This is a genomic window from Pseudomonas sp. PDM26 (assembly GCF_019219185.1).
In the GTDB taxonomy this organism is placed as follows: domain Bacteria; phylum Pseudomonadota; class Gammaproteobacteria; order Pseudomonadales; family Pseudomonadaceae; genus Aquipseudomonas.
Genome location: NZ_JAHUWC010000003.1, coordinates 1 through 115,343 on the forward strand (window position 1 = coordinate 1; position 115,343 = coordinate 115,343).

General features: G+C 59.6%; 105 protein-coding genes and 3 pseudogenes (1 of these 108 running past the window's edge). 61 read left to right on the forward strand and 47 right to left on the reverse strand.

Annotated features, from left to right (window positions below; all coding sequences use genetic code 11):
- The 4 genes and pseudogenes from KW849_RS07025 to KW849_RS07040 form a co-directional block, all read left to right on the forward strand.
- A partial coding sequence (locus KW849_RS07025) for a hypothetical protein (protein WP_218428750.1) occupies positions 1-1,659 on the forward strand: 1,659 nt, incomplete at its 5' end.
- Positions 1,660-1,663: 4 nt separating this feature from the next.
- The gene (locus KW849_RS07030) at positions 1,664-2,164 is read left to right on the forward strand and encodes a hypothetical protein (RefSeq protein ID WP_218428751.1); all 501 of its coding nucleotides are present in this window, start codon (positions 1,664-1,666) and stop codon (positions 2,162-2,164) included.
- 189 nt (positions 2,165-2,353) lie between these two features.
- Positions 2,354-3,463, forward strand: coding sequence for a hypothetical protein (locus KW849_RS07035; protein ID WP_371319116.1), 1,110 nt, complete (start codon positions 2,354-2,356; stop codon positions 3,461-3,463).
- A 10-nt stretch (positions 3,464-3,473) separates the two neighbouring features.
- Positions 3,474-3,605: pseudogene (locus KW849_RS07040) on the forward strand (LuxR C-terminal-related transcriptional regulator); the annotation flags it as partial.
- 223 nt (positions 3,606-3,828) lie between these two features.
- Here KW849_RS07040 and KW849_RS07045 read toward each other — a convergent pair.
- Positions 3,829-4,980 carry an MFS transporter gene (locus KW849_RS07045; RefSeq protein ID WP_218428753.1) on the reverse strand — a complete coding sequence of 384 codons (1,152 nt, stop codon included), beginning with the start codon at positions 4,978-4,980 and terminating at the stop codon, positions 3,829-3,831.
- Between the two features lie 166 nt (positions 4,981-5,146).
- On the opposite strand from KW849_RS07045, the gene KW849_RS07050 reads away from it, so the two are divergent.
- Entirely contained in the window at positions 5,147-6,139 is a 993-nt protein-coding gene (locus KW849_RS07050; RefSeq protein ID WP_218428754.1) for a diaminopimelate epimerase, read from the forward strand.
- A 58-nt stretch (positions 6,140-6,197) separates the two neighbouring features.
- On the opposite strand, the gene codA is transcribed toward KW849_RS07050, so the two are convergent.
- From codA to queD, 3 genes are all read right to left on the reverse strand, one after another.
- A complete protein-coding gene (gene codA / locus KW849_RS07055; protein WP_218428755.1) occupies positions 6,198-7,442 on the reverse strand; it encodes a cytosine deaminase in 1,245 nt (414 codons plus the stop codon).
- Positions 7,443-7,549: 107 nt separating this feature from the next.
- Entirely contained in the window at positions 7,550-8,380 is an 831-nt protein-coding gene (locus KW849_RS07060) for an alpha/beta fold hydrolase (protein WP_218428756.1), read from the reverse strand.
- A gap of 214 nt (positions 8,381-8,594) precedes the next feature.
- The gene (queD, locus tag KW849_RS07065; protein ID WP_008021670.1) at positions 8,595-8,951 is read right to left on the reverse strand and encodes a 6-carboxytetrahydropterin synthase QueD; all 357 of its coding nucleotides are present in this window, start codon (positions 8,949-8,951) and stop codon (positions 8,595-8,597) included.
- A 367-nt stretch (positions 8,952-9,318) separates the two neighbouring features.
- On the opposite strand from queD, the gene KW849_RS07070 reads away from it, so the two are divergent.
- The 3 genes from KW849_RS07070 to KW849_RS07080 are packed head-to-tail and all read left to right on the forward strand — an operon-like array spanning position 9,319 to position 11,624.
- A complete protein-coding gene (locus tag KW849_RS07070; protein WP_218428757.1) occupies positions 9,319-9,639 on the forward strand; it encodes a PepSY domain-containing protein in 321 nt (106 codons plus the stop codon).
- 3 nt (positions 9,640-9,642) lie between these two features.
- Entirely contained in the window at positions 9,643-10,311 is a 669-nt protein-coding gene (locus tag KW849_RS07075; RefSeq protein ID WP_218428758.1) for a response regulator transcription factor, read from the forward strand.
- Positions 10,308-11,624 (forward strand): sensor histidine kinase, encoded by a 1,317-nt coding sequence (locus KW849_RS07080; protein ID WP_218428759.1) that lies wholly within the window; start codon positions 10,308-10,310, stop codon positions 11,622-11,624. Before KW849_RS07075 ends, KW849_RS07080 begins: the two co-directional genes overlap by 4 nt.
- A 128-nt stretch (positions 11,625-11,752) precedes the next feature.
- Here KW849_RS07080 and KW849_RS07085 read toward each other — a convergent pair whose 3' ends face one another.
- The 3 genes and pseudogenes from KW849_RS07085 to KW849_RS31790 all read right to left on the reverse strand — a co-directional run.
- Positions 11,753-13,429: an MFS transporter gene (locus tag KW849_RS07085; RefSeq protein WP_218428760.1), complete on the reverse strand. Its 1,677-nt coding sequence runs from the start codon at positions 13,427-13,429 to the stop codon at positions 11,753-11,755.
- 353 nt (positions 13,430-13,782) lie between these two features.
- Positions 13,783-14,538, reverse strand: a complete 756-nt coding sequence (locus tag KW849_RS31785; protein WP_371319125.1) for a methyl-accepting chemotaxis protein — start codon at positions 14,536-14,538, stop codon at positions 13,783-13,785.
- 102 nt (positions 14,539-14,640) lie between these two features.
- Positions 14,641-16,077, reverse strand: a pseudogene (locus KW849_RS31790) (HAMP domain-containing protein); the annotation flags it as partial.
- A 182-nt stretch (positions 16,078-16,259) separates the two neighbouring features.
- Here KW849_RS31790 and KW849_RS07095 point away from each other — a divergent pair.
- The 4 genes and pseudogenes from KW849_RS07095 (at position 16,260) to KW849_RS07105 (ending at position 19,832) form a co-directional block, all read left to right on the forward strand.
- Complete coding sequence (locus tag KW849_RS07095) at positions 16,260-17,576, forward strand: Na+/H+ antiporter family protein (RefSeq protein WP_218428762.1); 1,317 nt, start codon at positions 16,260-16,262, stop codon at positions 17,574-17,576.
- Positions 17,577-17,774: 198 nt separating this feature from the next.
- Positions 17,775-18,593, forward strand: a pseudogene (locus tag KW849_RS31795) (cache domain-containing protein); the annotation flags it as partial.
- 102 nt (positions 18,594-18,695) lie between these two features.
- The gene (locus tag KW849_RS31800) at positions 18,696-19,451 is read left to right on the forward strand and encodes a methyl-accepting chemotaxis protein (RefSeq protein WP_371319126.1); all 756 of its coding nucleotides are present in this window, start codon (positions 18,696-18,698) and stop codon (positions 19,449-19,451) included.
- Between the two features lie 219 nt (positions 19,452-19,670).
- Positions 19,671-19,832: a metallothionein gene (locus KW849_RS07105; protein ID WP_007982401.1), complete on the forward strand. Its 162-nt coding sequence runs from the start codon at positions 19,671-19,673 to the stop codon at positions 19,830-19,832.
- Between the two features lie 27 nt (positions 19,833-19,859).
- On the opposite strand, the gene KW849_RS07110 is transcribed toward KW849_RS07105, so the two are convergent.
- Both KW849_RS07110 and KW849_RS07115 read right to left on the reverse strand, forming a co-directional pair.
- Positions 19,860-20,138 carry a hypothetical protein gene (locus KW849_RS07110; protein WP_218428764.1) on the reverse strand — a complete coding sequence of 93 codons (279 nt, stop codon included), beginning with the start codon at positions 20,136-20,138 and terminating at the stop codon, positions 19,860-19,862.
- A 35-nt stretch (positions 20,139-20,173) separates the two neighbouring features.
- Positions 20,174-20,401: a DUF6555 family protein gene (locus KW849_RS07115; protein WP_218428765.1), complete on the reverse strand. Its 228-nt coding sequence runs from the start codon at positions 20,399-20,401 to the stop codon at positions 20,174-20,176.
- 146 nt (positions 20,402-20,547) lie between these two features.
- Between KW849_RS07115 and KW849_RS07120 the strand changes: the two genes are divergently transcribed.
- From KW849_RS07120 to mnmH, 5 genes are all read left to right on the forward strand, one after another.
- Positions 20,548-21,327, forward strand: coding sequence for a helix-turn-helix domain-containing protein (locus tag KW849_RS07120; protein WP_218428766.1), 780 nt, complete (start codon positions 20,548-20,550; stop codon positions 21,325-21,327).
- Positions 21,328-21,433: 106 nt separating this feature from the next.
- Entirely contained in the window at positions 21,434-21,607 is a 174-nt protein-coding gene (locus KW849_RS07125; protein WP_108219199.1) for a DUF1427 family protein, read from the forward strand.
- Between the two features lie 28 nt (positions 21,608-21,635).
- A complete protein-coding gene (locus KW849_RS07130; RefSeq protein ID WP_218428767.1) occupies positions 21,636-22,592 on the forward strand; it encodes a zinc-binding alcohol dehydrogenase family protein in 957 nt (318 codons plus the stop codon).
- A gap of 82 nt (positions 22,593-22,674) precedes the next feature.
- The gene (gene selD, locus KW849_RS07135; RefSeq protein ID WP_218428768.1) at positions 22,675-23,709 is read left to right on the forward strand and encodes a selenide, water dikinase SelD; all 1,035 of its coding nucleotides are present in this window, start codon (positions 22,675-22,677) and stop codon (positions 23,707-23,709) included.
- On the forward strand, positions 23,709-24,812 hold the full coding sequence (gene mnmH / locus KW849_RS07140; protein ID WP_218428769.1) for a tRNA 2-selenouridine(34) synthase MnmH: 1,104 nt from the start codon (positions 23,709-23,711) through the stop codon (positions 24,810-24,812). The genes selD and mnmH overlap by 1 nt, the downstream gene beginning before the upstream one ends.
- A 136-nt stretch (positions 24,813-24,948) precedes the next feature.
- On the opposite strand, the gene KW849_RS07145 is transcribed toward mnmH, so the two are convergent.
- A complete protein-coding gene (locus KW849_RS07145; protein WP_218428770.1) occupies positions 24,949-25,620 on the reverse strand; it encodes a histidine phosphatase family protein in 672 nt (223 codons plus the stop codon).
- Positions 25,621-25,983: 363 nt separating this feature from the next.
- On the opposite strand from KW849_RS07145, the gene KW849_RS07150 reads away from it, so the two are divergent.
- Positions 25,984-26,694 carry a glutathione S-transferase family protein gene (locus KW849_RS07150; protein WP_218428771.1) on the forward strand — a complete coding sequence of 237 codons (711 nt, stop codon included), beginning with the start codon at positions 25,984-25,986 and terminating at the stop codon, positions 26,692-26,694.
- A gap of 117 nt (positions 26,695-26,811) precedes the next feature.
- Here KW849_RS07150 and KW849_RS07155 read toward each other — a convergent pair whose 3' ends face one another.
- Positions 26,812-28,347, reverse strand: a complete 1,536-nt coding sequence (locus KW849_RS07155) for an FAD-dependent oxidoreductase (RefSeq protein WP_218428772.1) — start codon at positions 28,345-28,347, stop codon at positions 26,812-26,814.
- Positions 28,348-28,484: 137 nt separating this feature from the next.
- Here KW849_RS07155 and KW849_RS07160 point away from each other — a divergent pair, with 137 nt between their 5' ends.
- Entirely contained in the window at positions 28,485-29,576 is a 1,092-nt protein-coding gene (locus KW849_RS07160) for a DUF1615 domain-containing protein (RefSeq protein ID WP_218428773.1), read from the forward strand.
- 77 nt (positions 29,577-29,653) lie between these two features.
- Here the strand turns inward: KW849_RS07160 and KW849_RS07165 are convergent, their stop codons facing one another.
- Complete coding sequence (locus KW849_RS07165; protein ID WP_218428774.1) at positions 29,654-30,055, reverse strand: hypothetical protein; 402 nt, start codon at positions 30,053-30,055, stop codon at positions 29,654-29,656.
- A 260-nt stretch (positions 30,056-30,315) separates the two neighbouring features.
- Here KW849_RS07165 and KW849_RS07170 point away from each other — a divergent pair, with 260 nt between their 5' ends.
- Positions 30,316-30,939 (forward strand): glutathione S-transferase, encoded by a 624-nt coding sequence (locus KW849_RS07170; protein WP_218428775.1) that lies wholly within the window; start codon positions 30,316-30,318, stop codon positions 30,937-30,939.
- Between the two features lie 192 nt (positions 30,940-31,131).
- On the opposite strand, the gene KW849_RS07175 is transcribed toward KW849_RS07170, so the two are convergent.
- Entirely contained in the window at positions 31,132-31,572 is a 441-nt protein-coding gene (locus tag KW849_RS07175; RefSeq protein ID WP_115947557.1) for a CBS domain-containing protein, read from the reverse strand.
- A gap of 396 nt (positions 31,573-31,968) precedes the next feature.
- Here KW849_RS07175 and KW849_RS07180 point away from each other — a divergent pair, with 396 nt between their 5' ends.
- A complete protein-coding gene (locus tag KW849_RS07180; RefSeq protein ID WP_218428776.1) occupies positions 31,969-34,329 on the forward strand; it encodes a DNA polymerase II in 2,361 nt (786 codons plus the stop codon).
- Here KW849_RS07180 and KW849_RS07185 read toward each other — a convergent pair.
- The gene (locus tag KW849_RS07185) at positions 34,294-34,764 is read right to left on the reverse strand and encodes a DUF1810 domain-containing protein (RefSeq protein WP_218428777.1); all 471 of its coding nucleotides are present in this window, start codon (positions 34,762-34,764) and stop codon (positions 34,294-34,296) included. The two genes, KW849_RS07180 and KW849_RS07185, sit on opposite strands and share 36 nt — an antisense overlap.
- Before the next feature lie 29 nt (positions 34,765-34,793).
- Positions 34,794-35,615: an aldo/keto reductase gene (locus KW849_RS07190; protein ID WP_218428778.1), complete on the reverse strand. Its 822-nt coding sequence runs from the start codon at positions 35,613-35,615 to the stop codon at positions 34,794-34,796.
- Between the two features lie 177 nt (positions 35,616-35,792).
- Here KW849_RS07190 and KW849_RS07195 point away from each other — a divergent pair, with 177 nt between their 5' ends.
- On the forward strand, positions 35,793-36,542 hold the full coding sequence (locus KW849_RS07195; RefSeq protein ID WP_218428779.1) for a hypothetical protein: 750 nt from the start codon (positions 35,793-35,795) through the stop codon (positions 36,540-36,542).
- 204 nt (positions 36,543-36,746) lie between these two features.
- Positions 36,747-37,532 (forward strand): sulfite exporter TauE/SafE family protein, encoded by a 786-nt coding sequence (locus tag KW849_RS07200; RefSeq protein ID WP_108219213.1) that lies wholly within the window; start codon positions 36,747-36,749, stop codon positions 37,530-37,532.
- A gap of 19 nt (positions 37,533-37,551) precedes the next feature.
- On the opposite strand, the gene KW849_RS07205 is transcribed toward KW849_RS07200, so the two are convergent.
- Entirely contained in the window at positions 37,552-37,920 is a 369-nt protein-coding gene (locus tag KW849_RS07205) for a VOC family protein (protein WP_218428780.1), read from the reverse strand.
- A gap of 179 nt (positions 37,921-38,099) precedes the next feature.
- On the opposite strand from KW849_RS07205, the gene KW849_RS07210 reads away from it, so the two are divergent.
- Positions 38,100-38,660 (forward strand): DUF4174 domain-containing protein, encoded by a 561-nt coding sequence (locus tag KW849_RS07210; protein WP_218428781.1) that lies wholly within the window; start codon positions 38,100-38,102, stop codon positions 38,658-38,660.
- A 48-nt stretch (positions 38,661-38,708) separates the two neighbouring features.
- On the opposite strand, the gene KW849_RS07215 is transcribed toward KW849_RS07210, so the two are convergent.
- A complete protein-coding gene (locus KW849_RS07215; protein WP_218428782.1) occupies positions 38,709-39,344 on the reverse strand; it encodes a TIGR02646 family protein in 636 nt (211 codons plus the stop codon).
- A complete protein-coding gene (locus tag KW849_RS07220) occupies positions 39,337-40,704 on the reverse strand; it encodes an AAA family ATPase (protein ID WP_218428783.1) in 1,368 nt (455 codons plus the stop codon). The genes KW849_RS07215 and KW849_RS07220 overlap by 8 nt, the downstream gene beginning before the upstream one ends.
- A gap of 523 nt (positions 40,705-41,227) precedes the next feature.
- Here KW849_RS07220 and KW849_RS07225 point away from each other — a divergent pair.
- Positions 41,228-41,575, forward strand: a complete 348-nt coding sequence (locus KW849_RS07225) for a DUF6124 family protein (protein ID WP_218428784.1) — start codon at positions 41,228-41,230, stop codon at positions 41,573-41,575.
- A 229-nt stretch (positions 41,576-41,804) separates the two neighbouring features.
- Here KW849_RS07225 and ampC read toward each other — a convergent pair whose 3' ends face one another.
- The 3 genes from ampC to KW849_RS07240 all read right to left on the reverse strand — a co-directional run bounded on the left by ampC (position 41,805) and on the right by KW849_RS07240 (position 45,776).
- Complete coding sequence (ampC, locus tag KW849_RS07230) at positions 41,805-42,914, reverse strand: class C beta-lactamase (protein WP_371319127.1); 1,110 nt, start codon at positions 42,912-42,914, stop codon at positions 41,805-41,807.
- Between the two features lie 148 nt (positions 42,915-43,062).
- On the reverse strand, positions 43,063-44,406 hold the full coding sequence (gene gudD / locus KW849_RS07235) for a glucarate dehydratase (RefSeq protein WP_218428786.1): 1,344 nt from the start codon (positions 44,404-44,406) through the stop codon (positions 43,063-43,065).
- A 23-nt stretch (positions 44,407-44,429) separates the two neighbouring features.
- Complete coding sequence (locus KW849_RS07240; RefSeq protein WP_218428787.1) at positions 44,430-45,776, reverse strand: MFS transporter; 1,347 nt, start codon at positions 45,774-45,776, stop codon at positions 44,430-44,432.
- 281 nt (positions 45,777-46,057) lie between these two features.
- On the opposite strand from KW849_RS07240, the gene KW849_RS07245 reads away from it, so the two are divergent.
- A complete protein-coding gene (locus tag KW849_RS07245; RefSeq protein WP_218428788.1) occupies positions 46,058-46,768 on the forward strand; it encodes a FadR/GntR family transcriptional regulator in 711 nt (236 codons plus the stop codon).
- Between the two features lie 325 nt (positions 46,769-47,093).
- On the opposite strand, the gene KW849_RS07250 is transcribed toward KW849_RS07245, so the two are convergent.
- Complete coding sequence (locus KW849_RS07250) at positions 47,094-48,005, reverse strand: DMT family transporter (protein ID WP_218428789.1); 912 nt, start codon at positions 48,003-48,005, stop codon at positions 47,094-47,096.
- 96 nt (positions 48,006-48,101) lie between these two features.
- Here KW849_RS07250 and KW849_RS07255 point away from each other — a divergent pair, with 96 nt between their 5' ends.
- Positions 48,102-48,965, forward strand: a complete 864-nt coding sequence (locus KW849_RS07255; protein ID WP_218428790.1) for a LysR substrate-binding domain-containing protein — start codon at positions 48,102-48,104, stop codon at positions 48,963-48,965.
- A gap of 23 nt (positions 48,966-48,988) precedes the next feature.
- On the opposite strand, the gene acnA is transcribed toward KW849_RS07255, so the two are convergent.
- A complete protein-coding gene (gene acnA / locus KW849_RS07260) occupies positions 48,989-51,730 on the reverse strand; it encodes an aconitate hydratase AcnA (protein WP_218428791.1) in 2,742 nt (913 codons plus the stop codon).
- A 222-nt stretch (positions 51,731-51,952) separates the two neighbouring features.
- On the opposite strand from acnA, the gene rlmM reads away from it, so the two are divergent.
- Positions 51,953-53,026 carry a 23S rRNA (cytidine(2498)-2'-O)-methyltransferase RlmM gene (gene rlmM, locus KW849_RS07265; RefSeq protein WP_057715663.1) on the forward strand — a complete coding sequence of 358 codons (1,074 nt, stop codon included), beginning with the start codon at positions 51,953-51,955 and terminating at the stop codon, positions 53,024-53,026.
- Positions 53,027-53,220: 194 nt separating this feature from the next.
- Positions 53,221-53,472: a sulfurtransferase TusA gene (gene tusA, locus KW849_RS07270; RefSeq protein ID WP_007987255.1), complete on the forward strand. Its 252-nt coding sequence runs from the start codon at positions 53,221-53,223 to the stop codon at positions 53,470-53,472.
- Positions 53,473-53,510: 38 nt separating this feature from the next.
- Here tusA and KW849_RS07275 read toward each other — a convergent pair whose 3' ends face one another.
- A complete protein-coding gene (locus KW849_RS07275; protein ID WP_218428792.1) occupies positions 53,511-54,914 on the reverse strand; it encodes an MATE family efflux transporter in 1,404 nt (467 codons plus the stop codon).
- A gap of 324 nt (positions 54,915-55,238) precedes the next feature.
- Here KW849_RS07275 and pdxB point away from each other — a divergent pair, with 324 nt between their 5' ends.
- A complete protein-coding gene (gene pdxB / locus KW849_RS07280) occupies positions 55,239-56,381 on the forward strand; it encodes a 4-phosphoerythronate dehydrogenase PdxB (protein WP_218428793.1) in 1,143 nt (380 codons plus the stop codon).
- 78 nt (positions 56,382-56,459) lie between these two features.
- On the opposite strand, the gene KW849_RS07285 is transcribed toward pdxB, so the two are convergent.
- Positions 56,460-56,639, reverse strand: coding sequence for a PA1571 family protein (locus tag KW849_RS07285; protein ID WP_218428794.1), 180 nt, complete (start codon positions 56,637-56,639; stop codon positions 56,460-56,462).
- A gap of 253 nt (positions 56,640-56,892) precedes the next feature.
- Here KW849_RS07285 and KW849_RS07290 point away from each other — a divergent pair, with 253 nt between their 5' ends.
- Both KW849_RS07290 and KW849_RS07295 read left to right on the forward strand, forming a co-directional pair.
- On the forward strand, positions 56,893-58,668 hold the full coding sequence (locus tag KW849_RS07290; protein WP_218429126.1) for an ABC transporter transmembrane domain-containing protein: 1,776 nt from the start codon (positions 56,893-56,895) through the stop codon (positions 58,666-58,668).
- A gap of 68 nt (positions 58,669-58,736) precedes the next feature.
- Positions 58,737-59,780, forward strand: coding sequence for a Fic family protein (locus KW849_RS07295; RefSeq protein ID WP_218428795.1), 1,044 nt, complete (start codon positions 58,737-58,739; stop codon positions 59,778-59,780).
- Between the two features lie 54 nt (positions 59,781-59,834).
- Here the strand turns inward: KW849_RS07295 and KW849_RS07300 are convergent, their stop codons facing one another.
- Complete coding sequence (locus KW849_RS07300; RefSeq protein WP_218428796.1) at positions 59,835-61,763, reverse strand: transglycosylase SLT domain-containing protein; 1,929 nt, start codon at positions 61,761-61,763, stop codon at positions 59,835-59,837.
- Positions 61,764-61,978: 215 nt separating this feature from the next.
- Between KW849_RS07300 and KW849_RS07305 the strand changes: the two genes are divergently transcribed.
- Positions 61,979-63,898 carry an ATP-binding cassette domain-containing protein gene (locus tag KW849_RS07305; protein ID WP_218428797.1) on the forward strand — a complete coding sequence of 640 codons (1,920 nt, stop codon included), beginning with the start codon at positions 61,979-61,981 and terminating at the stop codon, positions 63,896-63,898.
- A gap of 178 nt (positions 63,899-64,076) precedes the next feature.
- On the opposite strand, the gene KW849_RS07310 is transcribed toward KW849_RS07305, so the two are convergent.
- Positions 64,077-64,517, reverse strand: coding sequence for a universal stress protein (locus tag KW849_RS07310; protein WP_218428798.1), 441 nt, complete (start codon positions 64,515-64,517; stop codon positions 64,077-64,079).
- A 104-nt stretch (positions 64,518-64,621) separates the two neighbouring features.
- Here KW849_RS07310 and KW849_RS07315 point away from each other — a divergent pair, with 104 nt between their 5' ends.
- The 7 genes from KW849_RS07315 to KW849_RS07345 all read left to right on the forward strand — a co-directional run bounded on the left by KW849_RS07315 (position 64,622) and on the right by KW849_RS07345 (position 73,156).
- Positions 64,622-65,059, forward strand: coding sequence for a hypothetical protein (locus tag KW849_RS07315; RefSeq protein WP_218428799.1), 438 nt, complete (start codon positions 64,622-64,624; stop codon positions 65,057-65,059).
- 625 nt (positions 65,060-65,684) lie between these two features.
- Positions 65,685-67,832: a fatty acid oxidation complex subunit alpha FadB gene (fadB, locus tag KW849_RS07320; protein WP_218428800.1), complete on the forward strand. Its 2,148-nt coding sequence runs from the start codon at positions 65,685-65,687 to the stop codon at positions 67,830-67,832.
- 29 nt (positions 67,833-67,861) lie between these two features.
- Entirely contained in the window at positions 67,862-69,037 is a 1,176-nt protein-coding gene (gene fadA / locus KW849_RS07325; RefSeq protein WP_218428801.1) for an acetyl-CoA C-acyltransferase FadA, read from the forward strand.
- Positions 69,038-69,136: 99 nt separating this feature from the next.
- Positions 69,137-69,373, forward strand: coding sequence for a DUF1653 domain-containing protein (locus KW849_RS07330; protein WP_007986363.1), 237 nt, complete (start codon positions 69,137-69,139; stop codon positions 69,371-69,373).
- Positions 69,374-69,487: 114 nt separating this feature from the next.
- On the forward strand, positions 69,488-72,115 hold the full coding sequence (topA, locus tag KW849_RS07335) for a type I DNA topoisomerase (RefSeq protein ID WP_218428802.1): 2,628 nt from the start codon (positions 69,488-69,490) through the stop codon (positions 72,113-72,115).
- 188 nt (positions 72,116-72,303) lie between these two features.
- Entirely contained in the window at positions 72,304-72,828 is a 525-nt protein-coding gene (locus tag KW849_RS07340) for a DUF6586 family protein (protein ID WP_218428803.1), read from the forward strand.
- Between the two features lie 94 nt (positions 72,829-72,922).
- The gene (locus KW849_RS07345; protein ID WP_108219236.1) at positions 72,923-73,156 is read left to right on the forward strand and encodes a hypothetical protein; all 234 of its coding nucleotides are present in this window, start codon (positions 72,923-72,925) and stop codon (positions 73,154-73,156) included.
- 93 nt (positions 73,157-73,249) lie between these two features.
- On the opposite strand, the gene sulA is transcribed toward KW849_RS07345, so the two are convergent.
- Complete coding sequence (gene sulA / locus KW849_RS07350; RefSeq protein ID WP_218428804.1) at positions 73,250-73,726, reverse strand: SOS-induced cell division inhibitor SulA; 477 nt, start codon at positions 73,724-73,726, stop codon at positions 73,250-73,252.
- A gap of 10 nt (positions 73,727-73,736) precedes the next feature.
- Complete coding sequence (lexA, locus tag KW849_RS07355; RefSeq protein WP_007974043.1) at positions 73,737-74,345, reverse strand: transcriptional repressor LexA; 609 nt, start codon at positions 74,343-74,345, stop codon at positions 73,737-73,739.
- Positions 74,346-74,574: 229 nt separating this feature from the next.
- Between lexA and KW849_RS07360 the strand changes: the two genes are divergently transcribed.
- The 3 genes from KW849_RS07360 (at position 74,575) to KW849_RS07370 (ending at position 77,201) form a co-directional block, all read left to right on the forward strand.
- Positions 74,575-75,282: a TetR/AcrR family transcriptional regulator gene (locus KW849_RS07360; protein WP_108219237.1), complete on the forward strand. Its 708-nt coding sequence runs from the start codon at positions 74,575-74,577 to the stop codon at positions 75,280-75,282.
- Positions 75,283-75,440: 158 nt separating this feature from the next.
- The gene (nagZ, locus tag KW849_RS07365; protein WP_218428805.1) at positions 75,441-76,451 is read left to right on the forward strand and encodes a beta-N-acetylhexosaminidase; all 1,011 of its coding nucleotides are present in this window, start codon (positions 75,441-75,443) and stop codon (positions 76,449-76,451) included.
- Between the two features lie 12 nt (positions 76,452-76,463).
- Positions 76,464-77,201 carry an S-methyl-5'-thioinosine phosphorylase gene (locus tag KW849_RS07370; RefSeq protein ID WP_218428806.1) on the forward strand — a complete coding sequence of 246 codons (738 nt, stop codon included), beginning with the start codon at positions 76,464-76,466 and terminating at the stop codon, positions 77,199-77,201.
- A gap of 140 nt (positions 77,202-77,341) precedes the next feature.
- Here KW849_RS07370 and KW849_RS07375 read toward each other — a convergent pair whose 3' ends face one another.
- The 3 genes from KW849_RS07375 to mfd are packed head-to-tail and all read right to left on the reverse strand — an operon-like array spanning position 77,342 to position 84,085.
- Positions 77,342-80,035 (reverse strand): DEAD/DEAH box helicase, encoded by a 2,694-nt coding sequence (locus KW849_RS07375; protein WP_218428807.1) that lies wholly within the window; start codon positions 80,033-80,035, stop codon positions 77,342-77,344.
- Between the two features lie 11 nt (positions 80,036-80,046).
- Positions 80,047-80,625 carry a CsiV family protein gene (locus tag KW849_RS07380; RefSeq protein ID WP_218428808.1) on the reverse strand — a complete coding sequence of 193 codons (579 nt, stop codon included), beginning with the start codon at positions 80,623-80,625 and terminating at the stop codon, positions 80,047-80,049.
- Positions 80,626-80,635: 10 nt separating this feature from the next.
- Positions 80,636-84,085, reverse strand: coding sequence for a transcription-repair coupling factor (gene mfd, locus KW849_RS07385; RefSeq protein ID WP_218428809.1), 3,450 nt, complete (start codon positions 84,083-84,085; stop codon positions 80,636-80,638).
- A gap of 379 nt (positions 84,086-84,464) precedes the next feature.
- Between mfd and KW849_RS07390 the strand changes: the two genes are divergently transcribed.
- The 8 genes from KW849_RS07390 to sthA all read left to right on the forward strand — a co-directional run bounded on the left by KW849_RS07390 (position 84,465) and on the right by sthA (position 92,157).
- On the forward strand, positions 84,465-85,913 hold the full coding sequence (locus KW849_RS07390) for a glyceraldehyde-3-phosphate dehydrogenase (RefSeq protein ID WP_218428810.1): 1,449 nt from the start codon (positions 84,465-84,467) through the stop codon (positions 85,911-85,913).
- Between the two features lie 333 nt (positions 85,914-86,246).
- Positions 86,247-86,615, forward strand: coding sequence for a hypothetical protein (locus KW849_RS07395; protein ID WP_256357117.1), 369 nt, complete (start codon positions 86,247-86,249; stop codon positions 86,613-86,615).
- Between the two features lie 115 nt (positions 86,616-86,730).
- Positions 86,731-87,843 carry a polymorphic toxin type 44 domain-containing protein gene (locus KW849_RS07400; protein WP_218428811.1) on the forward strand — a complete coding sequence of 371 codons (1,113 nt, stop codon included), beginning with the start codon at positions 86,731-86,733 and terminating at the stop codon, positions 87,841-87,843.
- Positions 87,844-87,883: 40 nt separating this feature from the next.
- Positions 87,884-88,240 (forward strand): hypothetical protein, encoded by a 357-nt coding sequence (locus KW849_RS07405; protein ID WP_218428812.1) that lies wholly within the window; start codon positions 87,884-87,886, stop codon positions 88,238-88,240.
- 49 nt (positions 88,241-88,289) lie between these two features.
- Entirely contained in the window at positions 88,290-88,733 is a 444-nt protein-coding gene (locus KW849_RS07410; RefSeq protein ID WP_371319117.1) for a hypothetical protein, read from the forward strand.
- Positions 88,734-88,844: 111 nt separating this feature from the next.
- On the forward strand, positions 88,845-89,201 hold the full coding sequence (locus KW849_RS07415; protein ID WP_218428813.1) for a hypothetical protein: 357 nt from the start codon (positions 88,845-88,847) through the stop codon (positions 89,199-89,201).
- A gap of 331 nt (positions 89,202-89,532) precedes the next feature.
- Entirely contained in the window at positions 89,533-90,555 is a 1,023-nt protein-coding gene (locus tag KW849_RS07420) for an FAD:protein FMN transferase (protein ID WP_218428814.1), read from the forward strand.
- 207 nt (positions 90,556-90,762) lie between these two features.
- Positions 90,763-92,157, forward strand: coding sequence for a Si-specific NAD(P)(+) transhydrogenase (sthA, locus tag KW849_RS07425; RefSeq protein ID WP_218428815.1), 1,395 nt, complete (start codon positions 90,763-90,765; stop codon positions 92,155-92,157).
- A 42-nt stretch (positions 92,158-92,199) separates the two neighbouring features.
- Here sthA and KW849_RS07430 read toward each other — a convergent pair whose 3' ends face one another.
- Entirely contained in the window at positions 92,200-92,922 is a 723-nt protein-coding gene (locus KW849_RS07430) for a glycerophosphodiester phosphodiesterase family protein (protein ID WP_218428816.1), read from the reverse strand.
- Between the two features lie 14 nt (positions 92,923-92,936).
- Positions 92,937-93,518: a PilZ domain-containing protein gene (locus tag KW849_RS07435; RefSeq protein WP_108219250.1), complete on the reverse strand. Its 582-nt coding sequence runs from the start codon at positions 93,516-93,518 to the stop codon at positions 92,937-92,939.
- Between the two features lie 94 nt (positions 93,519-93,612).
- On the opposite strand from KW849_RS07435, the gene KW849_RS07440 reads away from it, so the two are divergent.
- The 3 genes from KW849_RS07440 (at position 93,613) to KW849_RS07450 (ending at position 96,862) form a co-directional block, all read left to right on the forward strand.
- On the forward strand, positions 93,613-94,863 hold the full coding sequence (locus tag KW849_RS07440) for a lipoprotein-releasing ABC transporter permease subunit (RefSeq protein ID WP_115947572.1): 1,251 nt from the start codon (positions 93,613-93,615) through the stop codon (positions 94,861-94,863).
- Between the two features lie 7 nt (positions 94,864-94,870).
- Positions 94,871-95,554, forward strand: a complete 684-nt coding sequence (gene lolD, locus KW849_RS07445; protein ID WP_218428817.1) for a lipoprotein-releasing ABC transporter ATP-binding protein LolD — start codon at positions 94,871-94,873, stop codon at positions 95,552-95,554.
- Between the two features lie 63 nt (positions 95,555-95,617).
- Positions 95,618-96,862 carry a lipoprotein-releasing ABC transporter permease subunit gene (locus tag KW849_RS07450; protein WP_218428818.1) on the forward strand — a complete coding sequence of 415 codons (1,245 nt, stop codon included), beginning with the start codon at positions 95,618-95,620 and terminating at the stop codon, positions 96,860-96,862.
- Between the two features lie 137 nt (positions 96,863-96,999).
- Here the strand turns inward: KW849_RS07450 and KW849_RS07455 are convergent, their stop codons facing one another.
- Positions 97,000-98,349: a heavy metal sensor histidine kinase gene (locus KW849_RS07455; RefSeq protein ID WP_218428819.1), complete on the reverse strand. Its 1,350-nt coding sequence runs from the start codon at positions 98,347-98,349 to the stop codon at positions 97,000-97,002.
- Positions 98,349-99,029 (reverse strand): heavy metal response regulator transcription factor, encoded by a 681-nt coding sequence (locus KW849_RS07460; protein WP_007995297.1) that lies wholly within the window; start codon positions 99,027-99,029, stop codon positions 98,349-98,351. The genes KW849_RS07455 and KW849_RS07460 overlap by 1 nt, the downstream gene beginning before the upstream one ends.
- A 155-nt stretch (positions 99,030-99,184) precedes the next feature.
- Between KW849_RS07460 and KW849_RS07465 the strand changes: the two genes are divergently transcribed.
- Positions 99,185-99,697: a plastocyanin/azurin family copper-binding protein gene (locus KW849_RS07465; RefSeq protein WP_218428820.1), complete on the forward strand. Its 513-nt coding sequence runs from the start codon at positions 99,185-99,187 to the stop codon at positions 99,695-99,697.
- Between the two features lie 61 nt (positions 99,698-99,758).
- Positions 99,759-100,589: an NADPH-dependent 7-cyano-7-deazaguanine reductase QueF gene (queF, locus tag KW849_RS07470; protein WP_218428821.1), complete on the forward strand. Its 831-nt coding sequence runs from the start codon at positions 99,759-99,761 to the stop codon at positions 100,587-100,589.
- A gap of 229 nt (positions 100,590-100,818) precedes the next feature.
- Here the strand turns inward: queF and KW849_RS07475 are convergent, their stop codons facing one another.
- Both KW849_RS07475 and KW849_RS07480 read right to left on the reverse strand, forming a co-directional pair.
- Positions 100,819-101,082, reverse strand: coding sequence for a DUF4404 family protein (locus KW849_RS07475; protein WP_218428822.1), 264 nt, complete (start codon positions 101,080-101,082; stop codon positions 100,819-100,821).
- A 109-nt stretch (positions 101,083-101,191) separates the two neighbouring features.
- The gene (locus tag KW849_RS07480) at positions 101,192-101,812 is read right to left on the reverse strand and encodes an HAD family phosphatase (RefSeq protein WP_218428823.1); all 621 of its coding nucleotides are present in this window, start codon (positions 101,810-101,812) and stop codon (positions 101,192-101,194) included.
- A gap of 201 nt (positions 101,813-102,013) precedes the next feature.
- Between KW849_RS07480 and KW849_RS07485 the strand changes: the two genes are divergently transcribed.
- The 3 genes from KW849_RS07485 to rssC all read left to right on the forward strand — a co-directional run bounded on the left by KW849_RS07485 (position 102,014) and on the right by rssC (position 104,938).
- Positions 102,014-102,703, forward strand: coding sequence for a VacJ family lipoprotein (locus KW849_RS07485; RefSeq protein ID WP_218428824.1), 690 nt, complete (start codon positions 102,014-102,016; stop codon positions 102,701-102,703).
- Positions 102,704-103,274: 571 nt separating this feature from the next.
- Positions 103,275-104,456: a two-component system response regulator RssB gene (rssB, locus tag KW849_RS07490; RefSeq protein WP_115947577.1), complete on the forward strand. Its 1,182-nt coding sequence runs from the start codon at positions 103,275-103,277 to the stop codon at positions 104,454-104,456.
- Entirely contained in the window at positions 104,456-104,938 is a 483-nt protein-coding gene (gene rssC / locus KW849_RS07495) for an anti-sigma factor antagonist RssC (protein ID WP_218428825.1), read from the forward strand. Before rssB ends, rssC begins: the two co-directional genes overlap by 1 nt.
- A gap of 255 nt (positions 104,939-105,193) precedes the next feature.
- Here the strand turns inward: rssC and tal are convergent, their stop codons facing one another.
- Positions 105,194-106,120, reverse strand: coding sequence for a transaldolase (gene tal, locus KW849_RS07500; RefSeq protein ID WP_108219261.1), 927 nt, complete (start codon positions 106,118-106,120; stop codon positions 105,194-105,196).
- A 471-nt stretch (positions 106,121-106,591) separates the two neighbouring features.
- Here tal and KW849_RS07505 point away from each other — a divergent pair, with 471 nt between their 5' ends.
- Positions 106,592-106,966, forward strand: a complete 375-nt coding sequence (locus tag KW849_RS07505) for a hypothetical protein (protein ID WP_256357119.1) — start codon at positions 106,592-106,594, stop codon at positions 106,964-106,966.
- A 74-nt stretch (positions 106,967-107,040) separates the two neighbouring features.
- The gene (locus KW849_RS07510) at positions 107,041-107,667 is read left to right on the forward strand and encodes a hypothetical protein (protein WP_256357120.1); all 627 of its coding nucleotides are present in this window, start codon (positions 107,041-107,043) and stop codon (positions 107,665-107,667) included.
- A gap of 35 nt (positions 107,668-107,702) precedes the next feature.
- Here KW849_RS07510 and KW849_RS07515 read toward each other — a convergent pair whose 3' ends face one another.
- The 8 genes from KW849_RS07515 to KW849_RS07550 form a co-directional block, all read right to left on the reverse strand.
- On the reverse strand, positions 107,703-108,161 hold the full coding sequence (locus tag KW849_RS07515; protein ID WP_218428826.1) for a mannose-1-phosphate guanylyltransferase: 459 nt from the start codon (positions 108,159-108,161) through the stop codon (positions 107,703-107,705).
- Between the two features lie 176 nt (positions 108,162-108,337).
- Positions 108,338-108,727 carry a VanZ family protein gene (locus tag KW849_RS07520; RefSeq protein WP_218428827.1) on the reverse strand — a complete coding sequence of 130 codons (390 nt, stop codon included), beginning with the start codon at positions 108,725-108,727 and terminating at the stop codon, positions 108,338-108,340.
- On the reverse strand, positions 108,724-110,808 hold the full coding sequence (locus KW849_RS07525; protein ID WP_218428828.1) for a YjbH domain-containing protein: 2,085 nt from the start codon (positions 110,806-110,808) through the stop codon (positions 108,724-108,726). Before KW849_RS07525 ends, KW849_RS07520 begins: the two co-directional genes overlap by 4 nt.
- Positions 110,805-111,572 (reverse strand): capsule biosynthesis GfcC family protein, encoded by a 768-nt coding sequence (locus KW849_RS07530; RefSeq protein WP_371319118.1) that lies wholly within the window; start codon positions 111,570-111,572, stop codon positions 110,805-110,807. Before KW849_RS07530 ends, KW849_RS07525 begins: the two co-directional genes overlap by 4 nt.
- On the reverse strand, positions 111,569-112,228 hold the full coding sequence (locus KW849_RS07535; RefSeq protein ID WP_305729710.1) for a YjbF family lipoprotein: 660 nt from the start codon (positions 112,226-112,228) through the stop codon (positions 111,569-111,571). The genes KW849_RS07530 and KW849_RS07535 overlap by 4 nt, the downstream gene beginning before the upstream one ends.
- 13 nt (positions 112,229-112,241) lie before the next feature.
- A complete protein-coding gene (locus tag KW849_RS07540; RefSeq protein WP_218428829.1) occupies positions 112,242-113,354 on the reverse strand; it encodes a polysaccharide biosynthesis/export family protein in 1,113 nt (370 codons plus the stop codon).
- A gap of 643 nt (positions 113,355-113,997) precedes the next feature.
- Complete coding sequence (locus KW849_RS07545) at positions 113,998-114,687, reverse strand: WecB/TagA/CpsF family glycosyltransferase (RefSeq protein WP_305729711.1); 690 nt, start codon at positions 114,685-114,687, stop codon at positions 113,998-114,000.
- Between the two features lie 59 nt (positions 114,688-114,746).
- Positions 114,747-115,343, reverse strand: partial view of a DUF6369 family protein gene (locus KW849_RS07550; protein ID WP_218428831.1) — the 3' portion only. 636 nt of this gene lie beyond the right edge of the window; the window shows 597 of its 1,233 coding nt (coding positions 637-1,233); its start codon lies off the right edge, out of view; it ends in the stop codon at positions 114,747-114,749.

Genomic DNA, 115,343 nt, shown 5'->3' on the forward strand with positions numbered 1-115,343 from the left:
CTCGAGCAGCCTGTCGCAATCAAGGCGGGTGACTTGATCGGCCACCTTGGCCTGTATCAGGACGGCGGCGTGAATCAACCGGATGAGAAGCTGCACCTGGAAACCTTCAGCGGCGATGACGTCGAGGTATTCATCGACGCCAGTCGGGAGTGGGCCAAACGCCTGCCGGAGAAAGACAGACGCTGGTTGAAATTCCCCTTGGGCACGCCCGTAGTGGCTCCTGACGGAATTACCACGGCTGCGCTATTGCAGGCGTCGAGTGACTCCAGCCCGCGCAGTGCTGCCGATTTGCTGGTCCCCAGGAAGATGCTCGATGACCTGCCGGCGGCTCAAAAAATCCAGGTGCCCGCGAGCCCCACACGCAACGCGCGCACCTGGTATCACCTGAAACATTTGCTTCACGATGCCGACAACAACCTTCTCGATGGCTGGGTGTGTGAAGAGCCAGGCGTCACGTCTTGGGTCAGTCCGTGGGCCTGGGAAGGCTATGGCGTCATCATCGACTACAGCAGACCCAAGCATTTGCTGGCCTCTTTTCTCAGCACCATCGGCCGTTTCAGCGACGAGGAACGCGAGCGCTATCGTGCCATTGCCGAAAAAGACGACAAGGGCCCGATGAAAAGGCGGTTGTACGAAATCATCGGTCGCAAACCCGACGGCACGCTAACGGTCACTGAATTGCTAGCGGCCCTTGAGCGACCGGCTCATGCGCAGGCGATTTCGCAGATGATCCTGTACAAGGAAAGCGAGTGGTTTCAGCAGCCGAAGATATGGGACGCACTGGATGAGTTGCTCGGCCATAGCGGCTCGACACCGCACTTGAATTGGCTGGCGGAGAAGCAACGGATTGCGCAGATGGGGTGGTGGCGGGACGTCGCGGAAAAGGTGGGGTTGCCTTCGTGGGGGAGTGCGTATCACTTTCATCCGATTGGGTTAGTAGGTTTGTTTTTGGAAAAGCGTGAAGTAATCACCATGGAGATGCTGAGAGCAGCAGATCCGCATGGGGCCTCCAATTATCACCAGGAAATTTTGCCTTATCTAAATATGTATGCTCCTACATATAAAATCGATACTTCATTGCGTATTGCACATTTTCTTGCGCAAGTTGGCCATGAAAGCAGATTCAAAGTAAAAGGCGAAAACGGTAACTTTAGCCCTAGGAGAATGCGCGAAATATTTGGATGTAAAGGAGGTCAAAAAAATTACAATACCGGAGAGGATGACTGCGATTTGGGGCGGCTTCGGAGCAAACTTTGGAGTCATGAAAATACCTACGCTAACAATGCGATTAACTTACTTAGCTATGTGTATGCCGATCGAATGGGTAATGGACGAGAAGAAACGCAGGACGGATATAAATACCGTGGCAGAGGAATTATTCAACTTACCGGGCGCTTTAATTACGAGCGCTACACTAGAATTCACAACGCCGCAAACCCAAGTGACTTGAAAGATTTTGTAGGGAATCCCGACCTCATAATTGATGATCTGCAATATGGAGTGGAGTCGGCATTTGTGTATTGTTCAATGACTAATTTTAATTTGGCTGCGGATGAAGACGATATAAAAAAGACAACGCTGATAATTAACGGTGGATACAATGGCCTGCATGAGCGAAAAGAAAATCTGAACAGTATAAAAAAGATTATGGGGATATGAGGGAATGGGAAATTTTTTAGTATTTTTATTTTTGTTTGTTTCTACGACCATTGCTGCTGCGGAATCAGTTATTACCAAGAAAAATGATATATGTTCGTCAGATGAGCAAACCATCTTCTTCTGCAAGGCAGAGCATAAAATTGCAGGCGTCTGTGCATCTAAAAGCCTTAGCAACTCAACAGGGTTTGCTCAATACCGAGTTTTTGATATAGGTAAAAACATGATCGAATTTGTTTTTCCAGAAAAGCCGATACCCCCCGGCCGAAATTTCATTATGGAGACTCAGCCGCTGCCGGGTGGAATTGATGTTGAAATTAAATTTTCAAATAATGGATTTTTGTACACCATTCATGAACGAGATGCTCCAGTGGCGGAGGAGGGTTTCGAAGGTTTCAGCGAAATAATAGTCAAGCGTGATGAGGAAGTCATTGATTCCATAAAGTGCCTCAATGATGATTCGGAGGTGCGGAGAGCGGGTTACGAAAGTTTCTTTATAGAAGATTGATGGTGCGCAATTCGGGCGCGTCATGTCATTTAGACGAGATACATTCTAATTTGAAGCGAGGGTAATCTAATCATGCCAATTAGACTGGATAAAATGCCTCCTCCTGCCGTACGTCCTCAACCACCTCGATTTTTGCTTTGGATGGGCCTGTTGTTGCTGTGTTGTTTGCTGGGCGTAGGAGGGACGCTGTTGTTCGGCGACGAAACCTTACCCCAGCAGCCTTCGGATTTCTGGAGCTTGGCCTTGGGCATTCCAATCCTGGCTTGGTGCGTGCTGGGATTCGGGCGAGTGCTGTTGTACACCGGTGAACAGGGTGCCGCTGATGGCTGGGATGACGCTCGCGAAGAAGACCTGAACCGGAAGATGCGTCAGGGGCGTCGCTCGCAACAGGTGTTGGGCGTGAGCGTGCAGACTGCTCTTGAAGAACCTGCGGATGATCCGGAAATACAGCTGGACGCTCTGCTGAGTGGGACGACGGCGCTGAAGTCACAAGCGTCCAGGATGGATGGAGCAATACTTCGCCATAGTTGTTTATCTTGCGACGCAGATGAAAATCCGGAAGCAATAGTGCTGAGTATATGGGCGCAGACGCTCGCCGACCTGGCACCCACTTTGGCGCAGTTGCCTGCCGATCAACCATTGGCCCTGTTGCTGGATGTCGATACCGGTTTGCCGGAGAAGCAATGGCGCCGAGTGTGGCAACAGGCATGGCGCGAATCGGGCATTCGCCAGCCTGCAACCCCCGTCGATGGCCGCGGGCTGACTGCACTGGACCAGTGGCTCGACCAGCGAATTGGCGATCGGGCGTTGCTATTGGTGTTGGCCGTGCAGTTTGCGCCGCAGCAGCCGGAAGGCACGGCGGAAGTTGCGGTCGGGTTGTTGTTTGGCAACCGCCTGACGCAGACCACGTTATCGCCGATCGCCTTTCTGCACCGGCCGGAGCAGGCGCGCAAGCCCGCCTCTGATGATCTGCTTTACGCTACGCGCCAGGCGCTTGAGTGGGTGCCGCTTGAATCGAGATCAGTCGAGCAGGTTTGGCGAGCGGGTATTGATGCGCGGGGAAAGGCCGCGATTGCAGGCGTGCTGTCTGACGTCCCCATGTCAGTGAATAGGCCGCGAATGTGCGACCTTGATGCAATGCTGGGGCATCCAGGTTGCGCTTCGCCTTGGTTGGCCGTCGCTGCCGGGACGCAGGCGATTCGGCGCGGTGCCGGGTCGCAGTTCATTTACAGTGGTGGCGCGGCTGCGGCGGGTCTGTGGGGCACGGTGTTGATTCCGGCATCACCACTTTTGAAATAGGTGAGTGAGTTCTACCGCCAGCCAGATGAACATCTCGCCGGAAAGCGTGCGCATGCACCGCAAAAACCGGTACCTGAAACTGGAAGTGGGATCGCAGTCGGAGTTGTTTGCACTGTTTATCGAGTGGTTGCGCAGGCATTGAAAGTCAAAAGATCGCAGCCTTCGGCAGCTCCTACGGGTTTTGCGTACACCCGCAAAATGACGGTTGTACCGGACCCATGTAGGAGCTGCCGCTGCGATAGCGGTGTGTCGGGCCCATTGATGTTGGCTGATACTCCCTCTTCGCGGGCAAGTCGGATCGCCGCACCGCCGCTCCCACAGGTTCCGTGTGATCCCTGTAGGAGCTGGCTTGCCAGCGAAGCTTTTCAGACTTTCAACACTTTCCCGCCAATCGCCACCGCCACCAGCAACACCGCCATCAAGGCAAAGGCAAAACTCAAGCTGCTGCCATGGGCGATGAAGCCGATGACGGCGGGGCCTGCCAGGATGCCCGCATAACCCAGGGTGGTAATGGCCGGTACGGCGATGCTTTCGGGCATGACCGTCTGCTTGCCAACCGCGGTGTACAGCACCGGCACAATGTTCGAGCAACCGGCCCCCAGCAGCGCATAACCCACCAGCGCCGCCTCCCAGCTCGATGCGAACGTCGCCAGGAACAAGCCTGCGGCAGCCATCAGCCCGCCGAACACCATCACCCGTGTCGCGCCCAACCGCCGTACGATTTTGTCACCGGTCAAACGCCCGGCTGTCATGGTCAGGGCAAACGCCGCATACCCGAGCCCCGCATACGCCGTGTCTATACCGCGTTCCTGCGCCAAAAATACCGCGCTCCAGTCCAGCGCCGCGCCTTCGGCGAGGAATACGATGAAGCACATGCCCCCGATGAACAGGACGATGCCATGGGGTACCGCAAACGCCGGCCCCGAACTCTCGCTGCCGTAGGGCAACAGGTGCGGCACGGCCTTGGCCAGCGCGATCAGCAACATCACGATCACCACCAGCGTGGCCCCCAGCGGGGAAATCCCCAGGCCAAGCAATCCGCTGACACCCGCCGCACCGACAATCCCACCCAGGCTGAACAGGCCATGGAAACCCGACATCATGTTTTTGCCGCTGGCGCGCTCGACGATCACGGCTTGCAGGTTGACCGTCGAATCCACCGTGCCCAGGCCCGCGCCGAACATGAACAGCGCCGCGATCAAGGCCGGAATCGATGACACCGTCGCCAGCAGCGGCAGGGCGGCACAGATCAGCAGGGTGCCGCCGGTCGTCACCCGCCGGCAGCCGAAACGCGTGGCCAGGATCCCGGCCAATGGCATCGCCAGGATCGAACCCACCCCCAGGCACAGCAGCAACAATCCCAGGGTGCCCTCATCCAGCCCGGCCCGGGACTTGGCATAGGGCACCAGCGGTGCCCATGCGGCGATGCCGAAACCGGCGATGAAAAAGGCGATGCGCGTGGACATTTGTTCCTGGCGGCCGGGAACGAAGGTGGTTTGACTGTTGAGGCTGGTCATATCAATCCATGGCAAAAAAACGTCACGTCCTCAACGGACAGTGATCGACCGGTGAGGGTTCGATCAGTGCCTGGAAAGTTTTACGGTCAAACAGGGCGACATCCTTGCACAGTGCCGCTGTTTTTCGCGATATGTTGAGCCATTCCAATGACACGCGGAGGGCGCCATGGCGCAGCGGTACGATGCACGGGGCAATATTTACATCGTGGTAGCGCCCGAAGAACTGCGCCGCCAGGGCATCGACCTGCCCGATCAGGCCAGCCAAGCAACGAAAACCCTCGAAGCCTGGGCGGTGGCCGCAATCGAGGCTTGCTGCAGCTGGGCACCAGGCACTCGACCGTCCGGCAGCAAGGATCATCGCAGCGACGGTTTGCTGGTCGGACCGTTTCAGTCGTCGCCACCCTTTGATCTGTTGATCGTCAACACCGACGGTACCCTGGCCGAGCGCAGTGGCAACGGACTGACGATTTTTTCCCAGGCCCTCAGCGATCAAGGGCTGTTGCCGCAGAACGAAGCCTGTCTGCTCAGGGTTCACCATGACAAGGCTGATACGCCTTCGCCGGGGCAGACTTCAGTGAAAGCCGCAGAGGTCGATGGCGTGAAGGGTTTCTGGCTCGATCTGGGGCAGCCGGGATTCGGGCCGGCGGCGGTCAGTGCTCACGGGGTTGCAACGGCGATGTTCAACGGTCGTGAACTCAGCCACGTTGATCCATTGTCGGCACTCAATAGCGCATGGTCGCGCAGTCAGTTCGCGCGGGTCGGCAATCCCCATTGCGTGACGCTGGTGGAAAGTGCCGAGGATCTGCCGAGTAACGAGCAGATGCGTGAGCCAGCGCTGGGTGAGGGGCTGACGCGGATTGCCTACGCCATGCCGGTCGGTGCAGGCAAACCTTGTCCGGCGGGAATCAATCTGCAATGGGCCATGCGCTTGTCCGAAGGACACGTCGCTGCGCGGGTGTTCGAGCGGGGCGAGGGGCCGACGGCGTCGTCGGGGACCAGCGCCAGCGCGGTGGCCTGTGCGGCGTGGCGGGTGGGTTGGGTCAGCGCCGGAGAGGTGAAGGTGACGATGCCGGGTGGCACGGCGCCGATCTTGCTGGAAGAGGAGATGGGGGAATTGAGTCGGGTCAGTCTGTTTGGTACGGCTCGAATGGTGGATTGACTTCGAAATAGCCATCGCGAGCAGGCTCGCGATGGGGCCAATCCGGTCAACGCAAATTTCAGCTCAGACCAGCAAACTCCACCACCGGCATCGTCCGCTTCATCAACACCTTGCCATCGCGTATCGAGTACAACGGCAACCCCTGGCTGCGGATCACCTCGTAATCACTCTCTGCCGACAGAATCAGCAGATTCGCCCGCCGCCCACGTTCCAGGCCATAGCGATCGCCAAGGTTCATGGCTTTGGCGCTATTGTCCGTCACCAGGTCCAGCGCACTCTGCAGGTTGCGATAACCGAGCATGTGGCAGATGTGCAGCCCGGCTTCCAGCACCCGCAGAATATTGCCATTGCCCAGCGGGTACCAAGGGTCGACGATCGAGTCCTGGCCGAAGCATACGTTCATGCCCGCCTCCAGCAACTCGTTGACCCGGGTCACGCCCCGGCGTTTCGGGAAACTGTCGAAGCGCCCTTGCAGGTGGATGCTCTCAGTGGGGCAGGAGACAAAGCTGATCCCCGAATGCCCGAGCAGGCGAAACAGTTTGGCGCAGTAGGCGTTGTCGTAGGAGCCCATGGCCGTGGTGTGGCTGGCCGTCACCCGCGAACCCATGTCGCGGCTGCGGGCCTCTTCGGCGAGCACTTCGAGAAAGCGCGAATGCGGATCGTCGGTTTCGTCGCAATGCACGTCCACCAGGCAACCGCTGCGTTCGGCCAGGTCCATCAGGAACTTCACCGAGCTGACGCCCTGGTCGCGGGTGTATTCGAAATGCGGAATGCCGCCCACCACGTCCGCACCCATGCGGATGGCCTCCTCCATCAACTCACGACCATTGCGGTAGGACTCGATGCCTTCCTGGGGGAACGCGACGATTTGCATATCGACCAGATGCCGGCTTTCCTCGCGCACCTCGAGCATCGCCTTGAGCGCGGTCAGTTGCGGGTCGGTGACGTCGACGTGAGTGCGCACATGCTGGATGCCATGGGCGGCGAGGGTCTGGATGGTTTTCCTGGCCCGGGCCTTGGTGTCCTCCAGGGTGATGGTCGCCTTGCGCTCGCCCCAGCACTCGATGCCTTCGAACAGCGTGCCGCTCATGTTCCAGCGCGGATCACCGGCGGTCAGGGTCGCGTCGAGGTGGATGTGCGGCTCGACAAAGGGCGGCACCACCAGATTGCCGCCGGCGTCCAGATCGTCGGGGCCCAGGGTCGGGGCTTCGATCTGGCGGGTGATGCTGCTGATCAGGCCGTTTTTCAGGTACAACTCATGCAGGCCTTCCTGGTTGCGCAGACGGGCGTTGATGATGTGCATCGGGCGAGTCCTTTTGGCGAATCGTGTAGGCAATACCTCTACGTTAGCTCGGTGTCGGCAACTCTTGCCAGTGACATTGATCAGCGCAGTCCAAATGTGGGATTGGTTCAGGAAGATTGTTGCCGAGGCAAAAACCGCAGCAGCGCCGCGACTATGGCTTCGGGCGCGTCTTCCTGAACCAGATGACCGGCGTTGGGTATCGGATAAAACTGCGACCCTGGAATCATCCGGTGCAGCGCACGCCCGCGTTCGATGGGAATCCACTGATCGTCTTCGCCCCAGAGAATCTGCACCGGGCAGCGTATCGTCGGGTACAGCCCCTCAGCTTCACGGGTATAACGCTCGTCCATCTGCGCGATCTGCCGATAGAACGCCGCTTGCCCAGGCTCTCCCAGCCATGGCTGCAGATAGGGGGCGAGTTCGGCGTCGGGGATTTCGCGCTGGATGGCCCCGCGAATATAGGTCGGCACGATGGCGCGCTGGATGTAATCGGGCAGTCCGCTGAAGGCCGCTTCATGCTGACGCACATGCTGCACGAACGGCGAACCCCAGGGCGTCAGCGCCACCGGGTCGATCAGCGTCAGGCTGCGGTAATCCTTGCCGTTGAGCAGATGCGTGCGCAGGGCGGTGGCGCCGCCGAAGTCGTGGGCCACCACGTCGGGGCGATCCAGGCCCCAATGTTCCAGCAATTGCGCCAACAGCTGGTTTTGCACGCCGAGCGAGACATCGGCGTCGGGTTGCGCCGACTGCCCATAGCCCAGCAGATCGAAGTAATAGACGCGGTGAGTGGCCGTGAAATACGGCGCGATCCGGTGCCACACGTAAGAAGAAAAGGGCGTGCCATGCACGAAAACCAGCGGCGGGCCGTCGCCGCGCACGGCGTAGCGCACTTTATGTCCGTTGAAGTCGAAGACCTGATCCAGCGGCCAGTCAGTCATGGGTTTGTCCTCTTGGCAGGGGAAGAGGCAAAAGCATAGGCATAAAAAAACAGCCGATGAAGGCTGTTCTTTATTTCCCTGACAAACTGTAGGAGCGAGCTTGCTCCGGGCGGCGTTCCGACGAAGAACGTCAACGATAACGCGTGGTATCTGGCGGTCCGCGGTGCTCTGGCGTCCATCGCGAGCAAGCTCGCTCCTACAGGGGGCGGTGTCTTTATTCCCCGCGATAGATGCAACCGCTGGTGCAAGTCTCGTGAATCCGAATCGCACTAAGCTCCGGCAGCAATGGCTTCAATTCCTGCCAGATAAACTTGGCCAGCACTTCACTGGTCGGGTTTTCCAGGCCAGGAATGTCGTTCAGGTAGTTGTGGTCCAGGCGCTCGTACAGCGGCTTGAAGATCTCCTTGATTTCCGAGAAGTCGCGGATCCAGCCAGTGTGCGGATCGAGGTCGCCGCTCAGGTGGATTGCCACTTTGAACGAGTGACCGTGCAGGCGGCCGCATTTGTGGCCGTCCGGTACGTGGGGCAGGCGGTGGGCGGATTCGAAGGTAAATTCTTTGAAGATTTCCACAGTTTTTCAGCTCTGTTCAGGTGGCGTTCGCCGCAGCGATTCGGGCAGGTGGCGAGTTTACCAGTTTGTCCTGACTAAAGGGTCAGCAAGCGCTCGCCGAGGCGACCGTTGGCGCGGATGTGCGCATAGGTGCGCGGATCGGCCTTGAGGGACAGGGAAGGGGAATTGTGAGGTTGGCAATGATGGCCATTCAGCTTCAATTAAGTTCAGCGGGTTAAGGTGGCTCGCCTGGACCCCGACGCAACGCTGAGGTAGCGCGACGCTGATACCATAGTGGCTTTCGAGAAGCTCACACCACTGGCACCGACCGGGATCTGGAATTAGACGCTGTCAGTGGGCAGGTTCTCAAGAATCATCAGGATTGGTAATGAAGGTGTTTCTATTCAAGCGATGCACCGGCAGCCGGATGGCGCTGGTGCTTCTGGCATTTTGCTCGGCAGTGATGGCCCGCGATCTGGATCAGGATGAAGCCCTGCGCCTGCGTCAACAGGGCGTGATCCTGCCGCTGGAGCAACTGTTGCAGCAGGCGATGGATCGCTACCCCGGCGCGAAACTGCTGGAAGCCGAGCTCGAAGAAAAACACGACGTCTACATTTATGAAGTCGAACTGCTGACCCCTGAAGGTGTTGTCCGCGAACTGGGCATCGACGCCACCACCGGCCGTTTACTCAAAGACAAGGAAGACTGATCCATGCGTTTGCTGCTGGTGGAAGACCATGTGCCCCTGGCCGACGAACTGCTGGCCGGTCTTGACCGCCAGGGTTATGCGGTGGACTGGCTGGCCGATGGTCGCGACGCGGTGCTTCAGGGCAGTACCGAACCTTATGACCTGATCATCCTCGACCTCGGTTTGCCAGGCGTGCCGGGGCTAGAGGTGCTGGCGCAATGGCGCGCGACAGGGCTGGCCACGCCGGTGCTGATCCTGACCGCCCGTGGTTCCTGGGCCGAGCGCATCGAAGGCCTGAAGACCGGCGCCGATGATTACCTGACCAAACCGTTTCATCCCGAAGAGCTGTTTTTGCGCATCCAGGCGTTGCTGCGCCGCTCTCATGGCCAGGTCAACCAGCCAACGCTCCAGGCCGCCGGGTTGCACCTGGACGAAGGTCGGCAGTGCGTTGTCCGCGACGGTGCGGACATTCAGCTGACCGCCGCGGAGTTTCGCCTGTTGCGTTATTTCATGCTGCACCCCGAGCGGATCCTCTCCAAAAGCCACCTCGCCGAGCATCTCTACGACGGTGAAACCGAGCGCGATTCCAATGTGCTGGAAGTCCACGTCAACCATTTGCGCCGCAAGCTCGGCAAAAGTGTGATTGAAACCCGTCGCGGTCAGGGTTACCTGTTCGGCGGGCAAGCCCGGTGAGATCGATCCAGCGCCGCTTGAGCCTGGGCCTGATCAGCGTGATGGTGGTCGTTGGCCTGGTACTGGCGCAAACCAGCCTGTGGTTGTTCGAAATGAGTTTGCAGCGCTACCTCGAAGCCGGGTTGCGCAACGACAGCGAGAACCTGCTGGCGGCACTGGTGCGCGGACCGCAGGGCTTGCAACTGGATGAACGACGCCTGTCGCCGGCCTATCAGCGGCCGTTTTCCGGGCATTATTTCCGCATCGATCTCGCCGACGGCCATTGGCGTTCCCGTTCCTTATGGGATCAGGAACTGCCGGTGCTCGATCACACCGGCCTGCATGGCAACCTGCAACTGGGGCCGGAAGGGCAGCAGTTGCTGGTGCTGCGTTCGGACTATCGACGTTCGGGGGTGCCGATCTCCATCAGCGTCGCCGAGGATTACACGCCAATACGCGAAAGCTTCCGGCTTATGCAACAGCTCGGGTTGGGCCTCGGTTTGACCGGATTGCTGCTGATCCTGCTGCTGCAACGGATCACCGTGCGTCGCGCCTTGCGCCCGCTGGAGCAGGCGCGCGAGCAGATTGCGCAGTTGCAACAGGGCCAGCGCTCGCAACTCGACGATCGGGTGCCGGTGGAACTGGAACCGCTGGTGGCGCAGATCAACCACTTGCTGGCCCACACCGAGGACAGCCTCAAGCGCTCGCGCAATGCCCTGGGCAATCTCGGCCACGCGTTGAAAACGCCGCTGGCGGTGCTGTTGAGCCTGGCCTCGAGCGAACAGCTTGAGGTGCACCCGCACCTGCGCAAGACCCTCAAGGAACAACTGCAACAGGTCGAGCAACGACTCAATCGCGAACTCAATCGTGCGCGGTTGTCCGGCGATGCGCTGCCGGGCGCGCTGTTTGATTGCGATGCTGAACTCCCCGGATTGCTGGCAACCCTGAACATGATCCATGGCGAACACCTGGCGCTGAGCTACCGCGCACCGACCGGCCTGCAATTGCCCTGGGATCGTGAAGACCTGCTGGAACTGCTGGGCAACCTGCTGGACAACGCCTGCAAATGGGCGGATGCCGAGGTGCGGCTGAGTGTGGTCGAGCGGGCGCAGGGGTTTGAACTGAGTGTGGAAGATGATGGGCCGGGCATTCCCGAAGAGCGTCGTGATCAGGTGTTCAGTCGGGGGACACGGCTGGACGAGCAAACCCAGGGGCATGGTTTGGGGCTGGGGATCGTGCGCGATATCGTTGACACCTGGGGCGGGACGTTAGTGCTGCAGGAAAGCGAGTGGGGCGGGTTGAAAGTGCTGATCGAGTTGCCCAAGCGCATCTGAATCTACACCGCAAAACCTGTAGGAGTGAGCCTGCTCGCGATGGCGGAGTGTCAGTCGATGAAAATGTTGGCTGACACACCGCTATCGCGAGCAGGCTCACTCCTACATTGATTTGTGTTGTGTCTGGCTTATGTGTGATGAATCTCCCGATCCTTGGTTTCCGGCATGAAGAAAATACCCAGCACAGCCGTCATCACCGCGATGACGATCGGATACCACAGCCCGTAGTAGATATCCCCAGTGGCCGCCACCATGGCGAACGCCACCGTCGGCAGGAAGCCACCGAACCAGCCATTGCCGATGTGATAGGGCAGCGACATCGAGGTGTAGCGGATGCGCGCCGGGAACAGTTCCACCAGCCAGGCGGCAATCGGCCCGTAGACCATGGTCACGTAGATCACCAGGATGGTCAGGAGCAGTAGCACCATCGGGTAGTTGGTCTTGGCCGGGTCGGCCTTCTCGGGGTAGCCGGCGTCCTTGAGGGCAGTGACGAGGCTGGCGGTAAAGGCGTCGTTCCTGGCCTTGAAGTCGGCGGCCGGCATGCTGCTGCCCTCGAAGCTCTCGATCACTTTCTCGCCAATGCGCACCTGCGCAACAGCGCCCGGCTCAGCGTCCACGTTCTTGTAGGGGATGGCCTTTTTGGCCAGCACGGTCTTGGCCAGGTCACAGGAACTGGTGAATTTGGCCTTGCCCACCGGGTCGAACTGGAACGAACACTGGCCGGGATTGGCGATGACCGTGACCGGGTTCTTCTCCTGTGCAATGAACACGTCCGGGCTACCGTACTGGGTCAACGCATGGAAGATCGGGAAATAGGTCACGGCCGCAAGGATGCAGCCAGCCATGATGATGCCTTTGCGCCCGATGCGGTCGGACAGGCTGCCGAAAATGATGAAGAACGGCGTACCGATCAGCAGTGAGCCGGCGATCAGAAAATTGGCGGTTTGCGGGTCGATCTTCAGCGTCTGCAGCAGGAAAAACAGCGCATAGAACTGCCCGGTGTACCAGACCACTGCTTGACCTGCGGTACCACCGAACAGGGCCATGATCACGATCTTGAGGTTGTCCCAACGGGCGAAGGATTCGGTCAACGGTGCCTTGGAGGACTTGCCTTCAGCCTTCATTTTCATGAACACCGGTGATTCGCTCAGTTGCAGGCGGATGTACACCGAGATGATCAACAGCAGGATCGACAGCAGGAATGGAATCCGCCAGCCCCAGGCTTCGAAGGCTTCGGTGCCCAGGGCGGTGCGGCAGGCGAGGATCACCAGCAGTGAAAGAAACAGACCGAGGGTGGCGGTCGTCTGGATCCAGGAGGTGAAGTAGCCTCGTTTGCCCTTGGGTGCGTGTTCGGCCACGTAGGTCGCTGCGCCGCCGTACTCACCGCCCAGCGCCAGGCCTTGCAGCAGGCGCAGGCTGATCAGAATGACCGGCGCGGCTACGCCGATGGTTGCATAGCCCGGCAGCAAACCCACCACAGCCGTGGAAATACCCATGATCACGATGGTGATGAGGAAGGTGTGTTTGCGCCCGATCATGTCGCCCAGCCGGCCGAACACGATGGCGCCGAAGGGCCGGACGGCGAAGCCGGCGGCGAAGGCGAGCAGGGCGAAGATGAAGGAAGTCGTCTCGTTGACGCCGGCAAAGAAGTGCCTGGCGATGATCGCCGCGAGGGAGCCGTACAGGTAGAAGTCATACCATTCGAACACGGTGCCCAGGGACGAGGCGAAGATGACCTTGCGCTCTTCCCGGGTGAGCCCGCGGTTGGGCGTGCTGCCCGTGGCTGTACTGTCGATTGTTGCCATGAGTATTCTCCGTCTTGCTCTTGTTGTAGGCCGGAGTTCCCACCAACACTTACCCTACCCAGGCCCTGGGGCTGATGTCATCGGATTACGGGTCTTGCATAGAGGTTGACGCCACAAAATGCTGCAAGGTTCCTTGAAGCATAATCCGCTTGCGGCAGATATCCACTCGCCATCATTTTGTTGGGCCGGGCACAGAAAAAATGTGGGAGCGGGCTGTGGCGAGGGGGCTTGTCGGAACGCCGCACCGCCCCGTTGGACTGCGCAGCAGTCCCATCTTCTAGGGCCGCTTCGCGACCCAACGGGGGCAAGCCCCCTCGCCACAAAAGCTCGCTCCTACAGGGGACTTGCGGGGTTCAGACGCGGAACTGATCCATCAGGCTCTGCTGCTGGTTCGCCAGGCTGTTGAGCGACTGGCTGACACGCGCCGATTCATTGGCCTGGCCCGACAGCGACTCGGTCACGTCGCGGATGGTCGCCACGTTGTTGTTGATCTCCTCGGCCACCGCGCTTTGCTCTTCGGCGGCACTGGCGATCTGCATGTTCATGTCGTTGATCACGGTCACCGCGTCGCCGATCTGGCGCAGCGCCGTCACGGCCTGGCCAACCTGCTCGACACTGCCCTGGGCCTGACGATGGCTGTTGTTCATCGAACCCACCACCTGCTGGGTGCCGTTTTGCAGTTGTTCGATCACCAGACGGGTTTCTTCGACAGACTCCTGGGTTCGCCGCGCCAGGTTGCGCACTTCATCGGCCACCACGGCAAAACCGCGTCCGGCTTCACCGGCACGGGCCGCTTCGATCGCGGCGTTGAGGGCCAGCAGGTTGGTTTGCTCGGCAATCGCACGGATCACTTCCAGTACCGTACCGATCTTCTCGCTGTTGGCGGCCAGGCCTTCGACCTGGATCATGGCCGCGCTCATGTCGGCGGCCAGGTTGTCGATGCTGGCGGTGGTGCGGTCAATCACGGTCAGGCCCTGGCGGGTCGCCTGATCGGCATCCCGCGCAGCATGGGCCGCTTGCGCGGCGCTGCGGGCGACGTCCTGGGCGGTGGCACTCATCTCGTGGGAGGCGGTCGCCACCTGATCCACCTGACGGTATTGCTGCTCCATGCCGGCGCTGGTCTGGGTGGCGATGGCGGACGACTGGTCAGCGGTGCTGCGGGCGTCCTGCACCGAACGTTTCACTTCGGCAATGATCGGTTGCAGCTTGTCGAGGAAACGATTGAACCAGCCGGCCAGTTGGCCCAGCTCATCCTTCTTGTCGTAAGCCAGTCGGCGGGTCAGGTCACCTTCGCCGCTGGCGATGTCTTCGAGCATGTGTGCCACGCCGAGGATCGGTCGGGTGACGCTGCGGGCCATCAGCCACACCAGCACCAGGCCCAGCAGCGCGGCGAGTGCTCCCAAACCGAGCTCGACCAGCGTACCGGTGGTATTGCTGTCATCGAGTTGCTGTTTCAGGGCTTCGGCGGGGCCGACCAGGACTTTCTCCGGCACGTCGAGCAACACGCCCCAGGATTTACCGCCGGGAATCGGCTGGAACGGTGCGAGCACTTTCAGTTGCTGCTGGCTGTGCAGGCTGCCGGTTTTGCTGCTGGCGGCGAGCATGCGCAGCAGTTCGGCGCCGCTGGCCTTGTCCACGGCATCCAGGCGCTGGCTGAGTTTGCTGGCGTCCGGGCTGTAGCCGGCGAGCAGGCCGGCCGGGCTGATGATGCTGACACTGGTCTGGCCGTCGTAGAGTTTCTTGCTCGCCCCCAGACTGACCGCTTGCAGGCTGTTGAGGTTGATGTCGACCGACAGCGAGGCGATGACCTTGCCGTTGACCATCAGCGGGAAAACGATGCTGGTCATCAGCACGTTCTGACCGTCGATCTCATAGAAGTAGGGTTCGATCACACAGGGCTTGAGCGTGGTGCGCGGGCAAGTGAACCAGGCATTGGCCGCTTCGCCGCTGGGGCCGGCGCTGGTATCGGCCATGTCCTTTTCCGGCAGTGCCATCGACGTCACTTTGCCCGGCGTCGGCTGCGACCAGTAGAGGGCAAAACGACCCTTGTCGTTGCTGCCAAGTTCCGCTTGCCCTGCGAACAGTTCGTCCTTGCCGTCCAATCCGTTGGGTTCGAACACCAGGGACAGGCCGAGCAGTTCCGGGTTGGCTTGCAGGGCCGACTTGACCTGGCGGGTCAGGTCTTCGCGCAGGTCGAAGGCATCGAGAAAGCGCTTCTCGGCCTGGTCGCGCAGGAACAGCACCTGTCGCGAGAAACCGTGGCCGTACTGATAGGCGTCCATGAACTGCTGGCGAATCCCCAGCGCCTGGTTTTCGCCCTGGGACTCGATCCGCGCCTGGGCGGCTTCGGTCAGCATCTCCATGCTCGAGGCTTTCACCAGCCCGGAGCTGTGCTCCATGCGGTACAGCGAAAGACCCACCAGCAGGGTCACGATGCCCGCCAGGCACAACCCGGCCAGCAGGGTGATTTTCCATTGAATGGAAAGTTGTCTGAGCGGCATGGAGATGTCCTTGTTCGATAAATATCTGAGACTTTGCCCTGTAGCGGCCGCGATCCGGCTTTCTTTATGCCTCCCCTTGAAAATCGAATCCCCCTGTAGGAGCCGGCTTGCCAGCGAAGACGCCTGAAAGATCGATGCAAGTTTCATGGCCGCCTTCGCTGCGATGCGGCGACCCGACAAGCCAGCTCCTACAGAGGGCGTGTTGGCTTTGACACTGCGCTCACTCTGCGGCAAAGTGCGCGCCCTCTAATAAGACCCATTCCTTTTATCCGCTGGCGGCTCTCGCAGACTGCCGGCCGGACTCTTTTCGCTTGTCCAGAGGTATGACAATGAATGCAGTAATTGCCGCGGTCGGCATCATGCTGGTACTCAGCCTGTCCCGCGTGCATGTGGTGATTGCCCTGATCGTCGGTGCGCTGGTCGGTGGCTTGACCGGTGGCCTGGGGATCGAAGCGACGCTCAAGGCTTTCAACAGTGGCCTCGGTGGCGGGGCGACGGTGGCGTTGTCCTACGCCTTGCTCGGGGCTTTCGCGGTGGCCATTGCCAAGTCCGGCATGGCCCATGCGCTGGCCGACAAGGCCCTGGCGATGGTCGATCGCCAGCACGCCAACGGCGGTGGCCAGGTCAAATGGCTGCTGATCGGCCTGCTCTGGGTCGTGGCCATTGCCTCGCAGAACATCCTGCCGATCCATATCGCGTTCATTCCGTTGCTGGTGCCGCCGCTTCTATATGTGCTGACCAGGCTGCAACTGGACCGTCGCCTGATCGCCTGTGTCATGACCTTCGGTTTGATCACACCCTACATGTTCCTGCCGGTGGGCTTCGGCAACATCTTCCTCAATGAGATCCTGCTGGCCAACGTCGCCCGCAGCGGTGTGGACATTAGCGGCATCAATGTGACCCACGCCATGGGCATTCCAGCCCTGGGCATGGTGGCAGGCCTGCTGATCGCGTTTGTCAGCTACCGCAAGAAGCGTGTCTACGACCTGGAAAAGATCGAACAGGTCGAGCAAGTGGCGGTGCAATACAACCCGCTGAGCCTGATGGTGGCCGGCGTGGCCATCGCGGTGGCATTCATCATTCAGTTGTTGCTGGATTCGATGATTATCGGTGCATTGGCCGGTTTCCTGATTTTCTCGGTGTCGGGCATCGTCAAATGGCGCGACACCGATGACCTGTTCACCGAAGGCATGAAAATGATGGCGATGATCGGCTTCATCATGATCGCAGCCTCAGGCTTTGCCGAAGTGATGAAGGCCACCGGTGAGGTGCAGACGCTGGTCGAGTCGTCGGCGGCGTACATCGATCACAGCAAGGGCATCGGCGCCTTGCTGATGCTGCTGGTGGGGTTGCTGGTGACCATGGGCATCGGCTCGTCGTTCTCCACCGTGCCGATTCTGGCGGCGATCTTCGTGCCGTTGTGCGTGCAACTGGGCTTCAGCCCGATTGCCATCGTGTGCATCGTCGGCACCGCCGGTGCCTTGGGCGACGCCGGTTCACCGGCTTCGGACTCGACCCTCGGCCCGACCTCCGGCCTGAACATCGACGGCCAGCACCATCACATCTGGGACACCGTGGTCCCGACCTTCCTGCACTACAACCTGCCGCTGCTGGCGTTCGGCTGGATTGCGGCGATGGTGCTGTAACCCCGATACCCCTGTAGGAGCGAGCTTGCTCGCGATGGTGTGTCAGCCGACACCAAGGTAGCTGACACACCATCGCGAGCAGGCTCGCTCCTACAAGGGATCTTCAGTGCTCCTGATGACCGCGTTCAACTTTTGCCGCGGCGTGCCGTTAAAGCTTTTAACCACGCCAACAAAATCAAAAGAGTGAACGTCATGCGCATGAGCCTCAAGGCTAAAGTCCTGTCCCTTGCCGTCCTCCCTGTGTTGCTGTTTGCGCTGGTCATCAGCCTGACCACACTGTTCATTCTGCAGGATCAGGCGCGCAAGGAAGTCGAGCAGACCCGCGAGCGCCTGCTCAGCGATGCCAAGGCGACCTTGCAAAGCTACGTGGCCGTGGCCATGACCACGATCAAACCGCTCTACGACGCGGCCGCCCCCGGCGATGGGGCGGCGCGGGCCCAGGTGATCAAGCTGCTGTCGAGCATCACCTATGGCAAGGACGGCTACTTCTTCGGCTATGATTCCAACACCGTGCGCCTGTTCAAGGCCAACAGCCCCGAAGGCGTGGGCCAGAGCTTCAAGGACAACCGCGACCCGAACGGTGTCTACGTCAACCGCGACCTGGTGAAAGTCGCCAGGGACGGTACGCACTACCTGCAATACAGCTCGCCCTTGCCCGGCAACACCCAGGTGCTGGTGCCCAAGCTCGGTTACACCGAATACCTGCCGAAGTGGGACATGGCGGTCGGTACCTCGGTCAATCTCGACGGCATCGAAGCGCAGGTGGCGGTGGTCGAAGCCAAGGTCCAGGAGCGCATGCAAGGCATGGTACTGAGCATCGTCGGCGTGGCGCTCGTGGTGCTGCTGGTGATCGCCGCTGCCGGGATGTTGCTGGCCAACACCATTCTGCGTCCGCTGCATCTGATGAAAGCCAACCTTGACGACATCGCGGCAGGCGAGGGCGATCTGACCCGCCGCCTGACCATCACCAGCCAGGACGAACTCGGTGAACTGGCCGGCTCCTTCAACCGTTTCGTCGACAAGATCCACGGCCTGGTGCGGCAGATCACCGAAATGACCTCGCAACTGACCGGACTGGTGAATCAGGTGTCCGACCAGGCAAATCGCTCGGACCAGGCCATGGAGCGTCAGCGTCACGAAACCGATCAGGTGGCCACGGCCATCAACGAAATGTCGGCGGCGGCCCAGGAAGTGGCCAAGAGCGCGCAGAACGCCGCGGTGGCTGCCCAGCAGACCGACGAAGAAGGCCAGGCTGCCAAGCGTGTGGTGGCCGGCAGCATCGAGAAAATTCATGCGCTGGTGGACGACATCCGCAGCAGCGGCGTGTCCCTCGACAGCCTGCAAAAAGACGTGTCGTCGATCGTCAGCGTGCTCGGGGTGATTCGTTCGATTGCCGAGCAGACCAACCTGCTGGCGCTCAACGCGGCCATCGAAGCCGCCCGTGCCGGTGAGGCCGGGCGCGGCTTTGCGGTGGTGGCCGATGAAGTGCGGGCGCTGGCCAGTCGCACGCAAATCAGCACCCAGGAAATCCAGGGCATGATCGACCGCTTGCAGGCTGGCACCCGCTCGGCGGTAGAGGCGATGCGACGCTCCAGCGAGGCCGGCGACGGCACCTCGGCCCAGGCCAACGAGGCGGGGGCTTCGCTGGACACCATGGCCCAACTGATCGCGACCATCAATTCGATGAACGCGCAGATCGCCAGTGCCGCCGAAGAACAGACCGCCGTGGCCGAAGAGATCAATCGCAGCGTGCATCAGATTGCCGTGGCCGTGGACAGCGTCGCCGACGAAACCCAGCTCGGCGCGCAGACTTCGCGCAGCCTGGCCGACCTCGGTCAGCGCCTGGGCGGTCTGGTGGGGCAGTTCCGGATCTGATGGAACAACTTTTTGTGGCTAGGGGTGTGTTCGACGGAACAGCTTTTGTGGCGAGCGAGCTTGCTCGCGCCGGGCTGCGCAGCGGCCCCAAAAATCTGTGAGCGCTGCGCACTCAAACGGGGGCAAGCCCCCTCGCCACAAAAGATCGCAGCCTGCGGCAGCTCCTACACTTACTGTGTGCATCTGAGCACTGGCGACCACACAAGAGGAGTCAGCCCCATGATTGACCGCGAAAGTATCTGCGATTGCCCGAAATGTTCCTGCAAACTCGGTGAACATCCGATTGCCCGCCACGGCAAGCACTACTGCTGCGAAGCCTGTGCCAAGCATCACGAGCATGGCGAAGAGTGCGCTTCCCAAGGCTGCAAGTGTGCCCACTGATAACCACGGCACACGCAAAAGTGGGGCCTAGTCCGGCTCCACTTCCAGCCTGAGGCTGTCATCTTCCAGGCGTTCGCTGTGGCGGACGGTGCCTTGCAGGCGCCGGCCTTCGACCCGCACCACCAAGGTCTTCGCTTGCTCCAGATCTTCCGGCAGTGGTGCCAGCACCCGTATGGCGAAGCAAAATGGGTCATTTTCGACCTGCTCCAGTCCGATCAGGCACTCGGCGCTTTTGCTGATGCGCCCCGATAGCGTGTCCAGACCGTAGTCCAGCCGCGCAGGGCTGCTGACAGGTGTCGCGGTCATTTTCCTTCTCCCCCGATCCTGATGGTTGCCAGTGATCAGTTCGCCGGCCGCCACTTGACGTTTTCCACGCCGAATTTTTCCGCCATCGGCTTGCTGGTCTTTTGCACTTTCTCGCGTCCGAAACGGGGGATTCGTCCCACTCCCGCGTCACAGCTCGCCCAATGCCAGGCTTCTGCGTTATCCATTTTTTCCAGGCGGATAATGAATGATTTTGGAGCGCCATGGAGGGTGTACTCGACGACGAATAATTTTGCACTGTTCATAAAGCTCCGGTTCCTCCCTGTTGTACATAAAAGGATCGCGCGCCATCTGGAAAATTCACTCGGTTTGTCGGACGGCGGCGGTTGCTGGCGACAAGTTCGGCGCCTCGTTACCATGGGGCCTTCCCGCCCCCCAATGAACATAGACCATGGCCCTCGCCGCACCACCTGACCTGAGTGACACCGATGTGCCCGTGCAACCGCTGGCTCGCACCTATCCGCGCGGGTTGTACATCGAGCCTCACGAGCACGTCTGGGGCCAGTTGCTGTATGCGATGAGCGGGGTGATGTGGGTCGAGACGCCGCACGAGGCGCTGGTGGTGCCACCGCAGCGGGCGGTGTGGTTGCCGCCCGGCGTGCCCCACGGGATTCGCGTGGTGTCCGACCTGCAAATGCGCAATATCTACTTACGCCCGTCCCTGGCGGTGACCCTGGATGACAGCGTGCAAGTCATTGAGGTCGGCGGTTTGCTGCGCGAGCTGATCGTCGCTCTGGTGGAACAGGGCAACGACGGGCCGCCCGAGTATTACGACGCGCTGGTGGGGCTGGCGCTGCTGGAACTCAAGCGCGCCAGGCGTTCGCTGCTGAAAATCCCGCTGCCGGACGATTCCGACCGGCGATTGATGAATTTGTGTCAGGCGGTCATGGCTGCGCCGTCACTGGATATTCCTTTCGAACAGCATGCGGATAACGCCGGTGCCAGCGTGCGGACCCTGGCGCGGCTGTTCAAGGACGGTCTGGGCATGGGCTTCGCCGAGTGGCGGCGACAGGTGCAACTGGCGACGGCGGTGGCCGAGTTGATCCAGGGCGTACCGGTCAGTGCGATTGCCCGGGAGCTGGGCTATTCGCCGAGCAGCTTCAGTGACATGTTTCGTCGTGAGCTGGGTGTCGCCCCCTCGCAGTTTCCTGCGGCGCAACGCCAGGACTGAGTTCACAGGCGCCGTGCTTTGGCCGAAATTCAGAAGCACTTGGCCGATGCTCAAAGGTGTCGCCCTCTAGACTCAGCGCATACCTCAATTGCCCCTGGAGTCTGTCATGAACCTCCTCATGTCACTGGCCATCGGTCTGGGCGTCGGTCTGCTCTACGGCGCCCTGGATTTTCGTTCCCCCGCCCCCCCGGCCATCGCGCTGGTAGGCCTGCTTGGCATGCTCGCCGGCGAAAAGCTCTGGCCGATGGGCCGAGAACTGGTGGCTGGCTGGGTCTCCTGAACCCTTCCTTTATTCAATGGACACGCCCATGAAAGCTCTGCAATTCGACAAAACCGGTGATCTCTCGGCCCTGCGCTACGTTGAGGTGCCGACCCCCGTGCCCGGCGCCGATGAAGTGCTGGTGGAGATTAAGGCCGCTGGTCTGAACCCCAGCGATGTGAAGAACGTGCTGGGACGTTTTCCCTACACCACCTTGCCACGGATTCCCGGTCGGGATTTTGCCGGGGTGGTCGTGGCCGGCCCGCAGGCGCTGATCGGCCGGGAAGTCTGGGGCACCGGGCGGGAACTGGGTTTTTTCGCCGACGGATCCCACGCGCAGTTCGTCAAGCTGCCGGCCAATGGCGTGGCGCTCAAACCCACGCACCTGAGCTTCGCCCAGGCCGCCAGCCTCGGCGTCCCGTACACCACGGCGTGGGATGCGTTGGAGCGTAGCCTGGTGACGGCCGAAACCCGATTGCTGGTCATCGGTGGCGGGGCGGTCGGCAGTGCGGCGCTGGCCCTGGCCAAGGTGCGTGGTGCCCGGGTGCTGGCGGCCGCGCGACGTCCGGAACAGGTCAAGGACTTGCAGGATCAGGGCTATCAGACCCTGCAACTGGAAAAACCCGAAGACCTCGGGGCTCAGGTCAACGCCGTGTATGCCGGCGGTGCCGACGTGATTTTCGACACCACCGGTTTCTGGCTGCCGGCCTCGGTACCCGCCCTGGCCGCATTCGGCCGCATCGCGATCATCGCAGCGCCCGTGGACGGTCACGTGCAGTTGCCGGCCTTGGCGTTGTATCGCAAGGGTGGCTCAGTGGTGGGGATCAACTCGTTGCTGTACGGGGTACAGGCGTGCGCGGCGATGCTCGAGCAGTTTGGCAAGTTTTTCGATCAGGATCTGTTGCCGTTGCCGCAGGGTCTGTTCGAGTCGCCACTGGCTGAAGGCCTGGAGCGCTATGCCGAAGTGAATCAAGGCAGCGGTGACAAGGTGATTCTGTTGCCATAACCACAAGGTCCGTGGCTGCACAATGCCTTGCGCAGGCCTCGCTCTGTTAGAATCGGCCCCATTGACCCAATGAGGTACCCCCATGAGCGAGCCGATTCGCCTGACCCAATACAGCCACGGCGCCGGTTGCGGTTGCAAGATTTCCCCCCAGGTGCTGGAAGTGATCCTGGCCGGTAGCGGGGCGCAGAACCTCGACCCGAAACTCTGGGTCGGCAACGCCTCGCGCGACGACGCGGCGGTGTATGCCATCGACGAAGAACGCGGCGTGGTCTCGACCACCGACTTTTTCATGCCGATCGTCGACGATCCCTTCGATTTCGGCCGAATTGCCGCCACCAATGCCATCAGCGACATCTACGCCATGGGCGGCGATCCGTTGATGGCGATTGCGATTCTGGGCTGGCCGGTGAACGTACTGGCCCCGGAAATTGCCCGGGAAGTGATACGCGGCGGCCGTGCGGTGTGTGACGCGGCGGGCATCCCGCTGGCAGGCGGGCACTCCATCGACGCGCCAGAACCGATCTTTGGCCTGGCCGTCACCGGTCTGGTGGAAAAGCGCCACATGAAGCGCAACGACACCGCCACCGCCGGTTGCCTGCTCTACCTCACCAAGCCCCTGGGCATCGGCATCCTCACCACCGCCGAGAAAAAGGGCAAATTGCGCAGCGCCGACATCGGCCTGGCCCGGGACTGGATGTGCACCCTGAACAAACCCGGCAGCCGTTTCGGCAAGCTCGACGGCGTGACCGCGATGACCGACGTCACCGGTTTCGGCCTGCTCGGGCACCTGGTGGAAATGGCCGACGGCAGCCAGCTCACGGCGCGCATTGAATATGAGCGCGTACCGCGCCTGCCGGGGGTCGAATATTACCTGGAGCAGGGCTGCGTACCGGGCGGGACTTTGCGCAATTTCGACAGCTACGCCAGCAAGCTCGGACGCCTCCAGGAACTGCACAAACGCGTGCTCTGCGACCCGCAGACCAGCGGCGGTCTGCTGATTGCCGTGACGCCGCAAGGCAAAGAGCAATTCCTTTCTGTGGCCGCTGAGCTGGGGCTGAGCCTGGAACCGATCGGTGAACTGGTCGAGCGACAGAGCAACGCGGTCGAGGTGTTTTGATGTCTGTCGATTACACCGATTACCGCGACATCTTCCTCAACGACCGGCCCATGATGGACGCCCGCGCGCCGGTCGAATTCAACAAGGGCGCGTTTCCCGGCGTGATCAACCTGCCGTTGATGAATGACCATGAACGCCAGCGGGTCGGCACCTGCTACAAGCAGCACGGTCAGCAAGCGGCCATTGTGCTGGGGCATCAACTGGTGTCGGGCGAGGTCAAGGCCGAACGCATCCAGGCCTGGGCCGATTTTGCCCGGGCGCATCCGGATGGCTTGCTGTATTGCTTTCGCGGCGGCCTGCGCTCGCAAATTGTCCAGCAATGGCTCAAGGACGAGGCCGGCATCGACTACCCACGGGTGGGCGGCGGCTACAAGGCCATGCGCACCTTCCTGCTGGACACCCTCGATCAAGCCGTGGCCCAGTGCGATTTCGTCCTGTTGGGCGGGATGACCGGCACCGGCAAGACCGAGGTGCTCACGCAACTGAACAACGGCATAGACCTTGAAGGTCATGCCAACCATCGCGGCTCCAGTTTCGGCAAGCGCGCCACGGGCCAACCCTCGAATATCGACTTCGAAAACCGCCTGGCCATCGACGTGCTGAAAAAACGCGCCCGGGGCATCGAGCAGTTCGTACTGGAAGACGAAAGCCGTGCGGTGGGCAGTTGTGCGCTGCCGTTGCCGCTGTACCAGGGCATGCAGCAGTTTGCGATGGTCTGGCTGGAAGACAGCCTTGAAGGTCGGGTCGAGCGGATCCTGCGCGACTACGTGGTGGATCTGTGCGCCGAATTCATCGGCGTGCATGGTGAGGAGGGCTTTGCGCTGTTTTCCGAGCGGTTGCTGGCGAGCCTGAACAATGTACAGAAACGCCTGGGCGGCGAACGTCATCGGCGCCTGCTGGCATTGATGGAAGAAGCATTGGCGGAGCAGGCCCGCAGTGGCGCGGTGGATCTGCACCGGGGCTGGATCGAAGGGTTGCTGCGCGAGTATTACGATCCAATGTATGCGTTCCAGCGCGAGAAGAAAGACGCACGGATCGAGTTTGCCGGGGAGCGGGGGGCGGTTCTCGAGTATTTGCGCGAGCGGGTCTGCAAGCGGGAGTGATGTAGCTTGTGCCGGCCCCTTCGCGAGCAAGCCCGCTCCTACATTGGATCTGCGCCGTACACAAAAACTGTGTTCACCGAAGATTACTGTAGGAGCGAGCTTGCTCGCGAAGAGGCCTGATCAGGCATGGCAGAAATCAGGTCGGACAAGTCTCTGAGCCATTATCCAGCCCTTGCTTGTACACATGGCTCTGCAAACTGGCCTTGCCGTCGTGCCAGGTCAGGGTCAGCACATACAGCGAGTCGTAATCATTGGACTCCCAGTCGTCGATGATCTTTGCATCCTTGCCGGTGACTTCGCCTGCCACCGTGTTGATCAGCTCCGGCAGGTAGCCGTGGGACCAGGCGGTGTAGATGACCGAGTTGTGATACTTGCCCTGGAGCAGTTCTTCGGCCAGGTCATCGGTGTCATTGGCGGAATAATTGATGTTCACCGGCAGGCCCAGCTTGATGGCGGCGGGGCTGATGGTCATCAGGGGGCGGATGTAACTGTAGGAATTGTCGAACTCGCCTTCCTCGACGTTACGGGTCGGGTTGGCCGCGAACACATAGTTGGCCTTGCCGAACTTTTCCGGCAGCAGCGTGGCCAGGTCGATGGCGCGGTTCAGGCCCTGGCAATTGAGCTGGCCCAGGCCGCCGGCGGGTTTTTCCCCGTGGCGCAGGAAGACCAGCGTCTGGGTGCCATCCATCGGTTGGGCGCGGCTAGGGCCCGACTCCAGCGACAGGAACAACGCGCTGACCACCAACAAGGCGGGCAACAAAAGGTAAGCGCGATGCTTAAAGCGTTGGGCAAAATTGAACAGGTTCATGAATAAAGGGATCTTCAGCACTATTCGGTTAAGGCTGACAAACCTTTACACCACGATTTGCCTGGTGCTTTCCATGTCGTTGAAACCGGTCCGTTTTCAAAGGAGTGGTGCTCTGAGTCCCCTGAACCCGTTTGGTTCGATTCCGGCCAAAAGCGCAGCAATGTACCGGTAACCTTCAACGGGTTGCAGCGAAGGATATCGACAGGATGTTTCGAATTTGTGGCTAAGGTACACCGGATGGTGTTGAAACCGGTCGTGATCTCTTTTGATCTCCTCTATCAGCGAGATTGATGGCTTCAAGGGATCGCTGAGTGGATATCTACATTATGATCGTCACTCTCAATGTCTTCGTGGATCCCGCCCATGACCGATTTGTCCGCATTCCCCATCACCCGCAAATGGCCTGCCCAATACCCGGAGTGGATTCAGCTGTACTCCTTGCCGACCCCCAACGGCGTCAAGGTCTCGATCATGCTCGAAGAGATCGGCCTGCCTTATGAACCGCACCGGGTAGGCTTCGACACCAATGACCAGATGTCCCCGGAATTCCTGTCGTTGAACCCCAACAACAAGATCCCGGCGATCCTCGACCCCCACGGCCCGGACGACCGGCCGCTGGCGCTGTTCGAGTCGGGGGCGATCCTGATCTACCTGGCCGACAAGAGCGGGCAACTGCTGGCCCAGGAATCGGCTGCGCGCTACGAAACGATCCAGTGGCTGATGTTCCAGATGGGCGGGATCGGTCCGATGTTCGGCCAACTCGGGTTTTTCAACAAATTTGCTGGCAAGGACTACGAAGACAAGCGTCCCCGTGACCGCTACGTCGAGGAGAGCAGACGCCTGCTCAAGGTGCTCGACGGCCGGCTTGAAGGGCGCGACTGGATCATGGGCGAGCGCTACACCATCGCCGACATCGCCACCTTCCCGTGGGTGCGTAACCTGATCGGCTTCTATGAAGCCGGCGATCTGGTGGGCATTCAGAACTTCCCTAACGTCACGCGGGTGCTGGAGCGGTTCCTGGCACGGCCGGCGGTGATGCGCGGGCTGCAGATTCCGAGCCCGGTTTCGGGTTGAACACCATCCCCTGTAGGAGCCGGCTTGCCGGCGAAGGCGGTGGGTCAGACAGTATCAATGTTGCCTGACACTACGCCTTCGCTGGCAAGCCAGCTCCTACTGGGGGGTTGTGTTGAATCAGGGAGTGCCAAAAAACGGCCGGATCCCGTGATCGCGGAAGTACCGTTCGATCACTTTCGGGTCCGCACACGTCTCGGCAATCGCCACGTAGGTATCGGGCCGCAGCAGATAAAAGCCGTTGCGCCCCAGGTTTGCCGCTTCGAACGCCGGCCGCCAGTCGAACACATGCAGCGGTAGATGGTGCTCGTTGCACCAGGCGATCATCTCGTCGCTGGTGTCGCCATAGACATGCACCTGCCAGGTCAGGCATTTCAGCGACTCAAAGTTATCCCCCTCACCGTCATGGGCCCAGGGCAGGCGATCACCGCCATGCACGTGCCCGGCAACGCCCGTGCTCAATGGCATGCCCCGATAATTCAGGGTGATCTGCGACACTGTGCGAAACAGGAACTGACGGGAGGTTTCGAACGAGGTCATTTTCGGTAACAAGAACGGGGCCAGGCGCGTACGCAGCAAATCGGCAATCGGTCCGTCGGCGGTGACGAAAGTGAAGACCCGGTCGGTGGTGGCCACCAGTTTGCGGGCGAAGGCGATGCGCTCGGTTTCATAGGTGTCGAGCAGTCTGGCCTCGGCGCCGCCGCTCAACACTGCCGCGAGTTTCCAGGCCAGGTTGATGGCGTCGCCGATCCCGGTGTTCATGCCCTGGCCGCCCGCAGGACTATGGACGTGGGCAGCATCGCCCAATAAAAACGCCCGGCCGTCGCGGAAGTGATCCGCCACCCGGTGATGCACGCGGTAGGTCGAAAACCAGTTCAGTTGCTCGATTTTCACTTTCATGTGCTCGATGGCCCGGCTGCTGACGTCCTCGAAGCGCAGGGTCTCGGCGTGTTCGGCGCGTTCGTCGCGCACCGTGCCGATCAAGCGCGCGCGACCACCGCTTCCAAGCGGGAATACGGCGAGGAAGTCCGCCTCGTCGAGATCCACATGCAATTCGCCGTTGAATGTCGGGCCGCTGCCCTGCACGTCGGCGACGTAGAAAATCTGTTGGTAGGTCCCGCCGGGAAACCCGGTGTCCAGGGTCTTGCGCACAATCGACCGGGCTCCGTCGCACCCGGCCAGGTAACAGGCCTGGCAGATTTCCTGTTGACCGTCAGGCAGGTGCAGCGTGGCCGTGATGCCGTCTGCGGTTTGCTCGAAGCCTGACAGTTCGGTGTTGCGTTCCACCGTGATACCGAAGGCTTCCAGGCGCTCGATCAACAGCCGTTCGTGTTCGTCCTGCGGGAAGATTTCGAGAAACGAGTAGGGCGTCAGGCCCTCACCGATCTGAGACAGGGGCAGGTGCGCCACGGGCTCACCCTTGACCCAGAAGTTGCCGGCCTTTACTTGATGGCCGTTTTGCACCACGGCGTCGTCCAGTCCGAGCTGGCGATACAACTCCAGCGTCCGTGCCTGGACGGCCAGCGCCCGGGAGGTTGTGCCGGGGGCGGAGGTTTTATCGACGATCCGCACGCGCACACCCAGTTTGCTCAGCCACAACGCCAGGACCAGCCCGGTCGGGCCGGCGCCGATGATCAACACGTCGCTGCGGTGCATGAACCTGTCCTCCTCGCTATGTGGAACAAGTATGGTCCAGTCGGGGAGGGCGGCAACCATCGGACTGCCATGGCCGTAGCCGCTGACCTGCCATTGGTCGTATGGTTAGCCCGGACCAACGGATCAGATGGAACGACATGCAAATCAGATTGATCACAAGCGTCGCCGTGTTGCTGGTTTTGACCGGTTGCGGCAGCCAGCGGACCCAGGAGTCGACGATGCGCACCCCGGCCCAAGTGAAGGCAGAGATTGTGCGTTTGCTGCCGACGAAAGCTGCCGATCCCCAGGGTTGGGCCACGGATATCCAGGTGGCATTTACCGCGCAAGACATCTCGCCGACCACGAAAAACCTGTGCTCGGTGCTGGCCGTGACCGAACAGGAGTCGACTTTTCAGGTCGACCCGGGCGTACCGGGCCTGGGCAAGATTGCCCGCGACGAAATCGACCGTCGCGCCGCCAAGGCACACATTCCCGGCCTGCTGGTGAGCGGTGCGTTAATGCTCGATTCGCCCAACGGTAAAAGCTACAGCAACCGCCTGAATGCCGCGCGCAGTGAAAAGGAACTGAGTGCGATTTTCGACGACTTCATCGACATGGTACCGATGGGAAAAAAACTGTTCGGCGGCTTCAACCCGGTGCATACCGGCGGGCCGATGCAGGTCGGTATTGATTTTGCCGAGCAGCAGGCCAAGGGCTATCCGTACCCGGTGAAGGGCTCGATTCGCCATGAAGTGTTCACCCGGCGCGGCGGCATGTATTTCGGCATCGCGCATCTGCTTGGGTACCCGGTGAGCTACCCGCAGCCGCTGTACCGTTTTGCGGACTTCAATGCGGGTTGGTACGCCAGCCGCAACGCCGCGTTTCAGAACGCAGTGAGCCGGGCGTCCGGTATCCCGTTGGCGCTGGATGGCGATCTGGTGAACTACGGTTCGATCATGCCCGGCACCACGGAACTGGCCGTGCGCACCCTCGGCAAGCAACTGGGCCTGCGCAATCCGACGATCCGCGAGCAACTGGAAGAGGGGAAAACCCTGGCGTTCGAAGACAGCAAACTCTATCGGCGGGTTTTCGAACTGGCCGAACGGGCCGAGGGCCGGCCGTTACCCCGTGAGGTGTTGCCGGGGATTGTGCTGCAAAGCCCGAAAATCACCCGCAAACTCACCACTGCGTGGTTCGCCAAACGGGTCGATGAACGTTACCAACGCTGCATGGCGCGGGCGGGGAAGTAATTGCGGTGCAAAAAAATCATAAAAAACCCGGCGGGTGAGGCCGGGTTTTCGTCGAGTCCTGCGATGAAGCACTGCATTCAGACAGCGCGGTTTTCGATCAGACGATCCGAACCGCCTTCAGCGACGCGGTTTTCCAGCAGCTTGTCGGAACCGCCTTCAGCGACGCGGTTTTCCAGCAGTTTGTCGGAACCGCCTTCAGCGACGCGGTTTTGCAGCAGTTTGTCGGAACCGCCTTCGGCAACGCGGTTTTCCAGCAACTTGTCGGAACCGCCTTCAGCGACGCGATTTTGCAGCAGCTTGTCGGAACCGCCTTCAGCGACGCGATTTTGCAGCAGTTTGTCGGAGCCACCTTCAGCCACACGGCTTTCAATCAGACGATCCGAGCCGCCTTCAGCGACCACAGGTTGAGCAGAGGTAGCGGCGAAAGCGTTAACTGCGAAAACCGAGAAAGCGATGCTGAGGAGGGTCTGGCGTTTCATGATGGTGTGCTCCGGGGTGCTTGTGAGTGGGTATGGAGCAGATGTTACGCCGGAGATTTTTTAAGAGAACTTCATTGAAATGATGGTGAGTATCGACCGCAATGATAGGGCCTGCGCCATACCTGTTGTGAGCGTGATGGTGCGATCGTCGGATGGCCGTGTGTGGCGGTTGGCGGCTTCTACACTGGATAGCTGGCGCGTTCCTCTGCCGGGACGGATGATGAGGCACTGCAGAGATCGCGGTGTGAAAGGAGACGTTTATGTACCAGCTCTACGGTTTTCAGAACTCCGGGGCGGCAGCCATCGAAGCCGCCCTTGAACTCTGTGATGTTCCTTATCGCTTCATCGATGTCGAGACCTCCGCGGAGGCGGCCCAGGCGCTGGAGAAACTCAACCCGCTCAAACAGATTCCGACCTTGCAGCTACCCGATGGCGGCGTCCTGACCGAGAGCGCGGCGATCCTGATTCACCTCGGGCTGACCTTTCCCGCATCGGGGTTGTTGCCGTCAGACCCGGCCGAGCGGGCCCAGGCCATTCGCGGCATGGCGTACATCGTCAGCAATTGCTATGCGGCCATCGGCATCATTGATTACCCCGAACGCTGGCTGGTCAAGGCGGATGAGTCGTCCAGGCACAACCTCATGGAGGGCGCCCGTCGGCGCCTGCACTGGAGTTGGGAGGTGTTTGCCGATCAGTTCTCGGGCGAGTTGTATCTGGGCAGCGAGAAGCCTGGGGCGCTGGATGTGCTGGCGGCGGTGGTCTCGCGATGGGCGGGTAGTCGGGAGCATTTGCGTAATGCCAGGCCGGGTTTTTTCGCCTGGCTGGAACGCATCGACCGTTACCCGGCGCTGACGCCGGTATTCGCCCGGCATTGGCCAGCCTGAAATCACTGAAAACCAAATGTGGGAGCGAGCTGTGGCGAGGGGGCTTGTCGGAACGCCGCATCGCCCCGTTTGAGTGCGTAGCACTCACAAGATCTTTGGTGCATCAGAGATTTTGGGGCTGCTTCGCAACCCAACGGGGGCAAGCCCCCTCACCACAGGGCTCGCTCCTACAGGGGTGCGGCGTGTGCGGATTTATTCCCCGCGAATGTACTGCTCCAGCTGCTTGATCAGCTCTGCCTGTTCGGCGATCGCTTCCTTGACCAGGTCACCGATCGACAACAGGCCAATCAATTTGCCGCCTTCCACCACCGGCAAGTGCCGCAGGCGTTTATCGGACATGATGCCCAGGCAGGTCTCCACGGTTTGATGGGTGTCGACGGTAATCACCGGCGACACCATGATGTCGCGCACCGGCGTACCCACCGAAGAGCGGCCGTGCAGCACCAGTTTGCGTGCATAGTCCCGTTCGCTGATGATGCCCAGCACTTCATCATTCTCCACCACCAACAAGGCGCCGACGTTTTTCTCGGCCATCTTCATCAGCGCCTCGAGCACCATGTGATCGGGTTTGATCTGGTGCACTTCCTGATTCTTCTGATCTTTGAGCTTGAGCAGTTGGGCGACGGTTTTCATGGTGGTTACTCGGGTGTTGTCGTTGTTCTTGAAGAATCGTAGACGCGAGCGTTCAGGGCAAGGGCGAAAGCGGCAGATAACGCGCAAAAAACGTCATTCGGCGGTTTTTCTTTGGCAATCCCCACATTTTCGGCCAACGAACCACCTGTAGGAGCGAGCTTGCTCGCGATGGTCGTTAACGATAACGCGTATTTACTGGCTAAACGCGGCGCTCTTGAGTCCATCGTCGGAACGCCGCCCGGAGCAAGCTCGCTCCTACAGAGGACTACATTCGCTTAAGTGAACAACATTGGCTCCCACAGGGACGGTGTCTGCCTGACAGACCTGCGGCAAACGCGCTATCGCGACGGATGACGGGTAGAATCACCCTCTGAATCAGTTTCGAGGTTTGCAGTGGTGGATCTACAGCAGGGCTTCGTCCTGACCCGGCATTGGCGCGACACCCCGGGCGGCACGGAAGTCGAGTTCTGGCTGGCGACCGACAGCGGTCCCCTGCGCATCCGCCTGCCTCATCAACCGTCGGTGGCGTTCATCCCTGCTGCGCAGCGTCAGGCGGCCGAAGGCGTTTTGCATGACGAGAAGAACGTCGAGCTCAGGCCCCTGGCCCTGCAGGATTTCGAACATCGCCCGGTCCTCGGACTTTACTGCCAGCAACATGGCCAGTTGATGCGCCTGGAAACCGCGCTGCGCCGGGCCGGTGTCGAGGTGTTCGAAGCCGACGTGCGCCCGCCGGAACGCTACATGATGGAACGCTTCATCACCGCGCCGGTGCGCTTCGGTGGCACGCCGAATGCCGAGGGCCTGCTACTCGACGCGCAGATGAAACCCGATCCCGACTACCGGCCGAACCTCAGACTGGTATCCCTGGACATCGAAACCACGGCCCGGGGCGAGTTGTATTCCATTGCCCTGGAAGGTTGCGGCGAGCGTCAGGTGTACATGCTCGGTCCGCCCAATGGCGACGCCAGCCAGGTGGATTTCCAGCTCGAATACTGCGATTCGCGGACTCTGCTGCTGAAAAAACTCAACGAATGGTTTGCCCGCTTCGACCCCGACGCGATCATCGGCTGGAACGTCGTGCAGTTTGACTTGCGGGTGCTTCACGAACACGCCCGGCGCCTGGCGGTGCCGTTGAAACTGGGGCGTGGCGGCGAGGAAATGCAGTGGCGAGAACACGGCAACGGCAACCATTACTTCGCTTCTGCGGCTGGCCGCCTGATCATCGACGGTATCGAGGCCCTGCGCTCGGCGACCTGGAGTTTCCCCTCGTTCAGCCTGGAAAACGTCGCGCAAACCCTGCTCGGCGAGGGCAAGTCCATCGACAACCCGTACCAGCGCATGGACGAAATCAATCGCATGTTCGCCGAGGACAAACCGGCGCTGGCCACCTATAACCTCAAGGACTGCGAACTGGTCACGCGGATTTTCGCCAGGACCGAGCTGCTCACCTTCCTGTTGGAGCGAGCCAGCGTCACCGGTTTGCCGGCCGATCGCATGGGCGGTTCGGTGGCGGCGTTCACGCACCTGTACATGCCGCTGATGCACCGTCAGGGTTTCGTTGCGCCGAATCTTGGTAGCAAGCCACCCGAAGCCAGCCCCGGCGGTTTTGTCATGGATTCGCAACCGGGACTGTACGAATCGGTGTTGGTGCTCGACTACAAAAGCCTCTATCCGTCGATCATCCGCACCTTCCTGATCGACCCCGTGGGGCTGATTGAAGGGCTCGAGCACCCGGACGACAGCGAGTCGGTGCCGGGTTTTCGTGGCGCGCGCTTTTCTCGCATCCGGCATTGCCTGCCATCCATCGTCGCCCGGGTGGCCGAAGGCCGGGAAACCGCCAAGCGCGAACACAACGCGCCGCTGTCCCAGGCGCTGAAAATCATCATGAACGCGTTCTACGGAGTGCTCGGCTCCAGCGGTTGTCGCTTCTTCGACACGCGCCTGGCTTCGTCCATCACCTTGCGCGGGCACGAGATCATGCTGCGCACCCGCCAGTTGATCGAGGCCCAGGGGCATGCAGTGATTTATGGCGACACCGATTCGACCTTCGTCTGGCTGCGTCGCGCCCATGGTCAGCAGGAGGCGGCGCAGATCGGCCAGGCGCTGGTGGCGCACGTCAATCAGTGGTGGCGCGAGCACGTGCAGCAGGAATACGGCTTGCAAAGCGTTCTCGAATTGCAGTTCGAAACCCACTACAAGCGCTTTTTGATGCCGACCATCCGCGGCGCTGAAGAAGGCAGTAAAAAGCGCTACGCGGGGCTGGTGACCCGTGCCGATGGCAGCGACGAAATGGTCTACAAAGGCCTGGAAACCGTACGCACCGACTGGTCGCTGCTGGCCCGGCAATTCCAGCAGGAGCTGTATTCGCGGATCTTCCTGCGCCAGCCCTACCAGGACTATGTGCGTGACTACGTGCGCAAGACCCTGGCCGGTGAATTCGATGACCGGCTGGTCTACCGCAAGCGCCTGCGCCGCAGCCTCGATGACTATCAGCGTAACGTGCCACCCCATGTGCGCGCGGCGCGCCTGGCCGATGAGTACAACGACCGCCAGGGTCGCCCGCGGCAATACCAGAACGGCGGCTGGATCAGCTACGTGATCACCGTTGCCGGCCCCGAGCCGCTGGAAGTGCGCAGCGCGCCTATCGATTACGACCACTACATCACCCGGCAACTGCAACCGGTTACGGACGCGATACTGCCGTTTGTCGACGACGACTTCTCAACCCTGATTGGGGGGCAACTGGGCCTGTTTTGAGTCCATCAGCGACAAGGTCCAGTCATCCAGGATGCCGTGGAAGTATTGGTTCAGGGCTTGCTGGAAAAGGCTGTCGGCAGCGGTGACCTGGGCAAACAGGGTCATCGAGGAATGAAACTTCAGGTCGTCGGGATGGCCGAAAATCCCGGCCACCGAGCGCTCCCGGATGTTCAGCACTTCCTGAGTGCAGGAGCGTAGCCGGGCGCCCAGCAACGGGTGCTCAAGGTAGGCCAGGGCTTCCTCCCGCGAGCGGATGGCAAAGCGGCGCGACATCTCGCTGCCGCCGAGCCCGGCAAACTGCGGAAAAATGAACCACATCCAGTGACTGCGCTTGTGCCCGTTGTTCAGCTCGGTTTGAACCCGGTCGAACACCGGGTCCTGAGCATCGAGAAAACGTTGCAGATTGAACGGGTCCAGGTGGTCGGTGCTTCTCATGGTGAAGCTCTCTGACTGACTGCGGTGGTTCAGACCATGGCCAGCCGCTGTTTGCGTTGTGGCGCGTGAAACGCTTGGTCCAGCGCCTCCAGATCCCCGGCTTCAAGCTGCAATCTGGCAGCTTGGGCATTGAGCTGTACATGCTCGGGGCGGACCGCTTTGGGGATAGCGATCACGCCGTCCTGACGCACAATCCATGCCAGCGCAACTTGCGCCGGCGTCACGCCGTGTCGGGCGGCCACCTGTTTGAGAGTGGCATTGGCGAGCAGTTTTCCGCCCTGGTCGATCGGACAGTAAGCCATGACCGGCAGCCGTCGTTGTCGGCTCCAGGGTAATAAATCAAATTCTATGCCCCGTTGTGCCAGGTTGTAGAGCACCTGATTGGTGGCGCAGGCCGGGGCGTCCAGTTCCAGCAAGTCGTCGAGGTCGAAATTGGACACGCCCCAACGCCCGATCTTGCCGTCTTCGCGCAGGCGTTCGAAGGCTTCAACGGTTTCTTCCAGCGGATACTGGCCGCGCCAATGCAGCAGATACAGATCGATGTAATCGGTGCCGAGCCGGCGCAGGCTTCGCTCGCATGCCAGGGGAATGCCCTGGCGGCTCGCGTTGTGCGGGTACACCTTGCTGACCAGAAAGACGCTGTCGCGCTGGCCGGCGATGGCATCGCGGACCACTTCCTCGGCGCCGCCTTCGGCGTACATTTCAGCGGTGTCGATCAGGGTCATGCCCAGTTCGATACCCAGGCGCAGGGCCGCGACTTCTTCCGTGTGCCGTGAGCCGTCTTCGCCCATCTGCCAGGTCCCCTGGCCGATAACCGGGACCCTGGCGCCAGCCAATTCAAGCGTGCGCATGCAAACCCTCCTGTGTGTACCGAGCTAATGATTTTCTGATCCGTTTTTTCTTTGAACATTCCCCTGCCAGTGATCGATTGGTGCCGCCCGATACTGCACTTTTTCGCAATGTCCGGCTCTATCCATGGCAGCCTGCGGCGATCCCCACCGTCGGCCCATGCCCAAGTCCAAGAACCCATGGCTCGAGTTTCACCCGCGATCAGCACAAAAATCCGCCGTCATTGCCTGCTGCTGGCAGGTCTGTCGATGTTCTTCGTCACCGGTTGCAGCCAGCAGCAGGGTGGCGACATCATCACCCAGATGCGCGAGGGCAAACCCCAGGAGTTCCTGCAAACCAGTGTCGATCGCATGGCCACCCTGACCATGCTCGATAACCTCAACAGCCTTTACCTGCTGATGAGCAAGCTCTACCTGCGCAACCCCGATGAGCTGAAAAAGTCCGGTTTTCTCGATGCCCGCACGGCCGGCAAGCAAGTGCGCATGGCCATCGAACAGCAGCAGCCGTTGCCGACCCTGGGCGGTAAAAAAGACCTCGCGGCTCTGCGTTTTGCCATGAGCCCGGAGTTTCTCGGCGATCGGGTCGGGGCGTTCATCTATGCCATCGGCAGCATGCTGGTGACCGCCCATGGCAATCGCCTCGAGTTCTACATGACCGATACGATCAACCCGGTATTCGTCAGTAATGCCGCGCGCAACATCGAGATCGCCACCTGGATCCTCAGCCAGCGACAGAACAAAGAAGGCCAGCCCTTGCTGTTCTCCAATGAAATCTCGGAGGAGGGCAGCAACCTGAGCTTTGCCGTCGAGTTTGGCAAGATCGTCGCCCGGCTGGACCTGCTGACCCAGATGCTCGACGAGCGCTACCGGCGCATCGGTTTGAACTATGCCCAGAGCCTGGTGCTCCTGAATTTCCTGCCGGTGCAGTGAACCCTGTAGGAGCGAGCCTGCTCGCGATGGCTGAGCGTCAGTCGACATTGATGCCAACTGATACACCGCTATCGCGAGCAGGCTCGCTCCTACAGGGGGGACGGTGCTTAAGGCATAAAGATAGATCGCATCGATATAACTGGTTATAAGAAATGTCGCTATGCTGCGGACCAGATTTCCCTTGCGATCTTTGTGGACGTATTCATGGATTTAGTGAACATCGGGTTGGTCGTTGCCGGGCTGGTTGTCGGCTTCATCGTCGGCATGACTGGTGTGGGTGGCGGGTCGCTCATGACCCCGATCCTGCTAGGGTTCGGCATCAACCCGGCGACGGCGGTCGGTACCGACCTGCTGTACGCCGCCATCACCAAGTCCAGTGGTGTACTGGTTCACCGCAAGAACAACAACATCGACTGGGCGATTACCGGCTGGCTGACCTTGGGCAGCGTGCCCGCGGTGGCATTGACGCTGTGGTTCCTCAGCACCCTGCACAGCGCCCCCGAGGCGATGAACGCGATCATCAAGCAGGCCCTCGGTTTTGTGTTGTTTGCCACGGCACTGGCGATCCTGTTCAAGAAGCGCCTGCTCGACTTCGCCCACAAACGGGCGGGTGGCCATTACAACCCCAGCGGGTTGCGCTTGAACGTGTTGACGGTCATCACCGGGCTGGTCCTTGGCACCATGGTCGCGCTGACATCCATTGGCGCCGGTGCACTGGGCACCGTGGCACTGTTCATCCTCTATCCGATGCTGCCGACCCGCCGCCTGGTGGGGACTGAAATCGCCCACGCCGTGCCGCTGACCCTGGTCGCGGGCCTTGGCCATGCCAGCATGGGCAACATGGATTGGCACGTCCTGGGTTACTTGCTGGTGGGTTCGTTGCCGGGGATTTACCTGGGCAGCCACCTGACCGGGCGCATCTCCGACGAACTGCTGCGCCCTTGCCTGGCGACCATGCTGTTGCTGATCGGCTACAAACTGGCGTTCTGATTCAAGCCGCCACGCAGCTTCATTCGCGGGTGAATATTTCCAGCAGATGCCCGTCCGGGTCATCGAAATACACCCGCCGTCCTCCCGCATAATCATTGATCTCCCTCAGTCGCTGCTTGCACGGGTCGGCCCACCATGGCTGACCGTTGGCTTGCAGGCGTACGAAGGCCGCATCGAAATCCTCGTCGCCCATCAAGAATGCATAGTGCTGGGACGCAATCGGCGGGTCGTTGTCGTAAAAATCCAGTGACACGCCGTTATCCAGTTTGACGATCAGCATGGGCCCGAAGGGCTGCGGGGCGGGCAGGCCGAGGAGGCTGGCCAGGAAGTTCGCCGAAACCTGCTTGTCCCGGCACCAGACGATGGTGTGGTTCAACTGAGTGCTCATGCACAAGTCCTCATGACGGATCGACGGGGTGTCATGAGTCTTCAGATTAGCCCAGCCTGTTGCGCAATGACCGCCCTGACCTAAGCTTGGGGCAAGGCGAGACATATTTGCGGTACGTCACCCGGAACGATCGCCGCAATGCGCAATCATTAGAGCGTGGATATCAAAAGGAGATGCGCATGCTCATCAGGTCACTGACCCTGGCTACCTTGCTGGCGATTGCCGGCACTTCGTTCGCCACTGATGGCGACTCACCGCTGGACATGGACAAGGGCAGGGCCCGACCACTGATTGTCATCGCTCCGAGTGCTGTTGATCCGATCTGGGTCGGCCTGAAAAAGTCGCTGGATGAACCGGCCAATCGCAAGGGGTTCACCGACCGCAACATGGTGCTCTACACCGTGCTGAACCTGATGGGCCAGCGCGACGGCAAAGACCTCGGGCCACAAGACACGGCGGCGCTGATCCGCTCGCTCAAGCTGGGCGCAGGCGCCAAGACCAAGGTCATCCTGGTCGGCAAGGACGGCGAAAAGAAACTCGAACAATCGGACGCCATCAAGCTGGAAGAGATTTTCAGCGCTGTCGATCAGTTGCCGGCGGCCGAGAAAGAATTTACCGCGACCGTGGCGGCTCCGGTCACTGAGGCCGAGCCGGCGGTCAAAGGCGCCAAAGGCACTAAAGGCACAAAACCTGGCAAACCGGCCAAGCCTGCCAAACCGCCTGAAATGCCGGATGATTGAACCCTGCGCAGCAGCGTAACCCGGACCTGAAGAACCGCTGACTCTAGTTCAAGGTTGAGCCAGAAATTGATGGATGATATTGACCAGTACGGGGGAAAACGGCTGAAGACATTGTGCCGGGTTTGGAGTCTTCAGGGTGTCCAGAAGCAGTACCAGTAGTTCCTCGTCTTCAAATTGCAAGTCAGCGGGTTGCATGCACTGGTCAAATATCAGTGCATCGACCAACTGCTTGCGCGCACCGATCAAGCCTCGATTACTTTCCTCGGTATGACCCAGGTTCAACGCCTCAATTGAAAGCCGGGCCCGCTCGGTTTGTCCCTCAACCAGTCCGGACAAATAGAACTTCAACTCTGTTTCGCATTCGGCCATCAACGGTGTGAGTGGCAACGGACGTGTTCCGCGACCATGGCCGCATTGATGAGGGCGCTGGCAACTGGCGACGATGTTGGAAAAGTCCAAGGTTCGATTCGGTGCGCGATCCTGGGCTTCAAGGTGTTCGTTGTGAGCGCGATCAATGGTGATCGACTGACAGCAATACGCGCATAAGCCGTATTGTTCCGAGATACAGGACGTTCGAATAGACCGACTTTCTTCCGGTGGTAAGTCCCGATAACGCGACGTGTTGTTCGAGCGTTTAAAACGAGTCAACGAGTGTGGCTCCATGCCTTTGTCGATATTACGCACGACGTAGCTCCAACTTGCGGATCAACAAAGCCGCCTTCGCCAACTCCAGATGTCCCTCTGGCAGCTCTAGAGAAAGCTCGGAATACAGTTTCTTCGCACCGTCCAGGTCACCATCCTGCAAATGCTTGAGCAATTGATTCAGACGTTTTTGCACGTCGCTATTGCGCACATCGGTGTCCATGACCTCCAGCAACACCTGATTGGCATCCAATCCATACAGGCCTGATTGTTCGTGCAGTTCCCCGTCATTGAGCACGTAGCACAGCACGTCTTTCGCGTCGCTGATGACCAATGGCGAGTGAGTGGTCAGCACAAACTGGCAATTAGGGAAGGTTTCGCTCAACTGTCGAATCAAACTGCGCTGCCATTTGGGGTGCAGGTGCAAATCGACCTCGTCGATCAGGACGATGCCGTCACCTTCCAATGGGTTGTCCAGAGACTGGTTCATCATCGCCAATCGGCGTGCGATGTCGCCGACCAATGCCATCATCGACTTCTCACCCTGCGATAGCTGGGAGACATTCAGCGTTACGCCGTTTTTGTCGATGGCCATGTGCAGGCGCGGCTTGCGTTGCACTCGCAGGTTGCTGAAACCGGGCATGAACGCGGCGATGGCGGAACGAACTGCGGTCAACTGACGATCCCTGGAAGAGGCTTTCAACTGGGAAAGGGTTTTCCAGATGTCGCTGTCCTTGCCGAATTTTGCGGAAATTTCGGCGAGCGCGGTGTCGGACACTCCGGTTTCGTTTTCACTGTCTTCACGCTCACGGAACCATTCGAAGAAGCGTCGAAAGTCGACACCACGATTCAATGCGTTGTCATAGCCATCGAGTTGATCAAAGGTGTGTTTGGTTCGGATTTTTAGTGGAATTTCCAGAACCGAGCGTTCGACAGGGTAGTAGGCGATTAGTGGGAGTGAAGCTTTGTCATCTGCTGTTAGTTGATTTCGGTAGTGATCCGCCAAGCGAGTAGCATCTGATAGTTCGCTATGGACAGTAGACTTCCGGCCTTGCCTGGTGCGGGCAATTCCCCATCTAAACAGTGCATCTTCAGGATCAGCCTCGGAATTGTTTGAATTTGCCTGAGACGTGTCTACTACGGCAATCAAAATGGAAGCGACTGAAGTGCCGTTTCGAATGTCCTCCTCCGCAAGATGATTGCCGTTGCCTTTCTCGGTGCGAATTCTGGCAACCAACCAGCTCAAAGAGGTGGCCAGTGATTTCAAAAGGGTGGTTTTCCCTGCACCATTATTCCCCACCAGAACCGTCACATTTGAAGGGTGTTGGGGGGTGGGGGCCAACTGAATGTCCAATTCGGTAAACCGACCGACATCCGTGACCTTGAATTTACTGATTTCCATTACAACGCCCTTTGGCGGCCAGTCGGTTTGAATAGGTGAGCGCGCATTATGTCATTCCCGGCCCCGGATTGATCCGATGCCGTTCGCAGGCTTGGGAGGTCCATTAGATACAACGGTTTTACCTGCATCACAACGGTCATGAGCAAAAAGGTATTTGTAACTGGATACTCAGAAAATCGAGCGTAGGCAAAGGACTTCAGTTGCGTCGGAAATTTCCTGCATGACGTGGCGCACCCCGTGAACTGGCGCCCATTGGGCCGTATCGATAACCTTCTTCAGCCGCTGCAAATCAGCGGTCGGATGTGGAAGTCCGTTGGTTCAAGCCATCTACCAATGCCCCTAGTGCGCAAGTCGACATTTTTTATGTCAACATCGCCGCGTTTTGGCGGCTGTGCGCGGGAGCATTTTCGAGTGCACCGGGTTTTGGTGGATTGACCTGGACTTCCACACCTGCGTACAGCTGCCACCCTCATGTGGAAGTGAGATGGGTAGTTTTCTCAACAATCCCCAATGGTACTTCTTCATGAAAAAGCTAAGTCCGAATCCCCCGCAATCCCCATCCGACTCAGATGTCCCACTCTCCGACCTCACCGAACCCGCCGTCAGCGCTCGCTTGCGCAACCCCAAACACGCCGACCCGGTCAGCCACATCTTCACCATCCTCCCAAACGTCGACACCCCAACGCTGCTGTGCCACGCCTGTGAAACCCTCGCGTCCCTGAACGTGCTGGTCACCGATCTGGCCTGTAACCTGGAAAGCTCCAACCGCAATGTGGCGCTGTCGATTCAGCAATTGGCAGTGGTGGGTGAATTGTTGGTGAACCGCGCGCTGGACAATGTCGATCCGTCCGAAGGTGTGCCGATCAAGTAAAAAAGGCAACCTCTAGAGGTTAATGCCAGTCAGTTAAGGGATCGACCAGCGCTGATTAACCTGTGGCGAGGGAGCTTGCTCCCGCTGGGCAGCGAAGCGGCCCCAACAAATGGGCCTGCTGCGCAGTCCAGCGGGAGCAAGCTCCCTCGCCACAGGTTCGGTGTCTCGGCTTAACTGATCGGCATTAACCTCTAGAGGTCGCCGTTGTCTATGGACAAGGCAGCAAGGCTTATTGAGTCAGGGTACTCAATATCTGATGAGCGATCTTCACCCGCTCCGCATTGGGGTAATTCTTGTTGGCCAGCATCACAATGCCGATGTCCTTCGATGGCACGTACGCCACGTAAGCACCAAAGCCCCCGGTTGAACCGGTCTTGTTGATCAGCACGCTCTGCGGCTGCGCCTGCGGCGGGTTCAGCCATTGGGCCTTGTGCGCCTCCATGGCCATCGGCGTGGAGTTGCCGTCCAGCAGGCGATCCAGTGTGATCGGGTAGCGGTACATCTCCCAACCGAGGCCCTGGGTCATATCGCCCACGGTGTAGTAACCGCTATGAGTCAGGGCGATGGCTTGCTGCAACGGTTTTTCCAGGGACGCCGGCTTCATGTTCGCGCCGACATAGCGCAGCAAGTCCGCGGCGCTGGTTTTCACCCCGTACGCCTCGGAATCCAGCGCCCCCGGAGTGACCCGTACCGGTTTGCCGTCCCTGTTGTAGCCTTGGGCGTACAGCGCCATCTGATCCTGCGGCACGTGCACATAGGTATGCTGCAAGCCGAGTTTCGGCAGCAGGGTTTTCTCCATCAGCTCATCGAACGGCTGGCCCATGCTTTGCGCGGCGAGGTAGCCGAACAGGCCAAGACTGGGGTTTGAATACAGTCGGTGGCTGCCGGGGGTGTAGAGCGGTTTCCATTGTTGGTAGTAGCCGAGCATTGTGTCGGCCGAATCAGACTCGGCAGGGAATTGCAGTGGCAAGCCGCCAGCGCTGTAGGTGCCCAGTTGCAGCACGCTGATGTGGTCGAACGCGCTGCCGCGCAAGGCCGGCAGGACCTGGCTGGCCTTGTCCGACAGCGACAGCTTGCCGGTGGCCTGGGCGTAAGCGGCGAGGGTGGCGGTGAAGGTCTTGCTGACGGAGCCGATCTCGAACAGGGTGTCTTGCGTGACAGGGTTGCCGGTTTCTTTCGAGGCGACGCCATAGTTGAAGTAATGCGCCTGGCCTTTGAAGGTGACTGCCACGGCCATGCCCTGAATGCCCTGGGCTTGCATCACCGGTTGTACAGCGGCGTTCACCACTGTCTCGATTTGATCCTGCGCCACGCACTGGCCCGCGGCGAATAGCGCCATGCAAGCGGCGATGGTTTTCAGCCTGTCCATGTTGGTTGCATCCGTCGTTGATTCAGGTGCGCGCCATTCTAGGGGGAAAACCCTGTTTTTAAATCCGACCGCCCACAGGTGGGTCGGATTTATTGTTACAAGGTGCGCAACCGTCGATTCAACGCACCAGGCACGGCCGCTTGTTATCGAACTTCCAGTCCGGAATCAAAAACTGCATCGCCACGCTGTCATCCCGCGCCCCCAGGCCCATGCCTTTGTACAGTTCATGAGCTTTGGCGACCTGATCCATGTCCAGCTCGACCCCCAGCCCCGGTTTCTGCGGCACCTGCACGCAGCCGTCGACGATTTGCAGCGGAGCCTTGGTCAGGCGCTGGCCGTCCTGCCAGATCCAGTGGGTGTCGATGGCGGTGATTTCGCCCGGTGCGGCCGCTGCGACATGGGTGAACATCGCCAGGGAAATATCGAAGTGGTTGTTGGAGTGCGAACCCCAGGTCAGGCCCCATTCGTGGCACATCTGCGCCACGCGCACCGAGCCTTGCAGGGTCCAGAAGTGCGGGTCGGCCAGGGGAATGTCGACCGACTGCAACTGGATCGCGTGGCCCATCTCACGCCAGTCGGTGGCGATCATGTTGGTCGCGGTTTTCAGGCCCGTGGCGCGGCGGAATTCGGCCATGACTTCGCGTCCCGAGTAACCGTTTTCCGCCCCGCACGGGTCTTCGGCGTAGGCCAGCACGCGGTGCTGATCGCGGCACAGGCGGATGGCTTCTTTCAGTGACCAGGCACCATTCGGGTCGAGGGTGATGCGCGCATCGGGGAAGCGTTCGGCGAGGGCGGTGACCGCTTCGATTTCCGCGTCGCCGCTGAGCACGCCGCCCTTGAGCTTGAAGTCCTTGAAGCCGTAACGGGCATGGGCCGCCTCGGCCAGGCGCACCACCGCATCGGCGGTCATGGCTTTCTCGTGTCGTACGCGGAACCAGTCGTTGTCGGCGTCCGGTTCGCTGCGGTAGGCGAGGTCGGTTTCATTGCGATCACCGACATAAAACAGATAGCCGAGCATTTTCACTTCATCGCGTTGCTGGCCTTCGCCGAGCAGGGCGGCTACCGGCACGTCCAGATGCTGGCCGAGCAAATCGAGCAATGCGGCTTCAAGGCCAGTGACCGCATGGATGGTGATGCGCAGGTCGAAGGTCTGCAAACCGCGCCCACCGGCATCGCGGTCGGCGAAGGTCTGGCGCACCTGATTGAGGATCTTCTGGTAAGTGCCAATCGGGCTGCCGACCACCAGGCTGCGTGCGTCTTCGAGGGTCTGGCGAATGCGCTCGCCCCCCGGTACTTCGCCGACGCCGGTGTGGCCGGCGTTGTCCTTGAGGATCACGATGTTACGAGTGAAGAACGGCCCATGGGCGCCGCTCAGGTTGAGCAGCATGCCATCGTGGCCGGCGACCGGAACCACTTGCATGCTGGTGATGACCGGGGCTTTTGCGGTGTCTTGTGGGTTCATTTTCCAATCCTTAAAAGCTGAATTCAGGCGTGGTTGGGTGCAGCTTTGCTCTGCGCCACGGCGGGTGCGGGTTTCGGTGTGTTGCGGGCGGCAAACACGATGATGGCGGCGATGATCGAGGTCGCGGCCAGGCCGTACAGCCCGCCCTGAATCGAACCGGTGTTTGCTTCGAGCAGGCCGAAGGTGGTCGGCGCAACGAAGCCACCGAGGTTGCCCACCGAGTTGATCAGCGCGATGACGCCGGCGGCAATGCGCGCATCCAGGTAGGCCTGGGGAATCGGCCAGAACAGTGACGAGGCCGATTTGAAGCCCAGTGCGGCAAAGCAGATCGCAACGAAAGCGAACACTGGCCCGCCGGTGGTGGACATGAACATCCCGGCAGCGGCGATCAGCAGGGCGGCAGCAACCCAGGCTTGCTGGTGTTTCCATTTGGCCGACAGGGACGCGAAGGCATACATGCCGACAATCGACAGCAACCACGGAATCGAGTTGAACAGCCCGACCTGGATGTCGCTCAGGTCGCCCATCTTCTTGATGATGCTCGGCAGCCAGAACGTAGCGGCGTAGATGGTCAGCTGGATAAAGAAGTAGATCAGGCAGAACAGGATGATCTGGCGATCCTTGAGCAACTTGCCCAGTGACGGCTTGATCGGCGTCGCCGCTTCCCGGGCCAGCTGTTCGTCGTCGATGGCCTTGACCAGCGCGTCCTGTTCCTCGCGGCTCAGCCATTTGGCGTCATGGGGTCTGGAGTCCAGCCAGAACCAGACAAACACGCACAACCCCACCGAAAACATGCCCTCGATGAAGTACATCCACTGCCAGCCGTGCATGCCCAGGCCGCTGATTTGCAGGAGTAGCCCGGACAGCGGGCCGGAGATCAGCGAGGCAATCGCCGAGCCGCTGAGGAAAATCGCAATCGCCTTGCCACGCTCCACGCCGGGCAACCAGCGGGTGAAGTAGTAGATCACCCCGGGAAAGAACCCGGCTTCGGCCACGCCCAGCAGAAAACGCAGGATGTAGAAGTGGGTTTCGTTCTGGATGAACGCCATGCCTGCGGCGACCAGGCCCCAGGTCAGCATGATCCGCGTCAGCCAGATACGTGCGCCGACTTTCTGCAGAAGGATGTTGGAGGGCACTTCGAACAGTGCATAACCGATGAAGAACAGGCCTGCACCGAGGCCATAGGCGGCAGCGCCAATACCCAGGTCGTGTTCCATGTGGGCGCGGACGAAGCCGATGTTCACGCGATCGATGTAATTGACGATGAACATGATGACGAACAGCGGCAGGACGTGACGTTTGACTTTGGCGATGGCGGACTTCAGCGCTGAATTGGCGTCGTCGTGCATCGCGGAGATGGATGTATTCACTGCGTTTTCTCCCACTCGTTATTTTTATGCGGGGTAGGGCTGGGTGTTGCGATGTTGCTAGACATCATACAACTAGATTTTTTCTTCGTGCAACCCCGTTTGTTCAATGAAATGGCGCTTATTCAGCAAATTCTTATTCTGATGGCGCTGCTGGCTGACTATCGAAATGACTCGATATGGGCGTTTTGTTGAGTGTTGTCATACAAGCTGGGTGAAATTTTTACAGGATTCCCACCAGGCGCGGTGCTACGATTCGATAGCCCTGTGTTCCGGATATCTCCATGCAAGAAGACCTCGACGCGCCTGCCCGCAAGCGCACTCACAACCTGGCCCATGATCTGGTCGAAAAACTGACCCAGCGCATCCTGCTCGGCCAGATGTTGCCCGGCGACAAGTTGCCGTCGGAAAACACCATCGTTCAGGAGCACGGGGTCAGTCGCACGGTGGTGCGTGAGGCCATCTCGAAGTTGCAGGCCTCGGGGCTGGTGGAAACCCGGCACGGCATTGGCACGTTCGTGATCGAGCGCGCACCGGAGCAGGGGCTGCGGCTGAATGTCGATACGGCGTTGGGGGTGCGCAGCATTCTGGAGTTGCGCATGGGCCTGGAAACCCAGGCGGCGGCGCTGGCGGCAACGCGCCGCACCGATCTGCAACTGGCGCAGATGCGTGAAGCGCTGGATGACTATCAACGCCTGCTGGCCAACAACGACAGCTGTGTCGAAGCCGACCGGCGTTTTCATCTGCTGATCGCCGAAGCCACCGGCAACCTGTGCTTCACCGAGATCATGCAGCACTTGGGCAGTGCGATGATCCCGCGCACCCGGGTCAATGCCGCCGAGCGCGGCGCGGTGGACCTGAGCAAGCTCGGCCAGTTGGCCAACCTTGAGCACGAGGCGATCCTCAACGCCATCAAGCGCCAGGACCCGGACGCGGCGCGGGCGGCGATGTGGCTGCACCTGACTAACAGTCGCGACCGGTTTTCGGCCAGTTGATGGTCAGTGATTCCGAGTCATCGTTCATCGCGGGCAAGCCACGCTCCCACAGGTTCTGAGTCGTGCTCAAGAACCGCGGCAAACATAAGACCCTGTAGGAGCGAGCTTGCTCGCGATAGCGCCGGTCCTGACAGCGAAAAACTGGATCAGACCCTAATGCCGATCAGTTAAGCCGGAGGCACTGAACCCGTGGCGAGGGAGCTTGCTCCCGCTGGGCAGCGAAGCGGCCCCAACAAATGGGCCTGCTGCGCAGTCCAGCGGGAGCAAGCTCCCTCGCCACAGGTTAATCAGCGCTGGTCGATCCCTTAACTGATCGGCATTAGAATCAGACCCTGACAGCTTGAACAACCACAACCCGCCGCTCCAGATTCAACGCCAGCACACTCGCCAACACCACCAGCCCACCGACCACAATCATCAGCGTCGGCCGTTCGCCAAGCGCATAAGAAGCAATGACCATCGCCGTCGGCGGCGTCAGGTACAGCGTCATCGTCGCCCGGCTCAAGTCGACATGCGCCAGCACATAGGCCCAGGCCAGGTACGCCAGGGCACTGGGGAAAATCCCCAGTGCCAACACGGCGAACTGCACAGGCAGCGGCGCAATCGCGATTTGATCCATCAGGCCGGGCAGATAAATCAACAACAACACCGTCCCGGACCACACCGTGTAACACACCAGCGTCAGCCCGTCGTAACGCCCGGTGTGATGCTTTTGCAGGGCAAAGTAGAGGCTCCAGGACACCGCCGCCAACAGGATCAGCAAGCCGTGGGCGTCGAGGCTGCCCAGGCCATGATCGCCGGCCACCACAATCAGCACGCCAGACAACCCGAGCAGCACACAACCCCAGCGCCACAGGCTCACCTGATCCTTGAACACGAAACGCGCGATCAATGTGCTGAACAGCGGCGTGGTCTGGGCCAGGACGCTCGAAGCCCCAGCGCTGACACCTTGCTGGCCAAAGTTGATCGCCACGTGGTGCAGGCTCACGGCAAAGAAACCCAGGCCGAACATCAGCGGCAGATCGCGCAGGCTGGGCAGGCGGATACCCTTGAGTATCGCGATCACCGCCATGAACACGGAGGCCAGCAGAAAGCGCAGGAGCGCCAGGTGCACGGGGTCGTAGGCCTGCAGGCCGATATGGATGCCGGTCGGGGAATACCCCCAGCACGCCACGACAAACGCCATGGCCAGGATGATTTTCCAGGGTGAAACGGGGGAGGGAGTGAGCGGCGTCATGGTCGTGCACCTGTGGGCGGATGCACCGAGTATCAGAAAGCGCATCGTTCTCCACAACTGACTTATAATGCTCAAACCGTTCACTATGGGTGATGTATGGAGCTGGCACAGATTCGCATGTTCAAGACCGTGGCCGACGTCGGCAGCATCGCCCGCGCGGCCGAAGTGCTGCATTGCGTGCCGTCGAACATCACGGCACGGATCAAGGCTCTGGAGGTCGAGCTCGGCGTCGCGCTGTTTCTGCGTGAGGGTCGAGGGCTGCGCATCAGCCCGTCGGGGCAAACCTTCCTGGCCTACGCCTCGAAAATTCTTGCCCTCACCGCCGAGGCCAAGCGTGCGCTCGACCCGTCGGCCGAACCCTCCGGCCCCTTGCGCATCGGGGCCATCGAGTCGTCGGCCACTGGGCGTTTGCCGCGTCTGCTGGCGAAATTCCACAAGCGTTTTCCGCAGGTGGCGCTGGAGCTGACCACCGGCTCCTGGGGGCAGTTGCTCGACGACACACTCAATCACAAGCTCGACGGCGCCATCGTGGCGGTGGATGTCGAGCGTTCGCACCTCAAGCGCACGCCGATGTACCGCGAGGATTTATTGCTGATCGCCTCAACCTCCCTGGGGCCGCTGCGGGACATCAGCGACTTGCGGGACCAGACCGTATTCATGTGGCCACAGGGCTGTCCGTACCGGGCGGCGCTGGAGCATTGGTTGCTGCGACAGGGGCAGGCACTGCCGATTGTCAGCCTGGCCAGTTATGGCGCGATTGTCGGTTGCGTCAGCGCTGGGGCCGGGGTGGCACTGGTGCCCAAAGGCGTGTTCGACCAGTACGCCAAAGGTGCCGGGTGTGCGGGGTTTGAATTCCCCGAACTGACCGCCGTCGACAACCTGTTTTACTGGCACGAAAACGCCGGGGTGCACCCGGCGCGCGAGGCGTTCGTGGCGATGCTGCGCGAGGAGTTTGCCTGATTTGCACGCGTGGGAGCGAGCCGTTATGAGGCAATCAACTGCCGCAACACGTAATGCAAAATCCCTCCCGACTTGAAGTATTCCACTTCATTGAGCGTATCGATCCGGCACAGCACCTCGACCTTTTCCTGGCTGCCGTCTTCACGGGTGATGACCAGCGACAGGTTCATCCGTGGCGTCAGCTCGACGCCGGTCAAACCGAGGATGTCCAGGGTTTCACTGCCTTTGAGCTTCAGGCTCTTGCGGTTCTGATCCAGCTTGAACTGCAACGGCAGCACGCCCATACCCACCAGATTGGAGCGGTGAATCCGCTCGAAGCTTTCGGCGATGACCGCTTTCACCCCCAGCAGATTGGTGCCCTTGGCCGCCCAGTCGCGGCTCGATCCGGTGCCGTATTCCTGGCCGGCGATCACCACCAGCGGCGTGCCCGAAGCCTGATAGCGCATGGCGGCGTCGTAGATCGGCATTTTTTCCCCGGTGGGAATGTAGCGGGTGTTGCCGCCTTCCTCGCCGCCGAGCATTTCGTTGCGTATGCGGATGTTGGCGAAGGTGCCGCGCATCATCACTTCATGGTTGCCGCGCCGCGAGCCGTAGGAGTTGAAGTCCCGTGGCTCCACGCCTTTGTCGCGCAGGTATTGCCCTGCCGGGCTATCGGCCTTGATGTTGCCGGCCGGGGAAATGTGGTCGGTGGTCACCGAGTCGCCGAGCAGTGCGAGGACCCTGGCGCCGTTGACATCCTTGACCACTGGCGGCGGGCCGCCGATGTCGTCGAAGAACGGTGGGTGCTGGATGTAAGTCGAGTCGTCCTGCCAGACATAAGTCGCCGCCTGCGGAACCTTGATCGCCTGCCATTGCGCGTCTCCGGCAAACACTTCGGCGTATTCCTTGTGGAACATCGCGGTGTTGACCTGGTTCACCGCGTCGGCAATTTCTTTGCTGCTTGGCCAGATGTCCCGCAGGTAAACCGGTTTGCCGTCCTTGTCTTCGCCCAACGGCTCGCGGCTGAGATCGGTGCGCACCGTGCCCGCCAGCGCGTAGGCGACTACCAGCGGCGGGGAGGCCAGCCAGTTGGTTTTCACCAGCGGATGCACCCGGCCTTCGAAGTTGCGATTGCCTGAGAGCACCGATGCCACCGTGAGGTCGGCTTGCTGGATGGCTTTTTCGATGGGCTCTGGCAGCGGCCCGGAGTTGCCGATGCAGGTGGTGCAGCCATAGCCGACCAGGGCGAAGCCCAATTCATCGAGGTAATGGGTCAAACCGGCCGCCTTATAGTAGTCGGTGACCACTTTCGAGCCGGGGGCCAGCGAACTCTTCACCCAGGGTTTGCGTTTCAGGCCTTTTTCCACGGCCTTCTTCGCCAGCAGCCCAGCCGCCATCATCACGCTCGGGTTGGAAGTGTTGGTGCAGGAGGTGATCGCGGCAATCACCACCGCGCCGTTTTTCAGGCGATAGGTCTGGCCTTCGTAGTGGTAATCCGCTTCGCCGGCCAGATCGGCGTTGCCAACGGCGACGCCGCCGCCACCCTCGCTTTCCAGGCGGCCTTCTTCCTTGCTGGTGGGTTTGAATTGCAGGTCGACGAAGTCGCTGAAGGCTTGGGCAACATTCGGCAGCGATACCCTGTCCTGCGGGCGTTTCGGCCCTGCGAGGCTGGCTTCGACGCGGCCCATGTCCAGCGCCAGGCTGTCGGTGAACACCGGCTCCTGGCCAGGCAGGCGCCACAGGCCCTGGGCCTTGCTGTAGGCCTCGACCAGTTGCACCGTTTCCAGGGGGCGGCCGGACAGGCGCAGGTATTCCAGCGTGATGTCGTCCACCGGGAAGAAACCGCAGGTGGCGCCGTATTCCGGGGCCATGTTGGCGATGGTCGCGCGGTCGGCCAGCGGCAGGTCGGCGAGGCCATCGCCATAGAACTCGACGAATTTGCCCACCACACCTTTCTTGCGCAGCATCTGGGTCACGGTCAGCACCAGGTCGGTGGCGGTGATGCCTTCCTTGAGCTTGCCGGTGAGTTTGAAACCGATGACCTCCGGAATCAGCATCGACACCGGTTGCCCGAGCATCGCCGCTTCCGCCTCGATACCGCCGACGCCCCAGCCGAGCACGCCGAGGCCGTTGATCATGGTGGTGTGGGAGTCGGTGCCGACCAACGTATCGGGGAAGGCATAGGTGCGGCCGTCCTCGTCCTTGGTCCAGACCGTGCGACCGAGGTATTCAAGATTGACCTGGTGGCAGATCCCGGTGCCCGGTGGTACTACGCTGAAATTGTCAAAGGCACTCTGGCCCCAGCGCAGGAACGCATAACGCTCGCCATTGCGCTGCATTTCAATGTCGACGTTTTGCTCGAAGGCGCTGCTGCTGGCGAACTTGTCGACCATCACCGAGTGGTCGATCACCAGGTCTACCGGCGACAGCGGGTTGATCCGCTGTGGATTGCCGCCGGCCCTGGCCATCGCCGCACGCATCGCGGCCAGGTCGACCACGGCGGGAACGCCAGTGAAGTCTTGCATCAAGACCCGCGCCGGGCGGTACTGGATTTCGCGCTCGGAGCGACGCTCCTTGAGCCACGCGGCCAGTGCCTTGAGGTCGGCGCCGGTGACGGTTTTTTCGTCTTCCCAGCGCAGCAGGTTTTCCAGCAGGACTTTCAACGACATCGGCAACTTGTCCAGGTCGCCCAGGCTTTTGGCAGCTTGCGGCAGGCTGAAGTAGTGGTAGGTCTTGTTGCCGACTTGCAGGGTCTTGAGCGTTTTCAGGCTATCGAGGGACGGCATTACGATCACTCCTTTGAGTCCGCACGGTTACGGACTGAGGGGACGGGCAGAACATTAAACCTAGCCCTGTTTTAAGTAGCTGGCTAATAACTGGACTCTATGGACAGACCCCAGGTTCCGAAGTCAGCTATCATGCGCCGGTTTTCGTGACAGGCTTTGCTCCAACGCAAGCCTGGGCATCGCGCAGTGGCCGAAATTCCTCGCCATTGCCCAGGAGTAAGAATGAACACCCTATTCATGCATTGCCGGCCGGGCTTCGAAGGCGAAGTCTGTTCCGAGATTTCCGACCTCGCCGCGCGGTTGAACGTGGCCGGTTATGCCAAGGCCAAGGCCGCGACGGCTTGCGCCGAATTCGTCTGCACCGAAGAAGACGGCGCCGAGCGCCTGATGCGCGGGCAGCGCTTCGCCGAGCTGATCTTCCCGCGCCAGTGGGCCCGGGGGATTTTCATCGATCTGCCGGAAACCGACCGCATCAGCGTGATCCTCGCGCACATGGCGGACTTTCCGCTGTGCGGCAGCCTGTGGCTGGAAATGGTCGACACCAATGACGGCAAGGAGCTGTCGAACTTCTGCAAGAAATTCGAAGTGCACCTGCGCAAGGCGCTGATGGCCGCCGGCAAGCTGGTGGAAGACGCGCACAAGCCGCGCCTGTTGCTGACCTTCAAAAGCGGCCGCGAAGTGTTCATGGGCCTGGCCGAGTCGAACAACTCGGCCATGTGGCCAATGGGCATTCCGCGCCTGAAGTTTCCACGCGAAGCGCCGAGCCGTTCGACCCTCAAGCTGGAAGAGGCCTGGCACCACTTCATCCCGCGCGACCAGTGGGACGAGCGCCTGCACGGCGATATGACCGGCGTCGACCTCGGGGCCGCTCCCGGTGGCTGGACCTGGCAACTGGTCAACCGCGGCATGCTGGTGACCGCCATCGACAACGGTCCGATGGCCGAAAGCCTGATGGACACGGGGTTGGTGCAGCACTTGATGGCCGACGGTTTCACCTTCAAGCCCAAGCAACCGGTGGACTGGATGGTCTGCGACATCGTCGAGAAGCCGGCACGCAACGCCGCGATGCTGGAAGAGTGGATCGGCGATGGCCATTGCCGCGAGGCGGTGGTCAACCTCAAGCTGCCGATGAAACAGCGCTATGCCGAAGTGAAGCGTTTGCTCGAGCGCATTGCCGATGGCTTCAAGGCACGGGGCATCAAGGTCGAGATCGGCTGCAAGCAGCTGTACCACGACCGTGAGGAAGTGACGTGCCATTTGCGCCGGCTTGATGTGAAGAAGCCCAAGTCCCGCTGATGTCCATCCATGGCTTTTGTGGCGAGGGAGCTTGCTCCCGCTCGGCGGCGAAGCCGCCGCAAAATCTGTAGATGTGGTGTGCCAGACATAACCAATAGCTGACTTCAGGGCCGCTTCGCAGCCCAGCGGGAGCAAGCTCCCTCGCCACAAACCCGGCAATGCGCGACAATGCCGGCCAGTTTCAGGAGTGAATCATGAGTGAAATGCTTGATACGCCGGTAGACGGCACCCTCGACGCCACCGGCCTCAACTGCCCCGAGCCGGTGATGATGCTGCACCAGCACATCCGTGACCTGGTGCCCGGCGGTCTGCTCAAGGTGATCGCCACTGACCCGTCGACCCGTCGCGACATTCCCAAGTTCTGCGTGTTTCTCGACCATGAACTGGTGGCGCAGCACGAAGAGGCGGGTACCTACCTCTACTGGATTCGCAAGAAGTCCGGCTGATCAGCCCCCCCCTGTAGGAGCAGCCGGTGATGCGGTAATCAGTGCTGGCTCAGGCGAATCCGCCGGCGCGCACTGAGCGTCAGGCGGATCGACAGCATCAGCGCCGCACAGCTCAAGCCGGCAATCAGCCCTTCCCACAGCCCGCTCGGGCCGCTGGCCGGACCGAACCAATCGGTCAGTCCCAGCACGTAACCGACCGGCAGGCCGATGCCCCAATAGGCGAACAACGTCAGGATCATCGTCACCCGGGTGTCCTGGTATCCACGCAACGCGCCCGCGCAAATCACCTGGATGGCATCGGAAAACTGGTACAGCGCGGCGTAGACGATCAACATCGACGCAATCTGGATCACGTTCCTGTCAGGCGTGTAGATCGAGGCGATGGGTTCGCGCAGCAGCAGGATCAGGCTCGCCGAGAACGCCGCGAACACCAGTGCTGCGCCAAGCCCGACCTTCGCCGCGAAGCGCGCCTGCCAAGGGTTGCCGGCCCCCAGTGCCTGACCGACCCTCACGGTCACCGCCATGCCCAGCGAGTAAGGAATCATGAACAGCAACGAGCTGATGTTCAGGGCGATTTGATGCCCGGCCACCACGGTAGAGCCGAGACTACCGATCAATAGCGCGATGACCGCGAAGATGCTGGACTCGGCGAAGACGGCGATACCGATCGGCAGGCCAATGCCGACCAGGCGCTTGATCACGGCCCATTGCGGACGGTCGAAGCGCACCAGCACACGGGTGCGGGAATAGAAGGGCGCCCAGAACGTCCAGCCGGCCATGCTCAACGCCATGAACCACATCACGATGCCGCTGGCCCAGCCACAACCGACGCCGCCCAGGGCCGGTGCGCCGAAATGGCCATAGATCAACGTGTAGTTCAGCGGGATGTTCAGCAGCAGGCCGCACAAGCCGATGACCATGCTCGGGCGGGTGCGCCCCATGCCATCGCTGTAGCAGCGCAGTACGTAATAAAAAGCCATGCCCGGCAAACCGAAGGCGATCCCGTGCAGATAACCCATGCTTGGCTCGATCAATTGCGGATCGACTTTCATCCAGTGCAGGATCGGCTCGGCGCCGAGCAGCAGGCCACTGCCGATCAGCCCGACACACAGTGCCAGCCACAGCGCCTGGCGTACCAGCGGACCGATTTCGTCAAACTGCCCGGCGCCAAAGCGTTGCGCGACCTTGGGGGTGGTTGCCAACAAAACGCCGGACATCAACAGGTAGACCGGAATCCAGATCGAGTTGCCCAGGGCCACCGAGGCCAGGTCCCGTGGGCTGACGCGGCCGGCCATCACCGCATCGACGAAGCCCATGGCCGTGGTCGCCAGTTGCGCGATCATGATGGGCAGGGCCAGGTTGAGCAGGCCTTTGAGTTCCAGGCGAACGGGCGTCGTCCGCGCAGGCGCAATGGCGGCGGTATTCTCGATTGCAGGATTCAATAGCGAAACGTCCAAAAGGTTTTGATGCACAGGCGCGCATTCTACGCGTTGACGCGGCAGTCAGGAAAAGACCCGTGTTGTGGATTTGTAATCGGCATTTGAGTGCGAACCGATTCCTTGTGGCGAGGGGGCTTGCCCCCGTTGGGCTGCGCAGCGGCCCCAAAATCGTCCACCGCATTCTTCCAGGCGCACCGTGCAGACTGAATTCGCGACTGCTTCGCCGCCGGACGGGGGCAAGCCCCCTCGCCACAAGGAATGCGCAATGCTTACTGGCTCAGTACGGCCATCTACGCCTAAACTGCCGATCCGCCAAAGGAGCCTGCCATGCTGATTGTTGCCGACGAAAATATCCCCCTGCTCGATGCCTTCTTCGAAGGCTTCGGTGAAATCCGCCGGGTGCCGGGTCGTTCCATCGACCGTGCCACGGTCGAACAGGCCGATGTGCTGTTGGTGCGTTCGGTGACCAACGTCAATCGCGCGCTACTCGAAGGCAGCAAGGTGCGCTTTGTCGGTACGTGCACCATCGGCACCGATCATCTGGACCTGGATTACTTTCAGCAGGCCGGAATCACCTGGTCCAGCGCGCCGGGCTGCAATGCCCGCGGCGTGGTCGACTATGTGCTCGGCAGCTTGCTGACCCTGGCCGAAATCGAAGGTGTCGACCTGACCCGGCGTACCTACGGTGTAGTCGGTGCCGGCGAAGTGGGCGGGCGATTGGTCAAAGTCCTGCTGGGTCTGGGCTGGAAGGTGCTGGTGTGCGATCCGCCACGGCAGGCCGCTGAAGGCGGTGACTACGTCAGCCTCGAGCAGATCATCGAGGAGTGCGACGTCATCAGCCTGCACACGCCGCTGACCAGGCAGGGACAGCTGTCGACCTGGCATTTGTTCGATGAGAAACGCCTGAATCAGCTCAAGTCCGGCACCTGGCTGATCAATGCCAGTCGCGGACCGGTGGTGAACAACGCGGCCCTGCGCGACGTGCTGCTGCAGCGCGAAGACCTGCAAGCGGTGCTCGATGTGTGGGAAAGCGAGCCTGAAGTCGACGTGGCGCTGGCCGAGCTGTGCGTGTTGGCAACGCCGCACATTGCCGGTTACAGCCTCGACGGCAAGCAGCGGGGGACCGCGCAGATTTATCAGGCGTATTGCGATTTTCTCGGGCAACCGGCCCGCGTCAGCCTGAGCGATTTGCTGCCGGCACCGTGGCTGTCGCACGTGACCCTGAATGCGCAAAGCGACCCGGCCTGGGCCTTGGCGATGCTGTGCCGTGGCGTATATGACCCGCGTCGTGACGATGCGGATTTCCGTCGCAGCCTGGTCGGCAGTGTCGGCGAGCAGCGTGCGGCATTCGATAGGCTGCGCAAGCATTACCCGTTGCGCCGGGAGATCGACGGATTGCAGGTGCGGATCGAGGGGGATGCGCCAGAGCTGCAGAGGATAGTGGCGGCGTTGGGGGCGACGGCAATCTGATAGACCGTGGCGGGTTGGATCAAGCAGACATAAAAAACCCGGCCAACCATGGGCCGGGTCAAGAAGACTGTGGCTATATCACTTTTGTTCGGCAGGTTTGACCAATCGCTTTTCCAGTTCGCGGCAAGCTTTCTGGATCATTTTTTCAGTGATCGGTACTTCGCGACCCTGCTCGTCGATAATCGAGCAACCCAGAGACTGGTCCGGTTGCGTGCGGATCACTTGAATCTTGTCATCGCTGCTGTGTTGCAAGGACATGGCCTGTCTCCTCATCAGGTTGTGTGCTTACTGTAGAACCGCCAGGTGACCGGGCTATGACAACTCCCTGCGATCTTTCCGGGCGGACAGCACAAGTCCACCAGAAATGCCGGCACGTGGCTAGCCGAACTTTAGACCAATAGCGTCTAGCCTCTAGTGTTGGTGGACATAATTAACCTGACTCATTGTGATTTGCAGCGAGCCACCCCATTGAGCGGTGTAGGCTGACCCTAAAATGACTGCTTTGTCCTGGATGATTGCGATGCTCTCTGCCCGTCACCGCCGTGCTGTTCGCCTGGCCCGTCGTTTCATCGCGCCGTATCGCTGGCAGGCCTTTGGCGCCTTGCTGGCGCTGATCGCCACCGCCGGCATCACCTTGTCCATGGGGCAGGGCATTCGCCTGCTGGTGGACCAGGGGTTCATGACCCAGTCACCGCATCTGCTCAATCAGTCCATCACACTGTTCATGTTGCTGGTCATGGGGCTGGCAATCGGTACGTTTGCGCGGTTTTACCTGGTGTCGTGGATCGGTGAACGCTGCGTCGCCGATATCCGGCGCAACGTGTTCAATCATCTGATTTACCTGCACCCGGGGTTTTACGAAGACAATCGCAGCTCCGAAATCCAGTCCCGCCTGACCGCCGACACCACGCTGCTGCAATCGGTCATCGGTTCTTCGCTGTCGTTGTTCCTGCGCAATCTATTGATGGTGATCGGCGGGATCGTCCTGTTGTTCATCACCAACCCCAAACTCACCAGCATCGTGGTGGTGGCCTTGCCTTTGGTGATCGCGCCGATCCTGATCTTCGGCCGTCGGGTGCGTAACCTCTCGCGCCTGAGTCAGGACCGGATTGCCGACATCGGCAGCTATGTTTCCGAAACCCTGGGCCAGATCAAGACCGTGCAGGCCTACAACCATCAGGCCGAGGACGAGCGCCGGTTTGCCGTGACCGTGGAGGAGGCGTTCAACACCGCGCGCAAGCGCATCTTCCAGCGGGCCTGGCTGATTACCCTGGTGATCGTCTTGGTATTGGGCGCGGTCGGGGTGATGCTCTGGGTCGGCGGCATGGACGTCATCGCCGGGCGAATTTCCGCCGGCGAGCTGGCGGCGTTCGTGTTCTATAGCCTGATCGTCGGCAGCGCGTTTGGCACCTTGAGCGAAGTGATTGGCGAATTGCAGCGGGCCGCCGGCGCGGCCGAGCGGATTGCCGAGTTGCTGCGTTCGCAAAACATCATCCTGCCGCCGGTGGCAGGCGCGGTGACACTGCCGGACCGAGTCGACGGCCAACTGCAACTGCAAAATGTGCGTTTTTCCTACCCGTCGCGACCGCAAAGTTATGCCGTCGACGGGTTGAACCTGACCGTCAATGCCGGTGAGACGCTGGCGCTGGTCGGGCCATCGGGGGCCGGAAAATCGACGGTGTATGACTTGCTGCTGCGTTTTTACGACCCGACCGAGGGGCGCATCCTGCTCGATGGCGTGCCGTTGACTCAGCTCGATCCGCTGGACCTGCGTCGCTGTTTCGCCCTGGTGTCGCAAACCCCGGCACTGTTTTTCGGCAGCATTGAAGAAAACATTCGCTACGGCAGTCCGAAGGCGACTTCGGCCGAGGTACAGGAAGCGGCAAAAATCGCTTATGCCCATGACTTTATCGAAGCCATGCCCAACGGTTACCAGACTCATCTGGGGGACGCTGGTCTCGGTTTGTCCGGTGGTCAGCGCCAACGCCTGGCCATCGCCCGCGCGTTGCTGGTGGATGCCCCGATCCTGCTCCTCGACGAAGCCACCAGCGCCCTCGACGCCCAGAGTGAACACCTGATCCAGCAGGCGCTGCCGAGCCTGATGAAAAACCGTACCACCCTGGTGATCGCCCATCGCCTGGCCACGGTGAAAAACGCCGACCGAATCGCGGTGATGGACCAGGGGAAACTGGTGGCGGTGGGCACGCATCAGGAGCTGATTGCCAGCAATGCGTTGTATGCGCGGTTGGCGGCGTTGCAGTTCAGTGATGGGCATGAAGCGGCATGAATGATTACTGATGAATGACGCCCGGTTCGGGCATTATGTCGTCCTCTGTCATGAGCCCGGATGAGGATATGAGCCGTTATCAACCACCGTTGACCTTGACGACAAAAATGTTGTCGCTGATCGCAGATATCAGCGAGCAGATCGGTCAGCTTACGGCGATGGACGAACGCCTGCAGACGCCTCAGTTACGTCGTGGCAATCGGATTCGAACGATTCAGGCTTCTTTGGCCATCGAAAATAATACGCTGAGCATCGACCAGGTGACTGCCGTTCTGGCGGGGCATCGTGTGCTGGGGTTGCCTCGGGAAATCCAGGAAGTACGAAATGCGTTTGCTGCTTACGAAGCCATGCCTGACTGGCGGCCAAGCAGCCGGGCCGATTTACTGCGTGCCCATGAATTGCTGATGGGCGGATTGATTGATGATTTCGGGCAGTTTCGTCGATCCGGCGTGGGTATCTATCGTGGCGATAAGTTGCTCCATATGGCGCCGCCGCCGAGTCGCGTTTTGCACTTGATCGACGACTTGTTGGCGTGGCTGGGTGCCTCGGATTGGCATCCGCTGATTACCAGCTGCGTCTTTCATTATGAGTTCGAGTTCATCCATCCCTTCGCAGACGGTAACGGACGTATGGGACGCCTTTGGCAAACCCTGATACTCAGTCAGTGGCGCCCGGCATTGTCGTATTTGCCGGTTGAGGCGGTGATTCGGGATCAGCAGGAGGCGTACTACGCGGCATTGTCGGCGGCCGATCAATTGGCCGAATCAACGCCTTTCGTAGAGTTCATGTTGCAAGCCATGAGCGTTGCACTTTCGGAGGCAGTAAGGGGTGAGCCAGAAATCGACCCAGTAACCGACCCAGTAACCGACCCAGTAGAGAAGTTGCTTTCTGTGCTGAATGTTAACGGCCCACGAAAGATCAGCGAATTGATGGCTGACATCGGATTGGTGCACAAGGCGACGTTTCGGGCTAACTATCTCAGGCCGGCATTAGCGGTCGAATGGATAGAGATGACCCACCCCGAATCGCCAAGTAGTCCAGCACAAAAGTATCGCCTGACCCAGCTTGGAAAACAGGTCTTCGCGCAGCTCAAATCGGCGAAGAAACACTGAGTAATATAAAAGCCCGCATCTGCGATGCGGGCTTTTTTTGCGGGTCGATTTGAATCATTGATCGTCGAAAAACCGCTCATGCCAATCCACGATCGGCTGTGGCGCATTGAGCTTCTGACCGTAGATCACCGAGTACGACAACACGTTTTGCACGTACTGGCGTGTTTCGTCGAACGGGATGCTTTCCACCCACACGTCGAAACTCAGGTGGTCCGCACCACGCAGCCATTGGCGTACGCGGCCGGGGCCGGCGTTGTAGGCGGCGGAGGCGAGGACGCGGTTGCCGTTGAACTGGCTGTGCACCTGGCTCAGGTAGGCGGCACCGAGCTGGATGTTCTTGTCCGGATTCAGCAGTTGCTGTGGCGAGCTATAGGGAATACTGAACTTGCGTGCGGTTTCCTTGGCGGTGGCGGGCATCAGTTGCATCAGGCCCGAGGCGCCGACCCCGGAGCGGGCGTCGTCCATGAACGCACTTTCCTGGCGGGTGATGGCGAACGCCCAGCTCGGATGCAGGCCGCGGCTCTTCGCTTCACGCACCAGGGTCTCGCGGTGGGCCATCGGGAAGCGGATATCCAGGTCATCCCAATACTGCGCCTGGCTGATGGTGCGGATCGCCGGGAAGTACCATTTCAGGTCGTAGGCCAGTTTGGCCTGGGCGACCATTTCGTCGCGGCTGAAGTGACGGCTGACGTAGTACCACTCACGGCGGCCATCGACGATCTGCCCGCGGGCGTGCAGTTCCAGGGCGCGGCGCACGCCGGGCGTGTTACGCACCTTGTTGATGGTGGCCTGACTGAGCACCAGCGGCTTGTTGAGCAAAGAGTAGGGCGACTGCGAGCGATCGGCGGCGAGGAAACCATAGAAGTCGCGTTCGCGGGCCAGGCTTTTATAGAGCGTCTGCGCTTCCGGATTCTGCGGTTGCGCCAGTTCCAGGCTGCGGGCCTGCCAGTAACGCCAGCGGTTGGTGGTGGCCAGGTCCTGGGGCAGGCGGCGGGTCAACTGATAGGCGTCGTCCCAGCGCGCCAGGCGCAGGAGCAGGCGCAAGCGCCATTCGGAAACGGTGTTGTCGCGCAGCTCGGGGTCGTATTTGGTCATGACATCCAGCGCACGGCTGTCGAAGCGTCGTGCGAGGGTCAGACCGATTTCCCGGGCGATCGCCACCTTTTCATCCCGGGAGAAGTGCATGCTACTGGCGTAACCGTCGAGCAGGTCCATGGCCTTGTCCGGGTCCTGGCGAGCCAGGCGGCGCAGGCCGAGGCTGACCACATCGGACATGGCTTCGTCGGCCGGGGTGAAGCGAGACGACTGGTTGAGCAGTTCCGGTTTCTGCGCGACGTCCACCAGCAAGCGACCGCGAGGGGCGAGGGTGGTCATGCCGTTGATCAGGCTGTTGGCCAGCGGGTAGTTGCGCGCCTGGGCGGCGAGTTTGGTGCGCTCCCAGCGTTTTTGTTCGGTCAACTGACCCTCGGCGGCCCATATGCCGAACAGCGTGTCACAGGCTTCGGGTTGGGATTTGCCGGTCAGCCAGAGTTTTTCGGCGTTGGCATTACCTTCGGCCTTGAGATTGTGGCTGAGCTGGTACTGCGCATTCAGGCAGTCCAGTTCGGTGAAGTTCATTTTCGGGTCGTAATACTTGACGAAGGTCGCCCAGTCGCCCCGATCCGCCAGCCAGCGCAACCAGCGCAGTTTCATCCAGTTGGCCTGGGGCAGGTCGCCGTGTTCGGCGAGGAATTTCTCGATTTCGGCGTTGCTCGCGGTTTTCAGTCGCGCGGTCAGTTCGTCGTAGGCCAGGTAGGGTTCCAGCGGATAATCGGCGAGGGCCTGGCTGTAACGGAAATACGGGCCACTGTCGCCCTTGGCCAGTGCGCGTTTGGCTTCATCGTAATACTGGCGTTGGGTGGACAGGTCCACCGCCTGGGCGGATTGGACGGCAGCGGCAGACAGTAAAAAAACAGATAAAAGATTGAAAAGGCGACTGCGCATGAGACGTCCGGGCAGAGAAAAATCATGACAAGCGCGGGCCAGGCCCGCACTGAATTGTCTGTAGCTTAGCCTTTTGCCAGCAGCCGGTGAAAGCTTTGCGGGTCTGAGCGCATCAGTTCGCAACATTTGTCGTTCAGAGTGCTGCGACAGTGAAATTGCCGGCCTTCTGAAGCCTCAAGTCAGGTAGAATGCGCGCCCGGTTTTTGGAGAAGCTCATGACCCTGCTCAAATTCAGCGATGTGTCCCTTGCTTTCGGCGCTATGCCGTTGTTGGACAAGGTGTCCTGGCAGATCGCCCGTGGTGAGCGGGTGTGCATCATCGGCCGCAACGGCACTGGCAAGTCCAGCATGATGAAGCTCGTCAAGGGCGACCAGAAGCCCGATGACGGCTCCGTTTGGCGTGCCCCCGGTCTGAAAATCGGCGAATTGCCGCAAGAATTGCCGGTGGCCGACGAGCGGACCGTGTTCGACGTGGTGGCCGAAGGCCTGGACGGCGTCGGTGCGTTGCTCGCCGAATATCACCACCTGAGCCAGAACATCGTCACCGACGCCGATCTGGACAAGCTGATGCACGTCCAGCACAACCTCGAAGCCCGCGATGGCTGGCGCTTGCAGACCCTGGTCGACAGCACCTTGAGCCGCCTGCAACTGCCGGCCGACAAGACCCTCGCCGAGTTGTCCGGCGGCTGGCGTCGTCGCGTGCTGCTGGCCCAGGCCCTGGTGTCCGAGCCGGACCTGCTGCTGCTCGACGAGCCGACCAACCACCTGGACATCGGTGCCATCGCCTGGCTTGAAGAAGCACTGAAGGATTTCCAGGGCGCCGTGCTGTTCATCACGCACGACCGTTCTTTCCTGCAGAACCTGGCCACCCGCATCCTCGAACTGGATCGCGGCGGCCTGATCGACTGGAACGGCGACTACGCCAGTTTCCTCGTGCACAAGGAAGCCGAACTCGCTGCCGAAGCCACCGCCAACGCGTTGTTCGACAAGCGCCTGGCCCAGGAAGAAGTGTGGATTCGCCAGGGTATCAAGGCCCGTCGCACCCGTAACGAAGGCCGCGTGCGTGCCCTCAAGGCCCTGCGTGTCGAGCGCAGTGAGCGTCGTGAGCGTACCGGCAAGGCCAATATCCAGCTGGACACTGCCGACAAGTCCGGCAAGCAAGTGATGGTGCTCGAGAACGTGAGCTTCGCTCACCCGGGCGGCCCGTTCCTGATCAAGGACTTCTCGATGGTGCTGCAGCGCGGCGACCGTATCGGTCTGCTCGGTGCCAACGGTACCGGCAAGACCACGCTGCTGAAGCTGATGCTCAGCGGCCTGCAACCGACCAGCGGCAAAGTGGAAGAAGGCACCCGGATCGATGTCGCCTACTTCGACCAGTTGCGCCATCAACTGGATCTGGAAAAAACCGTAATCGACAACGTGGCCGAAGGACGCGACTTCATCGATATCGATGGTCAGAGCCGTCATGTGCTGAGCTACCTCGGCGACTTCCTGTTCAGCCCGCAGCGTGCCCGCACGCCGGTCAAGGCGCTGTCCGGTGGTGAGCGTGCCCGTCTGTTGCTGGCCAAGTTGTTCAGCAAGCCGGCGAACCTGCTGGTACTCGACGAACCGACCAACGACCTCGACGTTGAAACCCTCGAACTGCTCGAAGAAGTCTTGCTGACCTTCAATGGCACCGTGCTGATGGTCAGCCACGACCGGGCATTCCTCGACAACGTGGTCACCAGCACTCTGGTTTTCGAAGGTGAAGGCAAGGTTCGCGAGTACGTCGGTGGCTACCAGGACTGGCTGCGTCAGGGCGGCTCGCCGCGCCTGCTGGGCGTGACCGAAAGCAAATCCGGCAAGGCCGACCTGAATTCTGCGGTGGTGAAGGCCGAGCCTGCGCCGGTTGCGGCGGCCGTCGAAGCGCCAGTAGCGAAGAAAAAGCTCAGCTACAAGTTGCAGCGCGAACTGGAAGCGTTGCCGGGGCAGATCGAAGCCATGGAGCAACAGATCGCCGCCGTTGAAGCACAGATGGCGGATGCGGGCTTCTATCAGCGTCCTGCTGCCGAAACGGCTGCGGTGATTGCTCAGCTGGAGCAGTTGCAGGCTGAGCTCGAGATCATGGTCGAGCGTTGGGCCGAACTGGATGCCTGATTGATCCCGTAATAAAAAAAGCCCGGCGTTCAGTGATGAACGCCGGGCTTTTCATATGCAATGCGATCTGTTGCTTGAAATGGATTCCCTGTAGGAGCAGCCGGTCGACGCTCCTACAGTGAGTTCATGTCGACCTATAGATCGCATTCCATGCGAAAAGCCCGGCGCTCGCGTGTTGTCAGCTTTTGGTTTGCAGGCGCACCGCTAGCACGTCGCAAGGCGCGCCATGCAGCACGTCATTGGCGGTGGAGCCCAGCAGCAGTGCCAGGCCATGCCGGCCATGGCTGCCCACCACGATCAGGTCGCAGGTTTGCTCCTTGGCCATGTGGTGAATTTCCTGGCGTGGCTGGCCGTAGGTCAGGTGGCAGTTGGCGCCTTCGAGTTCGGCGTATTTGTGCTTGAGGCGCTCCAGTCGCTCCTTGGCCTGATCGAACTGCTGCTGTTGCAGTTGTGACAGGTCCATCGGCACGTCGCCGCCGAAGGCCATCGCCATCGGCTCGACAATGTGCACCAGTGACAATTTCGCGCCGTTGCTCACCGACAGTTCACGAGCGCGGTGGATCACAGGGTCGCACTCTTCGGTCAGATCTACAGCGACCAGAATATGGTTGTAGGGCATGAGGTGCTCCTCCTGAGGGATGCAATATTGGTAAGTATGGCTGGTTTCAAGCGCATTGGTTCAAAAGTGACACAATGGGCTCATCAAGAATCGGGAGTACAGATATGACGGTGTGGATAGTGGTGTCAATCCTGCTGGTGGTACTCAGCCCGCTGGCATGGTTGCGCCCCTCACGTGCCCAGAGCGGGCGCATCGCCCTGCGGATGGAGGCCCGGCGCATCGGCCTGGCCATGCAACTGGCACCTCAGCAATGGCCGCACTGGCTGAGCCAGGAGCCGCCAAGCCCCTGTGCGCAGTACCATCGCCCGCGACGCGGTAGTCAGCCGGCGTGCTGGAGTTACTGGCAAAAATCACCGGGTGTCTGGGTCAATCAGTGGCAGGAAATCTGTGAAGAACGGACGCTGCTCGATCATTTCGAAAAATTGCCAGGCAATGTCTTCAAGGTCGAGGCCGACAAGCAAATAATCGCCTTGTATTGGGGCGAGAAGGGCGAGGCCGAGGTGTTGCAACAGATCGACGCCATCCTCAAAGCCCTCGCCTGAAACCCGATCCCTTGTAGGAGCAGCCGGTCGACGCTCGATTGCTCGCGATGAACCTGAGGGCTCCGCGGGGTGTCAGGCTAACAGCGTCATCGTTGACGTTCATCGCGAGCGAGCTCGCTCCTACAGGAAGCGATCAGGCAATAAAAAGCCCGACATCAATCATCGGGCGGGTTGGCCAGGCAGGCCGGTAAAACGGTGTGGGCTGATCTTACGCTGGGCATTCGCCAAAGCGTTCAACTTTTTCCCCTGGTTCCGCCAGCGTAGCGTGTTAAACACGGGCTGCAGCGAATTAGGGCGAATTTTCTAACAATTGATTCTATGAATGACCTTGCATACTCAAGCGTGTTTAAGGTCTTCGCAGTACGGAAATGACCGGAAAGTCGCGTTTCAACCCGTTTTTCAGGCGATTGACAATTGTCGGAAATTCCGTGAAGGTGACGTACCCAAATCAAACGGGCGTATGAATTGAGCGTTTGTATTTCAGACCGCTCCTACAGAATCCCGACTATCGCGTTGGCGGGTGTGCCGGGGGAATGGGCGTAGCATTGACGATCAACGTCCCTGCCAAGCCATTCGCCTGCGTCCGACGTGTACTGTTCAGCTTCCATATCGTGGAGATCAGTTGATGATTTACGAAGGTAAAGCCATCACGGTTAAGGCTCTTGAAAGTGGCATCGTCGAACTGAAGTTCGACCTCAAGGGTGAGTCCGTCAACAAGTTCAACCGTCTAACCCTGAACGAACTGCGTCAGGCCGTAGACACCATCAAGGCAGATGCTTCGATCAAGGGCGTGATCGTCAGCAGTGGCAAGGACGTATTCATCGTCGGCGCCGACATCACCGAATTTGTCGACAACTTCAAGCTGCCGGATGCAGAACTTGTTGCTGGCAACCTCGAAGCCAACAGGATTTTCAGCGATTTCGAAGACCTCGACGTCCCGACCGTCGCCGCAATCAACGGCATCGCGCTGGGTGGCGGTCTGGAAATGTGCCTGGCGGCGGACTACCGCGTCATGTCCACCAACGCCAAGATCGGTCTGCCGGAAGTCAAGCTGGGCATCTACCCGGGCTTCGGCGGCACTGTGCGCCTGCCGCGCCTGATCGGTGCCGACAATGCCATCGAGTGGATTGCCGCCGGCAAGGAAAACCGTCCTGAAGATGCGCTGAAAGTTGGCGCTGTCGACGCAGTGGTTGCTCCTGAGCAGTTGCAGGATGCCGCGCTGGAACTGGTCAAACGCGCCATTTCCGGTGAGTTCGACTACAAGGCCAAGCGCCAGCCGAAGCTGGAAAAGCTCAAGCTCAACGCCATCGAACAAATGATGGCTTTCGAAACCGCCAAAGGTTTCGTGGCCGGCCAGGCTGGCCCGAACTACCCGGCGCCGGTTGAAGCGATCAAGACCATCCAGAAAGCCGCGAACTTCGGTCGCGACAAGGCGCTGGAAATCGAAGCTGCCGGTTTCGTCAAGCTGGCCAAGACCTCGGCCGCGCAGAGCCTGATCGGCTTGTTCCTGAACGATCAGGAACTGAAGAAAAAGGCCAAGGCTTACGACGAAATCGCCAAGGACGTGAAGCAGGCCGCCGTACTCGGCGCCGGCATCATGGGTGGCGGTATCGCCTATCAGTCGGCTTCCAAAGGTACGCCGATCCTGATGAAGGACATCAACGAGCACGGTATCGAGCAGGGTCTGGCCGAAGCTGCCAAACTGCTGGTTGGCCGCGTTGATAAAGGTCGCATGACCGCCGCGAAAATGGCTGAAGTGCTCAACGGCATCCGTCCAACCCTGTCGTACGGTGATTTCGGTCACGTGGACCTGGTGGTCGAAGCGGTCGTAGAGAACCCTAAGGTCAAGCAGGCTGTACTGGCTGAAGTGGAAGACAAGGTCAAAGAGGACACCATCCTCGCGTCCAACACTTCGACCATTTCCATCACCTTGCTGGCCAAGGCCCTCAAGCGTCCGGAAAACTTTGTCGGCATGCACTTCTTCAACCCGGTGCACATGATGCCGCTGGTGGAAGTCATCCGTGGCGAGAAGTCCAGTGAGCTGGCGGTTGCCACCACCGTTGCCTACGCCAAGAAAATGGGCAAGAACCCGATCGTCGTCAACGATTGCCCGGGCTTCCTGGTCAACCGCGTCCTGTTCCCGTACTTCGGCGGTTTCGCCAAGCTGGTCAGCGCCGGTGTGGACTTCGTCCGTATCGACAAGATCATGGAAAAGTTCGGCTGGCCAATGGGCCCGGCCTACCTGATGGACGTGGTCGGCATCGACACCGGCCACCACGGTCGTGACGTGATGGCTGAAGGTTTCCCGGACCGCATGAAGGACGACCGTCGTTCGGCCGTTGACGTGCTCTACGAAGCCAAGCGCCTGGGCCAGAAGAATGGCAAGGGCTTCTACGCCTACGAGACCGACAAGAAGGGCAAGCAGAAGAAAGTCGCCGATCCGTCGGTGCTGGAAGTGCTCAAGCCGATCGTTTACGAGCAGCGCGAAGTCACCGACGAAGACATCATCAACTGGATGATGATCCCGCTGTGCCTGGAAACCGTGCGCTGCCTGGAAGACGGCATCGTCGAAACCGCTGCCGAAGCCGACATGGGTCTGGTCTACGGTATTGGTTTCCCTCCATTCCGTGGCGGTGCGCTGCGCTACATCGACTCGCTCGGTGTGGCAGAGTTCGTTGCCCTGGCCGACCAGTACGCTGATTTGGGCGCGCTGTACCACCCGACCGCGAAGCTGCGCGAAATGGCCAAGAACGGCCATAGCTTCTTCGGTTAAGCGCCCCCAACTAGAGTGAGAGTGAACTTATGAGCTTGAATCCTAGAGACGTCGTGATTGTCGACTTCGGTCGTACTCCGATGGGCCGCTCCAAGGGCGGCATGCACCGCAACACCCGTGCCGAAGACATGTCGGCGCACCTGATCAGCAAACTGCTGGAACGCAACGTCAAGGTTGACCCGAGCGAAGTCGAAGACGTGATCTGGGGCTGCGTTAACCAGACCCTGGAGCAGGGCTGGAACATCGCGCGCATGGCGTCGCTGATGACCCAGATCCCGCACACCTCGGCCGGCCAGACCGTCAGCCGCCTGTGTGGTTCGTCGATGAGTGCCCTGCACACTGCTGCGCAAGCGATCATGACCGGTAACGGTGACGTTTTCGTGGTGGGCGGCGTCGAGCATATGGGGCATGTGAGCATGATGCACGGTGTCGATCCGAACCCGCACATGTCGCTGTACGCGGCGAAAGCCTCGGGCATGATGGGCCTGACCGCGGAAATGCTGGGTAAAATGCACGGTATCACTCGCGAGCAGCAGGATGCTTTCGGCGTGCGCTCCCACCAACTCGCCCACAAGGCGACCGTGGAAGGCAAGTTCAAAGACGAAATCATCCCGATGCAGGGCTACGACGAGAACGGTTTCCTGAAAACCTTCGACTTCGACGAAACCATTCGTCCGGAAACCACCCTGGAAAGTCTGGCGGCCCTGAAGCCGGCGTTCAATCCGAAGGGTGGCACCGTGACCGCCGGTACCTCGTCGCAGATCACCGATGGTGCCTCGTGCATGATCGTGATGTCGGCGCAACGCGCACAAGACCTGGGCATCCAGCCTCTGGCGGTGATCCGTTCGATGGCGGTGGCAGGTGTGGATCCGGCCATCATGGGCTATGGTCCAGTACCGGCCACACAAAAAGCACTGAAGCGCGCGGGTCTGGGCATCTCCGACATCGACTTCTTCGAGCTCAACGAAGCTTTCGCCGCACAGGCCCTGCCAGTGCTGAAAGATCTGAAAGTGCTCGACAAGATGAACGAGAAGGTTAACCTGCACGGTGGCGCGATCGCTCTGGGCCACCCGTTCGGTTGCTCCGGTGCGCGTATCTCCGGCACTTTGCTCAACGTGATGAAGCAGAATGGCGGCACCTTCGGGGTGGCCACCATGTGCATTGGTCTCGGCCAAGGCATCTCCACCGTCTTCGAACGCGTTTAAGCGTCTCGCTGATGGAAGCCGGGGCCAAGTGCCCCGGTTTTTGTTTTTCCGGATTTATTTTTGTTTTTATTTTGAAAACATTTGAGTGAGGGCCAAAGCATGCCGATACAACCTGGGCTCTACCAACATTACAAAGGTCCGCAGTACCGCGTATTCAGTGTCGCGCGACATTCGGAAACCGAAGAAGAAGTGGTCTTCTATCAAGCCCTGTATGGCGATTACGGCTTTTGGGTGCGTCCCTTGAGCATGTTCCTGGAGTCCGTCGAGGTTGACGGCGAACAGGTGCCACGCTTTGCTTTGGTGCAGGCCGAAGAAAGCCTTTTTACCAAGCCATAAGCTGAGTGCGCGCAATACCCTGCGCTTGACCTCACCTTGTTGCCACTATATATAGCGGTGCCGCGTCAGGCGCCAATCGCCTTTCACTTCTCGAATTCAGGAATTTTCTGATCCATGGGCAAATCGCTGGTCATTGTGGAATCCCCGGCTAAGGCCAAGACCATCAACAAGTATTTGGGCAACGAATACGTGGTGAAGTCGAGTATCGGCCATATCCGAGACCTGCCCACCAGCGGTTCGGCTAGCGCCAGCAAAGAGCCAGCCGCCAAGCGCGGCAAGGCTGCTGCGGGTGAAGTGCCGGCACTGTCGCCGAAGGAAAAAGCGCGCAAGCAGCTGGTCGCGCGCATGGGTGTCGATCCGGATCATGGCTGGAAAGCCAAGTACGAGATCCTCCCGGGCAAGGAAAAAGTCATCGAAGAGCTGCGCCGGCTCGCCAAGGATGCTGACACCATCTATCTCGCAACCGACTTGGACCGCGAGGGGGAAGCCATTGCCTGGCACCTGCGCGAAGCCATCGGTGGTGACGACAGCCGCTACAAGCGCGTGGTGTTCAACGAAATCACCAAGAAGGCGATTCAGGAAGCCTTCTCAAAGCCGGGCGAGCTGGATATCGACCGCGTCAACGCCCAGCAGGCGCGTCGCTTTCTCGACCGCGTCGTGGGTTACATGGTTTCGCCGCTGCTGTGGGCCAAGATCGCTCGTGGCCTGTCCGCCGGTCGCGTGCAGTCGGTTGCCGTGAAGCTGGTGGTCGAACGCGAACGTGAAATCCGTGCGTTCATCCCTGAAGAATACTGGGAAGTTCACGCCGACCTCGGCACAGCCAAGGGTGCGACCGTGCGTTTTGATGTCGCTCGCGAAAAAGGCGAAGCGTTCAAGCCGCTCAACGAAGCCCAGGCCATGGCCGCGCTGGAGAAGCTCAAGTCCTCCAGCTACAGCATCGTCAAGCGTGAAGACAAGCCGACCAGCAGCAAGCCGTCGGCACCGTTCATCACTTCCACCCTGCAACAGGCCGCAAGCAACCGCCTGGGCTTTGGTGTGAAGAAAACCATGATGATGGCCCAGCGTTTGTACGAAGCCGGCTACATCACCTACATGCGTACCGACTCCACCAACCTTTCGGTTGATGCCGTGGCGATGGCGCGTACCTATATCGAAGGTGAGTTCGGCAAGAAGTACCTGCCGGAAACCCCGAACGTCTACAGCAGCAAGGAAGGCGCACAAGAGGCTCACGAAGCGATTCGTCCGTCCGACGCCAATACCGAGCCAAGCAAGCTGTCGGGCATGGAGCGTGACGCTGAGCGCCTCTACGAGCTGATCTGGCGCCAGTTCCTCGCTTGCCAGATGCTGCCGGCGCAATACCTGTCGACCACCGTCACCGTGGGTGCCGGCGACTTCGAGCTGCGCGCCAAGGGTCGCATCCTGAAGTTTGACGGTTACACCCGTGTCATGCCGCAAATCGCCAAGCCGGGCGACGACGATGTATTGCCGGACATGGCCCAGGGCGACGCGATGAAGCTGATCAAGCTTGATCCGACCCAGCACTTCACCAAGCCACCGGCGCGTTACTCGGAAGCCAGCCTGGTAAAAGAAATGGAAAAACGCGGCATCGGTCGTCCTTCGACCTACGCAGCGATCATTTCGACCATCCAGGACCGCGGTTACGTGGCGCTGCACAACCGTCGTTTCTACTCGGAAAAGATGGGCGATATCGTCACCGAGCGTCTGGCCGAGAGCTTCTCCAACCTGATGGACTACGGCTTCACCGCCGGCATGGAAGAGCATCTCGATGACGTGGCCCAGGGCGAGCGCGACTGGAAAAACGTGCTCGACGAGTTCTATGGCGACTTCAAGAAAAAGCTCGAAGTAGCCGAAAGCCCGGAAAGCGGCATGCGTGCCAACCAACCGGTGATGACCGACATTCCGTGCACCACCTGCGGTCGTCCGATGCAGATTCGTACTGCGTCGACCGGCGTGTTCCTCGGTTGCTCGGGCTACAGCCTGCCGCCGAAAGAGCGCTGCAAGGCCACCGTCAACCTGGTGCCGGGCGACGAAATCGCCGCGGACGACGAGGGTGAGTCGGAGTCGCTGGTGTTGCGTGGCAAGCATCGCTGCCCGATCTGCAGCACGGCGATGGATGCTTACCTGCTCGATGAGAAACGCAAGTTGCACATCTGCGGTAACAACCCGGATTGCGATGGCTACGAAATCGAAGAGGGCACCTATCGCATCAAGGGCTATGAAGGCCCGAGCCTGGAATGCGACAAGTGCGGTAGCGAAATGCAGCTCAAGACCGGCCGTTTCGGCAAGTTCTTCGGTTGCACCAACGCGACCTGCAAGAACACGCGCAAACTGCTGAAGAGCGGCGATGCGGCACCGCCGAAGATGGATCCGGTGAAGATGCCTGAGCTGAAGTGCGAAAAGGTCAACGACACCTACATTCTGCGCGACGGTGCATCAGGCTTGTTCCTGGCCGCCAGCCAGTTCCCGAAAAACCGCGAGACTCGTGCTCCGCTGGTGATTGAAATCGTCCCGCACAAGGACGAGATCGATCCGAAGTATCACTTCCTCTGTGAGGCGCCGAAGAAAGATCCGGATGGCCTCCCGACTGTGATTCGTTACAGTCGCAAGACCAAGGAGCAGTACGTGCAGACCGAGGTTGACGGGAAGCCGACTGGCTGGAAAGCGTTCTACGACGGCGGCAAGTGGGCGGTCGAAGACAAGCGTCCGGCAGCCAAGGCTTAAGCGCGCAGGCTGATGGGCCGACTCCGTCGGCCAGCGGGAGCAAGCTCCCTCGCCACAAAAAAAAGGCCGCATGAGAACCTTCGGGTTTTCATGCGGCCTTTTTTGTTTTGAGCTTGCGGTTGGATCGAGTGATCCACGACACTGTCCAACCTGCATGAAGCAATTATTTCGTTGTGGAGGCTGCCGTCATGGCCCACGAACTGTATACCCGCACAAATCAGAAGATTTATTTCGCCGGCTTGTCGCTCGAAGCGCTGGCCCGCACTGAAGAGGGGCGGGCGATGAATTCGCTGGCGCTGATCCAGGCGGGACGCGAATCCGCTCTGTTTCACCTGTACGGCGCGCTGTTGGGGCTGTGTCACGAAATCGCCGGTTACTATCGCTTGCCTCAGGCCAATGCGCCCCGTGCGGAGTTATTGCTGACTCGCGAGGTGCTGGAGTCCATCGCCATTCCGGAAATGGCTGAGCTGGTCGAGTTGGCCAATAATCCGGAGACCTGGCTGGCCAAACTCCTGGCCGCCCATGCTGCACTGTTTCAGCCGCCGCGCGCGCCGCACAAGCCGAAAGGGGACGTGACCCAGCCACTGATTCAGGCTATCAATCTGGATGAAGAGGACGCGCCGGAGGAGCTGAGTCGGGAGGAGCTGGAGAGTTGGCGTCAGAACCTGAAAGCATTGGCGATCCGGTTTCGTGAAGGGTTGAACGAGTGCTGACATACACATTTGGGTAATGACATCTGGTCAAGATCCCAAGCGAAACCCGAGCGATGCCTATATAATCCCCGCCTTTCGTGGAGAACAGTCCTTTATGCCAACGTCCTTTCTAGAAATTGTCGAGTTACCAGACGGCCGTATCGAGCTGCGCAGGGCCGAGGACGAGGGTTCTCTGGTTACTTTGGATTTCTCCGAGGACGCCAAGGCGTTCCTGCAAGGACAGCACGTGGAAGTCGCCAAGGCGATGTTGAGCGTCGGTGTACAGATGGCCGGTCGCATGGTTGAAGGCGAATTCGACAAGGACGAGGGGTCGCGGGTGCTTCATTGATCCCCGTCTGTCGTTTTTCTTGATATCGCTACACATCGGCTTCTCAGTCCCTGGAGAAGCCTTGCGCGGTGAAGCACGCGTCTTGTCTGTCAGTCAGCCCAGTCGAATATTCAGGCTCTGAGCGTCCCCGGTGCGGGCGGCGCTGATCAGTTGTTGCCGCGATTGCGGGCTCAACGGGTTGATCCAGCTGACCACCGTGTGGCTGCGACCCAGGCGTAGCGCTTCGCAGGTCAGTTGCTGGGCGCTCTGGGTACCCCGCGGTTGCAGCAACAGAATGCGTTCGCGGTTGAGGCCGGCATCTCGCAGCCAGGCTTGAGTCAGGCTGGCGGGTGGTGCGATCAGTGTCAGCCAGCGTGCATCCTGGTCCTGGCTCAACTCCCTGAGGATCGGTGCCAGCAGGCTCAGGCAGTTCCCGGCTGCACCACGTAGTGACAGCTCGCTGAAAACGTCAGGTTCGGCGCTCCAGGGGGACTCGACTACGTCTTTCAGAATCGGCGCCAATGGCTGTGCCATGAACGCTTCGAACAACGGCAGTTGGGTTTGCTGTGGTGCTGGCTGTGGGAACTGCATGATGCCTCCTTTAGCGGCGAATGACGCCGACACTCAAGCCTTCGATCACCAGTTCCTGGTCTTGAAGGTTCACTTCAATCGGGGCGAACTCGGGGTTCTCGGCGATCAGCCAGACTTTGCTGCCGTCACGCTTGAAGCGCTTGACGGTCACTTCGTCGCCGATTCGCGCCACCACGATCTGGCCGTTACGGGCTTCGCGTGTGGTGTGGACCGCCAGCAGGTCGCCGTCGAAAATGCCGACATCCTTCATGCTCATCCCGTGGACGCGCAGCAGGTAGTCGGCGCGCGGATGGAAGAAGGCGGGATTGATGTTGCAGGACTCTTCGATGTGTTGCTGCGCAAGAATCGGGGCGCCGGCTGCGACCCGGCCAATGATCGGCAGGGTGGAATCGTCGGCCTTGGCTTCGAAGCCGGGGATGCGAATGCCACGGGAGGCGCCAGGCGTCATCTCGATTGCACCCTTGCGGGCCAGTGCCTTGAGGTGTTCTTCCGCCGCATTGGGTGATTTGAAACCCAGTTCCTGAGCGATTTCCGCGCGGGTCGGCGGGTAGCCGTTGTCTTCCAGGCAGCGTTTGATGAAGGCCAGAATCTCGGCTTGGCGTGGCGTCAGCTTTAGCATATTGATCGCTCTGTTTTTTTATACAGTGACTGGGATTATATACAGTGGGGCGGTCTTGGCAATGCTCCTTTTTTCAGTGGCCGCCGGACGGTCAATCAGGCAGTGGATTGAAGCTTCGCCGTTGTGTGGTTAAATGTCTGACCGACCATTCTCGAAATGAACTGCCAGGCTTGACAAGGCGCAGGCTGAAACGTATGTTTCAAACAAGTGTTTGTCAGGCGGAGTAGCCATGGCCCAGTCGGAAACCGTTGAACGCATTCTCGATGCTGCCGAGCAGTTGTTCGCGGAAAAAGGTTTCGCCGAAACCTCGTTGCGCCTGATCACCAGCAAGGCCGGTGTCAACCTGGCGGCGGTGAACTATCACTTCGGTTCGAAGAAAGCGTTGATTCAAGCGGTTTTCTCGCGGTTCCTCGGGCCGTTCTGCATCAGTCTCGATAAAGAGCTGGAGCGGCGTCAGGCCAAACCTGAAATCAGGCCGACACTCGAAGAGTTGCTGGAAATCCTCGTCGAGCAGGCACTGGTGGTGCAGCCGCGCAGTGGCAACGACCTGTCTATCTTCATGCGTTTGCTGGGACTGGCGTTCAGTCAGAGCCAGGGGCACTTGCGTCGTTATCTGGAAGACATGTACGGCAAGGTGTTCCGCCGCTACATGATACTGGTCAACGAAGCAGCGCCGCGTATTCCGCCCATCGAACTGTTCTGGCGCGTGCACTTCATGTTGGGTGCGGCGGCGTTCAGCATGTCCGGTATCAAGGCCTTGCGGGCGATTGCCGAAACCGACTTCGGTGTGAATACCTCGATCGAGCAGGTCATGCGCCTGATGGTGCCATTCCTGGCCGCCGGCATGCGTGCCGAATCCGGTGTGACTGACGCGGCCATGGCCACTGCCCAGTTGCGTCCACGCAGCAAATCGACACCGGTTGCCGCCAAGGTATAACCGCACATGGGTGGGCGCGGCAGCTGACATCCGCTAAGCTAGCCGCCCATGCCGACTCTCGTTCTGAACCCGCTCCTCGTTGAACTCGCCAATCTGCCGGGCCATGCCCTTGGCGGCGAATTCGTGTGGGCCGGGTTTTCTGTTATCAAGGAATTTTTATGACTGCTGGCTTGCAAGGCTCGTTGATGGTGGACGTCGCCGGTACCTGGCTGACGGCTGAAGATCGCCACTTGTTGCGCCAGCCCGAAGTGGGTGGCCTGATCATCTTTGCCCGTAACATCGAGCATCCACGCCAGGTGCGTGAATTGAGTGCGGCAATCCGCGCCGTCCGTCCCGACTTGTTGCTGGCTGTGGACCAGGAGGGCGGTCGTGTGCAGCGCCTGCGTCAGGGTTTCGTGCGCTTGCCCGCCATGCGCGCCATCGCCGACAACCCGAACGCCGAGTACCTGGCCGAGCAGTGCGGCTGGATCATGGCGACTGAAGTGCTGGCCGTTGGCCTGGACCTGAGCTTCGCCCCGGTGCTCGACCTCGATTACCAGCGCAGCGCGGTGGTGGGTACCCGTTCGTTCGAGGGTAACCCGGAGCGCGCCGCTCAATTGGCCGGTGCATTCATCCGCGGGATGAACAGCGCAGGCATGGCGGCCACCGGCAAGCACTTCCCCGGCCACGGCTGGGCGGAAGCGGATTCCCACGTCGCGATCCCGAATGACGAGCGCAGTCTCGATGAGATCCGCGCCAACGACCTGGTGCCGTTTGCCAAATTGAGCAAGCAACTGGCCGCGGTCATGCCGGCCCATGTGATCTATCCACAGGTCGACGCCCAGCCGGCCGGTTTTTCCCGTCGCTGGTTGCAGGATATCTTGCGTGGCGAGTTGCAATTCGACGGGGTGATTTTCAGCGATGACCTGTCCATGGCAGGCGCCCACGTGGTCGGCGATGCCGCCAGTCGTATTGAAGCTGCGCTGACTGCCGGTTGCGACATGGGCCTGGTGTGCAACGACCGTGCGGCCGCCGAGCTCGCCCTGAGCGCTGCCCAGCGTCTGAAGGTCAAGCCTTCCGAGCGCATTGCACGGATGCGCGGCCAGTCGTTTGCCAACTCTGAATACCGTCAGGACCCGCGCTGGCTGGCCGCTGTCGGCGCGCTCAAAGAAGCTCAATTGATTGATTAAGGACTGTTCGTTATGACGGTTTACGCGATTATCGGTGGCACTGGCCTGACTCAGCTCGAAGGCCTGAGCATTCGCCAGTCACTGACAGTGGACACGCCTTATGGTGCACCTTCGGCCGACATTCAGATCGGCGAGTATGCCGGCAAGGAAGTGCTGTTCCTCGCACGTCACGGTCATCCCCACCGGTTTCCGCCGCATCAGGTCAACTACCGCGCCAACCTCTGGGCGCTGAAGCAGGCTGGGGCGCAAGCGATTCTTGCAGTCAATGCCGTGGGTGGAATTCACTCCGCCATGGGCACGGGACATTTCTGCGTGCCGCATCAGTTGATCGACTACACCAGCGGTCGTGAGCACACCTACTTTGCCGATGACCTGGAGCACGTCACCCATATCGACTTCAGCTACCCCTACAGCGAACCGTTGCGCCAGCAACTGATCGCGGCATTGGCGGCGGAAGGTGTGGGCTACAGCAGTCATGGCGTGTATGCGTGCACTCAAGGGCCGCGCCTGGAGACAGTGGCTGAAATCGCCCGGCTGGAGCGCGATGGCTGCGACATCGTCGGCATGACGGGAATGCCGGAAGCAGCCCTGGCCCGGGAGCTGGAACTGGATTACGCCTGTCTGGCGCTGGTGGTGAATCCGGCGGCTGGCAAGTCGACGGCGGTGATCACCATGGCCGAGATCGAGCAGGCGTTGCATGACGGCATGGGCAAGGTCAAATCGACGCTGGCGCGGGTGCTCAAGGGCTGAGTCCCACTTGATACCGAGTTGACTTCATCGCGAGCAAGCTCGCTCCCACAGGTTCAGTGGTGTCCGCAAAAGTCGTGTTCGACGCGGACAGTGTGGGAGCGAGCTTGCTCGCGATGGCGGACTAAAAAGCGCCGCACATCTCAACGCTTTTCGAGGTTTTCCGGCAGCGGCGCAAACAGCGCTTCGATATCATCGTTCTGCAGTTTCCAGTCCCCGGCCTTGCGCCCATCCAGCACGCCGGCCGCGAGGTCGGATTTTTCCTTTTGCAGGTGCTGAATCTTTTCTTCCACCGTGCCGCGCGCAATCATTTTATAAACGAACACCGGCTTCTCCTGGCCGATGCGATACGCCCGGTCAGTCGCCTGGTTTTCCGTCGCCGGGTTCCACCACGGATCGTAATGAATCACCGTGTCCGCTTCGGTCAGGTTCAGGCCAACGCCACCGGCCTTCAAGCTGATCAGAAATATCTGACGTTTGCCGCTCTGGAATTCCTTCACCGGCGTGCGGCGGTCGCGGGTCTGGCCGGTCAGCAGGGCGTAGGCCACGCCGCGTTTGTTCAGTTCGTCCTCGATCAGCGACAGCATTGAAGTGAACTGCGAGAACAGCAGGATCCGCCGACCTTCCTCGAACAGTTCTTCGAGCATTTCCATCAGGCTGTCGAGCTTGCCTGACGTGCTGCCACGGGTTGGCAGGGTCGCCTCATTGACCAGGCGCAAATCGCAGCACACCTGACGCAGCTTGAGCAGGGCTTCGAGAATGATGATCTGGCTGCGGGCCACGCCTTTGCGGGTGATCTCGTCGCGGACTTTCTTGTCCATGGCCAGGCGCATGGTTTCGTACACATCGCGCTGGGCCTCGTTGAGTTCGACCCAGTGGATGATCTCGGTTTTCGGCGGCAACTCGGTAGCCACCTGTTCCTTGGTGCGGCGCAGCAGGAAAGGTCTGATCCGGCCGTTGAGGTGCTGAAGCCTGACCTCGCTGGTGCGTTTTTCAATTGGCACGCGGTAATCGCGGTTGAAACTTTTGACGTCGCCCAGCCAACCGGGCAAGAGGAAGTGAAACAGCGACCAGAGTTCACCGAGATGGTTTTCCAGCGGTGTGCCGCTCAGGCACAGGCGCTGCCGGGCGTTCAGTTCGCGGGCGGCGTGGGCTGCCTTGCTGCCGGGGTTCTTGATGTATTGCGCTTCGTCCAGCACCAGTATGTGCAAGGGCTGCGCCGCCAGGCGTTCGACATCCTTGGGCAGCAGCGCATAGGTGGTCAGGATCAGATCGTAGTCGGCCAGCTTGTCGAAGTGCTTTTTGCGGCTGGCACCGTACAGTGCCAGTACCTTGAGCTGCGGCGTAAAGTGCGCCGCTTCGTCGAGCCAGTTGGGGATCAGGCTGGTCGGCATCACAACCATGCACGGCCGGTCGAGGCGGCCGGCGTTTTTCTCGCTCAGAACGTGCGCCAGTGTCTGCAGGGTTTTACCCAGGCCCATGTCGTCCGCGAGGATTCCACCCACTTCCAGCTGTCGCAGCGATTGCATCCAGCTCAAGCCTTCGAGCTGATACGGACGTAGCGTCGCATTCAGACCGTCCGGGGCGGCGGCCGTGTGGTCCTTGATGTCGCGCAGGCGCTGGGCAAAGGTGCGGATCTGTTCGCCACCCTCCCACAGTAGTGGCATGTCTTCCAGCGGGTTCAGGCGCGTGGCATCGGCCTTGCTCAGGCGCAGCGTGGTGTCGCCGGGCTCCTGCAGGTAGAACTCGCCGAGGGTGGCCAGCACCGGCTTCAGGCGGCCGAAGGGCAGGGCGACTTGCAGTGGGCCGTGCTCGGAGTTCGGGCGATTGGGGATATTGACCAGGATCAGCTCGTCGTCGCGGCGTCGGGCCAGGCGTTCCGGGTTGAGGATTTCGGTGTGGGAGCGCATCAGGTTGAGCAGGATCGGCAACAGGCTCAGGCGCTCGCCGTTGACGATGATCCCCAGTTCCAGATCGAACCAGTCGCGCTCCGGTACCTGTTCGACCGTGGCGTACCAGTCGTCCACGGCGGTCAGGTCGAAACCGAAGTCCTCGTCGATCTGCAATTCCCAGCCCTGGGTGCGCAACTTCGGCAGTTCATTGAGGGTAAAGGTCAGCCAGGCGCTGTCATTGACCATCTCGAACAGCTCGCCGGCACTTTCCGGCAGGGCCTTGCTTTGCCGGGTGGCGACTTTGAAACCAAGGATTCGCAGCTGTTCCCGGTAGGACTGTTCCACTTCCGGGTGGCGTTTTATCCGCAGCGTCTGGCTTTCCTGACGAATCAGGATGTCGGCGTTTTTCTGTCCGCAAACGTACTCGTCCAGGTAACTGAAAGACAGCGCCGCCCGATGCTGGATGTATCGCTGCATTCGACCGTTGCGCGGTTCGAACGCGCTGAACTCGATGCTGGCCAGCCACAGGCGCGGGAGGGGCTGCACATTGTCCACCAGCACTTGCGGCGGGGCTTTCGGGCTGCGGTTTTCCAGGACTGCCTGGAGTTTTTCCAGAAGTTCGGCGTCTTTGGCTGCAGCGGGGTAGTCGAGGGTTTCCTGCACTTGCAGGAGCACCGCTGCGCAATGTTTGCAGTTGTTGTGGACCGGGCACGAGCAGGTGGCGTCGATCATCAGCAGCGTGCCCTTGGCTGACTCGCGCAGGCGAATGGTCTGACGGTAAACGTTACTGCCAGAGCCTTCGCAAACGGCGATGATCGTGGCGTCGCCGGCCTCGACGATCCTGACACGGTTCTCCAGCGCGTAGCGGCGGCCACGCTCCAGGCTCTGTTCCTTGAATCGGCTGACCCAGGAGGGTGCCAGGGGTTTGCTCAGGGTCGCGGACATAAGGACTTCAATCAGTCCGGAATTTCATCGGGGACTGGCCGAGGTGCGGGGGCGGTCAGCGAGGTGATCTTGATCAGCAGGCCGAGGTGGCCGTTGTCGAGGAAGTTCAACTGGCCGTTCTTGGTGTGGCTTTCCTGTTTCAAGCGCTCGCTGGCGGTCACCATGCCATTGGCGTCGATCTGATTGACCCAGAAATCGGCGTCGACGTCGGTAAAGCGTCCCAGCGTCATGTTCAGCGTGCCCTCGATCGGGAACTGACCATATTGTTCCTTGCCGTCGCTGATCGCCACTTTGCTGGCGTTTTCGCCGAGAGTCTGTTGCCAGGCCTTGTGCAGCAACACCGTGTAGTCGGCGCTGCTGGTGAGTTTTTCCACCTCGCCATTCAGGCTTGGCGTACGCAGGCTGTCGGGGCTGACGGGTTGGGCGCCAGCGGCCCAGTCTTCCGGTGCGGCGCGGCTGACAATCGCCGGTACGGCGTTTTGACGGACCAGAATCATTTCGACCTGATACAGGTCATCGGCAAATGCCGTGGGTGCGACCAGCGCTGGAATTAGCAGGGTCAGCAGGGTCAGTGAGCGAAACAGGCGCATGCGGCGTCCTTCAAGCAGTTTTCGGGACGAGGCGCTCGAACAGCGCCTCTACAGTATTAAAGCGCTCTTCCGGGCGCTCCATCGGAACCATGAACTTGAACATCGTGGCGCCTTCGAATTTGTAGCGTTTTGGCTGGCTCTGGATCAGTTTGATCAGGGTCAGCGGGTCGACCGGCGTCTGCGCGGCGAACTCGACGCGACCGCCTTGCGGGCCGCCATCGACTTTCTTGATGCCCAGTTGCTCGGCCTGCAATTTCAATGCAGTGATGCGGATCAGGTTCTTGGTCGGTTCCGGCAACAGACCGAAACGGTCGATCATCTCCACTTGCAGATCCTTGAGGCCTTCTTCATCGGTGGCCGAAGCGATGCGCTTGTAGAGAATCAGGCGGGCGTGAACGTCCGGCAGGTAGTCCTCGGGAATCAACGCCGGAACCCGCAGGTTGACTTCCGGACCGCCGCCGAGCGGTTGGTCGAGGTTCGGCTGCTCGCCCTTGCGGATCGACTTCACCGCGCGCTCGAGCATTTCCATGTACAGCGTGAAGCCGACCGCCTGGATCTGCCCGCTCTGGCCGTCGCCGAGCAGTTCGCCAGCGCCACGGATTTCCAGGTCGTTGGTGGCGAGCACGAAGCCCGCGCCGAGGTCCTGGGTGTTGGCGATCGCTTCCAGGCGCTTTTCCGCGTCCGGGGTGATTTGCTGGCGCGGTGGCGTCAGCAGGTAGGCGTAGGCCTGGTGGTGGCTGCGTCCGACCCGGCCGCGCAACTGGTGCAACTGTGCCAGGCCAAACTTGTCGGCACGCTCGATGATGATGGTGTTGGCGCTCGGTACGTCGATGCCGGTCTCGATGATGGTCGAGGCGATCAGCACGTTGAAGCGCTTGTGGTAGAAGTCACTCATCACCTGTTCGAGATCGCGTTCGCGCATCTGCCCGTGACCGATAGCGATCCGTGCTTCCGGTACCAGCTCGGCGAGGTCGGCGGCGCATTTCTCGATGGTCTTCACGTCGTTGTGCAGGTAGTAGACCTGGCCGCCACGCAGCAACTCACGCAGCAAGGCCTCTTTGACCGTGCTCTTGTTCTGCTCCATGACGAAGGTGCGTACCGACAGGCGACGGGCCGGCGGCGTGGCGATGATCGACAGGTCACGCATGCCCGACACCGCCATGTTCAGCGTGCGCGGAATCGGCGTGGCGGTCAGGGTCAGGATGTCGACTTCGCTGCGCAGGGCCTTGAGCTGTTCTTTCTGACGGACACCGAAACGGTGCTCTTCGTCGATGATCACCAGCCCCAGGTTTTTGATTTTTACATCGTCGGACAGCAACTTGTGCGTGCCGATGACGATGTCGATCTTGCCTTCGGCCAGGTCCGCGACCGCCGCATTCACTTCCTTGGCCGACTTGAAGCGGCTCATCACTTCCACGGTCACCGGCCAGTCGGCAAAGCGGTCGCGGAAGCTGTTGTAATGCTGCTGGGCGAGCAGGGTGGTCGGCACCAGGATCGCCACCTGGCGTCCACCGTGGACTGCAATGAACGCCGCGCGCATCGCCACTTCGGTCTTGCCGAAGCCAACGTCGCCGCACACCAGGCGGTCCATTGGCTTGGGCGCGAGCATGTCTTCGCGCACCGCTTCGATGGTGGTTTGCTGGTCCGGGGTTTCTTCGAACGGGAAACCGGCGCTGAAGGTGGCGTAGTCGGCTTTCGGATCGGCGAAGGCGTAGCCTTCACGGGCGGCGCGGCGAGCATAGATGTCGAGCAGCTCGGCGGCCACGTCACGCACCTGTTCGGCGGCTTTGCGCTTGGCTTTTTGCCAGGTCTCGGAGCCGAGGCGGTGCAGCGGGGCCAGGGCATCGTCGCTGCCGGTGTAGCGGGCGATCAGGTGCAGGTTGGCCACCGGCACATAGAGCTTGGCGCCTTCGGCGTATTCCAGGGCGAGGAACTCGGCGGTCTGGCTGTCGATTTCCAGGGTCGCCAGGCCCAGGTAGCGACCGACACCGTGGTCGATGTGCACCACCGGCGCACCTTCGCGAAGCTCGGTGAGGTTCTTGATCACGGCATCGTTGTTGGCATCGGTGCGCTTTTCGCGGCGACGACGCTGCATCACGCGCTGGCCGAACAACGGGCTTTCGGCAACCAGGGCCAGGGCCGGGTCGTCGAGCAGCAAGCCTTCGTCGAGCGGGGCGATGGTGATCGCCAGGCGATCCTTGCCGGCGACAAAGTCTGGCCAGCTGTCGACGGTCTTCGGTCGCAGCTTCAGGCGTTCCAGCAGTTCCAGCAGCACTTCGCGGCGGCCTGCCGATTCGGCGGTAAACAGTACGCGACCGGGGAACTGGTCGAGGAAGTCGGCCAGTGCCGCCAACGGTTGGGTGGCCTTGGCTTCGATCGCCAGGTTGGGCAACTCGCGTGCCGGGAAACGCTCGCGACCGCTACCGCTTTCTACATCCTGTTGACTGGCCACCACGCGCGGCCAGTTCTTCAGGCGCGCGAAGCAGTCTTCCACCGGCAGGAACAGTTCGGCGGGAGGTAATAAAGGACGGGATGGGTCGACGCGGCGTTCTTCATAGCGATTGCGCACGTCGTTCCAGAAGTTTTCCGCGGCCTGCTCGATGCCCGGCAGGGAAAACACTTGCGTGTCCTGGGGCAGGTAATCGAACAGCGTCGAGGTTTCTTCGAAGAACAGCGGCAGGTAGTACTCGATACCGGCCGGGGTAATCCCGCTGCTCAAGTCCTGGAAAATCGGGCAGCGGCGGAAATCGACGTCAAAACGCTCGCGGAAGCGCGCCTTGAAGCGGGTGACCGCTTCTTTCTGCAGCGGGAATTCCTTGGCCGGCAACAGCTTGACCGAGTTGACTTTGTCGATGGAGCGCTGGTTCTCCGGGTCGAAGGTGCGCAGGGTTTCGATTTCGTCGTCGAACAGATCGATGCGATATGGCAGCTTGCTGCCCATCGGGAACAGATCGATCAGCGAACCGCGAACGGTGAACTCGCCGTGTTCATACACCGTATCGACGTAGCGATAGCCCGTGGCTTCAAGGCGGGTGCGCATTTGCTCGACGTCGAGCTTCTGGCCGATATCCAGCACCAGGCTGCTGCCGAGCAGGAATTTGGTCGGTGCGAGGCGGTGCAGGGCGGTCGTGATCGGCACCACCAGCACACCATGGCTCAGTTCCGGCAGCCGGTACAGGCTGGCGATGCGCTGGGAAATGATGTCCTGGTGCGGTGAGAACAGGTCGTAGGGCAGGGTTTCCCAGTCGGGAAAGTGCAATACGGGCAAATCCGGGGCGAAGAAGCCCAGCTCCTGTTCCAGCCGTTCGGCACTTTGGCTGTCGGCGGTCAGCAGCAGGGTAAAGCGCTTGGCAGCGCTGGCGGCCTCGGCGATGGCCAGGCTCAGGGCGGCACCGGGCAGGTTGCCCCAGTGCTGTTTACCTGCCGCGGCAGGGAGAAGCGGTAGACGCAGAACGGGCACGGAAGGTTGAGCTCCAAGCGTTGCGACAAAGTCGGTAATTGTAGCGGTCTACGATGCCGCCTGTCAGTTGCTGACTGCGTCTAAAGCACGGGTTTGGTGAAATGTAGTGGTAAAGACAAAATTCGGCGGTTTTTTGCCAGAAATTACTGGATATGTAGTGGCAAAAACAACGAGTGTTACGGAGGGTTACGGATAACGAGGCGTGACCTCCAAAAAATTGACTACGCTGCAAGCCCCGGTTTTATTGGGCTGGCGCGAGGCGTAAGTTTTTTGAACGACGAATTGTTACGTAAAGCACGACGGGCGCGCATTGCTACGGCGGTCACTCGGCGGCATAATGTAGCCCCTTTTTTCTGCCCCTACATAGTGGAAGGTTCCCGTGACTCAGAAGCCCGACCAGTGTCTTGGTGAATGGATCGACCGTGAAGCACTCGCAGAAGCGATGATTCCGCTTATCGGTCAGCTCTACCGCAATAACAACGTGGTGAGCTCGATCTATGGCCGCAGCCTGATCAATCGTTCAGTCATTGCGATTCTCAAAGCTCACCGCTTTGCTCGTCACCGTCAGTCCGACGAAAGCGAGCTGTCCGTCCACGAAACATTCCCGCTTATCAAGGCGATGAGCGAGCTCAAGCTCGGCGCCGCTTCGGTGGACCTGGGCAAGCTGGCGGCCAAATTCAAGGCCGAAGGCAATGGCCGTACTGCCGAGCAGTTCGTCCGTGAAGAACTGGCTGACGTGGTTGGCCAGCAAAACGCATCCGCCCGCAAAGGCACCGACGTTGTCCTCTACGGCTTCGGTCGTATCGGCCGTCTGCTGGCGCGCATCCTGATCGAGAAAACCGGTGGTGGCGACGGCCTGCGCCTGCGCGCCATCGTGGTCCGCAAGGGCGCCGAGAACGACCTGGTCAAGCGTGCCAGCCTGCTGCGCCGCGACTCGGTCCATGGTCCGTTCGATGGCACCATCACCATCGATGAAGCCAACAACACCATCACCGCCAACGGCAACCTGATCCAGGTGATCTACGCCAAGAGCCCGGCTGAAGTCGACTACACCCAGTACGGCATCGAAAACGCTCTGATCGTCGACAACACCGGTGTTTGGCGTGACGCAGACGGCCTGGGCCAGCACCTGGCCTGCCCGGGCGCTGCCCGCGTGATCCTCACCGCACCTGGCAAGGGCGCGCTGAAGAACATCGTGCATGGCATCAACCATGGCGATATCACCCCTGACGACAAGATCATCTCGGCGGCTTCCTGCACCACCAACGCCATTGTGCCGGTGCTCAAGGCAGTCAACGACAAGTACGGCATCATCAACGGCCACGTCGAAACCGTTCACTCGTTCACCAACGACCAGAACCTGATCGACAACTTCCACAAGGGCAGCCGTCGTGGCCGCGCCGCGCCGCTGAACATGGTCATCACCGAGACCGGTGCCGCCACCGCAGCCGCCAAGGCGCTGCCAGTGCTCAAGGGCAAGCTGACCGGCAACGCGATTCGCGTTCCTACGCCGAACGTGTCGATGGCCATCCTGAACCTGAACCTGGAAAAGGCCACCACTCGCGAAGAGATCAACGAGTACCTGCGCCAGATGGCCATGCACTCGGACCTGCACAAGCAGATCGACTACGTGAGCTCCCAGGAAGTGGTTTCCACCGACTTCGTTGGCTCGCGCCACGCAGGCGTAGTGGACGCGGAAGCGACCATCACCCAGGATAACCGCGTTGTTCTGTACGTCTGGTACGACAACGAGTTCGGTTACAGCTGCCAGGTGGTTCGCGTGATGGAAGACATGGCCGGTGTAAACCCGCCAGCATTCCCGCGCTAAGCCTTTAGCGGCACATGAAGCGCCCCGACCTTGGTCGGGGCGTTTTTGTTTGTGCGCTCCGCAATAAATACGCTTTAGAAACAATCCTGTAGGAAAAGGATCGTTTCTATTGGCGAAACTTCTGAATCATTCTTTTGACCCTGCTGTGAGGGTCGCGACGCTGTTAGCGTCCGCCGCATTATTTCTGAACACCCTTCCAAGGATAAGGATTTTGAAATGAATGCACCCTTGCAGCCTTTGTATACCAACGATGTTTCCCCAGAGTATCTGCGCAGTCTGGACAATCCACACTTCACTGAGTAGCAAATTGCGCAATTCCATGAGCACGCCCAAGTGGTTGTGCGTCAACAGCAGGCTTACATCGACACTCATCCTGCTATCGCCATCTTCCGGTGCGCAACCGAGGGCAGCCACACCCGTAACGGCGGGGTGATCCAGCAAGGGACAGGGCCGCTGGAATTCAAGTTGGAAAATGGACGCTCGGTGCGCGTAGCGCGAACAGGCGACTACGTCCTGTATGCCGATGGCAGTACGGCGCAAATCATCACCGGCGCAGGGCAAGACAACAATGATGTGGCGTTGGTCGGCAGCATGCTCAGCAATGGCGACGAAATCATCAATACACCGCAAGGCGGCTACGTGTTTATTGCGCGCGAAGGTGTGTCGATGGGCGAGGATTTTTTGTCATCGGTCGCGGACTGAGTGGCGAAGTCTGGCGCTGTCCAAAGCTGTCTCAGTGCTGCGTTGCTTAAATGCTCACGCAGCTGATGGTCGAAAACTTTCTGGACTCGGCCGGAAGTAACGGAGAAGAAATTCAATGAAAGAAGGACATTTCATCGGTCTGAATGACCGAACCACTTGTGGTGGCAAAGTTCTGGATGGTGACACCCGGATCATGATGTATGGCGTTGCCCACGCCTGCGATGGTGATCGAGTCACGTGTGGAAAAGACGGGAAGACGTATCGGATCGTCGGAGGCATTTCGCACATGATCAGTCATGGAAAGCCCATGGCTGGTACGCTGGACAGTTACAGTAATTGCCCCTGTAAAGCTCGGCTGATCCCCTCCGTAATGACGGCCACGTATCAAAGCAACGCAAGCCCTGCACAGCCGGACACCAGGGCTGCGAGCTCATCGGCGGCTCCGGCTGAAAACAGCTTTACAGCCAAGCCTCAGGTGGTTGATCTGAAGCTGGCAGATAAAATCTCTGCACCACTCGGCGACCTTGGTGGAAGCGAAGCCTGTAACCATCCAGACCAGATGGAAGAGCTTGCCAGCTACATTGCAGGTGAGATGAACAGGAACATCAAGCATCCGTCCGTGTTGAAAATGAAAGAGCTGATGAGCTACGACAGCAGCGCGCAAGCCAGGAAATTTCGGGCGTTACCCTGGTACGCCAGACTGGCTGGACCACCAAATTTCAACGGAATTGCATGGACGAAGAAGCTTGAGGCGATGGCGATCTGGACGAAGCAGGTGGGTCAGAATATGGAGTGGGATCACAAGCCGAAGCTGCGGGCGATGTACAACGGTGCGGTCCGGCACAAGCAAGGGAAATATGAGTATTTCTATGACATATGGTCGAATATTCACTATGGGTATGTTGGTATTGCAGGTGGGCTCTCAGAAAGTGTGCTACTGGATGGCGCTGGAGCTGAGCAGATTGTATCGGACTCCGCAAGGAAGATTGCCGAACTGGTAAAGCCCAGCGAGGAGAGAGAGCTTCCCGGTCCTCGACCTACGACCAGCCCTTGGACGGAACTACGGTCTTGGGATGATGTGGCTGACAGAGTCTCAATAAGCATCGGCATTAATCTTTATATGCAGCACCCTCACGGTGGGGTCACTGCGAAAATGATCATGAATGAAGTGCTTACCGTTGCGCCGGAGAAATGGGGGGAAGGAATCCGTGTCCACGACTGCAAGTAAATCCCGGAGACGGTATAAGCGATGGTTGTGGATTCCAGTTGTGTTTTTGGCCATCACTCATTGGGATATTGCGTTACCTACTGTGACTGTTCACTACTCCGAAGATGCTCGTGGCGAACTTAAATACATATGGATCGTGCAGGACCGTATTTTCAAGGGGCGTATGCAACCCGGAGGCGGTACGCGTGATTATGGCTTTCTATTTCCGGATGAGAATTTTTTCATGGAAATTTCCTGGTGGAACGATGGCGCGCTCCGACATTGCGTCAACGTAACCCCTAGGTGGCCCAATACGCATATTTACCTCAATGCCAATGGCGACATTGATTACAGCGAAGGCAGTGGCACGGATGCGCATCGACTGAAGCAATGCTTCACGGATACCGCAAGCCCATGAAGAGTAGTGAGATGCACAACTTGTAAGGTGAATCTAGGAGACGGAGTCCGTGTCCATTCCTGCTAATAAACCTCGGTCGCGTTACATTCGGTGGCTATTGATTCCGTTGATACCACTATTGCTGCCATTGGTGGTTCTTCTGCTGATCGCCCTCTGGCAAATTATTGTGCTGCCCGCCGCGACGGTTCATTACTCCAAGAATGGCGAAGACGAATTGCGGTTCATCTGGAATGTGCAACACCGGATTTACAAAGGACGCCTCCCTCCAGGCAGCAGCACACGGGATCATGGGTTCTTGTTTCCAGATGAGAAGTTTTTCATGGAGATCTCTTGGTGGAACGATAAAGATCTCCGACACTGCGTCAATATAACGCCGACATGGTCCAATACGCACATCTACCTCGATGCCAACGGCGATATCGATCACAGCGAAGGCAGCGGTACGAATTCGCATCGACTAAAACAATGCATCACTGATACAGCGAGCCCATGAAGAACCAAGGGATCAAAGCGACATGCAGTGCGATTCTGGGAGATGGAATTCGTGTCCACACCTGTACGTAAAACAGGTCCAAGGTATAGAAGGTGGTTGTGGATTCCATTTGTGTATCTGGCCATTAGCTGCTGGGATATCGCACTACCGACCGTAACCATTCACTACTCCGAAAATGGAAGGGAAGAGCTCAGGTATATCTGGAATGTCCAGGACCGGATATACAAGGGTGGGATGCAACCCGGCGGAGGTACGGTTGATAATGGTTTACTGTTTCCTGATGATGGTTTTTTTATGGAAATATCCTGGTGGAGCAAAAACGTTCGTGCCCACTGCGTCAACATTACTCCGAGATGGCCGAATACAAACATCTACCTTGATGCCAATGGCGATATTGATCTCAGCGAAGGCAGCGGCACGGATTCGGATCGACTGAGACAATGCGTCACTGATACCGCGACTCCATGAAAAGACCCCGTTGGAGTCAGGGCCAACATACAAGGAGCGAGCTTGCTCCGGGCGGTGTTCCGATGATGCAGCCAAGAACGCTGCGTTTAACTAGTGAGCACGCGTTATCGTTGACGACCATCGCGAGCAGGCTCGCTCCCACAGGGTTATCAGGTGTACGCAACATCTGCGGGTATCCAAAAATCATTGTGGGAGCGAGCCTGCTCGCGAAGAGGCCCGCCCATGCAACATCGATGTCGCCTGACAGACTGCCATCGCGAGCAAGCTCGCTCCCGCAGTTTCTATCGCATAATGGCGAGCCTCGATGGTGTGTCAGGGGGTTATTCAGGGGATGCAGGATTTGTTGATCTGGCGGATAGGGTGCTTTGTGTTGATCGTCCTGTTGTCTGGTTGCGGCAACAGCGACCCCCTCGAAAGCTTCGGCGGCCCGACCATGGGCAGCACCTATTCGATCAAGTATGTGCGCCACGCCGGCCTTCCGGCGCCGGACGAAGTCCGTGTCCAGGTTGAGCAGATCCTCGCTGATATTGACCGGCAAATGTCGACCTACCGCAGCGACTCGGACATAGAACGCTTCAATTCATTGCGTGCCAACGGTTGTCAGGCAATGCCGGCGTCGATCCTCGAATTGGTCCGCGTGGGTGAGCAGCTGTCAGTGCAAAGCGAAGGTTCCTACGATCTGACGGTGGAGCCGTTGCTCAATCTCTGGGGATTTGGTCCGCAGGCTCGCGGGGAAAAAGTCCCGACCGCCGAAGCGCTCGCCGAAGCCCGCCGACGCGTCGGCCATGAACATTTGCGCATCGAGGGCGACCGGTTGTGCAAGGACGCCGCCGTCGAGGTCGATTTCAACAGCATCGCCGCCGGTTTCACCGTTGACACGATTGCTGCAAGGATCGAGGAAAAAGGCATCCACGATTACCTCGTCGAAGTCACTGGAGAACTCAAGGCCGCTGGCAAGAAGCCCGACGGCTCGCCATGGCGCATCGCCCTGGAGGAACCTCGGGATGACCGGCAGGTGGCCGAGCGGGTCATTATTGTCGACGGTTATGGCCTGTCCACGTCCGGCGACTATCGTAATTACTTCGAGCAGGACGGCCAGCGTTTTTCCCACACTTTCGATGCGCGCAGCGGCACACCGGTCTCACACCGTCTGGCATCGGTTACGGTGATTCATCCTTCAGCGTTGATGGCCGATGGCTTATCGACGCTGTTGTTGATTCTTGGTCCTGAGCGCGGTTGGGACTACGCAGAAAAACACGATATCGGTGCATTTTTTGTGATTCGTGCCGATACAGGTTTCGTCACGCGCAGCAGTCACGCTTTTGAACGCCTCAGTGGCCAAAAAACCGAGTGATTGTGGCGATTCGAGCATTGAAAACTGGCGTTGTAGTGCAGGCAAAAGTAGCCTACGACGCGACCAAGGGTTAATGTGCGCGGCGTTGACGCTTCTATAGACTGTGTCCGGGTTCTGCACTGGCCCCAAATTGTTCCTTCATGCCACGCATTGGCGTGATTTAGCCGCAGGTGCCGAGGGTGCCGCGGCCTGTTCTGAGGAGTACGCATGGCTGTCTACAACTACGACGTGGTGGTGTTGGGTTCCGGCCCGGCGGGAGAAGGCGCGGCAATGAACGCCGCCAAGGCAGGGCGCAAGGTCGCGATGGTCGATAGCCGTCGCCAGGTCGGCGGCAACTGCACTCACTTGGGCACCATCCCGTCCAAGGCACTGCGTCACTCGGTGCGGCAGATCATGCAGTTCAACACCAACACGATGTTCCGGGCCATTGGTGAGCCGCGCTGGTTCTCCTTCCCGGACGTGTTGAAAAGCGCCGAGAAAGTCATTTCCAAACAAGTCGCTTCACGTACCGGCTACTACGCCCGTAACCGCGTCGACGTGTTCTTCGGCACCGGCAGCTTCGCCGACGAGCAAACCATCGAAGTGGTCTGCGCCAACGGCGTGGTCGAAAAACTGGTGGCCAAGCACATCATCATCGCCACCGGTTCGCGTCCTTATCGCCCGGCGGACATCGATTTCCACCACCCGCGTATCTACGATAGCGACACCATCCTCAGCCTCGGCCACACCCCGCGCAAACTCATCGTTTACGGCGCCGGCGTGATCGGTTGCGAATACGCCTCGATCTTCAGCGGTCTGGGTGTATTGGTTGAACTGGTGGACAACCGTGGGCAACTGCTGAGCTTCCTCGACTCGGAAATCTCCCAGGCCCTGAGCTACCACTTCAGCAACAACAACATCACGGTTCGCCATAACGAAGACTACGACCGCGTCGAAGGCGTGGACAATGGCGTGATCCTGCACCTCAAGTCCGGCAAGAAGATCAAGGCCGACGCCTTGCTCTGGTGCAACGGTCGTACCGGCAACACCGATCAGCTGGGTCTGGAAAACATCGGCGTGAAGGTCAACAGCCGTGGCCAGATCGAAGTCGACGAGAACTACCGCACCTGCGTGCCGAACATCTACGGCGCCGGTGATGTGATCGGCTGGCCGAGCCTGGCCAGTGCCGCCCATGACCAGGGTCGTTCGGCCGCTGGCAGCATCGTCGATAACGGTAGCTGGCGTTTCGTGAATGACGTGCCGACCGGCATCTACACCATTCCGGAGATCAGCTCGATCGGCAAGAACGAGCAGGAGCTGACCCAGGCCAAGGTGCCGTACGAAGTCGGCAAGGCGTTCTTCAAGAGCATGGCGCGGGCGCAGATCGCCGGCGAGCCGCAAGGCATGCTGAAGATCCTGTTCCACCGTGAAACCCTGGAGGTGCTGGGCGTTCATTGCTTCGGTTATCAGGCGTCGGAGATCGTGCACATCGGTCAGGCGATCATGAACCAGCCGGGCGAACAGAACACGCTGAAGTACTTCGTCAACACCACGTTCAACTACCCGACCATGGCCGAAGCCTATCGGGTAGCGGCATACGACGGCCTCAACCGGCTTTTTTGAGTGGCTCCGGCCGGTGGCCTGAGCCGGCCGGGGAGACCGATTTCAGCAATTCTCGAGCGTGGCAATGGCCAAACCGGGAAAGTCTGTAATCAGGCTGTCAACGCCGAAGTCGGCGAGCCTGCGCATCAGCGCGGGCTCGTTGACGGTCCACACCGACACATGCAGCCCCTGACGCTGCGCCCTTTGCAGGCGTTCCGGCGTGCACAGGGTCCAGTTCAGCGCCAGGATCTCACAGCCATAGCTGGCCGCGACCTTCAACGGGTCGAGCCAGGCGTACTCGGCCACCAGCCCGCGGGATACGTCGGGCACCAACTCCAGCGCCGCCTTGAGCACTTCACGGGAACTCGAGGTGATCGTCACCTTGTCCATCAGGCCATGACGCTGCGCCATTTCGCGAATCGCCAGCACGGTGGTGGCGGCACGCATCCGTGATGCGCTTTTGACTTCCAGCTGCCAGTGATCGAAGTCGCATTTTTCGAACAGTTCTTCCAGCGTCGGAATCGGGCACGGCTTGATCCAGCCCGGGCCGCCCTTGCGTGCGTCATAGGTCACCAGTTCGGCCGCCGTGTGTTCGACGACCTTGCCGCGACGGTCCGTGGTGCGTTTGAGGGTCGGGTCGTGGATGACCATCAGCTCGCCATCCATGGACAGGTGCAGGTCCAGTTCGCAGCGACGCACGCCGTGCTTGAGACATTCCTGAAAGCTGGTCAGGGTGTTTTCCGGTGCTTCGCCCTTGGCGCCGCGATGGCCGTAGATGAGGGTCACGGTTCTTCCTTAAATTAATTGCCTGATTCGAGTTGTTCGCGGGCCAGTCGTCGTTCCTGGGCCTGCTTTTGCAAGATGTGGCGGGCCAGCAGTTGGCGCTGGGCGTCGGTCAGGTGTTCGAACTCGGTGCCGACATCATAGCCATCGCCCTTGCGGTCGCAATGGGTGACGCGAGCGCGCAGCAGCAGGCCCAGGGCTTGCGGCATCAGCACCAGCTTGACCGACAGGTGTGCGCCGGCGGCAATGGGCGTTGGATGCTGAAAGTCGATGCCGCCTTCGGAAATGATCACCGGCTGCGGTTCGCCGATCTGCCCGAGCACTGTCAGAGCGACGACCTGGCTCAGCAAATCGATGCGTTTGTTCTGGGATTTGAGGAATGCGGCGGTCGTGCGGTCGCGTTCGCTGAGCTGGCGCAACAGGTGTTGCGACTCGAATTCGCTCAGGTGCAGTTCGCTGAGCAAGTTGAAGAGTGGGGAAGCATCCTGCAACACTTCCTGCCCTGTGGCTTCAGCAGCGGACAGGAGCCGAATTTCCAGTGCGATCGTATCCTCGATACGGTAGTATTCGCGGCGATCTTCTTCATCTAATGTCGACATGGCGAACCCATGGTAGCGGCGGTGGTCTGAGTGTAAAGCTGGTTATCGACCCCCGCCACAAGGACGTTCCTTTTCCCTCCGAACAAGCCCCGACATGTTCAGACCTCTCTTCGTATTTATCGGCACGCGTTACACCCGTGCAAAGCGTCGCAATCATTTTGTGTCATTCATTTCCCTGACTTCGATGATCGGGCTCGCCCTTGGCGTGGTCGTGATGATCGTGGTGCTGTCGGTGATGAACGGCTTCGATCATGAGATGCGCACCCGCGTGTTGGGCATGGTGCCCCACGCGACCATCGAGTCCGGCGAGCCGATCAGCGATTGGCAAAGCCTGGCCGCGAAGGTCAAGCAGAACCCGCAGGTGACGGCCGTGGCGCCGTTTACGCAAATGCAGGGTTTGCTGACCAATAACGGCAAGGTCTCGAAAGTCCTGCTCAATGCCATCGATCCGGCGCAAGAGCGCCAGGTGTCGATCATCGATCACTTCATGACCCAGGGAAAACTCGATGATCTGGTGCCGGGTGAGTTCGGCATCGTCATCGGCGACAAGGCGGCGGCCAAGCTCGGTGCCGTGATCGGCGACAAGTTGACCTTCGTCGCCCCGGAAGTCACCGTGACCCCGGCCGGGATGTTCCCGCGCATGAAGCGCTTTACCGTGGTCGGCATCTTCCATGTCGGCGCCGGCGAGCTCGATGGCTATCTGGGCGTCACCAACCTGCAGGACCTGGCCCGGCTGCATCGCTGGAAACCGGATCAGGTCCAGGGCTTGCGCCTGAAGTTCGACGACCTGTTCCAGGCGCCGCGCACCGCGTGGAGCATCGCTCGCGATCTCGGTGAAGACCGCTTCTACGCCCGTGACTGGACCCGCACCCACGGTAACCTGTACCAGGCGATCCGCATGGAAAAAGCCATGATCGGCCTGTTGCTGCTGCTGATCGTCGCGGTCGCTGCGTTCAACATCATTTCCACGCTGGTGATGGTGGTGAACGACAAGAAGGGCGACATCGCGATCCTGCGCACCTTGGGCGCCACGCCGGGTACGATCATGCGCACGTTCATGGTGCAGGGTACGGTGATTGGCGTGGTCGGCACGGCCATAGGCGCTGTGGTCGGGATCTTCGCCGCGCTGAATGTCAGTGCCGCGATCTCGGCCCTTGAAGGTCTGATCGGGCACAAATTCCTCAACGCCGACGTGTATTTCATCGATTACCTGCCATCGCAAGTGCAGAGCCAGGACGTCGTGATGGTCTGCTCTGCGGCGTTGGTCCTGAGTTTCCTCGCCACCCTGTATCCAGCCTGGCGTGCCGCGCGCACCCAGCCTGCGGAGGCGCTACGTTATGAGTGAGTCGGGCATGAGTGATAAAGCAATCTTGAGCTGCCGCAGCCTGGGCAAGTCCTACGAGGAAGGTCCGGAGTCGGTGGAAGTGTTGGCCGACCTGCAACTGGAGTTGCACCCGGGAGAGCGCGTGGCGATTGTCGGCAAGTCGGGTTCGGGCAAAAGTACCTTGCTCAACCTGTTGGGCGGCCTCGATACGCCGACCAAGGGCAGCGTCTGGCTCGACGGCGAGGAACTGTCGGCGCTGAGCGAGAAAAAACGCGGCCTGCTGCGTAATCGCGCCCTCGGCTTCGTGTATCAGTTCCACCACCTGCTGCCGGAATTCACCGCCCTGGAAAACGTCTGCATGCCGCTGCTGATCGGCAAGACCGCGATCCCCGAAGCGCGTCAGCGTGCCACGGCGTTGCTGGAGCGGGTAGGGCTGGGCCATCGCCTGGAGCACAAACCGGCCGAATTGTCCGGTGGCGAGCGTCAGCGTGTGGCCATCGCCCGCGCCCTGGTGAACACACCGGGCCTGGTGATGCTCGACGAGCCAACCGGCAACCTCGACTCCCACACCGCCCAGGGCATTCAGGACTTGATGCTGGAACTCAGCACTTCGATGCGCACGGCGTTCCTGGTGGTGACCCACGACATGAACCTGGCCCGCCAGATGGACCGCGTCCTGCACCTGCAGGAAGGTTGCCTCACGCCTATCTGATTGGCTGAAACCCGATGCCTGGAAAGGCGTCGGGTCTTTTATTTTTATACGGTGCACCAGCGAATGTTCAGACCGTTATCGATCTTTATCGGCACGCGCTATACCCGCGCCAAGCGCCGCAATCGCTTTGTTTCCTTCATCTCGATGACCTCGATGATCGGCCTCGCCCTCGGCGTGCTGGCGATGATCGTGGTGTTGTCGGTGATGAATGGCTTCCAGCGCGAGATGAGCTCCCGCATCCTCGGCATGGTGCCGCACGCCACCATCGTCGGCGTCAACCCGATTGACGACTGGAAACCCGTGGCAGCAGCCGCGATGAAAAACCCGGAAGTGACGGCGGCGGTGCCGTTCACCGAGATGGAAGGCATGCTGTCCTACAAGGGCACGATGCAGCCAATCCAGGTCAGCGGTGTCGATCCGGCGCTGGAAGGCCAGGTGTCGATCGTCGCCAAGCACATCGTCCAGGGCAGTCTCGAAGCCCTGAAGCCGGGCGAATTCGGTGTGGTGATCGGCGAGATCACGGCGCGCCGCTTCCGCTTGAACGTCGGCGACAAGATCACCCTGATCGTGCCGGAAGTCAGCAATGCGCCGGGTGGCATTACCCCACGCATGCAACGGCTGAATGTGGTCGGCGTGTTCAAGGTCGGCGCCGAACTGGACGGCACCATGGCGCTGATTCACATGGCCGATGCCGCGCAGATGCAGCACTGGGAGCCGAATCAGGTGCAGAGCGTGCGCCTGGCGGTGAAGGACCTGTATGCCGCGCCGCAGGTGTCGAGCGACATCGCCACGGGGCTGGGCACCGCCTACAAGGCTGACGACTGGACCCACACCCAGGGCAGCCTGTTCAGTGCGATGAAAATGGAAAAAACCATGATCGGCCTGCTGTTGCTGATGATCGTCGCAGTGGCGGCGTTCAACATCATCGCGACCCTGATCATGGTGGTGAACGACAAGGGCGCGGACATCGCGATCCTGCGAACCATCGGCGCCACGCCACGGCAGATCATGGCGATCTTCATGGTGCAGGGCACCGTGATCGGGATTGTCGGCACCCTGATTGGCGGTGTGTTGGGCGTGATTGCCGCGCTGAACGTCAGCGAGATGGTGGGCTGGATCGAGCGGGTCAGCGGGCAGCATATCTTCAGTTCCGACGTGTATTTCGTCAGCAACCTGCCGTCCGAACTGCAAGGCGCGGATGTGGCGCTGATCTGCACGGCGGGCTTCGTCATGAGCTTCCTGGCGACCGTGTACCCGGCGTGGCGTGCGGCGAAGATCGAACCGGCTCATGCACTGCGCTATTCGTAAGACCTGACACCGCCAGCTCTTCGTAGGAGCTGGCTTGCCAGCGAAAGCGGCCTCTGAAAGGGACATTGAGGCGGCAGGACCGGCCTCTTCGCTGGCAAGCCAGCTCCTACAGGGGATCGAGGCCGGAACTGTTGGCCTTAATCTTCCCTTGGCAACTCGATCACAAACCTGGTCCACCCATTAGCCGATTCGCAACGAATCTGCCCGCCATGGGCACGGATGATCGACTGGGTGATCGCCAGTCCCAGTCCCGCATGTTCACTGCTGCCTTCGCGGCGTGCCGGGTCTGCACGGTAGAAGCGATCAAATAGCCGCGGCAGTGACTGTGCGTCTATCCCGCTCCCGGTGTTTTCGACGCTCAATCTCAGGCCATTCGCCTGTTCGACGATGTTGACCCGGACCTCGCCGTCGGCGGGGGTAAAACGTAGCGCGTTATCCAGCAAGTTGGACAATGCTCGCCTCAACATGCTGCGGTCGCCTTCCAGGCATCCATGACCTTCCCGAGCGAGTGTCACCCGCGCGTCTTCCGCCAGTGGCGCAAAAAACTCCAGCAGCAGGTCTGCTTCTTCGGCCAGTTCCAGCGCTTCGCGCTTGGGCATCAACAACCCATGGTCAGCCTTGGCCAGGTAGAGCATGTCATTGACCAGTTGCGCCATCCATTGCAGCTCTTCGAGGTTGCTGTGCAGGGCTTCGCGGTAGTCCTCGATGGGGCGAGGGCGGGTGAGGGTGACCTGGGTGTGGGTCAGCAGGTTCGACAGTGGCGTGCGCAGTTCATGGGCAATGTCGGCGGAGAACGCGGACAGGCGCTGAAACGAGTCGTCGAGGCGTCCGAGCATGGCGTTGAAGTTGTGGGCCATTTCCGCCAGTTCCGGCGGCATGTTTTCTTCAGGCAACCGTGCGTTCAGCGATTGCGCAGAAACACCGCTGGCCACCGCACTGATCCGCCGCAACGGGCGCAAGCCGCTACGTGCCGCCCAGGCGCCCAGCAGTGCGGTGGCCAGGGCTGACAGGCCGACGGTCAGCCAGATCAAACGCTGCATGCGTTGCAGAAAATGCTGGTGGTGGGTGATGTCCAACAGCAGGGTCAGTTGCGGTGACTCGGGTTTGTCCGCAAAAAGCGGCGCATTCAGCACGCGGTAATCCATGCCTTCATGGCTCACCGTCGACAATCCGGGCTGGCTCGGCAATGCCTGTGGAATGTTGGTCGAGCTGTCATACCAGCTTTGGCCGTCGCTGCCGGTGATGCGCAGGGGCAGGCCAGCCTGCCGGCTCAATTCCTCCACCAGCTTCGTTTCGCTGTCACTCGACTGGAAGTCGTGCAAGGCCCGACGCAAGCCAATCAGTTTGCCGTACAGCAGTTGCTGGTCCAGCTCAATGAAATGCGCCTCGCTGGCGCGGCTGAACAGCACCCCGGCGAACAACGACACTACGGCGGTGCAGGCGGCGAACAGCAACGCCAGGCGGCTGCTCAAGGACAGCCGGCGCATCAGGCGGGGCGCTCTTCGAGGACGTAACCCATGCCACGCACGGTGTGGATCAGTTTGTTGGGGAATTCATCGTCGATCTTCAGGCGCAGACGACGGATCGCCACCTCGATGACATTGGTGTCGCTGTCGAAATTCATGTCCCAGACCTGGGACGCAATCAGCGACTTGGGCAGGACTTCACCCTGGCGGCGCAGGAGCATTTCCAGCAGGGCGAACTCCTTGGCGGTCAGGTCGATACGCTGGCCGCTGCGTTCGACCCGGCGACGGATCAGGTCCAGGCGCAAATCGGCCAGTTGCAGGCTGGTCTCCTGAGGCGTGGCACTGCCGCGACGTAACAGGCTGCGCACTCGCGCCAGCAGTTCGGAGAAGGCAAACGGCTTGACCAGATAGTCATCGGCGCCCAGTTCGAGGCCGTGAACCCTGTCCTCCACGGCGTCGCGCGCCGTCAGAAAAAGTACCGGTGTGTCCAGGCCAGCGCTGCGCACCGCTTGCAGAATCTGCCAGCCGTCACGACCCGGCAGCATCACATCGAGAATCAGCAGGGCATATTCGCCGCTGAGGGCTAATTGCTGGCCGGTGTTGCCGTCGGCCACCAATTCCGTGTTGAACCCGGCCTCGGCCAGGCCCTGGCGCAGGTAATGGCCGGTTTTCGGTTGGTCTTCGACGATCAGCAGTTTCATGGGCGACTCATGGCAAATGGAACGAACGCTTTATACCGTGGGCGGCGTTCTTACAGGGCAACCTGACAAAGTTGTAATCAGGCTGTCAGGTTGCGGGCAGTGCTGGCAGTTTAGAGTTTTTCACATGCCGAGCCTTATCTTCTTGGAGTATGACGATGTTTTTACGCAAATCCGTGGCGCAAATCCTGTGTTTGCTGGCGCTGAGTTCACCGGTGTGGGCAGAGGTCGGGCATTCCTACGATTTCGGTCAACCGGCCTCGGCGGCCAAGGCGACCCGCAGCGTCGAATTGGTCATGGGGGACATGTCCTTCACGCCGCAGGCCATCGACATCAAGGCCGGGGAAACCGTGCGCTTCGTGCTGGTCAATAAAGGCCAGTTGTTGCATGAGTTCAACCTGGGGGATGCGGCGATGCACGCCAGACACCAGCAGGAAATGCTGCAGATGCAACAGAGTGGCATGCTGATGCCGACCGGCATGAAGGCAATGGACCACGGCAAAATGGACCACGGCATGAAGCATGACGACCCCAACAGCGTACTGGTGGAGCCGGGCAAGACCGCCGAGCTGACCTGGACCTTCAGCAAGGCCACCAGCCTCGAGTTTGCCTGCAACATCCCCGGTCATTACCAGGCCGGCATGGTCGGTAAACTGACAGTCAGTCAGTAAGCACTCAAAGGCGGGAGCAAAGGCTGATAGAATCCGCTGATTCTTCAGTCAGGTTTCCGCCATGCATCCCGCAGCCGAACACTCGCCGCTGGGCAAATCCAGCGAATATATCGCCACCTACACGCCGTCCTTGCTGTTCCCGATCCCGCGTACCGCGAAGTGGGCGGAACTGGGCCTGACGGCGCAAACCCTGCCGTACAAAGGCGTGGACTTCTGGAACTGCTTCGAATTGTCCTGGCTGCTGCCGTCGGGCAAGCCGGTGGTGGCGATCGGCGAATTCAGCATTCCGGCGGATTCGCCGAACATCATCGAATCGAAGTCGTTCAAGCTGTACCTCAACTCCCTGAACCAGACGCCGTTTGCCGATACCGCGAGCCTCGAGGCGACGTTGGTCAAGGATTTGTCGGCGGCTGCCGGCAAGCCGGTGGGCGTGCGCATTCGCAGTCTCAAGGATGTCGAGAGCGAAGGCGTCGTGGCCTTGCCGGGCGTGTGCATCGACGAGCTGGATATCAGCGTCAGCAACTACGAGCATCCGCGGCCGGAACTGCTGCGTTGCGATGACTCGCGCATTGTCGAGGAGAGCGTGCACAGCCATTTGCTCAAGTCCAACTGCCCGGTCACCAGCCAGCCGGACTGGGGCAGCGTGGCGGTGGAGTACCGTGGCGCGGCGCTGGATCACGCGAGCCTGCTCGAATACATCGTCAGCTTCCGCCAGCATTCGGACTTCCATGAGCAGTGTGTAGAGCGGATCTTCCTCGACCTGCAGCGGTTGCTCAAGCCGGAGAAACTGACGGTGTATGCGCGTTATGTGCGGCGGGGCGGGCTGGATATCAACCCGTATCGCAGTACTGAAGAAGTGCAGCTGCCGAACCATCGCCTGGTCCGCCAATAGATCCGCAGTCAGACACAATATTTGTGGCGAGGGGGCTTGCCCCCGTTCGGCGGCGCAGCCGTCGCCATTTCAATCTGCGCGGTGTGACTGAGAAACTGAAATTGCAGGATTTGGGGCCGCTTCGCAGCCCAACGGGGGCAAGCCCCCTCGCCACAAAAAACCCTTGGCCAGAAAGTCATGAACGAAAAAGCCCCGCTATCGCCAGCAGGGCTTTTTTGCATCAGGAGGTTCAGATTCCCATGTTGGCCAAGGCCTGCCCGATGTTGCGCAGGGTCCCGGCAAGCGTCGGATGTTCGAGTTCGAAGCGCTCGACAGCCAGGTTGACGCCATCGGCGAGGCTGGAGTCCTGGGTTTTGGTTTCGAGTTCAAGTTTCAACTCGATCTGTTGCATCAGTTCGTGTAACTCGGCGCGTTCGGCATCGGACAACGGAGGATTCTGGTCCAATTGCTCGCGCAGGGCATTGAGTTGTTCTTGCAGTTCGCGGGCAGGCATGGCGTTCTTCCTTTTATCGATAGGCACTGGCATAGACCAAGGCGACGAGCCAAAGGTCGATGGCTGACCTTTAGATTAATCCACTCGCGCGCAACCTGCATGATCTCGGTCAGGGCTTTTCGCCCTTGAGCCGACGCAAGCTGATATCGGCCAGGCAGGTGTCGAGTTCACCGAGGTGGTCGATCACCGAATGCACACCCAGACCGAACAGTTGCATCGTCGCCTTGGCGCGTTTGATGTCGCGCCCCTGTGGGGTCAGCGCTTGCCATTCCTGAGGCGTCAATCCGCACAGCGAGCCGCAGGACGCCAGGCCGATGGTCCACAACCCGGCATTGAGCCCCGCTTGCAGCAGGCGGGGTTCGCCGCTCACCAGTACGCAGCCGTCGAGTCGCTCGACGTTCAGGGTCATCAAGGCTTGCCAGCAGGCGTTCGGGGCGGGCCATGGGGTATTTGTTGCTAGATGTTGCGATGGCTTGATCCACTCAGGCAACGCCGCGGCCAGGGATTGGCTCAGGGCAGGGGGCAGCTCATCGAGCCAGGCGCAGGGGATTTTCCGCCGCTGCAAGCTGCGCAGGCTATCCAGTGCGCCGGGTGTGGCCTCGGCGTGTTCGGCCGAGTGGCTGCCGTGCCGGCGCGTGTGTGCGCCGAAATCCACCAGGCAGCCACTGAGGCCGAACAGTACGGCGGTCAGGCTGGGTGCGGTTTGGGGCAAGGCTTCGGCGAGTGGCATGTGAACGTCCCTGAAATAGCCTGAAGGCTAGCGAGCGACGGTGACAGTTGAGTGACATGGACGTGAATCGCTCGCATTTGGCACGATTCCCTCAATATGGATTTCGTGCAAAGTGCCTTAAACGGCGTTTACGTCTTATACTTGGCAACTTATTGCCTGGGCCAAGTGCTCGAGCCAGTACAAACCAAGGAGTTTTTTTCTATGCGCTGGAGCAATCATCTAGCCAGGATTTGTGTGTGCGCCAGTGTGACGCTGGTTCCGTTCGTTGCCCAGGCAGCCACGGAAGAGGATCCTTGGGAAAGCGTCAACCGGCCGATTTACAAGTTCAACGACGTGATCGACACCTATGCGCTCAAACCCCTGGCCCAGGGCTACCAGTACATAACGCCGCAGTTTGTCGAAGACGGCGTTCACAACTTCTTCCGCAACATCGGCGATGTGCGCAACCTGGCCAACGATATCCTGCAGGTCAAACCTCGCGCCGCAGGCGTTGATACCGCACGAATCATTTTCAACACCACCTTCGGCTTGCTGGGCGTCATTGATGTCGGCACCAAAATGGGCCTGCAGCGCAATGACGAAGACTTCGGTCAGACGCTGGGTTACTGGGGTGTCGGCAGCGGCCCTTACGTGATGCTGCCATTCCTGGGGCCAAGCACATTGCGTGATGCGCCATCCAAGTACATCGACGGCTATACCGGTGCTTATCGTTACGTAAACGACGTTCCGGTGCGTAACTCGTTCTTTGCCCTGGACATCATCGATACCCGTGCCAACCTGCTGTCGAGCGAGAAGCTGATCACCGGCGACAAGTACACCTTCATCCGCAATGCGTACTTGCAGAACCGTGAGTTCAAGGTGAAAGACGGTCAGGTTGAAGACGATTTTTGATCTCGACCGGTGAATTGAAAAAAGGGCGGCCATCAAGGGCTAATGCCAGTCAGTTAAGGGATCGACCAGCGCTGATTAACCTGTGGCGAGGGAGCTTGCTCCCGCTGGGCAGCGAAGCGGCCCTAACAAATGGGCCTGCTGCGCAGTCCAGCGGGAGCAAGCTCCCTCGCCACGGGTTCAGCCTCTCGGCTTAACTGATCAGCATTAGCCATCAAGGGCCGCCTTTTTTGTCTGCGAAGACCCGCATGCGGATGTAATCGCGCTTTTCACTGTAGTCCCGGCCGGTTTGACTCATGGGTTACAACCTTTCATTGGGTTACGTATTTGCCTGTTCTTATAACTCTCGGTGATTTGACAAATAAAGACGTCAGGCGACCATCGGCGTGAGCTTGAAACGCCCCGCGGATGGGAGTACCGTCTGCGCCTTAGAAGGGCACCTCTGGTGAGCAAGTGTGTAGGGCAAATGCCCGAAAGCGGTGCGACAGAGAGGCTAGAAAGCGAATCCAGTAGTCAGCGCCGGGCCAAAGTCCCCGCCTGCTACGCCAACCTAATTCTGGCGCCGTTTGCCCACATGCGAAAAACCAGTGCCACGCTGCTGATAATCGATGATGACGAAGTAGTTCGCGCGAGCCTCGCCGCCTATTTGGAAGACAGTGGTTTCAGTGTCTTGCAGGCCAGCAATGGTCAGCAGGGCCTTCAGGTATTCGAGCAAGACAAGCCCGACCTGGTCATCTGCGATCTGCGCATGCCGCAGATGGGCGGACTCGAACTCATCCGCCAGGTCACCGAACTGTCGCCGCAAACGCCAGTGATCGTGGTTTCGGGTGCGGGCGTGATGAACGACGCGGTCGAAGCCCTGCGCCTGGGCGCAGCGGACTACCTGATCAAGCCTCTCGAAGATCTGGCCGTGCTCGAGCACTCCGTGCGCCGGGCCCTGGATCGTGCGCGCCTGTTGCTGGAGAACCAGCGCTACCGCGAGAAGCTGGAGAAGGCCAACCGCGAGCTTGAAGCCAGCCTGAACCTGCTCCAGGAGGACCAGAACGCCGGTCGCCAGGTGCAGATGAACATGCTGCCGGTCAGCCCCTGGACCATCAACGAGTTCAAATTCGCTCACCAGATCATCCCGTCGCTGTACCTGTCGGGTGATTTCGTCGACTACTTCCGGGTCGACGAGCGCCGGGTCGCCTTTTACCTGGCGGACGTTTCCGGTCATGGCGCCTCTTCAGCCTTCGTCACCGTGCTGTTGAAGTTCATGACCACGCGCTTGCTGTTCGAATCCAGGCGCAGCGGCACCTTGCCGGAATTCAAGCCTTCAGAGGTTCTTGGTCATATCAACCGGGGCCTGATCAGTTGTAAGCTGGGTAAACACGTCACAATGGTCGGTGGAGTCATCGACGAGGAGACCGGTTTGTTGACCTATAGCATCGGCGGTCACCTGCCGTTGCCAGTGTTGTACACGCCAGACAGTGTTCGTTATCTGGAAGGGCGTGGTTTGCCGGTGGGTCTCTTCAACGAAGCCACCTACGAAGACCACGTGCTGGAACTGCCACCGACGTTCAGCCTGACGCTGATGTCTGACGGTATTCTGGACCTTTTGCCAGAACCCACACTCAAAGAAAAAGAGGCGGCGTTGCCCCAACGGGTCAAGGCTGCGGGCGGCACCCTGGATGGGCTGCGGCAGGTTTTTGGATTGGCCACGCTAGGGGAGATGCCGGATGATATCGCCCTGTTGGTGTTGAGCAGGAATCTTTGATGAGTACTGGTAGAATCCAGTTCGCCGAGCAGAACGGCACCTTCGTCCTCAAGTTCGTCGGTGAAGTTCGCCTGACCCTGTGTTCGGCGTTGGATGCGACTATAGAGAAAATCTTCACCGCGAAGAATTTCAACGCGATCGTGATCGATTTGACCGAAACCCGCAGCATCGACAGCACCACCCTGGGCCTGCTGGCCAAGCTGTCGATCCTGTCGCGGCAACAGGTCGGCCTGCTGCCGACCGTCGTCACCACCCACGAAGACATCACCCGTCTGCTGCAGTCCATGGGCTTCGAACAGGTGTTCAACATCGTCGACAAGCCCGTACCCTGCCCGGAATGCCTGGACGACCTGCCAGACCAGGATCAGTCCGAAGAAGTGGTGCGGATCAAAGTGCTCGAAGCGCACAAAATCCTCATGGGCCTGAACGACACCAATCGTGAAGCGTTCCACGATCTGGTGAATGCGCTGGAGCGCAATTGAACCCGCAGAGAGTAGGGCCTTTGTGGTGAGGGGGCTTGCCCCCGTTGGGCTGCGTAGCAGCCCTGAACCAGGCATCTACATTCTTTCTGAGATACCAGGTTTGCAGACTTCGCGGCTGCTGCGCAGCCGAACGGGGGCAAGCCCCCTCGCCACAAATGGTCATTTTCTCTAAACCATCATCTGGCACATAATCGAGCGACACAAAAAAGGGCGAACCCACCAAGGTTCGCCCTTTTTGCATTACATCAACTCAAATCACAGCTTGGCCTGCAACAATGCCTCAAGCTTCTCCTGATCCCGCGCGAACTGACGAATCCCCTCAGCCAGCTTCTCGGTCGCCATCGCATCTTCGTTGGACAACCAACGGAACTGCGCCTCGTTGAGGCTCAGGCGCGCTTCGCCGGCATTGCCCGGTGCCAGCTTGCGTTCCAGCTTGCCGGTATCCGCCGCCAGTTTGTCGATCAGGTCCGGGCTGATAGTCAGGCGGTCGCAGCCGGCCAGTTGCTCGATCTGGCCCAGATTGCGGAAGCTCGCCCCCATGACCACGGTCTTGTAGTCATTGGCCTTGTAGTAGTTGTAGATGCGTGTCACCGACTGCACGCCTGGATCATCGGCACCGGTGTAATCGTTGCCGTTGGCTTTCTTGTACCAGTCGTAGATGCGGCCTACGAATGGCGAAATCAGGAAAACCCCGGCGTCGGCGCAGGCGGCTGCCTGGGCGAAGGAGAACAGCAGGGTCAGGTTGGTCTGGATGCCTTCCTTTTCCAGGATCTCGGCAGCGCGGATGCCTTCCCAGGTGGACGCGACCTTGATCAGCACGCGGTCGCGGCCAATACCGGCCTTGTCGTACAGCTCGATCAGGCGATGCGCACGCTTCAACACGGCGTCAGTGTCGAACGACAGGCGCGCATCCACTTCGGTGGAAATACGGCCCGGGATCACTTTCAGGATTTCTTGCCCCACGGCCACGCCAAAACGGTCGCTGGCCAGGCCCACATCGCCCTTGCAGTCATTGACGCAGGCGTTCAGCAGCTCGGCATACGCCGGAATGGCCGCGGCCTTGAGCAGCAGGGAAGGGTTGGTGGTGGCGTCCACGGGTTTAACGCGAGCGATAGCTTCGAAGTCGCCGGTGTCGGCAACCACGGTGGTCATTTGTTTAAGTTGTTCCAGCTTGGAAGTCATGGGCGTGCTCTGTCCTATGGGTCTGATGACATTACCCGAGCGCTGACAGCCACTCAAGGGTGCGTACGTGTATCGATGCCCCCTGCGGCAACAACCTGAAAACAGGTGTTTGAAAGGTGGGGCGCGGTATCGATAAATAGGATGCCAGGCAGGCTCACAGGTTCAACTGATCTGACGGTCAGCGCCTTGCAATCAGCTCGTCTGACCCCTGAATCCTCTGATAACGCTCGCCGCACCTTGCGTGCAATTACCGATATCGTTGAAGTCTATATAGTTCGATTGCAGGCTCAATTATTGTTATAAAAAGTCAATTAATACACTGACAAAGTTAGTCTTCGCGCTAACAAATGTAATGTTATTTAGCGCGCATTTTGTTCGTTAGAATACGTCCAGTACATACATGGAATAAAGTGTAATGTAATTATTGGGAATGTGTGTTTGTAGAAATAACTTCACAACGTGAAGAGGTAAATGTTTTTGGATGCGTTTGATGATTTGATGCTTGGCTACGCACTAAAAAAATTGACCGACGTGTTTGAAGAAATCGAGGAGGTTTCGAAAAACACCGCTTCGGACAAGGCAACGTGCGTGTTGGGTATCAGACAATCCAAAGCCGCAAAAAAAATCCCCGTCTGGCTGGGGCGTCTGAGAGGCAACACCCCTTATCAAGTCACGCATGCTCTGATCGATCAGATGCACGCCTCTCGAAAACTCGACCGCGACCTGCGCTTCGCGGCTCAAGCTGCCTTGCTCGAAGCCCTGATAGAGGACGGCCTGGCAATGCACATCGCGAGCTATTCGGTGGTTGTCGTAGAGAATCGCCTGAAGTGCTTTTTGGATCGATGAGCGTAGTACCTACTGAACACGCGCCCAGTGCCCATTGCACTGGGAAATTGCACGAGGCGTGAGGAAGTAGATTGATGTCAAAACTGTACATCGCACAATACGCCGGCATCACCGTCATGCTTCCAGCGGCCATGGTCGTCGCCGGTTGGCTGTGGTGCATGGCATCCAGAAAACTCGCCCTTTTATGGCTAGGCGTACTGTTCGTAGCCTATTTCGTCGTCGGTCTCAGTAAAGTGCTGTTCAAAGGCTGGGGAATCGGCCTGGAAAGCCTGAATATCGCGGTCATCAGCGGCCACGCGATGAACGCCTGCCTGGTGTCGACCGTGGTCCTGAGTTTGCTATTGCGCCAACTGGATCACCGGCTTCGATGGCTGGCACTGGCGGCAGGGCTGCTGTCGACCTGGTGGTTCAGCGTCCAGTATGTCGGTCAGACGATTCATCCTCTGCCGGAAGCGATTGCCGGGGCGGTCGTGGGGTCAGCCGCGGCGTGCGTATTTCTTTTCAGGCTGGAACGAAAGGAAATCCGCAAAATTCCCCGGACGGCCCTCATGCTAGGGCTCGCGGTTATCATGCTGAGTACGAGTCTTCCAAAATATACCGCCGAGAGGCTCTTGAGCTCTTTCGCAGTCACTCTTTCGGGAGCAGAAAAGGCATTCATGCAGCCTCATTGGCGCACTCGCGGAGAATCGTCAAGGTTGTAGCTTTTGCTTCGGTTGTGAGTTCTGGCGAAGTGGCGTCACCAGGACTCACGACTGTTTTTCTCTTCGATCCGATCCAGCAGCTCTGCAGTTTTTCTCTGCATCAGTGCAACATCGCCACGACTCTCAACCTTCAACAGGATCTCGCTCTGCGCTGGGGAGATCTTGAAGCGCCACTCAGTGAACGTAAGGCTCAGGCCGTCGCTGTCATCCACATCCAGTGCTTCACTGGCATACAGGGCCCGCAAGTACTCGAGTAGCGCAATGGGATTGCCGACCATGCGCCGAATATCGCCCGAGGAAGGAAAGAGCCCGATGCGCTCCACCAACAACTTTGGCTGTGGGGTGATCGGGGAGGGAACACTTTCGTACGTCCGCAACCAGGCCATCAATCCACTGTTGCCCTCGGTGAACTTCTGCCCAAAAACCATATTGCCCGGTGCAAAAGGGTCCAGCGATTTATAGACGGAGTCGATCGGTGATCCGGAAGCGTTCATAGTGGTCTGCCTTGAAAAAGTTTATGGCCGCTCAAGAAATGCGGCACCCAAGAGCAAAAAAATACCGTTTACAGGCCTTTCTTATACAAAACCGCATAACAGAAATGGGGGCGTCGATTCAGTGTTTTGATGTTTTCAGCCGTGTTGTCGTTATGCTCACGGGGCAAGCCATGCTCTTAAGTGCCTGGGAGCCCGGCGGACTGTTTGACGGGCTGCACACAACGCCATGCAATCAAACCGAGCAACACACCGACAGCATTGGCCAAGGCGTCGTAAGGTGATGCCGTGCGCAGCGGCATCAGTGCTTGTGCATATTCGATCAAGACCCCCGTCAGCAGACAGCCCAAGGCAATCCAGTGCGCCTTGACCCGCAGGAAGGCCAGCCGACAACTAAAAGCCAACACGAAAAAACCAACCAGGTGATGCAGCTTGTCTTCCTGGGCAAAGGCTTCGGGAACCGGTTGCGCTCGCAAACCGGCGGTCAGCAACACCACACTGACGCAGATGAAAAACAGCGTGCGTATCCTTTGGGAAAGTTGTGTGACATCCGGGAGTAATGAACTCATTCGGTGATTTTCTCAAAGTTTTTATAGAACGCATCTTTGTCGCGGCCATTGGTCATTGTGTACAGCGAATATTGGCGGTTAAGACGCGCGCCACCATCACGGGTCAAAGGAGCCCAGACCAGATTGGCGCGACGCATCGTGGAAACGCTCATCAACTCATCGAAGGGGACCGAAATATAGATGCCCTTGTCGAAGCTACCCTCGCCGAACTCTTCTGCCGAGGCCGTAGTGCGGGTGACCCAGCCACCGAACTTCACGCCGTTACTGAACTCATGGGACACATCAAACGTGGCGCCCCAATCGCGCGCCAGGTAACGCCCAACGCTGACCGCCCCCTGCAAATCGAACGGCAGTTCGGTATAGGTGGTGATGTGACCGGTCACGGTCTTGTAATCGCGCAGACCAAAACCCTGGTCAAAGTCACGCTGGCGTACATAGTTCAAATCAGCACCCAGGGCCCAGCGCTCGCCCATCGGGCGGTACAGCAATTCACCGCCGACCCCGGCGAACATTGACTCCAGATAACCGCCATACACCATGCCATACAAGTCTTGATCCAGCTGCTTGGCATGGTTGAGCTGAAAGGTCGGCATCGTTACATCAGAGGTGATGACGTACTTGCGCAAATCGGTGCGCACTCGGGGCAGGTTGCTCGGCGCGTCGTACTTGAACTTTTCAAAGTTGTTCAGCAGATTGGTGCTGATGACCCCACTCGTCCAGGTGCTGCGGGTAAAGCGGTATTCCGCGTCCACATCAGCGGTCAACTGGTACAGCAAACCGTCAGGACCACCAACGTTTTGCTTGTAACCCAAGCCGATACCATAGGTAAAACGCTCGAGGGCCTGGGAGTACAGCGTGTTTTCAATGTGTGGCGTGGCCCGGTTCAATTCGGTGGTGCGCTGCAGGTCTGTAAGGTCTTGTTGGTTGTTCACCACGGCCCGGAAGGTCTCGCGCGGCACACTGACTTCGTCCACAGGCATGTCGTAACGCTTGTTCACCATCGTGAACCAGTCGATGTCGTCATTCGCGCTGTTGTCCAGGATCCGGCTGGCCCGGCCCACGCCTTTGGCGGAGTAGAAATAGCGCGACTGCTCGCCATACACAATCAGCTCGGAATCGCGCTGAGCAATACGCTCGACCTTATAACCTGCGTTGTTTTCCAGCCGCTTGGAAACCCCCGCCCAGTCGACCTGATCGAGCGGCGTGGTGGGCTCGCGTGCCGGCAGCGCTTCGACAGCGGGGTCGAAGCGTTTGGCTGGCGCCTTGCGGCTGGTGAAATTGGTATGAAAAGTAATACCGAACAACGCGGTATTGCCGCGCTCCCAACCGGCGCTCAAATCGACTGAGTCAGTTAGCTTGAACACCGCCCCGATGTTGATGGGCGAGTCCTGCTTCAGGCTATTGTCCAGCGGCTCGTGCTCGTAGTCGTTACCGTCGAACTCGAATTTCAGGCTCAAGGGCGCCCAGGGCGTCTGATAGGCCACGCCGCCAAACAACGAGGGCGAGCCGCGAAAATACGAGCCGGTATTGACGTTGCCCGCGTCCGCGCCCGTGTTTACCGGGCGTGTATCAAAGCGCTCATCGAGGTATCCCAGCGGGTTCTTGTAATCCCCGCGGTTACCGATGTAGCCCCAAGCAACGCCCAGGCTGAAATCCAGATCGTAGTAACGTTTGTTCGCCACGAAGTATTCGCTGGAGAACAGGCCGGTGCCCCCGACGTCCCGAAAGCCGAGCGCGACCTCGGGCAACCAGTGGCTTTCTTGCCAGAGGCGGGCTTTGACATCGACCGCCTTGTCTTTATAACTCTGGTTGCCGCTTAACGCCTCGGCCCCGTATTTACGATCGCTGATAGCGGTATAACGAAAGCTGCCTTCCAGCCAGTCAAGTGGCTGTATTGAAATGCTATAGCGCGAATAGGGGTCGGTCCGGTTGGCGTTCAGGCTGAATTCGCCGGCGGGTGCCATCCGTGCGGTGGGGGTTTGCAGCAAACCCACGCCACCGAAATCATTCTGGGTAAAACGCGGCTCTCCATGAGCCAGGCTGTAGGGCAACAACACTACGGCGGCGAAACGTAACTTCAAGGGGCCACCTCGGGCAGCGGTTGGGTGGCGAGAAACTGGGCAAGCTGCTCGTTCAAGTCGGGTGTGGGCAGGTCCGGATCATCGTTGCGCACGGGCACCAGAATCGTGCTGCCTGCGGCGGCAAACACTCCGTCTTCGTTGTTCCAGGCGGCGTTGCCGACTCGCCTGACCTGGCCATCGGGCTGAATCAACCACAGGTAATCGGCATCGGCGTCGGTCACCGGCAGACAACCCTTGAGATATTCCTGGACGGGCTGCAGGGCGCGATAAGGCACCGCGCAGGGCTGTTCAACGGCGCCCACCACAGTGACCGTAGTCGGGCGTACAGGGTAAGTCAGCCGGTCGCCGTCACTGAGCGCGTAATTGCGGGCGAACGCAACTTCCAGCGCCACGGGGTCGAGCACCGCGACTCTGCGGCCGGTAACGGGCAGTCGGCTGACCTGTTCAGACAGGCGCGCAGCCAAGGCCGCAAGGCTGCTTTTTTCTTCAAGCAAGGCCCCACGTTGCAGCAATTTCAGATCGAACAGCACACCGGCTTTAAGGCGGATTTGCTGCTCCACCAGTGGCTGGTGCAACCAGGCGGCGGCCAGCCAGTAACTTTCGGCATTCGGGTTTCCCTGGCTGACGGCATCGAGCAAGCGTGCACCTGGCACGAACGCGAAGGAACCGGCGTTTTTTACATCACCCGTGACCGTGACAGCGGCCTGAGTCATCGCAGAACTGGCCAGCAACAGGCAAGCCGACAGCGTTTTCGAATATCTCACCGAGCCGTCTCCCGGTCAGGGCGCAATTGCACAATCTTCAAGAAAAGGTCCGGCGTCAGATGTTGTTCGCTCTGCAGGATCAAGCCATTGTCGGGCCTGACCCAAAAGCGGTTGGTGGCCTTGAATCCCAGCTCGGGTATGTCGATGCGTTCGTCTATGCGCTGCAACGCATAGTCCTTGTCCAGGATGGTGACGGTTTCGATGGCCTGTCGACTGAAACGACTGTTGACCGCCATTCCGACCCGCGGCCCCTGATAGACATCTATCCAGCGAGTACTGCTGTAGCCATCGGGCAATCGCTGCAGGCCAAGCTTGAACGGCGACTCGCCGTCGAAGCGCGTGCCATCGAGATTGATGCTCAGGCCGACGCTGCGCACGACCAGACCGTCGCGCATCAACAGCACCTGTTTGCCGGAGGCGACCCAGAACTCCAGGTCGCCCTGCTGGCGTAGCTTGGCCAACACACCGTCGCTTACGTCCGTGGTGACCTTGATCTGCGCATAGGGCACGGCCTCCACTTGCGCCGCCGTCAACTCCAGCGGCTGGACGCCCTGTGTGGAGGCTTTAAAGGTATCCAGGGACGCCTGCATCAACGGATTGCAGCCACACAGCAGTAAACCCACCGCCAGGCATGAGCTGTTACGCAAAGTTTTCAAAGCGGCTCAAACCTTATCGACTGCTGGCTTCACTGAGATTGTTTGTGGCTGCTGCGCCGGTACCCAGGACCGCGGCCGAAGGCAGCAACTGGCTGATCAAGCGGTTCCAGCGGGTCACGCCTGCAGGGCCGACGTAGACAATGTCCTGGGGGTGCAGATCGAAGCGGCTGGCGAGAGCAAACGCGGTAGGCGATTCGGCGTCCAGCTGAAAGACTTTTGCCGGCTCGGTTTCAAGGTTCTCGGCACCTCGAATGACATACAGCGCATTGCCGTTGGAGGTGGCCTGGTTCAGTCCACCGACCGTTCCGACCGCATCCGCCAGATTCATCCGATTGATTTTGAACGTGAGCGCCCGAGGCTGGTTGACCTCGCCCATGACGTAGATCTTTTTCCGGTCGTTGTAGGGCAGGTACAACTGATCGCCGTCTTTCAAATAGACGTTATGCAACAGCGAGCCTTTGCCGTTGAGCGAGTCCAGGTCGAGCGGATACTCACGTCCGTCCCGGGTCAGTGTCAGGCCGGCAAGGTCGGCATTCAATGGATCGACAGTAGCAGTACCCATGGCTTCCACGACACTAAGCGGCGAAGTGGTAATGGGCTGTTGACCGGCTTTCACGACAGCACCGGAAATAACGACTTTTTGACTGGCAAAACGCAAAACACTCAAATCAACCTGCGGGCTGTCGATGAATTGAGTCAGGCGCTCGGCAATAAAACCGCGAAGCTCCTCGATGGTTTTGCCTTCGGCATGAATATTGCCGATATAGGGGTAAAACATGGTGCCGTCCGGGCGTACCAGGCGACCGTTCGCATCAATCTGCTGTTGTGCACCCGATGGCGCAGTCAACTCGGGATGGTCCCACACGGTGATGTACAACACATCATTGGCGCCAATCCGGTATGCCCCCGGCTTGTACGCCAGCAACTCGGCGGGCACCGAGGCTTGCACTTTTGTCGCCGCGTTCTGGGCAATCAGTTTGGGCGTTATCGGAATCAACTCGATCCGAGTGCTTTCCGGTGAGCCTTCACGGCCAACCTGACTGGTATCCAGGTGTTGACCAGGCGAGAACATACAGCCCTGCAGGGCAACACCTGCGAGCACAGCGAGCGACAAACTACGAATCATGATTGAGGACACTTGTGGAGGGAACACATCAGAACGAAACCACCCGGATTGCTCCGGGTGGTAGAAGGCTATCGACCTCGCGGTGCGCTTAGCGTGTACCGGTGGTGCCAGTGGTGCCGGTAGTGCCAGTAGTGCCGCCATTGCTGCTTCCGCCACTGGATGACAGTGCAGCGACTCCGCCTACAATCACGGCGCCGAGGCCGAGAGTAGCCTCTGTGCTCAGGCTGCCCACGAGAGGGGTTGGTTTATTCAAAGAAGCGTTTGCTGCGGGTTTTGCTGGTGTGCCTGGAGCAGAAGACCCTGGGGAAGGCTCAGCGGCGAAAACGGAGGCACTCAATGAAAGCATAAGAGCGGAAGCAAGTAGTTTGGTCATGGTAGATTCCTTTTTGATGCATCGTCGGTATTGGCGGTGAAACTGAGAAGCAAGTGTGCAAGGCCAAAAACTCTGAGCGTCCAGTAACGTTAAGGATAGTATCGATTCGAACTCGATGAGAGCGGACCTCTGGGTCATTCCTCAGTGAGTCTTATCTCGCGATCATTGCCTTAAGAATACCTGTACAGGATGCCTGACAGGTCTGACGTTTTATAACGCGCCTGCTATTTCTAACATTGCTCAGCCACGCTACGAACGCGGCGAAGATATTCAAGACCGCTTGAGCTTTTCTTTGATGAGTAACCAGGCGAATTTACTGTTGGTGGTCAAGTAACGCTTCCACATCCTGCCGGGTTCCTGGATAACACGGTACAACCATTCCAGCCCGTACTTCTGCATCCATTGCGGCGCGCGTTTTACCTTCCCTGCGACCACATCGAACGTTCCGCCCACCCCCATGACAAAGGTGACCCCTAACTGATCGCGCCAGCGGTTAATAAAGTTTTCTTTCATCGGCGAGGTGATGGCGACGAACAGCAGCTGCGCACCTGAAGCCCGAACCTTCTCGACCAGTGCGGCTTCGTCGTCCCAGAAATAGCCATGGTGATACCCGGCGACTTTGAGTCCAGGGTAAAGCGCCTTCACCTTGCTGGCGGCGGTGGAAACGACGTCGTCCTTGGCGCCTAACAAGAACACCGAAAATTGGTTGGCCGCGCTCATCTCCAGCAACTCATGAAACAGGTCGACACCCGCGACGCGTTCAGGCACTGAGTGGCCGAGAAAGCGGGCGCCCAACACCACACCCATACCGTCGATATTAATGATGTCACAAGAACGAACGGATTCGCTCAGCTGAGGGTCGTCGCGCATGTTTACAATCTTGGCGACATTCACTACCACGTGCTGGGTGAAGTGGCCGGCAGCAATTGCGCTACGAATTGTCTCGACGGTGTTGTCCATGGAGGCGACATCCATGGGACAGTCCAAAAATTCAATTCTTTGCATGTTTAATTTCGTAGTCATACTTTGGCCGTGTTGTCTGAATTTGATTGAAGTATCCTGACTATCATGCAACCTATGATGATTCCCGCTGATGCTGGCTGGTAAGATATTGCGTAAGCAATGAACAGAATAAGTAGGTATGCCAAGAGCGAAAGTTTGATCGGCTTTGGTACTAGGGATAGAAGAGCTAATGTAATTGATGTTATGTACAGTATTCCGAGAAGTCCATATTTTGCGAAAAATGTAATGTAGGCGCTATCGACGAAGTTGTTTCTGGTGTCTAGCGATCTGTATTCAAACCATGTTATATCGAATGAAGTGCCAAAGCCGCTTCCAAATATATAATTATATGATTTAAATGAGGCTATGACGTCTAAGGCTGGCCCATACCTAGTCGCGAATTGCTGTAGCAATCCATTTGCAGTGAGTCCTTCAGCTACCCTTGCGGCACCGAAATATTCAGCCAAGTATATAAATATCAGTGCAGAGATGGCCAAAATTATTACGATAGGGATGAGTTTTTTTGGGCTTTTGGCTGCAGCTAAGGCGGCTGCAATAATCGTCGCGAAGGCGAGTATTCTATACCCTGACAAAATGACTGAAAGTAATGAGGC

Coding starts and splice junctions, on each gene's coding strand:
- KW849_RS07030 (WP_218428751.1), top strand. CDS start 1,664: ATGGGAAATTTTTTAGTATTTTTATTTTTGTTTGTTTCTACGACCATT.
- KW849_RS07045 (WP_218428753.1), bottom strand. CDS start 4,980: ATGACCAGCCTCAACAGTCAAACCACCTTCGTTCCCGGCCGCCAGGAA.
- KW849_RS07050 (WP_218428754.1), top strand. CDS start 5,147: ATGGCGCAGCGGTACGATGCACGGGGCAATATTTACATCGTGGTAGCG.
- codA (WP_218428755.1), bottom strand. CDS start 7,442: ATGCACATCATCAACGCCCGTCTGCGCAACCAGGAAGGCCTGCATGAG.
- KW849_RS07060 (WP_218428756.1), bottom strand. CDS start 8,380: ATGACTGACTGGCCGCTGGATCAGGTCTTCGACTTCAACGGACATAAA.
- KW849_RS07070 (WP_218428757.1), top strand. CDS start 9,319: ATGAAGGTGTTTCTATTCAAGCGATGCACCGGCAGCCGGATGGCGCTG.
- KW849_RS07075 (WP_218428758.1), top strand. CDS start 9,643: ATGCGTTTGCTGCTGGTGGAAGACCATGTGCCCCTGGCCGACGAACTG.
- KW849_RS07085 (WP_218428760.1), bottom strand. CDS start 13,429: ATGGCAACAATCGACAGTACAGCCACGGGCAGCACGCCCAACCGCGGG.
- KW849_RS31785 (WP_371319125.1), bottom strand. CDS start 14,538: ATGGAGCAGCAATACCGTCAGGTGGATCAGGTGGCGACCGCCTCCCAC.
- KW849_RS07095 (WP_218428762.1), top strand. CDS start 16,260: ATGAATGCAGTAATTGCCGCGGTCGGCATCATGCTGGTACTCAGCCTG.
- KW849_RS31800 (WP_371319126.1), top strand. CDS start 18,696: ATGGAGCGTCAGCGTCACGAAACCGATCAGGTGGCCACGGCCATCAAC.
- KW849_RS07105 (WP_007982401.1), top strand. CDS start 19,671: ATGATTGACCGCGAAAGTATCTGCGATTGCCCGAAATGTTCCTGCAAA.
- KW849_RS07110 (WP_218428764.1), bottom strand. CDS start 20,138: ATGACCGCGACACCTGTCAGCAGCCCTGCGCGGCTGGACTACGGTCTG.
- KW849_RS07115 (WP_218428765.1), bottom strand. CDS start 20,401: ATGAACAGTGCAAAATTATTCGTCGTCGAGTACACCCTCCATGGCGCT.
- KW849_RS07120 (WP_218428766.1), top strand. CDS start 20,548: ATGGCCCTCGCCGCACCACCTGACCTGAGTGACACCGATGTGCCCGTG.
- KW849_RS07125 (WP_108219199.1), top strand. CDS start 21,434: ATGAACCTCCTCATGTCACTGGCCATCGGTCTGGGCGTCGGTCTGCTC.
- KW849_RS07130 (WP_218428767.1), top strand. CDS start 21,636: ATGAAAGCTCTGCAATTCGACAAAACCGGTGATCTCTCGGCCCTGCGC.
- selD (WP_218428768.1), top strand. CDS start 22,675: ATGAGCGAGCCGATTCGCCTGACCCAATACAGCCACGGCGCCGGTTGC.
- mnmH (WP_218428769.1), top strand. CDS start 23,709: ATGTCTGTCGATTACACCGATTACCGCGACATCTTCCTCAACGACCGG.
- KW849_RS07145 (WP_218428770.1), bottom strand. CDS start 25,620: ATGAACCTGTTCAATTTTGCCCAACGCTTTAAGCATCGCGCTTACCTT.
- KW849_RS07150 (WP_218428771.1), top strand. CDS start 25,984: ATGACCGATTTGTCCGCATTCCCCATCACCCGCAAATGGCCTGCCCAA.
- KW849_RS07155 (WP_218428772.1), bottom strand. CDS start 28,347: ATGCACCGCAGCGACGTGTTGATCATCGGCGCCGGCCCGACCGGGCTG.
- KW849_RS07160 (WP_218428773.1), top strand. CDS start 28,485: ATGCAAATCAGATTGATCACAAGCGTCGCCGTGTTGCTGGTTTTGACC.
- KW849_RS07165 (WP_218428774.1), bottom strand. CDS start 30,055: ATGAAACGCCAGACCCTCCTCAGCATCGCTTTCTCGGTTTTCGCAGTT.
- KW849_RS07170 (WP_218428775.1), top strand. CDS start 30,316: ATGTACCAGCTCTACGGTTTTCAGAACTCCGGGGCGGCAGCCATCGAA.
- KW849_RS07175 (WP_115947557.1), bottom strand. CDS start 31,572: ATGAAAACCGTCGCCCAACTGCTCAAGCTCAAAGATCAGAAGAATCAG.
- KW849_RS07185 (WP_218428777.1), bottom strand. CDS start 34,764: ATGAGAAGCACCGACCACCTGGACCCGTTCAATCTGCAACGTTTTCTC.
- KW849_RS07190 (WP_218428778.1), bottom strand. CDS start 35,615: ATGCGCACGCTTGAATTGGCTGGCGCCAGGGTCCCGGTTATCGGCCAG.
- KW849_RS07195 (WP_218428779.1), top strand. CDS start 35,793: ATGGCTCGAGTTTCACCCGCGATCAGCACAAAAATCCGCCGTCATTGC.
- KW849_RS07200 (WP_108219213.1), top strand. CDS start 36,747: ATGGATTTAGTGAACATCGGGTTGGTCGTTGCCGGGCTGGTTGTCGGC.
- KW849_RS07205 (WP_218428780.1), bottom strand. CDS start 37,920: ATGAGCACTCAGTTGAACCACACCATCGTCTGGTGCCGGGACAAGCAG.
- KW849_RS07210 (WP_218428781.1), top strand. CDS start 38,100: ATGCTCATCAGGTCACTGACCCTGGCTACCTTGCTGGCGATTGCCGGC.
- KW849_RS07220 (WP_218428783.1), bottom strand. CDS start 40,704: ATGGAAATCAGTAAATTCAAGGTCACGGATGTCGGTCGGTTTACCGAA.
- KW849_RS07225 (WP_218428784.1), top strand. CDS start 41,228: ATGAAAAAGCTAAGTCCGAATCCCCCGCAATCCCCATCCGACTCAGAT.
- ampC (WP_371319127.1), bottom strand. CDS start 42,914: ATGGCGCTATTCGCCGCGGGCCAGTGCGTGGCGCAGGATCAAATCGAG.
- gudD (WP_218428786.1), bottom strand. CDS start 44,406: ATGAACCCACAAGACACCGCAAAAGCCCCGGTCATCACCAGCATGCAA.
- KW849_RS07245 (WP_218428788.1), top strand. CDS start 46,058: ATGCAAGAAGACCTCGACGCGCCTGCCCGCAAGCGCACTCACAACCTG.
- KW849_RS07250 (WP_218428789.1), bottom strand. CDS start 48,005: ATGACGCCGCTCACTCCCTCCCCCGTTTCACCCTGGAAAATCATCCTG.
- KW849_RS07255 (WP_218428790.1), top strand. CDS start 48,102: ATGGAGCTGGCACAGATTCGCATGTTCAAGACCGTGGCCGACGTCGGC.
- acnA (WP_218428791.1), bottom strand. CDS start 51,730: ATGCCGTCCCTCGATAGCCTGAAAACGCTCAAGACCCTGCAAGTCGGC.
- rlmM (WP_057715663.1), top strand. CDS start 51,953: ATGAACACCCTATTCATGCATTGCCGGCCGGGCTTCGAAGGCGAAGTC.
- tusA (WP_007987255.1), top strand. CDS start 53,221: ATGAGTGAAATGCTTGATACGCCGGTAGACGGCACCCTCGACGCCACC.
- pdxB (WP_218428793.1), top strand. CDS start 55,239: ATGCTGATTGTTGCCGACGAAAATATCCCCCTGCTCGATGCCTTCTTC.
- KW849_RS07285 (WP_218428794.1), bottom strand. CDS start 56,639: ATGTCCTTGCAACACAGCAGCGATGACAAGATTCAAGTGATCCGCACG.
- KW849_RS07290 (WP_218429126.1), top strand. CDS start 56,893: ATGATTGCGATGCTCTCTGCCCGTCACCGCCGTGCTGTTCGCCTGGCC.
- KW849_RS07295 (WP_218428795.1), top strand. CDS start 58,737: ATGAGCCGTTATCAACCACCGTTGACCTTGACGACAAAAATGTTGTCG.
- KW849_RS07300 (WP_218428796.1), bottom strand. CDS start 61,763: ATGCGCAGTCGCCTTTTCAATCTTTTATCTGTTTTTTTACTGTCTGCC.
- KW849_RS07305 (WP_218428797.1), top strand. CDS start 61,979: ATGACCCTGCTCAAATTCAGCGATGTGTCCCTTGCTTTCGGCGCTATG.
- KW849_RS07310 (WP_218428798.1), bottom strand. CDS start 64,517: ATGCCCTACAACCATATTCTGGTCGCTGTAGATCTGACCGAAGAGTGC.
- KW849_RS07315 (WP_218428799.1), top strand. CDS start 64,622: ATGACGGTGTGGATAGTGGTGTCAATCCTGCTGGTGGTACTCAGCCCG.
- fadB (WP_218428800.1), top strand. CDS start 65,685: ATGATTTACGAAGGTAAAGCCATCACGGTTAAGGCTCTTGAAAGTGGC.
- fadA (WP_218428801.1), top strand. CDS start 67,862: ATGAGCTTGAATCCTAGAGACGTCGTGATTGTCGACTTCGGTCGTACT.
- KW849_RS07330 (WP_007986363.1), top strand. CDS start 69,137: ATGCCGATACAACCTGGGCTCTACCAACATTACAAAGGTCCGCAGTAC.
- topA (WP_218428802.1), top strand. CDS start 69,488: ATGGGCAAATCGCTGGTCATTGTGGAATCCCCGGCTAAGGCCAAGACC.
- KW849_RS07340 (WP_218428803.1), top strand. CDS start 72,304: ATGGCCCACGAACTGTATACCCGCACAAATCAGAAGATTTATTTCGCC.
- KW849_RS07345 (WP_108219236.1), top strand. CDS start 72,923: ATGCCAACGTCCTTTCTAGAAATTGTCGAGTTACCAGACGGCCGTATC.
- sulA (WP_218428804.1), bottom strand. CDS start 73,726: ATGCAGTTCCCACAGCCAGCACCACAGCAAACCCAACTGCCGTTGTTC.
- lexA (WP_007974043.1), bottom strand. CDS start 74,345: ATGCTAAAGCTGACGCCACGCCAAGCCGAGATTCTGGCCTTCATCAAA.
- KW849_RS07360 (WP_108219237.1), top strand. CDS start 74,575: ATGGCCCAGTCGGAAACCGTTGAACGCATTCTCGATGCTGCCGAGCAG.
- nagZ (WP_218428805.1), top strand. CDS start 75,441: ATGACTGCTGGCTTGCAAGGCTCGTTGATGGTGGACGTCGCCGGTACC.
- KW849_RS07370 (WP_218428806.1), top strand. CDS start 76,464: ATGACGGTTTACGCGATTATCGGTGGCACTGGCCTGACTCAGCTCGAA.
- KW849_RS07375 (WP_218428807.1), bottom strand. CDS start 80,035: ATGTCCGCGACCCTGAGCAAACCCCTGGCACCCTCCTGGGTCAGCCGA.
- KW849_RS07380 (WP_218428808.1), bottom strand. CDS start 80,625: ATGCGCCTGTTTCGCTCACTGACCCTGCTGACCCTGCTAATTCCAGCG.
- KW849_RS07400 (WP_218428811.1), top strand. CDS start 86,731: ATGAAAGAAGGACATTTCATCGGTCTGAATGACCGAACCACTTGTGGT.
- KW849_RS07420 (WP_218428814.1), top strand. CDS start 89,533: ATGCAGGATTTGTTGATCTGGCGGATAGGGTGCTTTGTGTTGATCGTC.
- sthA (WP_218428815.1), top strand. CDS start 90,763: ATGGCTGTCTACAACTACGACGTGGTGGTGTTGGGTTCCGGCCCGGCG.
- KW849_RS07435 (WP_108219250.1), bottom strand. CDS start 93,518: ATGTCGACATTAGATGAAGAAGATCGCCGCGAATACTACCGTATCGAG.
- KW849_RS07440 (WP_115947572.1), top strand. CDS start 93,613: ATGTTCAGACCTCTCTTCGTATTTATCGGCACGCGTTACACCCGTGCA.
- lolD (WP_218428817.1), top strand. CDS start 94,871: ATGAGTGATAAAGCAATCTTGAGCTGCCGCAGCCTGGGCAAGTCCTAC.
- KW849_RS07450 (WP_218428818.1), top strand. CDS start 95,618: ATGTTCAGACCGTTATCGATCTTTATCGGCACGCGCTATACCCGCGCC.
- KW849_RS07455 (WP_218428819.1), bottom strand. CDS start 98,349: ATGCGCCGGCTGTCCTTGAGCAGCCGCCTGGCGTTGCTGTTCGCCGCC.
- KW849_RS07460 (WP_007995297.1), bottom strand. CDS start 99,029: ATGAAACTGCTGATCGTCGAAGACCAACCGAAAACCGGCCATTACCTG.
- KW849_RS07465 (WP_218428820.1), top strand. CDS start 99,185: ATGTTTTTACGCAAATCCGTGGCGCAAATCCTGTGTTTGCTGGCGCTG.
- queF (WP_218428821.1), top strand. CDS start 99,759: ATGCATCCCGCAGCCGAACACTCGCCGCTGGGCAAATCCAGCGAATAT.
- KW849_RS07475 (WP_218428822.1), bottom strand. CDS start 101,082: ATGCCTGCCCGCGAACTGCAAGAACAACTCAATGCCCTGCGCGAGCAA.
- KW849_RS07480 (WP_218428823.1), bottom strand. CDS start 101,812: ATGCCACTCGCCGAAGCCTTGCCCCAAACCGCACCCAGCCTGACCGCC.
- KW849_RS07485 (WP_218428824.1), top strand. CDS start 102,014: ATGCGCTGGAGCAATCATCTAGCCAGGATTTGTGTGTGCGCCAGTGTG.
- rssB (WP_115947577.1), top strand. CDS start 103,275: ATGCGAAAAACCAGTGCCACGCTGCTGATAATCGATGATGACGAAGTA.
- rssC (WP_218428825.1), top strand. CDS start 104,456: ATGAGTACTGGTAGAATCCAGTTCGCCGAGCAGAACGGCACCTTCGTC.
- tal (WP_108219261.1), bottom strand. CDS start 106,120: ATGACTTCCAAGCTGGAACAACTTAAACAAATGACCACCGTGGTTGCC.
- KW849_RS07505 (WP_256357119.1), top strand. CDS start 106,592: ATGTTTTTGGATGCGTTTGATGATTTGATGCTTGGCTACGCACTAAAA.
- KW849_RS07510 (WP_256357120.1), top strand. CDS start 107,041: ATGTCAAAACTGTACATCGCACAATACGCCGGCATCACCGTCATGCTT.
- KW849_RS07515 (WP_218428826.1), bottom strand. CDS start 108,161: ATGAACGCTTCCGGATCACCGATCGACTCCGTCTATAAATCGCTGGAC.
- KW849_RS07520 (WP_218428827.1), bottom strand. CDS start 108,727: ATGAGTTCATTACTCCCGGATGTCACACAACTTTCCCAAAGGATACGC.
- KW849_RS07540 (WP_218428829.1), bottom strand. CDS start 113,354: ATGATTCGTAGTTTGTCGCTCGCTGTGCTCGCAGGTGTTGCCCTGCAG.
- KW849_RS07545 (WP_305729711.1), bottom strand. CDS start 114,687: ATGGACAACACCGTCGAGACAATTCGTAGCGCAATTGCTGCCGGCCAC.